98 protein-coding genes, 3 tRNA genes, 4 rRNA genes and 1 pseudogene (2 of these 106 only partly in view) are annotated in these 115,343 nt (G+C 58.4%); 45 read left to right on the top strand and 61 right to left on the bottom strand.

The features are described from left to right. The 3 genes and pseudogenes from J3P90_RS01050 to J3P90_RS01040 all read left to right on the top strand — a co-directional run. On the top strand, positions 1 to 1,308 hold the 3' portion of the coding sequence (locus J3P90_RS01050; RefSeq protein WP_434675701.1) for a retention module-containing protein. It extends 11,790 nt beyond the left edge of the window; the window shows 1,308 of its 13,098 coding nt (coding positions 11,791–13,098); the start codon falls outside the window, past its left edge; it ends in the stop codon at positions 1,306 to 1,308. Between the two features lie 120 nt (positions 1,309 to 1,428). After that, positions 1,429 to 1,767 carry a hypothetical protein gene (locus J3P90_RS01045; RefSeq protein ID WP_014335964.1) on the top strand — a complete coding sequence of 113 codons (339 nt, stop codon included), beginning with the start codon at positions 1,429 to 1,431 and terminating at the stop codon, positions 1,765 to 1,767. Between the two features lie 704 nt (positions 1,768 to 2,471). Next, positions 2,472 to 2,570, top strand: a pseudogene (locus J3P90_RS01040) (nucleoid-structuring protein H-NS); the annotation flags it as partial. Positions 2,571 to 3,205: 635 nt separating this feature from the next. On the opposite strand, the gene lapD reads toward J3P90_RS01040, so the two are convergent. Together lapD and lapG are read right to left on the bottom strand one after the other, a co-directional pair. Further along, positions 3,206 to 5,152 carry a cyclic di-GMP receptor LapD gene (lapD, locus tag J3P90_RS01035; protein ID WP_420767776.1) on the bottom strand — a complete coding sequence of 649 codons (1,947 nt, stop codon included), beginning with the start codon at positions 5,150 to 5,152 and terminating at the stop codon, positions 3,206 to 3,208. 14 nt (positions 5,153 to 5,166) lie between these two features. After that, complete coding sequence (gene lapG / locus J3P90_RS01030) at positions 5,167 to 5,787, bottom strand: cysteine protease LapG (RefSeq protein WP_420767780.1); 621 nt, start codon at positions 5,785 to 5,787, stop codon at positions 5,167 to 5,169. 271 nt (positions 5,788 to 6,058) lie between these two features. Between lapG and J3P90_RS01025 the strand changes: the two genes are divergently transcribed. The 5 genes from J3P90_RS01025 to J3P90_RS01005 all read left to right on the top strand — a co-directional run bounded on the left by J3P90_RS01025 (position 6,059) and on the right by J3P90_RS01005 (position 13,068). Further along, entirely contained in the window at positions 6,059 to 6,739 is a 681-nt protein-coding gene (locus tag J3P90_RS01025; protein WP_434675700.1) for a GntR family transcriptional regulator, read from the top strand. 691 nt (positions 6,740 to 7,430) lie between these two features. Then, positions 7,431 to 8,207, top strand: coding sequence for a DUF3050 domain-containing protein (locus J3P90_RS01020; RefSeq protein WP_434608439.1), 777 nt, complete (start codon positions 7,431 to 7,433; stop codon positions 8,205 to 8,207). After that, entirely contained in the window at positions 8,204 to 9,136 is a 933-nt protein-coding gene (locus J3P90_RS01015) for a diiron oxygenase (protein ID WP_434675699.1), read from the top strand. Before J3P90_RS01020 ends, J3P90_RS01015 begins: the two co-directional genes overlap by 4 nt. A gap of 10 nt (positions 9,137 to 9,146) precedes the next feature. After that, the gene (locus J3P90_RS01010; RefSeq protein ID WP_434675698.1) at positions 9,147 to 12,572 is read left to right on the top strand and encodes an amino acid adenylation domain-containing protein; all 3,426 of its coding nucleotides are present in this window, start codon (positions 9,147 to 9,149) and stop codon (positions 12,570 to 12,572) included. Between the two features lie 31 nt (positions 12,573 to 12,603). Further along, positions 12,604 to 13,068 carry an SRPBCC family protein gene (locus J3P90_RS01005; protein WP_434675697.1) on the top strand — a complete coding sequence of 155 codons (465 nt, stop codon included), beginning with the start codon at positions 12,604 to 12,606 and terminating at the stop codon, positions 13,066 to 13,068. Positions 13,069 to 13,264: 196 nt separating this feature from the next. Here the strand turns inward: J3P90_RS01005 and J3P90_RS01000 are convergent, their stop codons facing one another. Continuing rightward, entirely contained in the window at positions 13,265 to 15,145 is a 1,881-nt protein-coding gene (locus J3P90_RS01000; RefSeq protein WP_434608447.1) for a methyl-accepting chemotaxis protein, read from the bottom strand. 265 nt (positions 15,146 to 15,410) lie between these two features. Here J3P90_RS01000 and J3P90_RS00995 point away from each other — a divergent pair, with 265 nt between their 5' ends. From J3P90_RS00995 to J3P90_RS00985, 3 genes are all read left to right on the top strand, one after another. Beyond that, positions 15,411 to 15,911, top strand: coding sequence for a sigma-70 family RNA polymerase sigma factor (locus J3P90_RS00995; RefSeq protein ID WP_420767769.1), 501 nt, complete (start codon positions 15,411 to 15,413; stop codon positions 15,909 to 15,911). Continuing rightward, on the top strand, positions 15,901 to 16,899 hold the full coding sequence (locus J3P90_RS00990; RefSeq protein WP_434675696.1) for a FecR domain-containing protein: 999 nt from the start codon (positions 15,901 to 15,903) through the stop codon (positions 16,897 to 16,899). Before J3P90_RS00995 ends, J3P90_RS00990 begins: the two co-directional genes overlap by 11 nt. Positions 16,900 to 16,984: 85 nt before the next feature. Continuing rightward, the gene (locus J3P90_RS00985) at positions 16,985 to 19,489 is read left to right on the top strand and encodes a TonB-dependent siderophore receptor (RefSeq protein ID WP_434675695.1); all 2,505 of its coding nucleotides are present in this window, start codon (positions 16,985 to 16,987) and stop codon (positions 19,487 to 19,489) included. A gap of 148 nt (positions 19,490 to 19,637) precedes the next feature. On the opposite strand, the gene J3P90_RS00980 is transcribed toward J3P90_RS00985, so the two are convergent. Next, positions 19,638 to 20,711 (bottom strand): fatty acid desaturase, encoded by a 1,074-nt coding sequence (locus tag J3P90_RS00980; RefSeq protein ID WP_420767766.1) that lies wholly within the window; start codon positions 20,709 to 20,711, stop codon positions 19,638 to 19,640. Positions 20,712 to 20,811: 100 nt separating this feature from the next. On the opposite strand from J3P90_RS00980, the gene J3P90_RS00975 reads away from it, so the two are divergent. Further along, a complete protein-coding gene (locus J3P90_RS00975) occupies positions 20,812 to 21,816 on the top strand; it encodes an AraC family transcriptional regulator (protein WP_434608453.1) in 1,005 nt (334 codons plus the stop codon). A gap of 199 nt (positions 21,817 to 22,015) precedes the next feature. On the opposite strand, the gene J3P90_RS00970 is transcribed toward J3P90_RS00975, so the two are convergent. Continuing rightward, complete coding sequence (locus tag J3P90_RS00970) at positions 22,016 to 22,702, bottom strand: Crp/Fnr family transcriptional regulator (protein ID WP_434675694.1); 687 nt, start codon at positions 22,700 to 22,702, stop codon at positions 22,016 to 22,018. An 87-nt stretch (positions 22,703 to 22,789) separates the two neighbouring features. Between J3P90_RS00970 and J3P90_RS00965 the strand changes: the two genes are divergently transcribed. Beyond that, positions 22,790 to 23,314: a DUF962 domain-containing protein gene (locus J3P90_RS00965; protein WP_434561320.1), complete on the top strand. Its 525-nt coding sequence runs from the start codon at positions 22,790 to 22,792 to the stop codon at positions 23,312 to 23,314. A gap of 59 nt (positions 23,315 to 23,373) precedes the next feature. Here the strand turns inward: J3P90_RS00965 and J3P90_RS00960 are convergent, their stop codons facing one another. The 9 genes from J3P90_RS00960 to dibA all read right to left on the bottom strand — a co-directional run bounded on the left by J3P90_RS00960 (position 23,374) and on the right by dibA (position 34,192). Further along, a complete protein-coding gene (locus J3P90_RS00960) occupies positions 23,374 to 25,575 on the bottom strand; it encodes a GMC family oxidoreductase (protein ID WP_434675693.1) in 2,202 nt (733 codons plus the stop codon). Further along, positions 25,572 to 26,084: a sorbitol dehydrogenase gene (locus J3P90_RS00955; protein ID WP_434608459.1), complete on the bottom strand. Its 513-nt coding sequence runs from the start codon at positions 26,082 to 26,084 to the stop codon at positions 25,572 to 25,574. Before J3P90_RS00955 ends, J3P90_RS00960 begins: the two co-directional genes overlap by 4 nt. Beyond that, the gene (locus tag J3P90_RS00950; RefSeq protein ID WP_434561326.1) at positions 26,081 to 27,442 is read right to left on the bottom strand and encodes a cytochrome C; all 1,362 of its coding nucleotides are present in this window, start codon (positions 27,440 to 27,442) and stop codon (positions 26,081 to 26,083) included. Before J3P90_RS00950 ends, J3P90_RS00955 begins: the two co-directional genes overlap by 4 nt. A gap of 270 nt (positions 27,443 to 27,712) precedes the next feature. Beyond that, a complete protein-coding gene (locus J3P90_RS00945; RefSeq protein ID WP_434675692.1) occupies positions 27,713 to 28,702 on the bottom strand; it encodes a sulfate/molybdate ABC transporter ATP-binding protein in 990 nt (329 codons plus the stop codon). A gap of 3 nt (positions 28,703 to 28,705) precedes the next feature. Further along, on the bottom strand, positions 28,706 to 29,575 hold the full coding sequence (gene cysW, locus J3P90_RS00940) for a sulfate ABC transporter permease subunit CysW (protein WP_434675691.1): 870 nt from the start codon (positions 29,573 to 29,575) through the stop codon (positions 28,706 to 28,708). 13 nt (positions 29,576 to 29,588) lie between these two features. Then, positions 29,589 to 30,407 (bottom strand): sulfate ABC transporter permease subunit CysT, encoded by an 819-nt coding sequence (cysT, locus tag J3P90_RS00935; protein WP_434608463.1) that lies wholly within the window; start codon positions 30,405 to 30,407, stop codon positions 29,589 to 29,591. A gap of 147 nt (positions 30,408 to 30,554) precedes the next feature. Continuing rightward, complete coding sequence (locus J3P90_RS00930; RefSeq protein ID WP_434561330.1) at positions 30,555 to 31,568, bottom strand: sulfate ABC transporter substrate-binding protein; 1,014 nt, start codon at positions 31,566 to 31,568, stop codon at positions 30,555 to 30,557. A 127-nt stretch (positions 31,569 to 31,695) separates the two neighbouring features. After that, positions 31,696 to 31,878 carry a sulfur starvation response protein OscA gene (gene oscA, locus J3P90_RS00925; RefSeq protein WP_030138496.1) on the bottom strand — a complete coding sequence of 61 codons (183 nt, stop codon included), beginning with the start codon at positions 31,876 to 31,878 and terminating at the stop codon, positions 31,696 to 31,698. Positions 31,879 to 32,284: 406 nt separating this feature from the next. Next, a complete protein-coding gene (gene dibA, locus J3P90_RS00920; RefSeq protein WP_434675690.1) occupies positions 32,285 to 34,192 on the bottom strand; it encodes a phosphodiesterase DibA in 1,908 nt (635 codons plus the stop codon). A 145-nt stretch (positions 34,193 to 34,337) separates the two neighbouring features. On the opposite strand from dibA, the gene desA reads away from it, so the two are divergent. Both desA and J3P90_RS00910 read left to right on the top strand, forming a co-directional pair. Next, positions 34,338 to 35,522 (top strand): delta-9 fatty acid desaturase DesA, encoded by a 1,185-nt coding sequence (gene desA, locus J3P90_RS00915; protein ID WP_434608469.1) that lies wholly within the window; start codon positions 34,338 to 34,340, stop codon positions 35,520 to 35,522. 309 nt (positions 35,523 to 35,831) lie between these two features. After that, positions 35,832 to 36,821, top strand: a complete 990-nt coding sequence (locus tag J3P90_RS00910; RefSeq protein WP_420767751.1) for a GGDEF domain-containing protein — start codon at positions 35,832 to 35,834, stop codon at positions 36,819 to 36,821. Positions 36,822 to 36,862: 41 nt separating this feature from the next. Here the strand turns inward: J3P90_RS00910 and J3P90_RS00905 are convergent, their stop codons facing one another. From J3P90_RS00905 to gabD, 3 genes are all read right to left on the bottom strand, one after another. Next, complete coding sequence (locus J3P90_RS00905; protein WP_434649374.1) at positions 36,863 to 38,077, bottom strand: HDOD domain-containing protein; 1,215 nt, start codon at positions 38,075 to 38,077, stop codon at positions 36,863 to 36,865. A 165-nt stretch (positions 38,078 to 38,242) separates the two neighbouring features. Then, complete coding sequence (gene gabT / locus J3P90_RS00900; protein ID WP_434675689.1) at positions 38,243 to 39,520, bottom strand: 4-aminobutyrate--2-oxoglutarate transaminase; 1,278 nt, start codon at positions 39,518 to 39,520, stop codon at positions 38,243 to 38,245. Positions 39,521 to 39,691: 171 nt separating this feature from the next. Further along, positions 39,692 to 41,134, bottom strand: a complete 1,443-nt coding sequence (gabD, locus tag J3P90_RS00895; protein WP_420767748.1) for an NADP-dependent succinate-semialdehyde dehydrogenase — start codon at positions 41,132 to 41,134, stop codon at positions 39,692 to 39,694. Between the two features lie 350 nt (positions 41,135 to 41,484). Between gabD and J3P90_RS00890 the strand changes: the two genes are divergently transcribed. Then, positions 41,485 to 41,561: transfer RNA gene (locus J3P90_RS00890), tRNA-Arg, on the top strand. A gap of 105 nt (positions 41,562 to 41,666) precedes the next feature. Next, on the top strand, positions 41,667 to 42,749 hold the full coding sequence (locus tag J3P90_RS00885; RefSeq protein ID WP_434675688.1) for a site-specific integrase: 1,083 nt from the start codon (positions 41,667 to 41,669) through the stop codon (positions 42,747 to 42,749). On the opposite strand, the gene J3P90_RS00880 is transcribed toward J3P90_RS00885, so the two are convergent. Further along, complete coding sequence (locus J3P90_RS00880; protein WP_434675687.1) at positions 42,741 to 43,337, bottom strand: hypothetical protein; 597 nt, start codon at positions 43,335 to 43,337, stop codon at positions 42,741 to 42,743. The genes J3P90_RS00885 and J3P90_RS00880 overlap by 9 nt on opposite strands. A gap of 109 nt (positions 43,338 to 43,446) precedes the next feature. Here J3P90_RS00880 and J3P90_RS00875 point away from each other — a divergent pair, with 109 nt between their 5' ends. The 3 genes from J3P90_RS00875 to J3P90_RS00865 all read left to right on the top strand — a co-directional run bounded on the left by J3P90_RS00875 (position 43,447) and on the right by J3P90_RS00865 (position 45,437). Beyond that, entirely contained in the window at positions 43,447 to 43,752 is a 306-nt protein-coding gene (locus tag J3P90_RS00875) for a helix-turn-helix transcriptional regulator (protein WP_434675686.1), read from the top strand. A gap of 65 nt (positions 43,753 to 43,817) precedes the next feature. Further along, positions 43,818 to 44,777 (top strand): plasmid replication initiator TrfA, encoded by a 960-nt coding sequence (gene trfA, locus J3P90_RS00870; RefSeq protein ID WP_434675685.1) that lies wholly within the window; start codon positions 43,818 to 43,820, stop codon positions 44,775 to 44,777. A gap of 285 nt (positions 44,778 to 45,062) precedes the next feature. Beyond that, the gene (locus J3P90_RS00865) at positions 45,063 to 45,437 is read left to right on the top strand and encodes a hypothetical protein (protein ID WP_434675684.1); all 375 of its coding nucleotides are present in this window, start codon (positions 45,063 to 45,065) and stop codon (positions 45,435 to 45,437) included. Between the two features lie 90 nt (positions 45,438 to 45,527). Here J3P90_RS00865 and J3P90_RS00860 read toward each other — a convergent pair whose 3' ends face one another. Further along, positions 45,528 to 46,448 (bottom strand): restriction endonuclease, encoded by a 921-nt coding sequence (locus tag J3P90_RS00860; protein ID WP_434675683.1) that lies wholly within the window; start codon positions 46,446 to 46,448, stop codon positions 45,528 to 45,530. Positions 46,449 to 46,730: 282 nt separating this feature from the next. Next, positions 46,731 to 46,943 carry a hypothetical protein gene (locus J3P90_RS00855; RefSeq protein WP_434675682.1) on the bottom strand — a complete coding sequence of 71 codons (213 nt, stop codon included), beginning with the start codon at positions 46,941 to 46,943 and terminating at the stop codon, positions 46,731 to 46,733. A 557-nt stretch (positions 46,944 to 47,500) separates the two neighbouring features. Between J3P90_RS00855 and J3P90_RS00850 the strand changes: the two genes are divergently transcribed. Further along, complete coding sequence (locus J3P90_RS00850; protein WP_434675681.1) at positions 47,501 to 47,665, top strand: plasmid mobilization protein; 165 nt, start codon at positions 47,501 to 47,503, stop codon at positions 47,663 to 47,665. Between the two features lie 165 nt (positions 47,666 to 47,830). Here the strand turns inward: J3P90_RS00850 and J3P90_RS00845 are convergent, their stop codons facing one another. From J3P90_RS00845 to J3P90_RS00835, 3 genes are read right to left on the bottom strand one after another with little or no spacing between them, the layout of a single operon-like run. Beyond that, on the bottom strand, positions 47,831 to 48,139 hold the full coding sequence (locus tag J3P90_RS00845; RefSeq protein ID WP_434675680.1) for a hypothetical protein: 309 nt from the start codon (positions 48,137 to 48,139) through the stop codon (positions 47,831 to 47,833). After that, positions 48,129 to 48,377, bottom strand: coding sequence for a hypothetical protein (locus tag J3P90_RS00840; protein ID WP_434675679.1), 249 nt, complete (start codon positions 48,375 to 48,377; stop codon positions 48,129 to 48,131). Before J3P90_RS00840 ends, J3P90_RS00845 begins: the two co-directional genes overlap by 11 nt. A 56-nt stretch (positions 48,378 to 48,433) precedes the next feature. Then, positions 48,434 to 48,973, bottom strand: coding sequence for a hypothetical protein (locus J3P90_RS00835; protein ID WP_434675678.1), 540 nt, complete (start codon positions 48,971 to 48,973; stop codon positions 48,434 to 48,436). A gap of 99 nt (positions 48,974 to 49,072) precedes the next feature. On the opposite strand from J3P90_RS00835, the gene J3P90_RS00830 reads away from it, so the two are divergent. From J3P90_RS00830 to J3P90_RS00800, 7 genes are all read left to right on the top strand, one after another. Next, on the top strand, positions 49,073 to 49,321 hold the full coding sequence (locus J3P90_RS00830) for a helix-turn-helix domain-containing protein (protein ID WP_178903073.1): 249 nt from the start codon (positions 49,073 to 49,075) through the stop codon (positions 49,319 to 49,321). A 223-nt stretch (positions 49,322 to 49,544) separates the two neighbouring features. Then, positions 49,545 to 49,736: a hypothetical protein gene (locus J3P90_RS00825; RefSeq protein WP_434675677.1), complete on the top strand. Its 192-nt coding sequence runs from the start codon at positions 49,545 to 49,547 to the stop codon at positions 49,734 to 49,736. Positions 49,737 to 49,807: 71 nt separating this feature from the next. After that, positions 49,808 to 52,828, top strand: coding sequence for a type I restriction endonuclease subunit R (locus J3P90_RS00820; RefSeq protein ID WP_434675676.1), 3,021 nt, complete (start codon positions 49,808 to 49,810; stop codon positions 52,826 to 52,828). A gap of 3 nt (positions 52,829 to 52,831) precedes the next feature. Further along, positions 52,832 to 54,112: a restriction endonuclease subunit S gene (locus J3P90_RS00815; RefSeq protein WP_434675675.1), complete on the top strand. Its 1,281-nt coding sequence runs from the start codon at positions 52,832 to 52,834 to the stop codon at positions 54,110 to 54,112. Continuing rightward, complete coding sequence (locus J3P90_RS00810; protein WP_434675674.1) at positions 54,109 to 55,197, top strand: AAA family ATPase; 1,089 nt, start codon at positions 54,109 to 54,111, stop codon at positions 55,195 to 55,197. Before J3P90_RS00815 ends, J3P90_RS00810 begins: the two co-directional genes overlap by 4 nt. 3 nt (positions 55,198 to 55,200) lie before the next feature. Further along, complete coding sequence (locus J3P90_RS00805; protein WP_434675673.1) at positions 55,201 to 55,371, top strand: hypothetical protein; 171 nt, start codon at positions 55,201 to 55,203, stop codon at positions 55,369 to 55,371. After that, positions 55,368 to 57,026, top strand: coding sequence for a type I restriction-modification system subunit M (locus J3P90_RS00800; protein ID WP_434675672.1), 1,659 nt, complete (start codon positions 55,368 to 55,370; stop codon positions 57,024 to 57,026). Before J3P90_RS00805 ends, J3P90_RS00800 begins: the two co-directional genes overlap by 4 nt. A gap of 651 nt (positions 57,027 to 57,677) precedes the next feature. Here J3P90_RS00800 and J3P90_RS00795 read toward each other — a convergent pair. The 6 genes from J3P90_RS00795 to J3P90_RS00770 all read right to left on the bottom strand — a co-directional run bounded on the left by J3P90_RS00795 (position 57,678) and on the right by J3P90_RS00770 (position 63,185). Continuing rightward, positions 57,678 to 58,295 carry a hypothetical protein gene (locus J3P90_RS00795; RefSeq protein ID WP_434675671.1) on the bottom strand — a complete coding sequence of 206 codons (618 nt, stop codon included), beginning with the start codon at positions 58,293 to 58,295 and terminating at the stop codon, positions 57,678 to 57,680. Then, positions 58,292 to 58,864 carry an RNA polymerase sigma factor gene (locus tag J3P90_RS00790; protein ID WP_434651198.1) on the bottom strand — a complete coding sequence of 191 codons (573 nt, stop codon included), beginning with the start codon at positions 58,862 to 58,864 and terminating at the stop codon, positions 58,292 to 58,294. The genes J3P90_RS00795 and J3P90_RS00790 overlap by 4 nt, the downstream gene beginning before the upstream one ends. A gap of 177 nt (positions 58,865 to 59,041) precedes the next feature. Beyond that, positions 59,042 to 60,718 carry a vWA domain-containing protein gene (locus tag J3P90_RS00785; protein WP_434675670.1) on the bottom strand — a complete coding sequence of 559 codons (1,677 nt, stop codon included), beginning with the start codon at positions 60,716 to 60,718 and terminating at the stop codon, positions 59,042 to 59,044. Between the two features lie 251 nt (positions 60,719 to 60,969). Next, complete coding sequence (locus J3P90_RS00780) at positions 60,970 to 62,283, bottom strand: MFS transporter (protein ID WP_420767745.1); 1,314 nt, start codon at positions 62,281 to 62,283, stop codon at positions 60,970 to 60,972. 37 nt (positions 62,284 to 62,320) lie between these two features. Beyond that, entirely contained in the window at positions 62,321 to 62,494 is a 174-nt protein-coding gene (locus J3P90_RS00775; RefSeq protein WP_420767744.1) for a hypothetical protein, read from the bottom strand. Between the two features lie 133 nt (positions 62,495 to 62,627). Continuing rightward, positions 62,628 to 63,185, bottom strand: coding sequence for a YbhB/YbcL family Raf kinase inhibitor-like protein (locus J3P90_RS00770; RefSeq protein WP_434675669.1), 558 nt, complete (start codon positions 63,183 to 63,185; stop codon positions 62,628 to 62,630). Between the two features lie 140 nt (positions 63,186 to 63,325). On the opposite strand from J3P90_RS00770, the gene J3P90_RS00765 reads away from it, so the two are divergent. Next, positions 63,326 to 64,858 (top strand): FAD-dependent oxidoreductase, encoded by a 1,533-nt coding sequence (locus tag J3P90_RS00765; protein ID WP_434675668.1) that lies wholly within the window; start codon positions 63,326 to 63,328, stop codon positions 64,856 to 64,858. 70 nt (positions 64,859 to 64,928) lie between these two features. Here J3P90_RS00765 and pgaD read toward each other — a convergent pair whose 3' ends face one another. The 14 genes from pgaD to J3P90_RS00695 form a co-directional block, all read right to left on the bottom strand. After that, positions 64,929 to 65,432: a poly-beta-1,6-N-acetyl-D-glucosamine biosynthesis protein PgaD gene (pgaD, locus tag J3P90_RS00760; protein WP_420767741.1), complete on the bottom strand. Its 504-nt coding sequence runs from the start codon at positions 65,430 to 65,432 to the stop codon at positions 64,929 to 64,931. Continuing rightward, complete coding sequence (gene pgaC, locus J3P90_RS00755; protein ID WP_420767740.1) at positions 65,429 to 66,784, bottom strand: poly-beta-1,6-N-acetyl-D-glucosamine synthase; 1,356 nt, start codon at positions 66,782 to 66,784, stop codon at positions 65,429 to 65,431. The genes pgaD and pgaC overlap by 4 nt, the downstream gene beginning before the upstream one ends. Before the next feature lies 1 nt (position 66,785). Next, the gene (gene pgaB, locus J3P90_RS00750; protein WP_434561350.1) at positions 66,786 to 68,783 is read right to left on the bottom strand and encodes a poly-beta-1,6-N-acetyl-D-glucosamine N-deacetylase PgaB; all 1,998 of its coding nucleotides are present in this window, start codon (positions 68,781 to 68,783) and stop codon (positions 66,786 to 66,788) included. A gap of 12 nt (positions 68,784 to 68,795) precedes the next feature. Next, a complete protein-coding gene (gene pgaA, locus J3P90_RS00745) occupies positions 68,796 to 71,279 on the bottom strand; it encodes a poly-beta-1,6 N-acetyl-D-glucosamine export porin PgaA (RefSeq protein WP_434675667.1) in 2,484 nt (827 codons plus the stop codon). Between the two features lie 248 nt (positions 71,280 to 71,527). Next, complete coding sequence (locus J3P90_RS00740; RefSeq protein WP_434676529.1) at positions 71,528 to 73,033, bottom strand: YdgA family protein; 1,506 nt, start codon at positions 73,031 to 73,033, stop codon at positions 71,528 to 71,530. Between the two features lie 158 nt (positions 73,034 to 73,191). Beyond that, the gene (locus J3P90_RS00735) at positions 73,192 to 73,827 is read right to left on the bottom strand and encodes an NADH:ubiquinone oxidoreductase subunit N (RefSeq protein WP_420767737.1); all 636 of its coding nucleotides are present in this window, start codon (positions 73,825 to 73,827) and stop codon (positions 73,192 to 73,194) included. Positions 73,828 to 74,008: 181 nt separating this feature from the next. Continuing rightward, a 5S ribosomal RNA gene (rrf, locus tag J3P90_RS00730) occupies positions 74,009 to 74,124 on the bottom strand. A 107-nt stretch (positions 74,125 to 74,231) separates the two neighbouring features. Further along, a 5S ribosomal RNA gene (rrf, locus tag J3P90_RS00725) occupies positions 74,232 to 74,347 on the bottom strand. A 154-nt stretch (positions 74,348 to 74,501) separates the two neighbouring features. Next, a 23S ribosomal RNA gene (locus tag J3P90_RS00720) occupies positions 74,502 to 77,393 on the bottom strand. Between the two features lie 250 nt (positions 77,394 to 77,643). Next, positions 77,644 to 77,719, bottom strand: a tRNA-Ala gene (locus J3P90_RS00715). Between the two features lie 27 nt (positions 77,720 to 77,746). Then, a tRNA-Ile gene (locus J3P90_RS00710) sits at positions 77,747 to 77,823 on the bottom strand. A gap of 65 nt (positions 77,824 to 77,888) precedes the next feature. Continuing rightward, positions 77,889 to 79,427 (bottom strand): 16S ribosomal RNA (locus J3P90_RS00705). Together the 16S, 23S and 5S rRNA genes with 2 tRNA genes alongside form the textbook arrangement of a ribosomal RNA operon. A gap of 615 nt (positions 79,428 to 80,042) precedes the next feature. Next, positions 80,043 to 81,263: a CaiB/BaiF CoA transferase family protein gene (locus tag J3P90_RS00700; RefSeq protein WP_434649391.1), complete on the bottom strand. Its 1,221-nt coding sequence runs from the start codon at positions 81,261 to 81,263 to the stop codon at positions 80,043 to 80,045. A gap of 13 nt (positions 81,264 to 81,276) precedes the next feature. Further along, positions 81,277 to 82,458: an acyl-CoA dehydrogenase gene (locus tag J3P90_RS00695; RefSeq protein ID WP_039593369.1), complete on the bottom strand. Its 1,182-nt coding sequence runs from the start codon at positions 82,456 to 82,458 to the stop codon at positions 81,277 to 81,279. A gap of 155 nt (positions 82,459 to 82,613) precedes the next feature. Between J3P90_RS00695 and J3P90_RS00690 the strand changes: the two genes are divergently transcribed. From J3P90_RS00690 to J3P90_RS00645, 10 genes are all read left to right on the top strand, one after another. Next, entirely contained in the window at positions 82,614 to 83,510 is an 897-nt protein-coding gene (locus tag J3P90_RS00690) for a LysR family transcriptional regulator (protein WP_434561358.1), read from the top strand. A gap of 435 nt (positions 83,511 to 83,945) precedes the next feature. After that, positions 83,946 to 85,067 carry a Re/Si-specific NAD(P)(+) transhydrogenase subunit alpha gene (locus tag J3P90_RS00685; protein WP_434561360.1) on the top strand — a complete coding sequence of 374 codons (1,122 nt, stop codon included), beginning with the start codon at positions 83,946 to 83,948 and terminating at the stop codon, positions 85,065 to 85,067. Positions 85,068 to 85,082: 15 nt separating this feature from the next. After that, the gene (locus J3P90_RS00680; protein WP_003187010.1) at positions 85,083 to 85,406 is read left to right on the top strand and encodes an NAD(P) transhydrogenase subunit alpha; all 324 of its coding nucleotides are present in this window, start codon (positions 85,083 to 85,085) and stop codon (positions 85,404 to 85,406) included. Continuing rightward, the gene (locus J3P90_RS00675) at positions 85,406 to 86,842 is read left to right on the top strand and encodes an NAD(P)(+) transhydrogenase (Re/Si-specific) subunit beta (RefSeq protein ID WP_434561362.1); all 1,437 of its coding nucleotides are present in this window, start codon (positions 85,406 to 85,408) and stop codon (positions 86,840 to 86,842) included. The genes J3P90_RS00680 and J3P90_RS00675 overlap by 1 nt, the downstream gene beginning before the upstream one ends. A gap of 196 nt (positions 86,843 to 87,038) precedes the next feature. Beyond that, entirely contained in the window at positions 87,039 to 88,532 is a 1,494-nt protein-coding gene (locus J3P90_RS00670; protein WP_434675666.1) for an acetyl-CoA hydrolase/transferase family protein, read from the top strand. 318 nt (positions 88,533 to 88,850) lie between these two features. After that, positions 88,851 to 89,066, top strand: a complete 216-nt coding sequence (locus J3P90_RS00665; protein WP_181288343.1) for a DUF1127 domain-containing protein — start codon at positions 88,851 to 88,853, stop codon at positions 89,064 to 89,066. Positions 89,067 to 89,401: 335 nt separating this feature from the next. Beyond that, positions 89,402 to 89,719: a DUF2388 domain-containing protein gene (locus tag J3P90_RS00660; protein WP_434675665.1), complete on the top strand. Its 318-nt coding sequence runs from the start codon at positions 89,402 to 89,404 to the stop codon at positions 89,717 to 89,719. A gap of 106 nt (positions 89,720 to 89,825) precedes the next feature. Further along, positions 89,826 to 90,134 (top strand): DUF2388 domain-containing protein, encoded by a 309-nt coding sequence (locus J3P90_RS00655; RefSeq protein WP_420765936.1) that lies wholly within the window; start codon positions 89,826 to 89,828, stop codon positions 90,132 to 90,134. Positions 90,135 to 90,161: 27 nt separating this feature from the next. Continuing rightward, on the top strand, positions 90,162 to 90,482 hold the full coding sequence (locus J3P90_RS00650; protein WP_420765937.1) for a DUF2388 domain-containing protein: 321 nt from the start codon (positions 90,162 to 90,164) through the stop codon (positions 90,480 to 90,482). After that, a complete protein-coding gene (locus J3P90_RS00645; RefSeq protein WP_434675664.1) occupies positions 90,479 to 92,440 on the top strand; it encodes a DUF4105 domain-containing protein in 1,962 nt (653 codons plus the stop codon). Before J3P90_RS00650 ends, J3P90_RS00645 begins: the two co-directional genes overlap by 4 nt. A gap of 77 nt (positions 92,441 to 92,517) precedes the next feature. Here the strand turns inward: J3P90_RS00645 and trpA are convergent, their stop codons facing one another. Continuing rightward, entirely contained in the window at positions 92,518 to 93,330 is an 813-nt protein-coding gene (gene trpA / locus J3P90_RS00640) for a tryptophan synthase subunit alpha (RefSeq protein WP_434561364.1), read from the bottom strand. Further along, entirely contained in the window at positions 93,330 to 94,562 is a 1,233-nt protein-coding gene (trpB, locus tag J3P90_RS00635) for a tryptophan synthase subunit beta (protein WP_434561366.1), read from the bottom strand. The genes trpA and trpB overlap by 1 nt, the downstream gene beginning before the upstream one ends. A 111-nt stretch (positions 94,563 to 94,673) precedes the next feature. Between trpB and J3P90_RS00630 the strand changes: the two genes are divergently transcribed. Beyond that, a complete protein-coding gene (locus J3P90_RS00630; protein WP_434675663.1) occupies positions 94,674 to 95,567 on the top strand; it encodes a LysR family transcriptional regulator in 894 nt (297 codons plus the stop codon). Here J3P90_RS00630 and J3P90_RS00625 read toward each other — a convergent pair. After that, positions 95,564 to 95,890, bottom strand: a complete 327-nt coding sequence (locus tag J3P90_RS00625) for a DUF883 family protein (RefSeq protein WP_420765942.1) — start codon at positions 95,888 to 95,890, stop codon at positions 95,564 to 95,566. The two genes, J3P90_RS00630 and J3P90_RS00625, sit on opposite strands and share 4 nt — an antisense overlap. A 156-nt stretch (positions 95,891 to 96,046) precedes the next feature. Here J3P90_RS00625 and J3P90_RS00620 point away from each other — a divergent pair, with 156 nt between their 5' ends. Together J3P90_RS00620 and J3P90_RS00615 are read left to right on the top strand one after the other, a co-directional pair. After that, the gene (locus J3P90_RS00620) at positions 96,047 to 96,262 is read left to right on the top strand and encodes a dodecin (protein ID WP_003177209.1); all 216 of its coding nucleotides are present in this window, start codon (positions 96,047 to 96,049) and stop codon (positions 96,260 to 96,262) included. A gap of 111 nt (positions 96,263 to 96,373) precedes the next feature. Further along, entirely contained in the window at positions 96,374 to 96,595 is a 222-nt protein-coding gene (locus J3P90_RS00615) for a DUF1161 domain-containing protein (RefSeq protein ID WP_434649400.1), read from the top strand. 54 nt (positions 96,596 to 96,649) lie between these two features. Here J3P90_RS00615 and J3P90_RS00610 read toward each other — a convergent pair whose 3' ends face one another. Next, positions 96,650 to 97,651 carry an LLM class flavin-dependent oxidoreductase gene (locus tag J3P90_RS00610; protein ID WP_434675662.1) on the bottom strand — a complete coding sequence of 334 codons (1,002 nt, stop codon included), beginning with the start codon at positions 97,649 to 97,651 and terminating at the stop codon, positions 96,650 to 96,652. Positions 97,652 to 97,886: 235 nt separating this feature from the next. Between J3P90_RS00610 and J3P90_RS00605 the strand changes: the two genes are divergently transcribed. Then, a complete protein-coding gene (locus J3P90_RS00605) occupies positions 97,887 to 98,318 on the top strand; it encodes an OsmC family protein (RefSeq protein ID WP_420765945.1) in 432 nt (143 codons plus the stop codon). Positions 98,319 to 98,455: 137 nt separating this feature from the next. Beyond that, entirely contained in the window at positions 98,456 to 98,689 is a 234-nt protein-coding gene (locus tag J3P90_RS00600; protein ID WP_420765946.1) for a DUF1161 domain-containing protein, read from the top strand. A gap of 6 nt (positions 98,690 to 98,695) precedes the next feature. Here the strand turns inward: J3P90_RS00600 and J3P90_RS00595 are convergent, their stop codons facing one another. After that, complete coding sequence (locus J3P90_RS00595) at positions 98,696 to 99,124, bottom strand: hypothetical protein (protein ID WP_420765947.1); 429 nt, start codon at positions 99,122 to 99,124, stop codon at positions 98,696 to 98,698. Between the two features lie 38 nt (positions 99,125 to 99,162). Beyond that, entirely contained in the window at positions 99,163 to 99,576 is a 414-nt protein-coding gene (locus tag J3P90_RS00590; RefSeq protein ID WP_420765948.1) for a hypothetical protein, read from the bottom strand. 59 nt (positions 99,577 to 99,635) lie between these two features. Between J3P90_RS00590 and J3P90_RS00585 the strand changes: the two genes are divergently transcribed. Then, positions 99,636 to 100,715 (top strand): aminopeptidase, encoded by a 1,080-nt coding sequence (locus tag J3P90_RS00585; RefSeq protein ID WP_434675661.1) that lies wholly within the window; start codon positions 99,636 to 99,638, stop codon positions 100,713 to 100,715. A 132-nt stretch (positions 100,716 to 100,847) separates the two neighbouring features. Here the strand turns inward: J3P90_RS00585 and J3P90_RS00580 are convergent, their stop codons facing one another. The 12 genes in view from J3P90_RS00580 to tssF are tightly spaced (at most 55 nt apart) and all read right to left on the bottom strand, a layout consistent with a single transcriptional unit that may run on beyond the window. Next, positions 100,848 to 101,810 carry a serine/threonine-protein kinase gene (locus J3P90_RS00580; protein ID WP_434675660.1) on the bottom strand — a complete coding sequence of 321 codons (963 nt, stop codon included), beginning with the start codon at positions 101,808 to 101,810 and terminating at the stop codon, positions 100,848 to 100,850. Further along, the gene (locus tag J3P90_RS00575) at positions 101,807 to 102,535 is read right to left on the bottom strand and encodes a PP2C family protein-serine/threonine phosphatase (RefSeq protein WP_434675659.1); all 729 of its coding nucleotides are present in this window, start codon (positions 102,533 to 102,535) and stop codon (positions 101,807 to 101,809) included. Before J3P90_RS00575 ends, J3P90_RS00580 begins: the two co-directional genes overlap by 4 nt. Next, the gene (gene tssM, locus J3P90_RS00570; RefSeq protein ID WP_434675658.1) at positions 102,535 to 105,990 is read right to left on the bottom strand and encodes a type VI secretion system membrane subunit TssM; all 3,456 of its coding nucleotides are present in this window, start codon (positions 105,988 to 105,990) and stop codon (positions 102,535 to 102,537) included. The genes J3P90_RS00575 and tssM overlap by 1 nt, the downstream gene beginning before the upstream one ends. A gap of 12 nt (positions 105,991 to 106,002) precedes the next feature. Further along, the gene (icmH, locus tag J3P90_RS00565) at positions 106,003 to 106,863 is read right to left on the bottom strand and encodes a type IVB secretion system protein IcmH/DotU (protein WP_434675657.1); all 861 of its coding nucleotides are present in this window, start codon (positions 106,861 to 106,863) and stop codon (positions 106,003 to 106,005) included. Positions 106,864 to 106,867: 4 nt separating this feature from the next. Further along, entirely contained in the window at positions 106,868 to 108,199 is a 1,332-nt protein-coding gene (gene tssK, locus J3P90_RS00560) for a type VI secretion system baseplate subunit TssK (protein ID WP_434675656.1), read from the bottom strand. Further along, positions 108,196 to 108,696 carry a type VI secretion system lipoprotein TssJ gene (gene tssJ / locus J3P90_RS00555; protein ID WP_434675655.1) on the bottom strand — a complete coding sequence of 167 codons (501 nt, stop codon included), beginning with the start codon at positions 108,694 to 108,696 and terminating at the stop codon, positions 108,196 to 108,198. Before tssJ ends, tssK begins: the two co-directional genes overlap by 4 nt. 5 nt (positions 108,697 to 108,701) lie before the next feature. Then, the gene (tagH, locus tag J3P90_RS00550; RefSeq protein WP_434675654.1) at positions 108,702 to 109,883 is read right to left on the bottom strand and encodes a type VI secretion system-associated FHA domain protein TagH; all 1,182 of its coding nucleotides are present in this window, start codon (positions 109,881 to 109,883) and stop codon (positions 108,702 to 108,704) included. 18 nt (positions 109,884 to 109,901) lie between these two features. Continuing rightward, complete coding sequence (locus J3P90_RS00545; protein WP_434608561.1) at positions 109,902 to 110,042, bottom strand: type VI secretion protein; 141 nt, start codon at positions 110,040 to 110,042, stop codon at positions 109,902 to 109,904. A 55-nt stretch (positions 110,043 to 110,097) separates the two neighbouring features. Beyond that, entirely contained in the window at positions 110,098 to 111,624 is a 1,527-nt protein-coding gene (locus J3P90_RS00540) for a sigma-54 interaction domain-containing protein (RefSeq protein ID WP_434675653.1), read from the bottom strand. Beyond that, the gene (tssH, locus tag J3P90_RS00535; protein ID WP_434675652.1) at positions 111,624 to 114,194 is read right to left on the bottom strand and encodes a type VI secretion system ATPase TssH; all 2,571 of its coding nucleotides are present in this window, start codon (positions 114,192 to 114,194) and stop codon (positions 111,624 to 111,626) included. The genes J3P90_RS00540 and tssH overlap by 1 nt, the downstream gene beginning before the upstream one ends. Continuing rightward, positions 114,191 to 115,210: a type VI secretion system baseplate subunit TssG gene (tssG, locus tag J3P90_RS00530; protein WP_434675651.1), complete on the bottom strand. Its 1,020-nt coding sequence runs from the start codon at positions 115,208 to 115,210 to the stop codon at positions 114,191 to 114,193. Before tssG ends, tssH begins: the two co-directional genes overlap by 4 nt. Beyond that, positions 115,174 to 115,343, bottom strand: partial view of a type VI secretion system baseplate subunit TssF gene (tssF, locus tag J3P90_RS00525; RefSeq protein WP_434675650.1) — the 3' end only. 1,618 nt of this gene lie beyond the right edge of the window; only the last 170 of its 1,788 coding nucleotides appear in the window; its start codon lies beyond the right edge, outside the window; its stop codon occupies positions 115,174 to 115,176. The genes tssG and tssF overlap by 37 nt, the downstream gene beginning before the upstream one ends.

Below are 115,343 nucleotides of genomic sequence, written 5' to 3'. Positions count from 1 at the left end.
GTACTCGACTCGATGGTGTCCGGCGGCAATACCAACTATGAAGATGTGTTCAAGACCACCGCAAACTTCTTCAACAGCACCCAAGCCCTGAGTAATACCGGTGCGAAGAACCTGACGTACTTCATCACCGACGGTGAGCCAACGCGCTACCAGTCCGGCGAAGAGACGAACCCAGTGTTGTACGGCACCGTCAAGCTCGACGACGTCCTGAGCGCGGCCAACTACACCGTTGGCAAGTACTACACCCAGACGATCGACAGCACACACAAATTCATCATCGAAGAAAATGGTGACATGTACCTGTCGATCAAGAACGGCAAGAATTGGAATGAAAACTACGTCGGCACGGTGCATGCCGAGGGCAACGGCACGTTCGAGTTCTCCAAACTGGACGGCGGCTGGTGGGGCGACGCCTCGGCAGCAGTCAGCTCAACGGCCAGCTTCACCCTGCTCAAAGGCTTGAGCAACGTTGAAGCCATCGGCCTGAACAACAGCGTGACGCTGAACGACCTCAAGCCCTACGACTCGGACGGCAAGCCGCAAACCAACATCGACCCCAAGGACCTGGCCAACTCAATCATCGGCCACACCGAAGCGACGATGCCGGGAGCCGATACGGTCAACGGCGCGGACGGCAACGACATCCTGTTCGGCGACCTGGTGAGTTTCAACGGCATCGCCGGCGAGGGTTACCAGGCCATCCAGTCGTTTGTCGCCCAACAAAGCGGCGCGGACGTCAGCAAGGTCACCACCAGCAACGTGCACCAGTACATCACCGAACACTACACCGCGTTCGATGTGTCCGGCGCACATGACGGCAACGACACCCTGCTGGGCGGTGCCGGCAACGACATCATCTTCGGTCAGGGCGGCAAGGACTTGCTGGACGGTGGTAAGGGCAATGACATCCTGCTCGGCGGCAGCGGTGCCGATACCCTGATTGGCGGCACGGGCAACGACACCCTGATCGGTGGTCTGGGCGGCGACACGTTTGTCTGGAAAGCCGGCGACACCGGCAATGACGTGATCAAGGACTTCAAGGCCGGCGACGGTGACCGGATCGACCTGCGGGACCTGTTGCAGGGCGAAACCGGCAGCACCATCGACCACTTCCTGAAAATCAGCACGGTCGATGGCGTGTCCTCCTTGCAAGTCAGCACCACCGGCCAGTTCAACGCGGCCAACGGTGCGGCGGCGACGCCAGACGTGACGATCAAGCTGGAAGGCAACAACTGGTCGAACATCAACCTGAACTCGCTGATCGCCGGTAGTGATCCGACCATCAAGATCGATCACAACAACAGCTGAGGCTGACACACATCCTGTGGAGAGGGAGCTGGCTCCCTCGCCATGGGATAAGTGTTCATACTCCCCCCAGTTGGCCTATGCTGCCCAGCATGACGCCGCTTCATACATGAGGGATGCCCGATGTTTTATGTGCAACGCGATGCACAAGGCCTGCTGGTGCGCGTGGAAGCCACCGCTTACGCCGAGGCCACCGAGACCTTGCCGGCCGACAACCATGAGATCCAGGACTGGTTCGCCAACCAGGCGGTAGAAAACAGCCTCAAGCAACTCAAGCAAAGCGACCTGGAGATGATCCGGGTACTCGATGACTTGATCCAGGTGCTGACCAGCAAAGGCGTCATCCGCGTCACCGACCTGCCACCAGCTGCCCAGGCCAAGCTGATGGACCGCAACCAGGCCCGTGAAGCGCTGGGTGGGTTGAGTCGGTTGATCGATGACGATGAGAAGGGGTTGATCTAGCCTGCCGCCAAGGCTGGCGCCATTGCCTGCAGCACACCGAACCTGTGGCGAGGGCGCTTGCTCCCGCTGGCCTGCGAAGCATGCCCCAGCCCGTCTATATGCGAAACCGTGTTGGCAGGTTTTACGACTGCTGCGCAGCCGAGCGGGAGCAAGCTCCCTCGCCACGAATTTTTTGGTGTCTGGGCTGACGCTATCGCGAGCAGGCTCGCTCCCACGGTAGATCAGTGTTGACCCTTTATATTCCGGCTCGACACAGATCCAGTGTGGGAGCGAGCCTGCTCGCGATAGCGGTCTTCGGTTTATTACGAGGCTGTCAGGCTGGCTCTTGCACTTCAGCCGATCCATCGCCCGCTCCTCCGGCGCGACCCACAACCGCCATAAAGCGCTTGCGCGTCGTCTTTTAACCGGCTTGCCGCCAGTGTCACCGTTTTTTCGATGACAAACTCAGACTAGCCACGAGACAGCCGCCGGACAAATTCACCGAGTTCGCTTCAACTCGAAGGAAATCTCCTAGGACGTTAATTGAGGGGGCATATCCGTTGCTGCGGTAACGGCTGCTGGCGGTTCCGCTCTTACAGCGGGTTACTTTTTTCAGACGCCAAAAAAGTAACCAAAAACGCTCCGCCCCACCACTCGGCACCTCGCCTAGGCTCGGTGTGCCCTCACTCCGGCATTGCTCCGTGGGCCGCCGCGAAGGGCCATCCATGGCCCAGCGCGGCTACCTCGGCATCCATGCCGAGGTACCCACTGCGCAAGGCCTGCGTTCGGCCATCGTGGTTAACGGGGCCTTCCAGATCAAGATCAAGATCAAGATCAAGATCCAAAGCAGGAGCAGGAGCAGGAGCATCTCGGCACTTATTTAGATGAACCACCGCTATCGCGATCAGGCTCGTTCCCACATGGGTTTGCAGGTGTTCACAACCTTGCACACAACCCAAAAACCTGCGGGAGCGAGCTTGCTCGCGATGACGCCAGCACATTCAACATCAGCGGAAACTGACCCTCCGCCTTCGCGAGCAGGCTCGCTCCCACAATTGGAGTACGACCAGGAGACCCAGGTCGGCCATACCGCCGCCTCGCTTTCGCTTTGCTTTGCTTTGCTTTGCTTTGCTTTTGCTTTTGCTTTTGATCTGCCAGGCCCCGTTAACCACGATGGCCGAACGCAGGCATTGCGTAGTGGGTATCCCGGCATGGATGCCGGGATAGCCGCGTTGGGCCATGGATGGCCCTTCGCGGCGGGCCCACGGAGCAATGCCGGAGTGAGGGCATGCCGAGCCTAGGCGAGGCACCGAGTGGTGGGGCCAAGCCTTTTTTGCTTACTTTTTTTGGCGTCTGAAAAAAAGTAAGCCGCCGTAAGGGCGGAACCCTAAGTAGCCGTTACCGAAGAAATGGATATGTACGCATTCACAAGGGCATATCCCGCCTCACCAAGCAATCCTCACCCCCAACGCTTAGGCTCACCCACCAACTGCCCCTGAACCCCAAACAACCCCATCTCACGAATCACCGCCAACTCCCCTTCCGTCTCCACCCGCTCAGCAATCAACGGCAGGTCGATACTGTGAGCAGCACGCTGGATGGCCTCGATGAACAAACGCTTGTCACTTTCCTGGTCGATCGCACGAATGTAGCTACCGTCAATCTTCAGATAGGCCAACCCCAGCCGCGACAGGTTGCCAATCATGCTGAACCGCCCACCAAAGCGCTGCAGGCTCAAGGAAAAGCCAAGCTCGCGCAACTGCCGGGTCAACTGCTCCAACACCGCTTGCTCGGGCAGTTGCTCTTCACCAATCTCCAAGGTCAGGCGCGGCCCAAGGTTGGAGTGAGCCCGCAGGATTTCAAAGACCTTGTTCAACGCCTGAGGATCGGCCAGGGTCGCGGAGGACAGGTTGAGCGCCAGGGATTGTTCGTGCCCGGCCATCTGCTTGAGCACCTGTTCGAGCATCAAGCGGTCCAGGCGCGCGGTCCAGCCGAAGCGCTCCAGCCAAGGCAGGAAGCGTCCGGCGGGGATGGTCTGGCCTTGGTCGTCAAGCAGCCGCGACAGCACTTTGTAGTGCAGCACGACCTGGGTGTCCTGGGCCGCCACCACCGGCTGGAAGTACAGTTCGAAGCGTTGATTGCCCAGGGCCTGATCGAGCAGTTGGTGCCAGGCGTGGTGATCATCGCCCACGCTGGCGGACGCGCTATGCTCCAGGCAGGCCCAGCCGGGTTCGCCCTGGCTTTCGGCCTGGGCCAGTGCCTGGTCGCCAAGCTGGAGCACTGCCTGCGGCGAGTCGCCATGAACGAACGGAGCGAGCCCGATGGACGCCACCGATGCCACGTCGGTCGCGCCGGTGGCGTGCAAACTTGCCAACGCGCCTTCCAGATTCTGCGCCAGCTGCAGCGCCTCCTCGCGCACCAGCCCGGGTGCCAGCACCGCGAACTCCCCACCGCGTATCCGCGTCACCAGATTATGGGTTTCCGGGTAGCGAGCGCACTCACGCGACAACTGCTCGCCCACGGCTTTGAGCAACTGATCGGTGCGCTGCCCGCCCAGCCGCTGGTTCAGACCGGCGAGGTCCTTGACCCGCAACAACAACAGATAACCGGAGCTGGCCTGTTCCGGGTTGCTCACCCGCGCATGCAACTGCATCTCGAAATACCGTCGATTGGCCAGCCCCGTGAGGTTGTCCTGATAGGACTCCACCCGCAGTTTTTCACTGCGCTCGGCCTGTTCCTGGAACAGCGCCTTGAGCTTCTCGACCATCTGGTTCATCGCCTGGACCACACGCCGCAATTCAGGTGTGCGCGGCAGCTCCGGCAGGCTCAAAAACTCACGTCGGGCGATGGCGTGGGACTGGTGAACCATGTAGTCCAGCGGTTTGAGCTGGCGACGCAGCAGCAAGGCTCCCAGCACCGCGCTCACGGCGCCGCACAGCAACAACCAGCCCAGACTGCCCAGCGCGCTCTGCCACAGCTTGGCGAGGGCGAACATCGGGTGGCTGACCACTTCGACCCGCGCCGCCTGTTCCCAACCGCGGCTGACAATCGCATCGCCGCCGGCCGGCTCAAGGCCGATGAGCTTGATAAACCACTGCGGTACATTGCCGGCGTCCGGGGTGCCGGTGCGCTCGGCCAGGGTCTTGTCGTTCGTCACATCGACCACGCGGATGCTGGCGTAGTAGCCGCTGTCGAAGATCGAACTGACCATCAGCTCGACCATTGCCGGGTCGTCGATGTTCGGCGTCAACGACAGCGCCAGCGCCGTGGCCGCGTCCTGGGCATGGGAACGCAGCTGATTGACGTACTGGGTCCGCGAACTCTCCAGGCTGACCATGAAGCTGCCGCTGAAGGCAACCACCAGGAACAGACAGATAGCGATCAACAGCTGTTTGAACAAAGACATCTGAGCGCGTGCTCCTAGTTAGTCGTCTCGACCGGGAAACCTTCGGCCTGCATTTTCTTCAACACATCCTGCCACCGGGACAGGCGCTTGGTGTCGCCCACTTTCTTGTTGCCCTTGCCTGACAGCCACAGCCCTTCGGCATTGAAAGAGTAGACCGGCAGCAAGTCGGTTCGCTGGCTGGCCGGCTGGATGCCGTCAATCAGGCTATCGAGTACCAGCGGCATGGCATCGGGGGTGGCGTAATACGTCAGCACCATGTGTGCGCGGTTCTGCCGCAACGCCTTGACGTAGGTGATGCGCAGTTTGTCACTGGAAACCCCTAGATGGCGCAGGCTGAAATACTTGGCGATGGCGTAGTCCTCGCAATCGCCCGCCCCCTTCCACAGGGCCTGGATCGGGGTTTCCCAGTAATCGGTCTCACGCCACAAATCGAGGTCTTCCACGTAGCGCACCTGTTTGTTGAAGAACAGGTTCACCACCTTGAGCTGTGCAAGCTCAGGAATCTGCTTCTGGGTTGCCAGCAACTGCTGCCACGCGTCGATCCGCTGCTGCCCGTCGCCCAGCGGTCCATATAACGCTTGCGCCCGCCGGCTTATCTGCGCAAAGTCCCAGTCGGCTCGCAGGCCGCCCAGCATCAGGCCTGCCAGCAAAAATGCCGAACACAGCCAGCGCAAGGACCTGAGGACCGGGGAAGGTGCAGCCAAGGGAAATACGTCCGAAAGGGGCCGTTGGAAAAATTCGTTGGATGGTGCAGCCTGGACCGGCAAAAAACAATGGCAGGTTGCAATCACCGCAAGCAGTCTAAACTTTAGTTCAGGAACCGAGGCCGCGAGATTTTGACGGCTTGGCATTCTGTAACTAATGTTGCCTTGGATCCAATCATTGTGACTACAGTCAGGTGTTGTCGTGACACAGAAGCCCAAACCACTCAGCACTATTCAGGTCAACGGGCCCATCCCCGCTGCCCAGGCCCGCGCAATCATTGAAAGCTCTTTGCGCGAAGCCATTCTCGACGGGCGACTGCCAAGCGGCACAGCGTTGCGCCAGCAGGAATTGGCAGACCTGTTCGGTGTCAGCCGCATGCCGGTACGCGAAGCGTTGCGCCAGCTCGAAGCGCAGTCATTGCTCAACGTGGTCCAGCACAAGGGCGCGGTGGTAGCCCCGCTGATTACCAGCAATGCAGTCGAAACCTACGCCTTGCGGTCGGTCCTCGAAGCCTTCGCCCTGCGCTTGTCCATTCCCCTGCTAGACGACAATGACCTGGCCATGGCCGCCGAATACATCGAGCAATTGGAAGGCCAAGTTGATTATGCGCAGATCGCCAAGCTCAACCGTCTATTCCACATGTCGCTTTACCATAAGGCGCCCAACGCCAAGCTGTTGGACCTGATCGAACATGAGCTCAATGAAGAAGAACGTTTCCTGCGCTTTCACCTTTCGACCATGGGTTTGGGCGAGCTCACCCAGTGTGACCATCGCGCGATACTCGCCGCGGCGGCAGCCAAAGACATCGACCAAGCGGTTCATCTGCTTGAAGAGCACCTCGAGAAAGCCTCGGCCACCATGCGCCTGTACTTGAAGCAATAGCCGAACCGCAGCCCCAGCGCCGGCCGCCTGGCCGGCGTAGCACTTTCTTACACATCCTTCCTACACCCGAGATTGCCAGCAGGGCACGGCTTGACCGTGGCCGCGATGCGTCGCTGCATCAGTTCAATGGAACTGCCGTCGATTTGGGCTCACTCTTGCGTTTATCGGTTCGAAAACAGACCTGAAGAGTCAGCGTCCGGCAATAGCCAGGCGAATCGAAGCCATCACGCAAGGAGCGCCGCCCAACTGGCGGGGATGACCTGGAGGTCCGACCGGGTTCCCGCCCATAAAACATCAACTTCTTACTTACCTTGATCCCTGAAGTGCTCCGAGTGAGGCATTCACTCGAACCATCCGATTCTGATCGCTATAAATCGGAAGGAGCAACTTCGCGCCAATAAAACTTATAAACAAAGTTTTAACCACCCTCTTCGCGCCCAATAAAAACGCCATTTTAAATATTAAAAAAATAACTTGCGAAGCGTTTGAAACTTGTACTAATTTTTTACTCGTCGAGTTGCTTTCGACGCCCATAGGCACCATGGGATGCGCCTGTAGCAAGCCACACAGCCACAAGCAGGCATCAGTTAAAAGTTCCAAGTGAACATGGATTCCGGTTCGCGCACTCGCTCGCCCCGACAAAAACAGGCGAGCAACTTTCCGGACAAACAATATTGATGAGGACGTTCCAATGCAGCCAACCAAAGAACAACTATCTCTGAAAAAACACGAACTTGGTGAACACCCGGTTTTTTCCGAAATAACATCAATCGACCTGTTGCGCCGTTTTATGGAAAGCCACGTTTTCGCCGTGTGGGACTTCATGTCCCTGACCAAGCGGCTGCAAAGGGAACTGACCTGCATCCAACTGCCGTGGCTGCCACCCGCCGACCCCCATGCCGCGCGTCTGATCAACGAAATCGTCCTGGGAGAAGAGTCCGACGACCGTCCCGGTGCCGGTTATTGCAGCCATTTCGAACTGTATCTGGACGCCATGCGCGAGGTAGGCGCGGACACCCAGGCGATTGAACAATTCATCGCCCTGCAGCAAGAAGGCGTCAGCCCCGAAACCGCGCTGGACAGCGTCGAGGTAGAACCGGCCGCCGCGCGCTTCGTGCGCCAGACCCTGCACACCGCCCTGCACGCCCCGGCCCACAGCGTGGCCGCCGCGTTCGTGCATGGGCGCGAAAGCGTCATCCCGCAGATGTTCCAGCGGATGCTGGACGCCTGGGGTATCGGCCTGGATCAGGCACCGACGTTTCGTTATTACCTGCAACGCCATATCGAGGTGGACTCCGAAGACCACGGCCCGGCGGCGGAAAAATTGCTGGCGCGGCTGATCGATGGCGACCCGCAGCGCGAGCGCGAGGTCCTCGCCGCTGCCCTCGCTGCCGTCCACAGCCGCACAGCCTTGTGGGATGGCCTGCGCCTGAGCATGACCCAGCCGGTTGCGCAGGTGACGCCATGAACGCCATTCAATACCAATCATTCGCCGACGCCTGGGAAAGCCGGGCGACGATCCGTACCCGGCCACGGCGCCGGGTCGAGGATGACGACAAGCTGATCTTTCCCATGAGCCGCCAACCCATGGTGCACAGCCAGACCTTCCTGACCCATTGCCCGCAATCGCGTGATTTTGTCCTGGTGCAGAGTCTCTACAAGTTCATCAACGACGTGGTGATTTTCGAGACCGAGCTGGTGGATCACACCGCCCGGCGCATCGCCAAGAACCGCTTTGGCATCGAGTTTCCGTTCGCCTGTCGCTATGACGCGATGACCGTGGTGGTGGACGAGGACTACCACGCGCTGGTGGCGATGGACTTCATGCAGCAAACCATCGACATGACCGGCATCGCACCGATCCCGTTGCCCCAGCAGATCGAGCTCAGCCGTGCCATTCCGGCCACGCTGGCGCGAACACCGGAGCATCTGCTCAGCGCCGTGGAGTTGGTCTGCATCGCCATCGCCGAAAACACCGTGACCAACGAAGTGGCAGCCTTTGCCCGGGACGACTCGGTCAAGGCCTCGATCAAGGGGCTCATGGCCGATCACCTGCAGGATGAGGGACGCCACTCCGGTTTCTGGACGCGGCTGGTACAGATTTACTGGCGCGCCGCGCCCGAAGAGGACCGCGAGATGATTGCGCGGCTGATGCCCGGTTTCATCGCCGATTACCTGGCGAGCGATCTGCAGCAGGCGTTCGATTTCGAGCTGATCAACCACTTGCCGATCGACGAATCGGCACGCCAGTCGCTGCGCGAAGACGCCCGGGCGCTGGCTTATCCCATCAACCGTTTTCACCCGTTGGTGGGCAACATCACGCGGTTCTTCCGCGGCAGCTCGATGCTGGCGTCAGCCTGCGTGCGCGATGCCCTGGCCGACTACCTGATCCCATGAGGACCTTCCGATGAGACGCCTCGAAATCGCAATGTCTGGCCACAGCCAGGCCCTGGCCGAACTGGCCCGGGAACTTGAACGACACGGACACGCCGTCGTGGGTCCACAATCACCGGCCGGCGACCGCGCGATCGACCTGTTGATCGACGATGGTACGGCGCCAGGGGCCATCGAGGCTGGTGTTGAGCTCCGGCTGCGCGTGGCATTCCAGGAAGCGCCCGGCCAGGCATTGCCGCGGCCGGTGGTGTTTTTCCGTGACGCAGCGCAGCGACTGCTGGCCCACGAAGTGATCACCACGCCGAGCGACGGCAACGGCCAGTCGCTGCGCCAGCAGGCAATAACCGCAATCGTCGAGCACGGCGCACGGCTGGTCAGTCATCTGTCACGCGATGAGCACGGTTTCGATCAGTGGCCGACGGCCCCGCACGAGCCCATCGACCAACCCGAGCACGGGCTCGATGCGTTGGAGCCGCTGGCCTTCAAACACTGCCTTAACCGGCCCGCCGTACCTTGGCTGCTGGCGGCCGCAAAAATGCCTGTCATGCACAGCATCGAGCAGCGCATGCTCGATGACGCATCGCAGCCTGCCCTGTGGGTCGAGGGTCAGCTCATCGACTACAGGACCTTGCGCAATTGGGTGTTGCGGTTGCAGGAGGCCATAACGGCAAGCCTGGGAAGAGCAACCGATCATCCACGGGTGATCGCCGTGTGCCTGCCCAAATCCGCGCAGCTGTACGCTGCAATCCTTGCGGTGCTGGGGTGCGGGGCGGTGTACCTGCCGCTGGACCCGCAACACCCGGCGCAACGCCGGCGGTTCATCCTCGACAACGCCAAGGCCGATCTCTTATTGCACGATGGCGACAGCGACCTGGGCGATAGCCCGACGCCGATGCTGAATGTCCATCGGCTGTCTTCGTCCAAGCCTGGCCTCCCGGCCTCGACGATTCGCCGCGTGGTGAATGCCGACGAACCAGCCGTGGCGATCTACACCTCCGGCACCACCGGCCAGCCCAAGGGGGTCCTGCTCAGCCACCGTAACCTCAGCCATTTCTGCGCCTGGTACGCAGATCATGTCGAGCTGCGGCGCGACAGCCGAGCGTTGCAGTTTTCCACCATCAACTTCGACGCATCGTTGCTGGACATCTTGCCGACCTTCATCCAAGGCGGACTGCTGGTGGTGCCCAGCGAGGATCAGCGCCGCGACCCGCAGCGACTGGAGTCGTTGATGCGTGAACAGCGCGTCAGCCATGCCTTCCTGCCGCCCGCGCTGTTGAGCGTCATGCCGCTGGAGGCGTCATTGGGGCTGGCGCACCTGATCACTGGCGGGGACGTCTGTGAGCCGTACGTGATCGAGCGACTGGCGCCGCAGTGCCGGTTCCACAATATCTACGGCCCGACGGAAACCACGGTATTGGCCACCACGCGGCAATTCGCCGTGGGCGATAACAACCGCAACCTCGGTATACCCATCGGCAATGCCCGCGTGCTCATCCTCGACGAACACCTGCAACCGGTGCCCCAGGGCACACCCGGCGAGCTGTACATCGCAGGGCCTGGAGTCGGCCTGGGGTACCTGAACGATCCAGTACTGAGCAGCAGCCGTTATCTCGACCTGACGCTGCCCAACGAGCAAGCGCTGCGGGTCTATCGCACGGGGGACATCGGCCAGTGGACCGACGACGGGATCGAGCTGTGCGGCCGCCGCGACAACCAGGTCAAGATCCGCGGCTTTCGGGTCGAGCCCGAGGAGATCGAGCATTGCCTGCGCGACAGCCAAGTGTTTCGCCAGGTGGCGGTGGGGGTCGACGAGCGACGGCGGATCCTGGCGTTCCTGGCGAACCCCGTGGACGATCGCCCCGGCGCGGCCCTCAACGCCTTGCGCCAGCATGTGCAGGATTCGCTGCCGAGCTACATGCACCCGGCGGCCTATGTAGAGCTGCCCAGCCTGCCTTACACCAGCAACGGCAAGGTCGATCGCCGGGCATTGCTGGCGTCGGCGGGATCGGTCCAGGCAGGAGCTCAAGGACGTCAGCCACAAAATGCATTGCAAACCCAGCTCCGACAGCTATGGGCCGAGCTGCTGCAGTTGCCAGCCGAGGACATCGCCATCGACGAGAGTTTTTTCAACCTTGGCGGGCATTCGATCCTGCTTTCGCAGCTGCTGTTGAGTCTCAGGCAGACGTTCGGTCGCAGCCTGTCGATCAACCGCTTCATCGAAGCACCGACGCTGATCACCTTGGCGAAGTTGCTCGATGCCCCCGACCAGAGCGATGCATCCTCGCTGAGCCCCCAGGCTTTCATCGACGCCGAAGCCGAACTCAACCTCGATCCACTGCCCATCAGCCAGAGCGGTGATGTGCATAAAGTGGTCGTGACCGGCGCCAACAGCTTTCTCGGCGTGCATATCGTCGAAGCGTTGCTGGCGTGGGGGGCCACGGAAGTGGCGTGCCTGGTGCGTGAATCCGGCGGGCAAAGCGCGGCCCAGCGGTTCGCCCAGGCCCTGCGGGAAAATCGCCTGGAGCATCTGGACCTGAGCCGTGTCAGCGTCTACGCCGCCGACATCACCCAGCCACAACTGGGCTTGCCGGACGACACCTACCAGCGGATCGACAGCACGTTCGGCGCGTTGGTGCACAACGCCGCCCATGTCAATCATGTGCTCGACTACGAGTCCCTGGCGCGGGACAACGTCGAGCCCATCTTCGAATGCCTGCGGCTGTGCGAAGGGCGCAGCAAGAAAATCTTCAACTTCGTCTCGACGCTGTCGGCCTCCAGCACCCTGGACGCTAACGGGCAGGTGCTGGAGCAGCCAGCAGCAAGGACACCGCCGATCTACATCAAGAATGGCTACAACCTGTCCAAATGGGTCGGCGAGCGGATTCTGCAACGGGCCCGGGACCTTGGCGTCCGGGTAAATCTGTTCCGTCCCGGCAACATCAGCTTCAACAGCCAGACCGGGGTCTGCCAGCCCCACAAGAACCGCTTGATGCTGATGCTCAAGGGATCGATCCAGCTCGGCCAGGTGCCGGATCTGTCGCTCAATTTCGACCTGATGCCGGTGGACTTCCTGGCCCGTTTCATCGCCTTCCACGCCAGCCGTTACCAACCCAACCAGGCCGTGTTCAACCTGCACAACCCCGAACCCTTGAGCTGGGACGCCTATGTGGCGTCGTTCCGCGACAGTGGCCGGGAATTCGCGCTGGTCAGTGTCGCGGACTGGCAACAACAGCTGGCGCGGGTCGATACCGACAACGCGCTGTTCGGCGTGCTGGGTTTCTACCTCAACGGCTTCGAAGAAGACATCGGCGACATCTCCCTGATCCGCCATGACAACGCCCGGTCCGGCGTGAGGCAGATGGGCACCCGTTACCCGGAAAAGTCCCCGGCCCTGCTGCGCCGCGGTGCTGATTACCTCAAGGCCATCGATTTCATCTGAAGCAACCCAACCTCACGCAAGGAGCAAGACCATGATTGCTTTTCAACCCGACACCCTGATCAAGAACCCTCAAGCCTGCCATGTCGAAACCTCGGTGCAAGTGCCCGCCGACGCCGCGCGCGTCTGGGAAGTGGTGGGCGACTTCGGCGGGTTCAACCGCTTTATTCCAGCCCTTGAGTACATCGAAATGACTGGCGACGGCGTGCGTTCGCTGCGCAAGAAATTCTTCCGCGACGGACAAAACCTAGTGGTGGAGCAACTCAACAGCCGCGATGACCAGGCCATGCACATGACCTGGACGCTGATCTACAACACCCTCGGCATCGACAACCTCTGGGCGGCGATGCGCGTCGAGCCCCTGGGAGACAGCCGCTGCCGCGCCACCTGGACCATCATCGCCGACCACACCGAGGTGCACACACGGGAAGGGTTCAGGGATTTCCTGCAAGGGTTCGCCGATGAGGCGATGGGAAATGTCGTGAAGATGTTCGCCTGACCAAAAAACCCTGTGGGAGCGAGCCTGCTCGCGATGGCATCAGCCCAGACAACCCACACCCGTGGCGAGGGAGCTTGCTCCCGCTCGGCTGCGCAGCAGGCGTAAAGCCAGCCAACGCGGTCCGCCTGCAGGCTTGCAGGGGCCTGCTGCGCAGGCCAGCGGGAGCAAGCTCCCTCGCCACGGGGGATCGGGTCCGTCAGATCTTGAAGCTGTCCACCAGTTGCTTCAATCGATTGGCCTGCTGCGACAAGGCATCGCAATCCTTCAGGGTTTCGTTGAGGTTGGCGACGCTTTGCTGGTTCAACGTATTGATATGCGTGACGTCCATGTTGAGGGTCTCCACCACGGCTGTCTGTTGCTCGGTCGCGGCGGCCACGGATTGGTTCATGCCGTCGATTTCGCCGATGCGCTGGGTCACGCTGACCAAGCGCAAGCCGGCCTGGTTCGCCACTTCCACGCTCTCCTCGCTGGAAGCCTGGCTCGCGTTCATCGTGGTCACCGCTTCACGGGAGCCGACTTGCAGCGAGGTGATCATCTTGTGAATCTCTTCAGCCGACTCCTGGGTGCGATGCGCCAGGTTGCGCACTTCATCGGCCACCACCGCAAAACCACGTCCGGCTTCACCGGCACGGGCCGCTTCGATGGCGGCGTTCAAGGCTAGCAAGTTGGTTTGCTGGGAGATGCCCTTGATCACATCCAGGATGTGCCCGATGTTGTCGGTGCTGGCGTTCAGGGTTTCGATCTGGGTGCACGACAGGCTGATTTTCTGTGACAGCTCGGTCATCGCCTGGATGGTTTTTTCCACCACCTGACGACCATCGTCCGCTTGCTCGCTGGCGCCACTGGCGTGTTGCGAGGCATCGGCGGCGTTACGGGCGATTTCCTGGGTCGCGGCGCCCAACTGATTGATCGCGGCGGCCACGCTATTGGTGCGCGCGCTCTGCTCATCCGATCCAACCAGGGAGGCGTTGGAAGATGTCATCACCCGTTGCGACAGGTCATGCACCTGACGCGTGGCGGAAGACACTTCGGCGATCGACGCGTGGATACGTTCCACGAACTGGTTGAACGACCCTCCCAATACCGCGAATTCGTCCTTGCCCTGCACCACGAGGCGCCGGGTCAGGTCGCCTTCACCCTGGGCGATGTCCTGCATGGCGCGGCCCATGGTGGTGAGCGGGCGCATCAACACCTGGATGAGCAGACTCAGCAGCAACGCAATCGCAGCCACTGCAATGAACATCGCAATCAACGCAGACGTACGGAAATGGCTCAGCGGTGCGTAGGCCTTGGCCTTGTCGATCGACAGGCCGATATACCACTCGGCGCCCGGCAAACCTGCCACCGGGGTGAACGAAAGGATGCGGTCCTCCCCGTTCAGCTCAACTTCCTGGATGCCCTTGCCGATACGCACAGGGGTGCCGGGGTAGATGTCCTTGAGGTTTTTCATTACATGGTCTTTGTCCGGGCTGACGATGACCTGGCCGTCGCCACTGACCAAAAACGCATGACCGATCCCGCCAAAGTCCACGGAGTTGATGATTTTCACGAGGGTTTCCAGGCTCAGGTCACCACCCACCACGCCCAACAATTCACCGTTGTGCTTGACCGGCAGGGCAATGGTCACCACCAGGCCGCCCACTGCCGCCGCGTAGGGTGGGGTCAGCATGGTTTTATCGGCGGCCACGGCCTGTTTGTACCAAGGGCGCTGACGCGGGTCGTAACCGTCGGGCATCTTCGCGTCAGGTCGTTGAGTGAACACGCCGGTGTTCTGGCCCACGTAGGTGAACTGGAAGTTCGAGGTCAACGCCGGCTGGTCCACGAGCCCAGGCAAATCGGCGCTCGCCCCTTGGTGTGCGATGTTCTGAGCCAGGTTTTCCAACACCAGCACCCGCCCGCTCATCCAGTTCTGGATGCTGCTGGCCGTCAGGTCACCGGATTGCTCGATGGAGGATTCCAGGCTGCGACCGATGGTATTGCGTTGCAGGTAATCGTTGTAGAGCGTGAACAGGGCAAAAGCCAACACCACCACACCAGAGGCGGCCAAGAGGATTTTGTGGCTGAACTTAAGATTCATGGAGGGACTTCTTATGCAGGGGATGGGGGTGCATTCCGGTTGGCAGTTCCATGTAGCCGCAAGAGCTGGAGATTGGATCCGCTCCATTTTGGTGCACGCATACCCTTCTGTCGGCCAACCCGTGGAAAAGATTAGGCCCTTGTTCAATTGTCCGACGAGATGATTGCCAACATCACACAGCCTGCGTCGAACGGTGGTTGCAAATTTAATGAACGCTTATGACAATGCGACCTATTATCATTTGTGATATCAGGCTATTGCGCTCATGTCCTCCCCCCAGTTAGCAGTACAGGCGCTTTATTGCAGCCATCACGGCTGGCTCCACACATGGCTGCGCCACCGACTGGGCAACGCCGCCGATGCGGCTGACCTGGCCCAGGACACCTTCGTGCGCCTGCTGCAACGCACCGAACGCCTGGAACTCACGGCACCGCGCGCCTTCCTGCGCACCATCGCGCAGGGCTTGGTGATCGATCACTGGCGCCGGGAAGAAATAGAACGCGCCTACCTCGAAACCATCGCGCATCTGCCGCAGGCCCAGATCCCAAGTGCCGAAGCCCAAGCCCTGATCCTCGAACTGCTGGAGGGCATTTCCCGCATGCTCGACGGCCTCAAGCCGAAAGTACGCAGGGCGTTCCTGCTTGCACAGTGTGACGGCATGACCCACAAGCAGATCGCCGAGCAAATGGGCATCTCGCTTCGGTCGGTGGAGCGGTACGTCGCCGATGCGCTGTACCACTGCTACGTGCTGCGCTATGAAGATTGAGCCGATCGACCCGCCCTCGCGCGGTCGAGGTCCTTCGCAACTGGTGGTCAAGCAAGCGATCCATTGGCTGCTGCGCCTGCGCAACCATGCCGCCAATCCGATCCTTCGCCAACAGTGCGACGCCTGGCGCATCGCCCATCACGATCACGAATTGGCTTGGCAACGGGTGCAATCGCTGCACAGCGAACTCACCTCCAACCTGCGCGCCGTGCCCAGTGCTCATATTGCCCTCGACACCCTGGAGGCCAGCGCCCAGCGCCTCGGTCGACGCCAGGCCCTGAAATTGTTGTCCGGCGTCGCCGTGGTGGGCGCCGCCGCATGGCTGGGCAAGGACCTAGGCTGGCAGCCGTGGCGTGCCGACTTCGCCACTGCCACGGGCGAACGACGCGGTTTCCAATTGCCGGACGGTACACGACTTGAACTCAACACCCGCAGCGCCGCCGACCTCGACTATACCGCCAGCCAGCGTCTGATCACGTTGACCCGCGGCGAAATCATGGTCACCTGTGGCCGAGACCCAGGACGCCCGCTGCTGGTGAAAAGCCGAGAGGGTCTGTTCGAAGGACTGGAAGGGCGCTTCGTCGTGCGCCAGGACAGCGGCTGCACGCGTCTGAGCGTCACCAGCGGCCGGGTCGCCATTCGCTCACATCGCAACAGCGAGGGCGCGCCGATCCACGTGGAGGCAGGGCAAAGCTACCTCGTCAGTTCATCGACAGCGACCCTGGCGCCGCCCCTGGACATGGACGCCGGCGCCTGGGCGGACGGCTTGATCGTGACGCGCAACATGCGCCTGGAAGACTTCCTCAACGAGGTCGGCCGCTACCGCCGGGGCTGTCTGAGATGCGCCGCCTCGGCCGCGGACCTGCGCTTGTCCGGAGTCTTCCGCCTGGATGACATCGACAAAATGCTGGCCGTGCTCCCCCGCACGCTGCCCGTGCAGCTGCATTATCGAACCCGCTGGTGGGTCACGGTGGAACGTGCGGCCTGATTTTTTTGGCGGGTTTTGCGTAGGCGTCCGGCTAGGACAGTAAGCAACGCTTATCTGCCTTCAGCGACTCCAACGGAAACCCAAAATGACTGAGCGCGTAACCCTCAAGACCTCCTTCGGCTGTTCCTCGCAAACCAGCCCTTTGCGCCAAACCGTCCACGCCGCACTGCTGAGCACCGCACTGGGCGTCAGCGCCGTGCCGATGCTCGCTGTCGCCGCGCAGGACGGCGTCACGGCCAGCCGTCAGAGCTACAACATCGCGGCAGGCCCGTTGAACGAGGTGCTGAATCAGTTCGCGCGCCAGGCCGGGATTACCCTGGCGAGCACCCCCGAGCAAACCGCTGGCCGCCAGTCGCCTGGGCTCAAAGGTGACTACTCGGCGGACCAGGCCTTGGACCAGTTGCTCAGCGGTTCGGGGCTGATTGCGGTCGGCCAGGAAGGCAGCGGCTACGTATTGCAGGCCCAGGCCGGGGACAGTGCACTGGCACTGCCGACCACTGACGTCAAGGGCTTCGCCCTGGGTAACGCCTTGGGCAGCATGGCGGGCTACAACGCCACCCACAGCCAAGTCGCGACCAAGACCAGTACCGCCCTGCGAGAGACTTCACAAAGCGTATCGGTGGTGACGCGCGAGCAAATGGACGACCAGGGCGCGCAGACCGTATCCCAGGCGATGCGCTACACCCCCGGCGTGCTGACCAACCCCTACGGTGCGACCCATCGCTACGATTACGTGGCCATGCGCGGCTTCAACGACGGCTCGGTGGATAACATCTACCTCGACGGCCTCAAGTCCATGGGCGACAGCGGCACCTACAGTTCCATGCAGGTCGACCCGTACTTTCTCGAGCGCGTCGACATCCTCAAGGGCCCGTCGTCGGTGCTGTATGGCCGCAGTTCTCCGGGCGGCCTGGTGGCGCTCACCAGCAAAAAACCGCTTTATGAGGCCTACCACCAGGTCCAGGCCACCGTCGGCACCCAGGGCCAGCGCGGCGTGGGCTTCGACTTCAGCGGGCCGGTGGACGATGAAAAACGCATCGCCTATCGCCTGATCGGCCTGGCGGACACCTCCGATACCCAGTTCGATCACAACAAAGAAAAGCGCTTCACCCTGGCGCCCACCGTCAGCATCGACTTCACCGAGGACACCTCGCTGACCCTGCAAGCCTACCTGCAGCACGAACCCGACGGCGGCTACCATGGCGGCGTACCGGCCGACGGCGCACTGCACCCGCGCAACGGTCGGCGGATCTCGGAAAATTTCTTCGAAGGCGAGCCCGGCGTCGACGTTTACGAACGTGGTCAGCAGTCGTTCGGTTATCAATTCGAACACCGTTTCAACGATGTCTTCACCGCCCGGCAAAACTTCCGCTACCTGGACTCCGACGTCACCAACAATCAGGTCTATGCCTTCGGCTGGACCAGCCCCACCAGCAACGAGTTGAACCGTTACTACACCGGCGCCGATGAAAAGCTGCATTCGTTCATCGTCGATAACATGCTGCAGGCCGAATTTTTCACCGGCGCGACCAAGCACACCGTGCTGATGGGCGCGGACTACCAGCGGCGCAAGACCGTGGTCGACTGGACCAGCGGCAGCCTCGCCCCGATCAACGCCTTCGACCCGGTCTACGGAAACTCGGCGATCACCAACGTCAGCGCGACCAGCTACGTGCGACGCCTGGAGCAGACCGGTGTCTATCTGCAAGACCTGATCGAAATGGACAAGTGGCGCTTCTCCCTGGGCCTGCGCCAGGACTGGGTCGAAACTTCGGATGAAAACCGCATCGCCGAAGCTGGTCGCCCTGAAGGCACCGAGATCAATGACAAGCGCACCAAGCTCACCGGCCGCGTCGGAGCGCTGTACCTGTTCGACAACGGCCTGGCCCCGTACATCAGCTACTCGGAGTCGTTCAACCCCAACTCCTACGCCGACAGCGCTGGCAATCCACTGGCGCCCACCGACGGCAAGCAGTGGGAACTGGGCTTGAAGTACCAACCGCCAGGCACCGATGATTTGTACACCGCCTCGCTGTTCCGCATCGATCAGGAAAACCTCGCGACCAAGCTGCCCCAGGAAAATTTCTATCGCGCCGTCGGCGCCGTTCGTTCCCAAGGGCTGGAACTGGAAGCGCACGTACAGTTGACCGAGCAGTTCAAAGTGCTGGGCAGCTACACCTTCACCGACATCGAATATTCGAAGTCGATGGTCAGCACTCTGAGCACCCCGACCAACATCATCGAAAACAAAGGCAACTCACCGACCCAGGCCCCGCGCCACATGGCCTCGGTGTGGGCGGACTACAAGTTCGACAGCGGCACGCTCGATGGCTTGCGACTGGGCGGCGGCGTGCGTTATGTCGGCTACAGTTGGGTCGATGCGGAGAACACCATGAAGGTGCCGTCCTACACGTTGTTCGATGCGTCGGTGGGGTATGACCTGGGCAAGGTCGGCTTGAAGGGCGTGGACGTGCGCCTGAACGCGAACAACCTGACCAACGAAACCTACGTCGCCTCGTGCGCCAGCCTGAACTTCTGCTACATGGGCGAAGAGCGCAATGTGGCGGCTACTGTGAGTTATCAGTTCTGACTTTTTCCCTGTTTTGACTCATTCCCCGTGGCGAGGGAGCAAGCTCGCGCTGGGTCGCGTAGCGGCCCTGGTTTTTGGGGGCTGCTACGCAGCCCAGCGGGAGCAAGCTCCCTCGCCACGGGTTTATCGTCGCTCATGAAAGGAGCGATCAGGCCTGAACGGCCTTCGCCTCTTCCCTCACAACGCCTTCCTCACCGGCAAACCGATTCGCCCGCCCGAACGTGCCGAAATCGTTGAACCGCACGCCCATCTCCCGCATCACCTCATGAGCCACCGGCACCGTCATCTGCCGGATGTAGAACGGCTCCTTCACCACGAAATGATGAATGCCATGGCTGCTGCCGAAGTTGAAGCAGAACGCCTGCAACGGCCACAGCCACCAGGGGTTCAACACTTGGGTCTGCTGGATGACATTGCCCGGCTCGATGTCGCCGTAGTAATGCATGTTCGAACTGATGAAGTGCAGGCAAAAGGTGCGCAGCACATTCGGGCCGATGATCACCACGGCGGCGATGTCGATGATGTGCATCGTCGCCAGGGTATTGGCCGACCAGTCGATGGAAGCGCCCAGTAGTCCGGCCACAGCGTTGGCCCCATGAAAACCAAGGAACACGTACCAGGCGCCCCAATGCAGCAGTGCCAGTGGGAAGTACACCTTCAGCGTACGCTTGAGGATGCTGCGCTTGTGCGCCCAGGTCTTGGCTCGCAGGAGGCGGATGAACGCCGACATCACGTTGTCACCCACCATCAGCAAACGCGCCAATCCCCACGGCTCACCGTTGGTAATCGCCCGCTCTTCCAGGTCCGCTTCGCTGCCGGATACTTTGTGGTGGTTGAGGTGCAGATGACGGCGGATCCATGGGTTGATGGTGCTGGGCCGCGCCAGCCACACCAGACCCATCATCACGTTATGGGGAACGCGTTGCTTGCGGAAGTACATGCTGTGGATCAGGTCATGTTCCAACTCGTGGGTCAGCGAGGCGAAAAACGCGTTGAGCAGCAGGCAAGCCCAACCGGCCAGGTGACCGTTGATGTAGAGCAGCGCCGAGCCGATCATCCCGGCCAGGGCGAACGCCAGGATGCCTGCGCCCAGCGCGTCCTGGTGCTGCAGGATCGGGTAGCGCCGACGCAATTCCTCACCTCGGGCCAGGACAACCTGGCGAATGTGGGCGGCTCGCTGTTGTGCATTCAATCGCTCGGGGCTTGCGCAAGTGCCGTGCATGGCTTACATCCTCTGTTAACGATGTGCTCATCCTGCCGGGCGTCGTCCCATCGGGTGGTAGCCGTAAACGCCAACCTGTTGACCGCAAGCGCCAATTGTCATGACCGAACCCACTTCCCTCGCCAGCTGGACCCGCGCCCTGCGCAAACAGCTCGATGCACTGGGCCTGGACAGCCAAGCCCTGTGCGTGAAGGCGGGCCTGGACCCCGTGTTGATGGACGACCCGAACGCCCGCTACCCGCTCTCGGCCACCACGCGCCTGTGGACGCTGGCGGTGCAGGCCAGCGGCGATCCGGCGATCGGCTTGCGGGTGTCGCGCTTCGTCAGCCCCACCACGTTCCATGCACTGGGCTACGCCCTGGTAGCCAGCGGCAGCTTGCGTGAAGTGTTCGAGCGCATCGTGCGGTATCACCCGGTGGTCAGCGATGCGCTGACCTTGCAGCTGAGCCGCGGCGATGACCGTTATCGCTTCAGCCTCGATGTACCGGCGGGACGCCCCGCTCCCGCCTTCGAGGCCATCGACGCGTTTGCCGCGATCTACGTGCGCACCTGCCGCAACCGGCTGGGTCGCGACTACGCACCGCTGGCCGTCTACCTGCGCCGCCCGGAACCGCTGGACCCGAGCCCATGGCACAAGGTTTTTCGCGCACCGGTGCATTTCGACGCCGGCCAGGATTGCCTGGAATTCAACCTCCTGGATTTCGACAGCCACCTGGACGACGCGAACCCGGAGCTGGCCGAACACAACGAAACCGTGCTCAAGCGCACCCTCGCCCAGCTTCAGCCGCTGACTTGGGAACGCAAGGTCCGCGCCGCCATCGAAGCCCAGTTGCCCGAAGGCGAACCCAGCGCCGAACGCATCGCCCAAACCATGCATCTGAGCCTGCGCAGCCTGCAGCGACACCTGGCCGACGAAGGCTGCCGCTTCGATGCGCTGCTCAATGAATGCCGGGAGAATCTGGCGCTGCTGCATCTGCGCGATCCGCAGTGCTCGCTGAGCGAGGTCAGCTATCTGCTGGGTTTCGCCGACACCAGCAGCTTCAGCCGCGCGTTCAAGCGCTGGACAGGCATGACGCCGGGCCAGTTTCGGGATGGGTTGCGCTGAACATTTTCAGCGCCGGGGCGAGCCCTATCGCGAGCAAGCTCGCTCACACATGGGAAGCGGTGTGACCGCAATAGCTGCGACAACACCAAGCCCCTGTGGGAGCGAGCTTGCTCGCGATGGCGGTGTATCAGTCACTATCGATGTCGACTGACCTGACGTCTGCGCGAGCAAGCTCGCTCCCACAGGGTCCAGGTCGGTTTCAGATTGTGGTCAGGGCTCGCAACCGTTCGATGTCGAGGATTTCGATCTCACCATAACTGAGGTGAACAATGCCCTGCCCCTGCAAATCCTTGAGGATCTGGTTGGTGGTCTGGCGCGACAGGGAAAGCATCATCGCCAGTTGCTCCTGGGGCAGTGGCAAGACCCGGCGCGCCGGTTCGATTTCGCCGTAGCCTTCGGCGATCATCAGCAAGCGGTGGGCCACGCGGGCCGGGGCGGGCATCAGGCTCAGGTGTTCAAGGTTGATGAAGGTCAGGCGCAGTTTGTGGCTCATCAACAAGGCAAGATGACGCCAATAAACGGGTTGTGCTTCAAGAAAAGCCAACAGCGCAGCCTGTGGCAAATGCAGCAATGTGCATTGGCCGACGCCCACCGCATCATGGGTCCGCGGTTGTCCATCGAACAGGCAGATTTCACCGAACCAATGCGGCGCCTCCACCACGCTCAGCAGCGCTTCCTTGCCCTGCTCGCTGACCGCGCCGATACGCACCGCGCCTTCGAGCACCGCGTACAGGCCGCACGGTGCATCGCCGCGCTGGAACAGCCGCTGGCCGGGCGCCAGGCGACGCACTCGCGACATGTCCAGCAGGCTATGCTGTAACTCAGCAGGCAGATGGCTGTACCAGTGACCGACCATCAAATGCGAGTGCCAGGGATGGGTATTCATGCAAACTCCGGGACAAGTGTCGGCTAGCTGACAGAGCGCCTGGTGAAACCTGTTCATCATGCAGGCATCACCTCAGGAGGAACAACAATGAAAAGCCTCGTCGATCACCTCAGTCAATACGCGGCCTACCACCGCGACCCGCGTAACATCGTCAGTCATTTCATCGGGATTCCGCTGATCTTCATCGCCGTCGCGGTGCTGTTGTCCCGGCCCGGATGGCCGGTTGGCGCGGTCCTGGTTTCCCCGGCGCTGCTGGTGGCGATGGCGAGTGCCTGGTTCTATCTGCGCCTGGAGTTGCGCCTGGGTGTGTTGATGACGGTGCTGCTGGGCCTAGCCATCTGGCTGGGCCAGGTACTCGCCGCGCAAAGCACAACGGTGTGGCTAGGCAGCGGCCTGGGCATGTTCGTGGTGGGCTGGGTGATTCAGTTCGTCGGTCATTACTACGAAGGGCGCAAACCGGCGTTCGTCGATGACCTGACCGGGTTGATCGTCGGGCCGTTGTTTGTGGTGGTCGAGGCGGGTTTTTTGCTGGGACTCAGAAACGATCTGAAACAGGCCATCGAGGAGCGCGCAGGTCCGGTGGCCCTGCGCAACCAACGTTCGACGGTGTGAAATACCCGTCACTGTGGGAGCGAGCTCGCTCCCACAGGAACTAGGTTTCACCGCTCAAGTTACAGCGAACCGAACTCGACCCGAATCGTCAGCGCGCCAACATTGTCGGTCAGGCCGGCGCCATGCTGTCTCGTCAAGTCATCGTTGATGCACAGTTGCAGCTCCCCCTGTTGATTCACGGGTAGCTGCGCCCGATCACCAATCAGAAACGGCGTCCCGCCGTCGCCCACCCGGCCGATCAACGCACCTTCAGCCGCGCCGGGCAACGTATAGCTGGAATAGGTGATGTGCCGCGAGCCACCGTTTCCATCCACCATCCCACCCTCTTTGCTGGCGCACCACTGGCCGCTGACATAGCGAACCACACGCGGAACCTGGGCGTTGAGCTGCACACCGGTGCCCTGCCAGGCCTTGTTGGATTGAACCTGCATCGTCACCGCCCGCAGGTCATTGGCCAGTGTATCCCCGGCCTGGAACGACAGCGCGGCGATTGTCAGACTCGGGTTCGAGGTACCGGTACTTGGGAAGACGCCATCGCCCACCAGGAACAGGTTCTTGTGGTCCCAACTGCGCTGGTGTTTATCGACGACCGACTTGGCGGGGTCATCGCCCATGCGATAGGTGCCCATCAAATGACCGGCGCCCTGGAAGCTGTAGGGCACGCCATCGTAAGTGAAACATCCAGGCCCGATGATGTCCGTCAGTTCCGTACCACCGAGCAGGTCCTCAATGATGTGCGTCGCCAATATTTTCGCCTGCTGGAAACCTTTCCTGGTGTAGTCGGAGAGGTCGTAATGGATTTCCGGCCGAACAATGCCGAGCCCATCCGTGAGGTTATCCGTCGAGGGCTGGATATAACTCTCGGAGTGATCGGGATCTTTCTCCACCTGCTCCACCAAAAAGCCAACCCGGAACTGGCGGGTGAAGACGTCGTTGAGCTTGCGCACCAGCGCCGTTCCCGATAGCAGTTTGTTGCTCGGGTTGGTCTTCCCTACATTCGTCCCGTCGATAAAGTCGGCGACCGTTGTGTAGGGATCACCGGCCGGCCAGTTCCACCCTTCGTTACCAATTTCGATGCGCCACGCCGCGCGGTCGCTGCGAAAGGCGCCGTCGCGCAGGCTTTCGATGCCTGCCGTCGACAACGGTCCCCGATAAGGAAAGATCGCCTTGCCCTCGGGCATGAGCCCCCAGGCCAGATAAATGGGATGGTCAGCCAGGCTGCGACCTACTTGCCCGCTGCTGTTGGCGACACCATTGGACCAAACGTCAGTCTTGGAGTTGAGCAACAGTTTCGGTGTTTCGATCGCATGGGCGGCGATCACATAGCGCTTTGCAACGGCCACGCCGGTTCCGGTCTTGGGACCGTCTTCCAACTGATACTGCATGAACTCGACGCCGCTTACGTTGTGATCATCACCAACGGTTACCTTGCTGGCCACGGTCCGATAAAGCACTCGGACCTTGCCAGTGGCCAAGGCCTTGTTCATGGTCACGGTGGCGTCGTACTTGGCCTGGATCGGACAGATCGGCGTGCAGTTGGTGTTACCGGCGCATACCCGGCGCCCGGCATAAGGCTGAGAGTTGCGCCCGGCCGGCGTCGGGCTGACCACCAGCGGCAAATTATCGAACGTCTGCCCCGTGACGGCGGCGACAAAGCTGCCATCGACCAGGGATAACGGAATGCTGTGCATCGGGAACGCATAACCTTCAGGAAAGGTCATGCCCAGATAGGCTTGGTCGGCAACGTTGGCAGACACCCCGATTTCCGCTTCCGCCCGGCAGTAGGCGCTTTGCAGATCGTCATAGCCAATCGGCCAGTCCACCCCGACGCCATATTTCGACCTCAGACGAAAATCGTTCGGCACCATGCGCAGACAGGTGCCCACCCAATGCCATGTCGTGCCGCCACCTACCCGTTCATAAGTACTTGTGAAGGGCAGCGGGCCTTTTTGTACCAGGTAGCTGACCGCCGGTTTGTTCCAGTTGTCATTGAGCAGGTCGGCAATGGTTGCTCGCGGAGCGTTCAGCTTGGCCGGCCCGGTGAGGTGTGGGTCCAGCGTTGTGCTCGGGGGGTAGGGTGACTCTGGGGTCTTCAGCGTCGCGGTATAGAAACGCTCCAGATACTGAGCGCGATTGACCGGTATCTCTGGCCCCGATTCAAGTACCAATACCTCAATACCCGCCATGCCCAACTGATAGGCAATAATGCTGCCGGCCAGACCTGCGCCAACGATCACCACTTCTGCTTGTTCAGTACTCATGACGACGCTCCTTGCTGTCCGTTGGCGGGCACGCCGGTCAAATCCTCAAGGCTTGGGGGCGTGCTGTTCCAGTAGCCAAAAAACGATTCGCTGTAGCCCATCGGGTGGGCCTGGGCAATCTTCCAGGCCCAGCTGTGGATGTAGGCCTGGTCGGATACCACCGCCGAATCGTCCTTCTTGAAAGGCAGCCTATCGAACGGCTGATACCAGACGCCTAGCAACCAGAGTTTCATGATCGAACGCGCGGCCAGCACGGTGTCAGGTATCGTCGGCTGCATATTGAATTTCAGTATTTGCTCGGCAATCTGGTCGGGCGGTACATGGTCGGCCGCCAGGGTGGCGTACTGAGTCAGCAACGCGTTGAGCACGTCAGAAGAAATGCGCGCAGTCACGTAATCGAGAAAGATCGGCGGCAGACCGACCGGGTCGATCTGCGGCGCCAGACGATCGGCCGAAATGCCGATCAGGGCCGACGACAGGCCTACGAAATTGTCCAGATTGGTACTCATTGCTTGGCTCCTTGCCCACTGGTGGACTGTGCGCGTTCGAGCAAATAGGTGAAGTCCGCAAAACTGGTGCGCGGCGATTCGGTGACATGGGTCGCCGCATTGCCGTGACACGCCATGCAGCTGGAGGACGCCTGGGGAACGGTGCCCTGGATATAGGTTTCCAGCGTGGCGTTGGCCAGGAACGACGGCGCTGGGCTACCCAGCGGGTTGGCGGCCGATACCTGGCAATCCTTCGGCGGGTCTGAAGGCCACTGGGTGCTGATCAGCTGATAGTTCGCCCAGACACTTTGTGGATTGGCCGTACGCAACAGCGCTTGATAGGAGGCGTTGAGCGTCTTCGTCGCCTCGGTCAGTGGCACTTCCCGCACGATTTGCGAAGGCGTCGCCTTGACCGCCGGGTTCCACGGCCGTGGCGGAGGCTGATTGATGGCGCTCTGGCTATCGGCGTTATAGAACAGATAAGGGCCCGTGCGCTGTCCGACGGGCGTGGTTTTTTCAGGAACGTTTTTTACGTGCTCGAAAGTCGACCAGACCCATTGGGCCGCATTGGCGGTTTTGTGGACCATGTGCAACCCCACCAACCCGACCGGCTCGGACACGCACGATTCCTCCACGATCGGCCCTTTACCCGGGTCGCTGTTGCCCGGCGTGTAGACCAGGGCATCGACCGTATGGAAATCCTGTCGTTTGTCGCTGGGACCGAGCACTTTCCACGACGCCTTCACCATCACCGCGCCGACTTCCTGGCTCTTGGTAGAACCACAGCTGAATGCCACGGTGTTGTTCGGGTTCGCGGCGAAGAACTGCTGCTGGCCTTCGATGCTGTACAGGCCGTTGTTTACGATCCCGTCGAACATCGATTGGTTGACCACGATTTCATTGCGCGTATACACGCCGTTCTGATCCACCAGCGGACCGCTCTCGAAGGGCTGGATAAATTCATCCAGCACGTCGGGCACCTTACCCATTTGTTGTAACAGGCGGCCGGACTTGAGTGACTTACACGCTTCAGGCAGGGTCGCCGGCGCATTCCAAGGCAGTGGTGCCTGCCCTTTCGCACGAAAAATCTGGTAGCTCTCTTTCCAACTTTCCCAAACCGTTGCCCCGTCTTGTTTTCCGATGGTGACGCCGGTATTGGGGTTGCCATTGTCCAGGGCCGGCCAATTCAGAGCGATGAAGGTCTGCCATGACAAATCATCGAAATTGGCTTGCAGGCTGGAGAGTGAAACCGGTTCGGTGACCGTGACATCGAAAGGTATCTGGGGAGACAACGTGGGGGCGGCGCTGGCAGAAGGACTCAACAGAACGCTTAACAAGGCACAACCGAAAGGGCCGTGCCGACTGACTTCCATTCTCATGCTTTTTCTCCTTGGCATCAGGGCGCCAGGAGACAACAACACCGGTCCGTCATGGACTCTCACTTGCCTCCTGGCATGTCAGAGTCTAGGTAGGGTTTGGGTCAGGGGAAGGTTAAAAGTAGAACCAATCGAAGCAAGGCCTAGCGGGGTTATTCAGATTCGGATCGGGGCGTAGGCGGGTACGCCATCGCGAGCAGGCTCGCTCCCACACTGGATCTGCGCCATACACAAATCCCTGTGGGAGCGAGCTTGCTCGCGATGTTTTTGATCTTAAAGGTTGGAGACTTTCTGCCAGACCTTCGGCTTGAAGAACAACGTTTCGCCCTTCGACAACCCCACCAGGCTGTCGTGGTCCTTCACCACTTCGGCCTCGATCAGCTCGCTCTGGCCTTCCACTTTCAGGGTCACCCGCGTGGTGGCGCCCAGTGGACGAATGTCGCGCACCTCGGCGGCGTGGTGGTCCTCCAGTTCCGAGCGCGACAGCGAGACTTCGTGAGGACGGAACAGCACATGCCGGTCCTCACCCAAGTGCAGGCGGTTCGAATCCCCGAGGAAGTGATACACGAAGTCGCTGGCCGGGTTTTCGTAAACGTCGCCCGGCGAGCCGATCTGCTCGATCACGCCCTTGTTCATCACCACGATCCGATCGGCGACTTCCATGGCTTCTTCCTGGTCGTGGGTGACGAACACCGACGTCAGGTTGATGTCCTCGTGCAGCCGCGCCAGCCAGCGGCGCAGTTCCTTGCGGACCTTGGCGTCGAGGGCGCCAAATGGTTCGTCCAGCAGCAATACCTTGGGCTCCACCGCCAGGGCGCGGGCCAACGCGATACGCTGGCGCTGGCCGCCGGACAGCTGCTCGGGGTAGCGGTCGGCGAGCCAGTCCAGTTGCACCATGTTCAGCAATTCGTGGACCTTGGTCGCGATCTGGCTTTCGCTCGGGCGCTGGCCCTTGGGCTTCATGCGCAGGCCGAACGCGACGTTATCGAACACGGTCATGTGGCGGAACAAGGCGTAGTGCTGGAACACGAACCCGACGTTACGATCGCGCACATCGTGGCCGGACACGTCCTCGCCATGGAAGACGATGTTGCCCTGGTCCGGCGTCTCGAGGCCGGCAATGATCCGCAGCAAGGTGGTCTTGCCGCAACCCGATGGCCCGAGCAGCGCCACCAGCTCACCGCTCTGGATGTCCAGGCTGATGTCGTCCAGGGCCCGGAAGGCGTTGAAATTCTTGCTGACGTTACGGACTTCGATCGACATGACTTATTCCTCCGCGGCGCTGGCGCGCAGGCGGTTGATTCGGTTTTCGCTCCACTGCTTGAGCAGCAGGATGAAGAGCGCCAGGATCAGCAACAGGCTCGCCACGGCGAACGCGGCCACGTGGTTGTATTCGTTGTAGAGGATCTCGACGTGCAGCGGCAGGGTGTTGGTCACCCCCCGAATGTGCCCGGACACCACCGACACCGCGCCGAACTCGCCCATGGCCCGGGCGGTACACAGCACCACGCCATAGATCAGGCCCCACTTGATGTTCGGCACGGTGACATGCCAGAACATCTGCCAGCCATTGGCGCCGAGCAGGCGCGCGGCCTCTTCTTCCTGGGTGCCTTGTTCCTGCATCAGCGGGATCAGCTCACGGGCCACGAACGGCACCGTGACGAAGATCGTCGCCAGGACGATGCCCGGCAGCGCAAACACGATCTGGATGTCGTGATCCGACAGCCACGGCCCGAAAAGCCCCTGGGCGCCGAACATGAGCACGTAGACCAGGCCCGCGATCACTGGCGACACCGAGAACGGCAGGTCGATCAGCGTCACCAGCATGCTCTTGCCGCGGAATGAATATTTACTCACGCACCACGCGGCGCTCACGCCGAACACCAGGTTCAGCGGCACCGAAATCAACACCGCGAACACCGTGAGTTTGAGCGCCGATAAGGCGTCAGGCTCAAAGATTGCCGCGAAGAACGTCCCAAGGCCGGACTTCAAGCCCTGGGACACGACGACGAACAACGGCAGCAGCAGAAACAGCGCAAAGATCAGCCAGCCGAGGCCAATCAGCACGCGCCGCGACGTCGCGCTGCCGCGACGGGCGGCGTTGGTGGAAGCGGCGGAAATAGACGATTGGGACATGATTCGCGCCTCCTTATGGGGTTTCGATGCGCCGCTGCAGCAAGTTGATCAGCAGCAACAGGACGAAGGAAACCACCAGCATCAGCACGCCGATGGAAGTGGCGCCGGTGTAGTCGTATTGGTCGAGCTTGACCATGATCAGCAGCGGCAGGATCTCGGTTTTCATCGGCATGTTGCCGGCGATGAAAATCACCGAGCCGTACTCGCCCACGCCACGGGCGAAAGCCAGGGCGAACCCGGTCAACCAGGCCGGCAACAGCGCGGGCATCAGGATGTGTCGGAACACCTGCCAGGGTTTCGCCCCTAGGCAAGCAGCGGCCTCTTCGACCTCACGAGGAATGTCGGCCAGCACCGGTTGCACCGTGCGCACTACGAACGGCAGCGTCACGAAGGTCAGCGCCAGGGTAATGCCCAGCGGGGTGTAGGCGATCTTGAAACCCAGGTCGGTGGCGAACTGGCCAACCAGGCCGGTCGGCGCATACAACGCCGTCAGCGCGATACCGGCCACGGCGGTGGGCAGGGCGAAGGGCAGGTCGATCATCGCATCGATGACCTTGCGGCCGGGGAAGGTGTAGCGCACCAGCACCCAAGCCAGCAGCGTGCCGATCACGCCGTTGATGATCGCGGCACACAGCGCGGTGCCGAAGCTGAGCTTCAAGGCAGCCAGCACCCGCGGCGCCGAGATAATCGCCCAGAACTGATCCCAGGTGAGTTGGGCGGCATGCACGAACATCGCCGCCAGGGGTATGAGCACAATCAGACTGAGGTACACCAGGGTGTAGCCCAGCGTCAGCCCGAAGCCGGGTATGACGGGGGATATGCGACGCGACATAAAGGTCCTTGGTTGAGACTCACAGGGTGCGGAGCCTGTGGGAGCGAGCTTGCTCGCGAAAGCGGTGTATCAGGCAACATTGATATTGACTGTACGACCGCCTTCGCGAGCAAGCTCGCTCCCACATGAAATACGCTCTATTGCAGCTTACTGCGCCTGATAGATCTGGTCGAACACACCGCCATCGTTGAAGAATTTCGGCTGGGCAGTTTTCCAGCCGCCGAAGTCCTTATCGATGGTCACCAGCTCCACCTTCGGGAACTGGCGGGAATACTTGGCGGCCACGTCCTTGTCACGCGGGCGATAGTAGTTCTTCGCGGCAATTTCCTGGCCGGCCGGGCTGTACAGGTGCTTGAGGTACGCCTGGGCGATCTCGGCATTACCTTTTTTCTCGGCATTCTTGTCCACAACCGCCACCGGCGGTTCGGCGAGGATCGACAGCGACGGCACGACGATATCGAACTTGTCGGCGCCACCGTCTTCTTTCAGCGCCAGGAAGGCTTCGTTTTCCCAAGCCAGCAACACATCGCCCTGGCCGTTGTTGACGAACGTGATAGTCGAACCGCGGGCGCCGGTGTCCAGGATCGGCACGTGCTTGAACAGCGCTTGCACATATTCCTTGGCCTTGGCCTCGTCGCCACCGTTGGCTTTCAAGCCATAGGCCCAAGCGGCGAGGAAGTTCCAGCGAGCGCCGCCGGAGGTTTTCGGGTTCGGTGTGATGACCGACACGTCATCCTTGATCAGGTCGCCCCAATCCTTGATGCCCTTGGGGTTGCCCTTGCGCACCAAGAAGACGATGGTCGAAGTGTAAGGCGTGCTGGCATCTGGCAGGCGTGTTTGCCAGTCCGCTGGCAGGGATTTGCCCAGCTTGGCGATTTCGTCGATGTCGCCGGCCAGGGCCAGGGTCACCACGTCGGCGCGCAGACCATCGATCACCGCCCGGCCTTGCTTGCCCGAGCCGCCGTGGGACTGTTGGATCTTCACCGTGTCATCCGGATGCGCTTTCTTCCAGAAACTGGCGAATTCGGCGTTGTACTCTTGATACAACTCGCGGGTCGGGTCGTAGGACACGTTGAGCAGCTCGTAATCCTTGGCAACCGCGGAACCTGCAAAAACAGCGCTGGCCAGGGCGGCCAAGGCATAACGGCGAATCGACGACATGGTGAAAGCTCCTGGAATTCTGGTTTTTATGGCTTCTGGAATCGGATGGCTTGCAGCAAGGATCAGCCGCCTGCGACAGCGCCCACGCCACAGCCCCCCGGTCGGAGCTGCCGTAGGCGGCGATCCTTTAACTCGGTTTCTGACTCGGTTGCTGCAGGCGGAATTTTTCCTTGCGCTCGATCTGGACCACCTGCGCGTTGTGCACCGTGATTTCCACCGCGCCAAAGCGCAGGTCACGCAATGCGCTCTGGATCTCGCGCAAGATGGTTGCTTCGTCCTGGCCGTCAACGCTACGTAGGGATGCGCTCATGCTGCTGCTCCTTGTATGAATGCCTGGCAGTGGGCGGCACTGCTTGCGGCGTGGGAGCAATACTAGATAAAGCGGGATATTCTTAAAAAGACTATTTAAGAATTTTTATATAACCAAAATACCAAATCTAATTTGGCGTCCTACGATGGATCTGATCGTGGGTCTTTTCCCTGCCAAACCCTCGGAGATTTATCATTTGGAGACGAAGGAGGCGGCGGCGCCCGCTGAGGGATAGACCGACATCGAGGCAAGCTGAGCCGACGCCATCGTCGGATCGCCGCCCGGAGCAAGCTCGCTCCCACTGGAGTGCTGTGTCGAAACGAATCTCAAGGTCAAAGCCAATCCAATGTGGGAGCGAGCCTGCTCGCGATGGCGGCGTATCAGTCAACATCACTGCCACTGGTGATCAGGCAATCACCGGCGCCCGATCCCAATCCAACTGCGACGCAGCCACCGGCCGGCCAAACCAATATCCCTGCCCCAGCTCACACGCCTGGCCCAGCAGAAACGCCGCTTGCTCCTGTTGTTCAATGCCCTCGGCATGCACCTGCATGCCCATGCTGTGAGCCAGGGCGATGATCACGCGAACGATCGCCGCGTCATCTTCATCCCAGGGCAACCCGGCGACAAACCCCTGGTCGATCTTCAGTTTCTGCACCGGCAAACGCTTGAGCCGCAGCAGCGATGAATAACCCGTGCCGAAGTCATCGATGGCCAGGCGCACGCCCAATTCGCGCAAACGGTGCATTTGTTCCAGCGCGACTTCCGGGTCTTCCATGACTGCGCTTTCGGTGACTTCCAATTCGAGCAGGGCCGGGTCAAGGCCAGTCTCGTGCAGCACGCGGGCGACTTGCTCATACAATTCGCGACGTGCGAACAGGCGGCTGGAGACATTGACCGCCACGAACGACAGCACCACCCCGGCCTGCTGCCACTCTCCCATCTGGCGACAGGCCTGCTTCATGACCCAGGCATCGATCTGGGCGATCAGCCCCGTACGCTCGGCGATGGGAATGAACTCGGCCGGCGACACCAGCCCACGCGTGGGATGCTCCCAGCGTACCAAGGCCTCGACCCCGACCAGACGGCTGGTCGCCAGGTCGTGTACCGGTTGGTAATGCACACGCAGTTCGTCTTGCTGTAGCGCGCGTCGCAGCTCGAACCCGATCTCCACCCGCTGTTGGGCATGGGTGGTGAGTTCTTCGGTATACAAGGCATACCCATCGCGCCCACTGCTCTTGGCCTTGAACAGTGCCGAATCGGCGTTGCGCAGCAATTGCTCGGCGCTGAGAGCGTCGCCGGGAAACAGGCTGATACCGATGCTGGCGTTGATAAACAGCGACTGTCCGCCGAGCTGCAAAGGCTCTTTCAATACATCAAGGATGCGCCTGGCCAAGGCCGCCGCCTGCCCTGGCTGAGAACAATTTTCCACCACCACCGCGAACTCATCGCCGCCTAGCCGGGCCAGGGTGATGCCCGGCGCGAACAACCCGAGAAAGCGCTGGGCCACGCTTTTGAGTAATTCATCTCCCACGGCATGGCCGAGGCTATCGTTGATGTTCTTGAAGTGGTCGAGATCCAACAGCAGCAGCGCGCACCCACGCTTGTGAAGCTGCGCCGAAGCCACGGTTTGCTCGGTGCGGTCGCAAAAAAGCAGGCGATTGGGCAGGCCGGTCAGCGGGTCGTGATGGGCCAGGTGCGCCAGCTCATGCTCCGAATCCTTGATTGCACTGATGTCGGAAAACACCGCCACGTATTGACTGACTTCGCCCTCGTCATCGACAACGGCACGGATGGTCTGCCATTGCGGATAAATCTCTCCGCTTTTGCGGCGGTTCCAGATTTCGCCGCTCCATTCGCCACGGCTGGACAGCGAAGCGAACATTTCCCGGTAGAACGCCGGGCCATGCCGGCCGGACTTGAACAGGTTGGGTTGACGGCCCAGCACCTCGTCGCGGGCGTAACCGGTGATCGCCATGAACGCTGGATTGACATGCACGATCAGGCCTTGACGGTCCGTGACCAGGACCCCTTCGCGGGTGCAATCGAAGACAGCGGCGGCCTGGCGCAATCGCTCACGATCGACAGTGCCCTCGCCCCTGAGCAAACCACGCGCGATGCGCACCCGAGCCATGAAAATCAGCACGGCGCTGACCAGCGCCCAGGCATAACCGTTGATCAGTTGCCAGCGAAGCCGGTCGGCGGAATCATCGAAGAAACTGCTCAGTAAATAACCAACCAGCTGCAGCCAGGCAACGGATAGCAGAAGGTAAATCAATGCCCCGCGCATGGCGGTGCGTTGAGAGTTGGTCATGCGGCCGTCCATGTCCCTGTAATTTGCGGGGATTATAAAGTAAGAAACATCCTGCCACTCTTATCTGAAAGGCCGACTGGTTTTCTCCCTCGGGCTGGTGATAATGCAACGGCAGTTTCTATTTTTATCGAGGGCCCTACAGCCTATGTGGTACGAAGGTTTTCTTGGCTTGTCGCCCTGGTCGCTGGTGGCAGTCACCCTGCTGATGACCCACGTGACGATCATCAGCGTCACGGTCTACCTGCACCGTTATTCGGCTCACCGTTCCCTGGAACTGAACGCCGGTCTCAAACATTTCTTCCGCTTCTGGCTGTGGCTGACCACGGCGCAGAACACCCGCGAGTGGACGGCCATCCACCGCAAGCACCACGCCAAATGCGAAACCGAGGATGACCCTCACAGCCCGGTCGTCAAAGGCTTGTCCACGGTGCTGCGCAAAGGCGCCGAGCTGTACCGCGCCGAGGCGCAAAACCTGGAAACCCTGCGCATCTACGGCAAGAATTGCCCCGACGACTGGATCGAACGCAACCTCTATAGCCGTTTCCCGTTGTTGGGCGTAGCGATCATGGGCGTCATCGACCTGCTGCTTTTCGGCACCATCGGCATCACCATCTGGGCCATCCAGATGATGTGGATTCCTGTCTGGGCCGCTGGCGTGGTCAATGGCCTGGGCCATGCCGTGGGCTATCGCAACTTCGAGTGCCGCGACGCGGCGACCAACCTGGTGCCATGGGGCATCCTCATCGGCGGCGAAGAACTGCACAACAACCACCACACCTACCCCAACTCGGCCAAGCTGTCGGTGCGCAAATGGGAATTCGACCTGGGCTGGGCCTGGATCAAGGTCTTCAGCTTCCTGCGCCTGGCGAAGGTTCAGCGGGTCGCGCCGATTGCCCACCGGGTCGAAGGCAAGGGCCATCTGGACATGGACACCGCCATGGCGATCCTCAACAACCGTTTCCAGATCATGGCCCAGTATCGCCGGCTGGTCATCGCGCCGCTGGTCAAGCAGGAACTGGAAAAGGTCGATCACTCGGTCCGCCATCAGTTCCATCGGGCCAAACGCCTGCTGTCCCGGGAAACCAGCCTGTTGGATGACCGCCACCATGTGCGTATCCAGAACATGCTGGAGCATAGCCAGGCGCTGAAGGTGATCTACGAAAAACGCCTGGCCTTGCAGCAGATCTGGGTCAAGACCAGCAGCAACGGCCACGACATGCTCGCCGCCATCAAGGAATGGGTCCACGAAGCGGAAGCCAGTGGCATCCAGTCCCTGCGCGACTTCGCCGACCAGCTCAAGACCTATTCGCTGCGCCCTGCCACGGCCTGACACCGATGTGCGCGGCGGGGAGGTTGTTGTGGCGAGGGGATTCATCCCCGCTGGGTTGCGCAGCAGCCCCAAGACAGCGATGTAGTTATTTCTGACACACCGAGGCAACTGGTCTCAGGGCTGCTGCGCAGCCCAACGGGGATAAATCCCCTCGCCACAGGTTGGGAGCCGTCATCCCCCCGCCCTTCGTCGCCTGAAAAGGAACTTCGCCAGCAATCCCATATCTCAAGAGCACTTCGCCATCCTGGCGGGCTTTGGAGTGAGCGCGTGCAAATCCATAGCAATGCACGTTCCTTGAGATTTGTGCCGATGGTCGATAAGAACCTACAGGATTCATCCCAGCCGCATTGGCCCGAAGCGGCCCAGACACTCATGGCGCTGATGCACGCCCAGGGCGAAGTTGCGCGCCTGAGCGAGCGGGAGCAGCTGTTCAGTTCGCTGTTGGTCAGCGTCAACGCGGTGCTGTGGGCATTCAATTGGGAAACCCGGCAAGTACTGTACGTCAGCCCGGCTTACGAGCGGATTTTCGGCCGGCCTGCGGGCCTGGTGCTGGCCGACTACAACGAATGGCGCGACGCCATCTACCCGGACGACCTGGACTACGCCGAGCGCAGCCTGGCGGAAGTGCTGGTCAAAGGCGCCGTCGAAGATCGCGAGTACCGGATCATCGCCGCCGATGGCCAGATTCGTTGGCTCAGCGACAAATGCTTCATCAACCGTCAGGCTGATCCGGGCCAACCGGTGATCGTCGTCGGCATTGCCGAAGACATCACCGAGAAAAAGCTGCTCGAAAGCGAACTTCAGCGCCTGGCGACCACCGACGTACTGACCCAGAGCAGCAACCGCCGCCACTTCTTCGAATGCGCCCATCGTGAATTTGAGCAGGCACGGTTGCAAGGCACCCCCATGGCGTTCCTGCTGCTCGACATCGATGATTTCAAGTTGATCAACGATACCTACGGCCATCAAGAAGGCGATACGGTATTGCAGAAGATCGCAGAGAGCGGACGCAGCGTGCTCAGGCGCGGTGACTTGTTCGGGCGGATCGGCGGTGAAGAGTTCGCCGCTGTGTTTCCAGGCTGCCCACCGGACATGGCGCTGCAGGTCGCTGAACGCCTGCAACGGGAAATTCAACGCCTGGCGTTCCGCTGTGGCGAGCAAAACTTCGGCATCACCGTCAGCCAGGGCCTGACCGGTATCACCGCCGAAGACCAGACCCTCGACAGCCTGTTCTCCCGCGCCGACGCGGCCATGTACGAGGCCAAGCGTCAGGGGAAGAACCGCATCATCGCAGTTTGATCAGACTTCACCCCTCGCTCCCACAGGGTTAAGCACTGGTTTTACTGACGGCGCAGCCGCATCAATTCCGGCAGCCCGATCTTCAACAATCGCGCCGTGCGGCCCCGAGCCAGTTCTTCCAGGCCTTGCTGGGATGGCAGATGGGCCAGTTGCGCGGCCATGTTCATCACCAGCGCCTCGCGGGAATAGACCCCGCCACCCAAGCCATAGACCGCTGCGATCAATTCCCGCAGCTCCAGCGGCAGCCGCCAGCGGGCGCGCAGTGCCGAGCCGAAGCCAGCGCCGAACGCTTCGAGCGAATCCCCGACCTCCTCGGGCTCATCCAGCTCACCACCGGCTTGCTTCCACTCTTCCAGACAGCGCAACAGCGCCAAGTCGCCCAAGCGATGCAACAGGCCGGCGCAATAGCAGCGCTCCTGATCCAAGTCGAGCAGGCGGGCCATGGTCCGGGCGTACTCGGCGGTGTGCAGCGACAATTCCCAATACCGTTCGGCATAGTCCGCCAGGCAAGGGACACTCAGCCGGGCACAGCGCTTGAGCGTCAGGCCGAGAATCAGATTCATGCTTTGCCCGGTACCGAGCTGGTGCAACGCCTGGGCTACGGTCTGTACGGGGCCGCCGCCCTGGTGCTGGGCAGCACTGTTGGCCGCGGCGATCAGCACTGCGGTGATCTGCGGGTCGGTGCGGATCTCATCTTCCAGCAGTTTCAGATCCAGCCCACCGGGATTGAGGCTACGCTTGATCGCCACTTGCACATCGGTCATCAACGGCGCGCCTTCGGCCAGATCCCGTCGACGCTCCAGGAAAGTCGCCAATGTCAGCGCTGGTCCTGGGATGGGCGCGGCATTGGAGGTGTCTTCACCACTCAAGAGCAGCCCTTGCAGGCGCTGGGTCAGGTTTTCCCGGTTCAAGGGTTTGGTCAGGTACGCCGCCGGCGCCAGCGGCAATACCTCCCGCACGCTGGCGCTGTCGTTGCGCTGGCTCACCAGGATGAATGGCAACACGGGGGAGCGGCGCTGCTGACGCAAACCGCGCAAGATGCTCAAGCCATCGACGCCCGGCAGTTCCCAGTCGGCGATGACCAAGTCGTATGGGTCTTGGGCCAGCAGCTCCAGCGCCTGCTTTCCTTCGCCACAGGTCTGCACCCGGGCGTCGCAACGCACCTCTGACACCGCTTGCTCCAGCAATTCTCTAGACGCTGGATCGGCCTCGGCAATCAATACGCGCGGTCCAGCGGGTAAATCCACAGCCGTCATGCCGTATCACTCCCTTGCAATACATGCACCTTAGACAATCGCGGCCGTTCCAGACAGCTCAACAACACCAGCCCCCTTCCTCGGGGTATGAAAAAACCCGCCGAAGCGGGTTTTTTGTGGATCAGCGCACAGCTCAGCGCTCTTGAAAATCAGAGCTCGTAAAAATCAGAGCTCGGAGAAGCATTCTTCGATGATCGCCAGGCCTTTGTCCAACTGCTCGTCCGGCGAGGTCAGCGGTACCAGCACCCGCAGGACGTTGCCGTAGGTGCCGCAGGACAGCAGAATCAGGCCCTTGTCCCGGGCCTTGGCCACAACCTGGGCCACTGCCGCGGCGTTCGGCTTGTGGGTGTCGCCATTTTCGAACAGCTCCACGGCAATCATCGCGCCCAGGGCACGCACTTCGCCAATGACCGGGTATTTCTTCTGGATGGCCTTGAGGCCGGTCACCAAGCGCTCGCCAACGGCCTTGCAGCGATCCAGCAGATGTTCTTCTTCGAACACCTCCATCACCGCCAGCGCGGCGGCACAGGCAATCGGGCTACCCGCGTAGGTGCCGCCCAGGCCGCCCGGTGCAATGGCATCCATGTATTCGGCCTTGCCACAGACACCGGCCAACGGGAAGCCGCCGGCGATGGACTTGGCGAAGGTAGTCAGGTCGGCGGCAACGCCCATCTGCTCCATGGCGAAGAAAGTTCCGGTACGGCCGGCACCGGTCTGCACTTCGTCAGCGATCAGCAGGATGCCGTGTTGGTCGCACAAGGCGCGCAGGCGCTTCATGAACGCTTTCGGCGCCACATAGAAACCACCCTCGCCCTGAACCGGCTCGATGATGATGGCGGCAATGTCGCGTGGCTCGGCATCGTTCTTGAAGATGCGCTCGATGCTGGCGATGGAGTCGTCGATGCTCACACCATGCAATTCGTTCGGGTAAAGCGCGCGGAAGATACCGCCGGGCATCAGGCCCATGCCGGCCGAGTACGGTACGACTTTACCGGTCAGGCCCAGGGTCATCATGGTACGACCGTGGTAAGCGCCGGTGAACGCGATCACACCGGCACGGCCAGTGGCGGCGCGGGCGATTTTCACGGCATTTTCCACCGCTTCGGAACCAGTGGTGACCAGCAAGGTTTTCTTTGCGAAGTCACCAGGAACCTTGGCGTTGATTTTTTCGCACAGTTCCACGTACGGCTCGTAGGCCAGGACCTGGAAACAGGTGTGGGTCAGCTTGTTCAGCTGCTCGGTCACGGCGGCGATGATTTTCGGATGCACGTGGCCGGTGTTCAGCACGGCGATGCCGCCGGCGAAGTCGATGAATTCGCGACCTTCAACGTCCGTTACGGTAGCGTTCTTTGCCGATTCGGCGAAGATCGGGTGGATCTGGCCGACGCCACGGGGAACAGCGGCGGTACGGCGGGCCATCAAGTCAGCGTTAGTCTTGCTCATTTACAGTCCTCATTCGCAGCTCAGGGCGGCGTGTCTCAAGGAATACATGGCGGGGAGACAACTGCGGCAGCATGCGATGATCGACTGCCGCAGCGTTCCGGCCACAAGAAACAGAACGGGTGAAACGCGCAAAGGGGCAGCGCTCTCGTGCCCTTCGCGCTTGAAGCGGGATCAGATACCCAGGCAGAGGTATTTGATTTCCAGGTAGTCCTCGATGCCGTACTTGGAGCCTTCACGGCCCAGGCCCGAAGCTTTGATGCCGCCGAACGGCGCGACTTCATTGGAGATCAACCCGGTGTTGACGCCGACCATTCCGTATTCCAGGGCTTCGGCCACACGGAACACACGGCCCAGATCGCGGGCATAGAAGTACGAGGCCAGGCCGAACTCGGTGTCGTTGGACATCGCGATCACTTCGGCTTCGTCTTTGAAGCGGAACAGCGGCGCCAGCGGGCCGAAGGTTTCTTCCTTCGCCACGGCGGCGGTTTTCGGCACGTTGGTCAGGATGGTCGGCTCGAAGAAGTTGCCTTCCATCTGCTTGCCGCCCGCCAGCACGGTCGCGCCTTTGCCAACGGCATCGGCGATGTGCTCCTGAACCTTGGCGACCGCTTTCTCGTCGATCAACGGGCCGGTGGTGGTGCCGTCTTCCAGGCCATTGCCGATCTTGAGCTTGGCAACCGCTGCCTTGAGTTTCTCGGCAAACGCGTCGTACACCGAATCCTGGATGTACAGGCGGTTGGCGCAGACGCAGGTCTGGCCGTTGTTACGGTATTTGGAAATGATCGCGCCCTCGACAGCCTTATCCAGGTCCGCGTCGTCAAACACGATGAATGGCGCGTTGCCGCCCAGTTCCAGGGAAACCTTCTTGATGTCCTTGGCACATTCGGCCATCAACTGGCGGCCGATCTCGGTCGAGCCAGTGAAAGACAGCTTGCGCACGATTGGGTTGCTGGTCAGCTCGCCGCCGATATCGCCTGCGCTGCCGGTAACCACGCTCAGCACGCCTTGCGGAATGCCGGCACGGTGCGCCAGTTCAACCAGGGCCAGGGCCGAGAAAGGGGTTTGCGAAGCGGGCTTGATGACCATGGTGCAACCGGCGGCCAGGGCCGGGCCGGCCTTGCGGGTGATCATCGCAGCCGGGAAGTTCCATGGAGTAATGGCAGCGGTCACGCCGATCGGCTGCTTGATCACGATCAGGCGTTTGTCGGGCTGGTGGCCGGGAATCACGTCACCGTAGATGCGCTTGGCTTCTTCGGCGAACCATTCGATAAAGGAGGCGGCGTAAGCGATTTCGCCCTTGGCTTCGGCCAGCGGCTTACCCTGTTCAAGGGTCATCAGGCGACCGAGATCGTCCTGGTTTTCAATCAGCAATTCGTACCAGCGACGCAGCTTGTTGGCGCGCTCCTTGGCGGTCAACGCACGCCAGGCCGGCAGCGCCTTGTCGGCGGCTTCGATCGCACGACGGGTTTCGGCAGCGCCCATCTTTGGCACAGTGCCCAGCACTTCGCCCGTAGCCGGGTTGGTGACCTTGATCGTCTGACCATTGTCCGCATCGACCCAAGCGCCATCGATAAAGGCTTGCTGGCGGAACAACTGGGTGTCTTTAAGCTGCATGTCGGCTTTCCTTAACAGCACCGCGCGCGCGCGGAGCGAATTAGATTTGTAGAAAGGCGCCTTAGGGGCTGCCGTCAGGGAAATCATCCACCGGGCTGAAGCACAGAAATAACGCACATAAGCATAGACGTGCGGTTCAGCACCCAGACAAGAGCGTTTGAAATCTCAAACGAATCCTAGGGCCGATGGGGTTGCAGGACAATAGGCTGTTCGAAAAAAAGAACGAAAAAGCCGCATTTGCCTGTTTTTTCTGATCAGCGTAGCCAACAGCCGCCGAGCGAGGCAGAAACAAACGGCAAATCAGCAGCATGGACGCCCGCCATGCTTATGAGTATCATGGCGCCCGCGTTGCACCAGTAGCTCAGCTGGATAGAGTACTGCCCTCCGAAGGCAGGGGTCGTGGGTTCGAATCCCGCCTGGTGCACCATCTTCTTTCCCTTGTATTACAAGGGGATAGCGCTCCTGAAAGAAACCTGTCCTAGTCCTGAAAGTCGTTTTTGCCACAAATTTGCCACACTTGAACGTGGCGGGAATGGTCGAAATGGCAACAATCAGGAATCGCGGCGAGTATCAGTGGGAAGCGCAAATCCGTCGTAAGGGCTATCCAGCTCAAAGAAAAACCTTCGAAACCAAAGCAGATGCCCAAGCCTGGGCGCGCATGATCGAAAGCGAAATCGACCGAGGCATCTTTGTCTCTCGCGTCGAGGCTGAACGCACCGCCTTTCATCAACTCATTGATCGCTACATCTCAGAGATCGCTCCGAAGCACAAAGGCGCGTATTCGGAAATCAAACGTCTGGAAGCGCTCAAGCGTCATCCGCTGGCTACGCGCATCGTTGCCACCCTCACCTCCTCCGACTTTGCCCGCTACCGTGACGAGCGCCTGAAGATCCGCAAGGGCAATACGGTCAAGCGTGAGCTGGCATTGTTTCAATGCGTGATTGAGGTCGCTCGCCGCGAATGGGGAATCCATCTTGCCGAGAATCCGGTGCGGATGGTCAGCCGCCCTAGCTATAACGACGAACGCTCGCGACGCCTGGACCCAATTGAAGAACAATACATCCTCAACGCCTTGGAGCTTCGGGAGCGCCGTGCCGATGGAACCTATGCGGACGCCTCGCACAACCCTTGGATACGGTCCATTGTGCAACTGGCAATTGAAACCGCCATGCGCCGTGGCGAGCTATTCGAGTTGCGCTGGAAGCATGTGAATCTGGATCGCAAAACCGCTCATCTTCCAGCGACCAAGAACGGGCTACCAAGAACCGTCCCACTCTCCCCGCGAGCTATTCATCTGCTCAAGGACTTGCCACGCTCACTTTGCGGCCGAGTCTTCCCCACCACCGCAGACGCTCTCAAGAAGGCCTTCACACGCGGTTTGGAGCGAGCAAGGACGAAATACTTAGGCGATTGCGAACGCGCTCTGGTAACGCCCCAGGAAGACTTTCTGCTCGATCTGCGCTTCCACGACCTACGCCATGAGGCCACCTGCCGACTGGCCACCAAACTTCCCAACCTGATTGAGCTGGCCAGCGTGACGGGACACCGCGAGGTGAACATGCTGAAGCGTTACTACAACATCACCGCAGAAGAGCTCGCGGCGAAGCTAGCTTGATGGTCGGTCGATAATCTCAAGCCCCAGGGAGCGAGCCAGCTCTCTGGTCTCTGAATCCGTTCGCACACGGTTTAGCGCCGTCTCCTCGCGTTCCCGCTGCTTGAGCAGATAAACCTCTTTGAAACACTCGATAATCTGCTCACGGGTTAAATCCGAGATCGATACCCGGCGCTTGAGGGTGTTCAGAATATTGCGCGCACTGAGCTGAGCCGCCTCCCGCAGATACGTCCTCAACAGCAAGTCTCGAAAAACCCAATCGCTGACCCACGCCTTCGATAAAGCCCAAAACAACAGCCGCTGGTAGGTATCCCAAGCCATGCGCGTTTGGCCACTCAGATACCGCCGCAGAATCCGCCCATCTGCGTCCTTGAAACCGTAAATCCCGAGGTCCGTAAGCAATCGCTCAAGCGCGACCTTCGACATACCAGACTTCTGCAATATCCCGGAGAACAGGTACTCCACCAGATCCACCGGAACACGGACAACAAAGTTTTTCCGACCGGTTTCCTGGTGATTTTCTATCTCACGGAAAACGAGCTGAAAGACTTCTTCGGGATTGATATCGGATTCAAAGGATGATGGCTGCATGTACCCATTCTTTGGCTAACAGCCGCATCTGTCAAAAAGGTGTCCTAGTTGATCGGTCCTCGATTGGCGAAAGCTGCACGTACTCCATAGCAACCGAGCGACATTAGCGATGACCGTCGATTACGAAACCATTCAAAAAATCCAGAAGCTTTCAGATGACGTGCTGATAGGCGTAGCCGAGGTCGCGGCGCTGACAGGATTCAGCGTGTTAACCGTGCGTCAGCGCAAACTGCCGGGGCTTGATCCCCTTCCGGGACTATCGCGGTTACGCTGGCGTCTCGGCGATCTTCGCCAGTGGATGCGCCATGGTCCCGAATGCACTTCGACTTCGCCAGTAAAGCCAGTGTTAAAAACTACGCCAGGAAATCGAGTTGGCCGCCCCACAAAAAAAGAGCAAGTCGAGGCTAGAAAATGAGCACTCGTACACCTGCCTCCCTTCAAAATTAAGCAGTGGTCACTTCGTTTATTAACGAGCCGCTAATGTCGCCAGAGCTCCATACGAATGACATCGCGAATTCAGGGAGCAGGCGCCTTGCACAGCTCGCCAAACTTGAAGCTCAAGCAAGAGCGGCTAATAAGGCGCAGCTCAAGCCAAAGCCGGCGATTAAAAACCCAACGCTGAGAACATGGCCGGATGAATTTCGCGGCGTACCGAATGCGTTCTTGCGGTCGGCGCTTTTCGGAGCAGTAAGGAAGGGCAGTCGGACTGATCTAAAAAGGGTGGCGATAAACTCAATCGGGGGCGTGCAAATTTCTTATACAGGAACGCGTCTTGACCAGATTGACCTTTCCGTATGGCTAAGCGTCTTGCACCTCTCTCGACAGCAAATGCTAGGCCAGGAGCTCCGCTACAAGGCTTACGGCGTGCTTAAACTCATGAAAAAGACCGACACGGGTAAGAATAGGAGGCTGCTGCACGATCGCTTGCTGCGATTGGCAGCGAGCACCGTTGAGGTAGTGCTGGGTGATATTTCCTACACCGGCAGCCTGATCAAGCACTTCTATAAGGACGAGAATAGCTTGGAATACGTCGTAATCCTTGACGCCAGGCTAAACGCACTGTTCTCCAAGTCTGGCTTCAGTTACATCGATTGGAGTATTCGGTCTGCATTGGATGGCCAGCCACTCGCCCAATGGCTTCATGGATTTTATTCGAGCCATGCAAAAGCTTACGGACTTAAAGTAAGCACACTGCACCAGCTCTGTGGAAGCGAAGCCCGCGAAATCTGGAAGTTCACCCAAACGTTATGTCGCGCGTTTGACGCTTTGAGCGCTGCCTACAACAACCACGGTAAATCATTCGAGTACGCCATTCGAGGTGATTTGGTACACGTCCAAAGACAGGAAAGCCTGACACAGTGCCGACATCTCTCGAGGGTGGAAAAAACAAAAATGATGCGTGCCGTCCTAGCGGGTAGAGAATACCGTTCTAGCAGGTAACGCTTGCCGTTGCAGCGGGTAGCGTAGCCCGTTCCAAAAGGTAGGCTATCCACAGTCAATAGTGCCTGTCAGCCTGATAGCACAAAGGCCGCAGCATGTGCCCCTGTAAAAACTAATCTTAACCTAATCAGTACTAATCGGATCTCGGACGGAAGTTCGGCCCCTAACGAGCGGTCGAGAGATTGTCCGCAGCCGGCTCAAACGCGGAAGATGAATGCTATGGCTAACCGGAGTCGTACCACCGTTGAGCGAATAATTCTCCAAGCCCGGATATGGGGATGGGATATGTCCTGGTCGTTCAGCATGGCCACGCCGACCGATACCAGGCGAATCGGACACCATTATTCAGAGCACACTGCGATCAAGCTTTACGGCTCCGTCCGATACCCTGAAACATTCAAATACCCAGCCCTAGAATGCTACCTATACGTTGACCCATTACTCCTAAGCGACAAGTCGGTTCCTCGCTGCATCGGTTCCATGCAGGCGACTGGCAAAAAACTCATCGTATATGTCGCCGTTCACAATGACCGCTTCAACAGCTTAGTCATCGCTGCAAGTCGACTTGTCGCCCTGGAGATCAATGCGGAGCCGCTGAGATATCGCAAGGCAAAGGTGATGGGTATCCACCTAAGCACCGAGCTGGAGTCTGATTGGTAATGGTTTTTTGATCATCGGAGCGCTAGTGTCCAGTGCTCGTTTACTAGCCCTGCCCCCGGCGCCAAGAAACTATGACAAGGTCCAAAATCCTCATTCCTCGTCAAAGTAATCGCTATCCAGTTTCGGCAGTTTGAGAAGCCGGGACGTTACCCCAACCTCGTAGTCCATCATCAGGTTGACCAGGCGGATGCCATCCATCAGCACCATGCCTTCCACTGAACGGGCAAAGTCGATTCCTTGAGCAGTGAAACCTGACGTAGTAATAAATACCCCTCGCTTAGCCTTTTGCCCGGCAAGTGCTCCATAGAAAGCTTGCAGCTCAGGACGGCCTACAGTGCCTTGCCAGCGTTTTGCTTGGACATAGACTTTTTCCAGCCCGAGCTTATCAAGCGAGATTACCCCGTCAATTCCGCCATCACCGCTACCACCAACACGCTGCAAATCGTTTCGGCTAGCCCCGTAGCCAAGGCTGTGCAACACGTCGAGCACAATAACTTCGAAGCGGTTGGGGCTGACTTGTAGCAGGTTATCCAGTAGATCTGCTGCTGTTGCATCGCGTAGCTCACGCAGAGCCTGTTCCAACCGATCGTCTGGGCTCACAGTTGCTGATATCGGTGTATCTGCACCCTGCTCTAGCCCATCTAGCGGGACGGCATCTGTGGGGCTCCTAAGCTTCACGTCCATGAAGCCGATGGCGAGTTGTTCTACCTGATCCGCCGTGAGCGGTGACGGGTGCTGTGTGGAATAAGCAGTGCCAGCTTCGGTGAGCCTCCAATAGCCTCGTTTTGCGCTGGAGGATAACCCTGCGCGCTTGAGACGGTCGTGAGCCCATCCAGCGCGGTTCTTATAGGTCGCTTGCCCACTCGCAATGAGCTCTTGAAGCTGTGGTTCAGATAAATTCAAAGCCTGGGCTGCAGCTTCATGCGCGTCGCGTGCTGTCGCGCCTTCCGGATTCGCCGCCAGGTAGCGCAAGATCGGCTCAATGAATTTGTCATATGTAGGAACGGACATCAGGATTCCCTTCGCAAGGTTGCCAGCGTGGGCAAATGTGGTAAGCCGCATGTTATCCGGAGTTTGGAAAATTATATTTGAGGTCTGTGCCTGATGATCGTGGAGTGAATCCAAAAGACAGCTGCTGCCTACGACCGCCCATGCAGAGCCTGGGCAGTAGCAGCCAGCCTGATCACTAATTGATAATGGCCTCGCACTACTCTGTGAAACGTGCGAACTCCGCAATCAAAACGACGACCCGCATGCCGCCACTCTCGCAAGAATCTTTCGATACGTGAGGAGCTATTTGCTCTTAGCGAACGCTGGCGGGGCAATGCGCTGTCGGCGCTGGCTTGGATTGATAGAGTCAAGCAGAACTTCCTTGATGCGCTGAGCAGAAATCTCGAGCTCTTCGTGGGAGGCGTTCTGGACAGCACGAATCAACCGCTCACGATTGGAGCGCTTCAGATCCATAATCTCGGCGAAGCTACTTTCGGAGTCATTGGACTGTTCCATAACTATCTCCAAGGTATCTTGAGAGAATTACCTGAGATCAACACGCCAGTGTCAAATAGCTCCCTCAGATTCGTCACTTTAGCCTTTGTCCCTCCGCATCACCACAACCGTCCAAAAATCGTCTCACGCTTATCAACGTCAAGCGTGCACGCATGCTGTTTATACCCTCCCTCTGTATCAGAAAATCACTCAAGGCCAGGGGTAATTCGGTAAATCCTAGCTGTCGCACTAGCGTCTTTCTCGCCATCCAATCGTCGTATCCTCAGCCGCTGATGGATGATGCATTTTTTGCTTATGTAATCGTTTTGAATTCGTGTTTTTTCCGTACCCATCGCGTCCCCTCAATGCCAACACCTCTTTCATCCCGGCTGTAACCGAGTAGTGCAAAACTCATCTAAACACTGAAAGGAAAGACTAGGACAAGGTAGGGTTTGCTATACCGCCAGTACCTGGTGCCTCACAACCGGCACGCGCCAGTCGTTGCACTCCCTTTGCTTTGCCTACCGTCCCTGCTCAGGGCAAGCCCCGAGACCCCAACACCTGAAAAAGGAAAGCTCATGAGCCTTAGCGAACAACGCCGACGCACAGGGTGGCTGCCGGCAATTCGTTGTTTCGAGGAAGAAGAAGCACTGGTACGCGAGAAAGCCCACGACAGCGGGATGAGTGTTGGTCAGTTCGTGCTGGCCGCCGCATTAAAGCGACAGACCAGAAGCAAAAATTGACTCCCACGTAATCAATGAGCTGCGGCGCCTAGGTGGCCTTCAAAAGCATCTTTTCACAGAGGGCAACGGCGCGCTTTCTAAGGAGTACGCAAATGTCCTGGTTGAGATAACCGAGGCCATTAAGCGTATCGGGTGTTGAGATACATCCGTCGGCGCCTTAGTGACTCACAGCTCTGTCCTTATCTCATGCAATGCCAGAACTTCGTGCTCTGCCAGACCATGACTGCACTGTTCCAACCCTGCCGTCGAGTTCAGCACTTGATGCTCGATTTCCTGTTGCTCCAACAATCTTCCCAACAAGATGACCTCTCCGTCCGCCTCCAGCTTACGAAGCTGCTCTGGACAGCTAACCGCCCAACGATCAAGTATTTGCCAGCCACGGGCGTGATAAGACGGAGAGCGAAGAACAGATTCAATGGTTCCACGCGCCAACAAGTTGGCAGCGATCGATAGCGGCGCGCTTTCACTGAGCATATGCGCCTCCTTCCTTACGAAGGCGTGTAATCATTCTTGTATTTTGCTCCATCGCGGAAGACCGAAAACCGCCTTTTTTCTTCAGTTCTCCGATGTGTTGATGGGAGAACCCGAGAGCAATAAGAGCGACGACATCATTTCGGGCGAGAGCCTCATTAGCCAAACGCATTATCGCATTGGCCTGTTTTAGTCGATCGATATCTGGTGGCATAGCACTAGCCCTGATTGGTTTACTCATTGATAGCCTCCAACAAATGATGGATGACACTCAGCAATGCTAGCCCAGCGCCTCATTTAGGTACCAAGCAACGTATTGAGTCGAGCCTCAGTACTGAGCACTTCTGCCGGCTTCAGAACGATGCTGAATACAGGAACATCAAGATTGCTGGTTAGCACCTCTAGCCGATGGTTATGCTTCCCGACCGAAACAATCCGCCAAGAGTTAATTTCATCGAACTGAAAGAAATGCTCTGCGCCTTTGACTGGGTAGGCCAGTAGCCTGCGTGCTGAACCGTCGATCCCCAGGTAGGCATCGTTGATCTTCGCGAATACTTCGATCTGCGGCTGAAAATTTGAAGTCTGGAATCCGGTGACCAGTCTCCTCAGCTTCTCGCCATAGCGTTGGTTAACACGCCAGAACAACCATACCCCTCCAACGAAGTAGAAGACTAAAGCCCAGAACAACCATCGAATGGCCGGATCAGCACTATTGGTAAACCCCAAAAAAAACGGCAGGCTGAAACCGCACAAAATCACCACAACAAGCAGCAACGCGCCAACCGGTAGGCACCCAACAGCCCATAGCACTCGAAATAGCTCCCACAACTGCCTCATCACTTATCCTCGTGCAAGTATTTGACACGAAAATATCTGAAAATCAGATATCTTAAAAGCAGATATAGCTTGGCAAGCCGCCCCTCCGGATACGCGGCCATGACCAAAGCGATTTATCGACGCGAGCACAAGATTTTTCTTCAAGTACTAAGACGCCTCCGTGTCCAATCAGGCTTGACTCAAGCCCAGTGCTCTGCAGCTATGGGCCGGCCACAGTCATTTATGAGTGATGTGGAGCGAGGTGTAAGAAGGCTAGATACCATCCAGCTCCGTGATTTGTGCCTTGTCCTAGGAACTGATCTCACTAACTTTTCCAAAGCTTACGAACAAGCTCTCAACGAGGAATAGCGCAGGCATCTCACTTTTTACCAACAGTACGTGCTAGGCAATAACCGGCCAGAATCGGACAGCTCGCCAGTCCGATTGGATTGAAGTATTAGGTGTGACGTTTTGAGTGAAGCAGGGACTACTCAGGCTCCAGCCCATACCGCTTCATAAAGCCATGTATTTGTGTTGTTAAAATATATGCAAAGGCAGTACATTTGCGTGACATCGTTGACGAGACGCCGCTATGTCACGCCTGAAGGACGAAACCCTTTCTATCCGCACCTCCGCCGAAATCAAGCAGCTTTTGCGCTTGGCGGCTGATCGTGAGCGCCGCTCGGTGGCGTCGATGGTCGAGATTTTGGTGCTGGAGTACGCACGCAATCATGACTTGAGTCTGGACCGCCTAGGCGGGAAATCCCCTAAGGCGAATTCTTGACATGGCTGTGATGCGCCACAGGTAGCCGCCTATCCGCCACACTCACGCTTCTATGACGGCAGGACAGATTCATGACCATCACCGAACACCAGATCGAGCAGGACCTGCTCGCCAAGCTCGGCGACCTCAAGTACAGCTATCGCCAAGACATCCGCGACCGCGCCGCGCTCGAAGCCAACTTTCGCGAAAAGTTTCAGCAGCTCAACCGCGTCAATCTCACCAATGAGGAGTTCTCGCGCCTGCTGGAAGAAATTGTTACCCCAGACGTGTTTACCTCCGCGCAAACGCTGCGTACGCGCAATAGTTTTATTCGTGAAGATGGCACACCGCTAAACTACACCCTCGTCAACATCGAAGACTGGTGCAAGAACAGTTTCGAGGTTGTAAATCAGCTGCGGATCAACACCGACAACAGCCACCACCGCTTTGACGTCATCCTGCTCATCAACGGTGTGCCGGTCGTGCAGATTGAGTTAAAAACGCTGGGCATCAACCCGCGCCGCGCTATCGAGCAGATCGTCGAATATAAGAACGACCTCGGTAACGGCTTCTCCCGCACGTTGTTGTGCTTCATGCAGGTATTTGTCGTCAGCAACCGCGATTCTACCTACTACTTTGCCAACAACAACGCCCGGCATTTCAGCTTCAACGCCGATGAACGCTTCCTGCCCATTTACCAATTTGCTGCGCTGGATAACACCAAAATCACCGGGCTGGATGATTTTGCCGATGCCTTTCTGCCTAAGTGCACGCTCGGCCAGATGATCAGCCGTTACATGGTGCTGGTCGCCAGCGAGCAAAAATTGCTCATGATGCGGCCCTATCAGATCTATGCCGTCAAAAACATTGTTAAGTGTATCGAAGAAAACAGCGGCAACGGCTACATCTGGCACACCACCGGCAGTGGAAAGACGCTCACCAGCTTCAAGGCCTCCACCCTGCTCAAGGCCAATCCGAATATTGAAAAGTGCCTGTTCGTGGTCGATCGCAAAGACCTCGACCGGCAAACCCGCGAGGAATTCAACCGTTTCCAAGAAGGCTGCGTCGAGAGCAACACCAACACCAGCGAGCTCGTCCGCCGTATGCTGTCAGACGACGCATCCGACAAGGTTATCGTCTGCACAATTCAGAAGCTTGGCCTGGCACTGGACGAGGGCAGCAAACGTAACAAAAACCGCGAAAAGCGTGGGCTTGCCACCTATGCCGAACAGCTCGAAGCGCTACGCGAAAAACGCATAGTCTTCATCTTCGACGAATGCCATCGTTCGCAATTCGGCGAGAACCACCAGGCTATCAAGGCTTTCTTCCCCAAGGCCCAGCTTTTCGGCTTCACCGGCACGCCTATTTTTGAGGACAACGCCAGCGTCAAGCAGATCAGCGGTGACACTCAGACACTCAAGACTACGCAGGACCTCTTCCAGCAGTCCCTGCACGAATACACCATCACCCACGCGATTGAAGACCGTAACGTCCTGCGCTTTCACGTCGACTACTACAAGCCCGACGGAAAAAGTCCGCCCAAGCTTGGTGAAACTCTAGCCAAGCGTGCCATCGTCGATGCCATCCTTGCTAAGCACGACGCCGCTACGGGGGGGCGTAAGTTCAACGCGATTCTGGCCACAACCTCCATCAATGACGCCATCGCCTATCACGCGTTATTTGAAGAAACCCAAGCCGAGTTATTGCGGGCAAACTCCAGCTTCGTGCCGCTCAATATCGCCGCCGTGTTCTCACCACCGGGCGATGTGAGCGCCGATGTACGGCAGTTGCAGGAAGACTTGCCCACCGAGCTAGAAGATAACAAGCAGGAACCGGATGACAAGAAGGCAGCGCTGCAAGCTATTATTGCCAGCTACAATGTCCGCTTCGATTCGAACCACCGCATCGAGGAGTTCGATCTCTATTATCAGGACGTGCAGCAGCGCATCAAGGATCAGCAATGGCCGGATGCTGACCTGCGCAAAGCCAATCCCAAGGCTCCGCAACACAAAATCGACATCACCATAGTCGTCGATATGCTGCTCACCGGCTTCGACAGCAAGTATCTCAATACGCTCTACGTCGATAAAAACCTCAAGTACCACGGCCTCATTCAGGCTTTCAGTCGCACCAACCGCGTGTTAAATGACACCAAGCCTTTTGGCCACATCCTCGACTTCCGTGGGCAACAAGAGGCGGTGGATGCTGCCATCGCGCTTTTCTCCGGCGCGAAGGCCGATGAGGCGCGCAAGATCTGGCTGGTGGACAAAGCCCCCGCTGTAATCGAAAAGCTGCAAGAAGCCGCACTCGGACTGCAAAGTTTCATGGAAGCGTACGGGCTTTCAGGCAAACCAGAAGAGATCGCCACCCTGAAGGGCGACGAAGCCCGTATCGGCTTCGTCGAAGTATTCAAGCAGGTGCAGAAGCTGCAAACCCAGCTCGACCAGTACACCGACCTCACTCCCGAGCAGGAGGCCACTATCCAGGCCATCCTACCCCCGGACGAACTCACCGCCTTACGTGGCCAGTATCTGGAAACGGCCAGACGCCTGCGGGACGAGCGCTCCAAACCCGGTGATGAAAAGCGCGAGCAGCTAGAGCGGCTCGATTTCGAGTTTGTTCTCTTCGCTTCTGCCACAATCGATTACGACTACATCATGAAGCTGATCGCCGACTTCTCCAGCAAGAAACCTGGCAAAGCCACCATGAGCCGTGAGCAACTGGTCAGCCTAATCGCGAGCGACGCCAAATTTATCGACGAGCGAGAGGACATTACCGAGTACGTGATGAGTCTCAAGGCCGGAGAGGGTCTGGACGAGCGCGCTATCCGTGCTGGCTATCAGCAATTCAAGGCGGTAAAAGCCACCCGAGAGCTGACAGAGCTCGCTGCCATGCACGGTTTGGCAACGACGGCACTTCAAGGCTTTGTGGACAAAGTACTAGAACGACGCATCTTCGATGGCGAACAACTCACCGAATTACTCGCCCCCCTGGAGCTGGGGTGGAAAGCACGCATCCAAAAGGAACTGGCCTTGATGGGTGAGCTGGTGCCGATGCTGAAAAAGCGCGCAGGAGGCAGGGATATCTCGGGCCTTCAGGCATATGAGGATTGATTGATGGAAAAAGAAGATAAGGCAGCGTTAGTGCCGAAGTTGCGGTTTCCGGAATTTCGAAATGCAGAACCATGGAGCCGATTGCCCCTTAACGAGCTGCTTCGTGAACGTAAGCAACGAAATAGGGACTTGAGGTTCGGACCCAGTGAAGTGCTATCTGTATCTGGGGAGCATGGGTGTGTGAATCAAATCGAGCATTTGGGGCGATCTTATGCAGGTGCAAGCGTCAAGGAATACCACGTTGTCGAAACAGGTGACGTTGTTTACACCAAGAGCCCGCTGAAAAAAAACCCCTATGGAATTATTAAGGAAAATAAAGGTAAACCGGGTATTGTTTCTACACTTTATGCCGTTTACCAAGTTACTAAGCTGGGGGATCCTACCTACCTAAATCATTTCTTTTCTAGTGACTACAACCTGAACAGTTATTTGCAACCTATCGTAAGGAAGGGCGCAAAGAATGATATGAAGGTTAACAATGCTGCGGTGCTAACTGGGGAGATATGCGTTCCAAAAAAAGAAGAGCAGCGAAAGATCGCTGACTTCCTGACCTCACTGGACGAGTTGATTACAGCTCAAGCGCGAAAAGTCGACGTATTGAAGACTTACACGCGCGTCCTGATGCAGCAGCTCTTCCCCCGCGAAGGTGAACCTTTTCCCCGCCTCCGCCTGTCCCAGTTCTGCGATGCGCCTGAGTGGGAGTCGACAATTTTGGATGCTCTGGTTGATTTTCAGTCCGGTAGTACGCCTTCGAAGGCCAATCCTGCATTCTGGAGTGGTTCGATACCGTGGGTGTCCGCCAAAGATATGAAGCGACTCTTCTTGGACGACTCGGAGGACCACATTTCGGCCTCTGCTGTCGATGTCGGAGCTAAGGTGGTTCCTGCGGGTACAGTGCTCATGCTGACGCGAGGCATGACATTGCTTAAAGATGTGCCCATTTGCGTATTACACCGCGAGATGAGCTTCAATCAAGACGTAAAAGCTCTGCGCCCAAAGGGCAAAACGGAAGGCCTGTTCGTGGCGCTCCTTCTTCTTGGAAATAAGCAGCGTTTGTTGAGGATGGTCGATATTGCTGGCCACGGAACTGGCAAGCTGAATACTGACGACCTAAAGGCACTAAAGCTAATGACGCCGAAGCCAGCCGAGCAGCAACGGATTGCCGAGTTTCTCTCTTCCCTGGATGTTCAGATTGAAGACGAGAAGAAAAAGCTCGCCGTGCTGAATATCTATAAAAATGGCCTAATGCAGCAACTCTTCCCGTCCTTGGAGGGCTCCAAATGACGCCCGACGAAATCGCCAAGACACTTCGGGATGACGCTGCGCGGATCACGCTCGCGTATGCCTTCAACGCGACCGGAAAGACGCAACTCAGCGTGGCGTACAAGAACGCAACCAAGCAAGCTGACGGCAGCCATATCGGGGTCTATTACAACGCCTACAGCGAAGACCTCTTTATGTGGGACAACGATGAACAGAAAGATGGGGCCGATGTGCGGCTGACCCTGCGGCCTAGCAGCCTCAGCAGGTTCCATACCTTGCTGACCGAAGACAACATCCGCGACAAGCTCAAGGCCTATAAACCCAAGTTCGGATTCGCATTCAACCTGTACGAGGACGATCCGGAGAGGGGAATCGAGTCAATTTCATTCTTCATTCCGAACCAAAATCCAGACGTGCCTCAGCAGTCGATCAAAATCTCGCGGGGTGAGGAGCGGGTCTTCGTTTGGTGTTTTTTTCTCGCGCTGTTCGAGGTTGAAGGTTGGGCCGACAAGCAGTCGAGCCACTTCTTTATCGATGACCCAGTGTCCAGCCTCGACGATCACAATATTTTTGTCACGGCTGCGACCCTGTTAGATCTCATCGAAAGTCAGTTCGAGACGCGCAGGATCATCATCACCACACACCATATCGGGCTGTTCTCGATCCTGAGTGATTGGCTTAGCAAGGGTGAGAAGAGCAGCAAGTTCAAGAAGCACACAAAGCACTACATCCTTAGTGCGAAATCAGGCGAGCTTAAACTGGAGACATGCGAGAAGGACGTATTCCTTTACCACCTGCGGGTATTGCAGGTCCTTTCCAATGCCCATAAGGCCAAAGATGTCAGGGCCTACCACTTCGCGATGCTCCGGCAGGTTTTGGAGAATGTGGCGTCGTTCCTCGGCGTTGGGCAATTTAGCTATGTGCTGAATCAGATCGGGATCAATGAGCCCAATCGGGTAGCAGACATCGTGAACGCCTTATCTCACAAGAAAGTTTACTACTACGAGTCGGATAGCGTTGTTCAAGACAACCTGAATATATTTGATGAAGTCATGAAAGGGCTCATCGAAAAGTACAACTTCGTTTTGCATGCAGATGCGGCCTGACACATGAGCGAACTGATCTTGTGTACGACAGAAGATGGGCATAGCCAGATCGCCGCACTTTATATCGATGATGACAAGCACCGTAAACAGGACGAGGCACGTCAGGCCGATGCACAGAATGATGTCGAACTGCACACACTCGATAACACACTTAAGAAACAACCCAAACCATGACCGAACAAGACCAGAAGCAGTTAGGCAAAACTCTATGGGCGATTGCCGACCAATTACGCGGATCGATGAACGCCGACGATTTTCGCGATTACATGCTGTCGTTTCTCTTTCTGAGATACCTCTCGGATAGTTACGAGCAGGCCGCCAAGCGGGAGCTGGGGCCGGATTATCCGGAAGTGACACCGGACATAATGGAGCAGATCGAGGTCACGACACCGCTTCAAATCTGGTACGAGGAGAACGCCAGCGACGTTGCGGCGTTCGAGAAGCAGATGCGTCGCAAGGTCCACTATGTGATCGAGCCAGCTTACCTGTGGGACAACATCGTCCGCCTGGCCAAATTGCAGAGCAGCTTGCTGCTCGATACCCTACAAAGGGGTTTCAAGTACATTGAGAATGAGTCCTTCCAGAGCAATTTCCAGGGCCTGTTCTCAGAGATCAACCTTGCCTCTGACAAGCTGGGCCGTCAGTATTCGGAACGTAACGATAAGTTGTGCTCGATCATCTCGGAGCTGGCGCGTGGTATGTCGCTGTTCTCCACCGATACCGACACACTAGGTGATGCTTACGAGTACCTGATCGGACAGTTCGCGGCGGGATCGGGCAAGAAGGCGGGTGAGTTTTATACCCCGCAGCAAGTCTCGAACATTCTGTCAGCCATCGTCACCCTCGACGGCCAGGCGCCCGAAACAGGCCCACGCAAGAAACTGGAAAGCGTGTTCGACTTTACCTGTGGCTCGGGCTCACTGCTGCTGAACATCCGACATCGCATCAGGGAAGCGGGCGGAAGCATCGGCAAGATTTACGGGCAGGAATACAACATCACTACCTACAACCTAGCGCGCATGAACATGCTACTGCACGGGGTGAAGGACACTGAATTTGAGATCTACCACGGTGACACGCTAACCAACGCTTGGGACTTTCTGCGCGAGACCAATCCGGCGAAGAGGCCGCAGTTTGACGCGGTGGTGGCTAATCCGCCGTTTAGCTATCGCTGGGACCCGAGCGACACGATCAGCGAAGACATGCGCTTCAAAAATCACGGTGTGGCACCCAAGAGCGCGGCGGATTTCGCCTTTCTACTACACGGGTTGCACTATCTAAAGGACGACGGTGTGATGGCCATCATCCTACCTCACGGTGTGCTATTTCGTGGTGGTGCGGAAGAACGTATTCGTCGCAAGCTGCTGCAGGATGGACATATTGATACCGTGATTGGGCTGCCGGCCAACCTGTTTTATTCAACAGGCATTCCGGTCTGCATCCTCGTGCTCAAAAAGTGCAAGAGATCGGACGATGTACTGTTTATTAACGCGGCCGAGCACTTCGAGAAGGGTCGACGGCAGAACCAGCTGTCAGACCGGCATATCGATAAGATTATCGAGACCTACATGCAACGCCCCACGGAAGTGCCGCGCTATGCGCGACGGGTTAGCATGCAGGAGCTCGAGAAGAACGATTTCAACCTTAATATCTCACGCTACGTCAGTACTGCAGTGGCGGGTGAGGAGATAGGCCTTACGGCCGTGCATGCTGAGCTCGTGGCACTGGATCGAAAAATCGAGATGGCTACCGATAAACACAATCAGTTCCTTAAGGAACTTGGATTACCGCTGCTGCCCTACGGCACCGATGTATCGCGTTCTGAGTAAAAGTGTGAGGTATATGATCCTGCGCTAGATGTGCATAGCGCATGGTCACGGCCAAGCTGGAGTGGCACAGAATTTCTGCGGGGTGAGAGGCCAAATCAAGCACTTTGATAGACGTATGTAGTTCCAGAGCCTCGACAGGTGCACAACGTGCCGGCCGGCGTTTGTCAAAGCCTCTGAAGTCAACGCGTTCTATGGCCTTTCCACGTGGCTGATTCCGAATTGGTGGGCAGACCAATATCCGAAGGCAGCTTTGCTTGGTTCCAGCCGCTGTTGAGCTGCTGCAATGGGTTGATCGCTGTAGATCATCTCAGCCAACTAGTCAGCTTGAATGCACAGGACTGGTCATCTGGAGTATATGGACCGAAATCGATTAGGCTTGCCACAAACTTGCCACACTCGCCCCGCTAAAGCGGGCGAAAGCCTGCTAACCACAGCTACCACAACCCTTTGATTTCCCGGCTTATCCGCGCTAACGTGTTGATTCTAAACGTCGACTTTTAGGACTCCGAAGGCAGGGGTCGTGGGTTCGAATCCCGCCTGGTGCGCCATACCAAAAGCTAGACCTGTCCCGGACAGTCTACGAGCTTCAAAAAACCCGCCCCGTGCGGGTTTTTTGTTTTTGCTGCCCGTGGCGAGGGGGCTGGCATCTTCTCAACGCTCACGCAAAGCCTCCAACCGCGCCGGCAAGTCCTCCTTGGGAAAACGTTTGTGCAGCGCCAGCAGTTTTTCATCAGCGGCCTTGCTATCTCCTGCCTGCCGCAATTGCAGGATTTCCATCAAGCCCTGCTCCAGCGATGGCAGTGCCGCGGGTGCGGATTTGCTCATTTTCGTCGCTGGCTTTTCCGCCAACAATTGCACAGGGCTGGCCGGGGCTCGGGCCAGCTCGCCCTGGGGCGCCATGCGGGCGATCGGGGCCGGGGCGGGCATGGCCGGCGGTGCTGCGGCGGCGACGGCTGACTTTTGCTGGTCGGCAGAAAACTCGATCGACGCGGGTGCGGCCAACTCATCGTGAGGCAGGGGTGAGCGCAGCGCCAGGCCGATCATCAGCGCCACACCGGCGACCGTGGCGAATGCCATCTGCCAACGTGGCCGCTGACAAGCTTGCAACCAGCGCTGCCACAGGCTTGGCACGGGCGCCGGAGCTTCGCGTCGGGCGGTGGCCAGGATAAAGGCGTCTAGCGAGGCCGGCGGTTCGCCGCTGGCGTGCTGACGCAAATGCTCGATCAATATTTTGTCGTCTGCATCCGGAGCGTGTTTGGGGTCGATCATGCGGGTACCTCCTCGGCCAACAGCCGGTGCAATTTCTGTTGGGCGTAACGCAAGCGGCTTTTCACCGTTTCCAGTGGGGCGCCGGTCAGTGCGGCGATCTGCGGCAGTTCCAGGTCGCCATGCAGGCGCAGGAGGAAGACTTCCCGCTGATCCTCGGGCAAGGCCTGCAACGCGGCGTCGAGACGCGCCTGGTCGCGACTCAGGCTCAGTTGTTGCTCGGGGCCGCCGGTGTCGTCGGGCTGGACATGCAGTTGCTCGTCATAACTGTCGTGCAACGGGTTGTGGACGCCATGCTTGCGCCAGTGGTCAATCAAGCGGTTGCGGGCAATCTGGAACAGCCATGTACGAAAACTCGCCCGTCCTTGTGGCTGGGTCGTGCTGCGAATCAGGCTGAGCCAGGTGTCCTGGAAGATTTCCTCGGCCAGTTCGGCCTTGTTGCTCAAGGACACGAGGAACCGATAAAGCCCTTGGCGATGGCGGGCATACAGGGCTTCGAAACAAGCCCCGTCGCCATCTCGGTAGCGGGCCAGCAGCGATTCGTCGCTGGGTGAATCAAGCGCAGCGGGCATGTCGGTGACGAACTCCTTTCTGGTCATTGCAACACAGTCCTGGCAGACAACAAGGGAACCCTGTGGGAGCGAGCTTGCTCGCGATGGCGGTATGTCAGGCAATACACATGCAACTGATCCGACGCCATCGCGAGCAAGCTCGCTCCCACACATTTTTGATCCCCGTTGCGCTCGGGATCAGCGCCTGGCCGCAGGTTCAAGGCTCTGCGCAAGCTCCACCAACTGCACAAACTCGGCGCGCAACCCGAACGGGTCATCGCCACGGGCCGACCGCGCCAGTTGTGCGGTGTCCTTCAGGCTCATCGCGCCTGTGTAGCGTCCATCGCCCTTGAGTTGCTGGGCGAAGGCCGCCACGGACGCCGCGAAGCGCAGGTCATCGCTGGGTTGTTTTTCGCTTTGCGCGCTGGCGATTGGATGCTCGATCAAGCGACTGTTGCCGCCCTCGGCCGGTTTGTAGCGTACACGTAACATGGCCAGTTCGCCGACCTTGCCATCCGACTTCGATGCGTTGCCATAACGCAGCGGCTCCAGCCAGCCCTTCTCCCCCTTCGGAACAACTTCGTACAACGCCGTCACCGTGTGCCCTGCGCCAATCTCGCCCGCGTCGACTTTGTCATTGTTGAAATCCTCACGTTTCAATGCGCGGTTTTCATAACCCAGCAAGCGATATTCGCTGACCTGGGCCGGGTTGAACTCCACCTGCAACTTCACGTCCCGCGCCACTACCGCAAGCGTCGAACTGAGCTGATCCACCAGGATCTTGCGGGCTTCGAGCAAGTTATCGATGTAGGCGTAGTTACCATCGCCGGCGTCAGCCAATTGCTCCATCAGGTGTTCGTTGTAGTTATCCACACCAAAGCCTAGCGTTGTCAGGGATACGCCACTTTTACGCTGATCCACCGCCATCTGCTTGAGGCTGTCGAAATCACTGATGCCGACGTTGAAGTCACCGTCGGTGGCCAGCAGGATGCGGTTGATGCCCTTGTCGATGAAGCTTTCCCGGGCCATTTGATAGGCCAGTTCGATGCCCGAGGCCCCCGCGGTTGAACCGCCAGCGTTCAGCTGATCGATGGCGTTGCGGATCTTCACTTTGTCGCTGCCCGGAGTGGGCTTGAGCACCACGCGAGATTCGCCGGCATAAACCACCAGCGATACGCGGTCCTGATCGCGCAATTGATCCACCAGCAGTTTCAACGTGCTTTTGACCAGCGGCAGCCCTTCACGACGGTCCATGGAACCCGACACGTCCACCAGGAACACCAGATTGGCCGGGGCCAGCTCCGCCACGGCGCGGTCGGACGCCTTGATGCCGATGCGCAACAGACGGGTATGAGGATTCCATGGCGACGGCGCGACTTCGGTAGTCACGCCAAACGGCGAACCATCGGTGGGCAAGGCGTAATGGTAAGAGAAGTAGTTGACCATCTCCTCCAAGCGCACGGCGCCCTCGGGCGGCAGGCTGCCTTGGTTGAGCAGACGTCGCACATTGGCATAGCTGCCGGTATCGACATCCACGCTGAAGGTCGAGACCGGCGTTTCGGCAACGCTATGGATGGGATTGTCCGGCAGCTTTTCGTACTGCTCGCGCGACTCGGCGCGGTAACCCGCGGCGACGGCATCGTTCGCCACGCTTGGGGCAGGCATTGGTGCCGGTTTCATGAGCATGCGCTTGGCCGTCGACTGGCGCACTTCGGCGATCTCGCCTTGCGGTACAACACTGGGCGCCACGGCCACCGGCTCGGCTGACTTGGCCGCTTCGTGAGACGAAGACAACCCACAACCGGCCAACGTCACCAGCATGGTGACAGCAAAACCCTGGGCGGCAGGACGCATAAAAGACAGTGGGCGGGACATGGGCTGAACCTCGTGGATGGATGATTCGTTCACAAGGTCAGACGTAAGGCCTGCGTGGTTCGGGTTAATCGCTTGGAAATAATTTCCTGACTGCTCGCAGCCCCTCCTTAGCCCCTGATGCCTTTGCGATTTTCCCTCAGGTTACCGCCACGACGGTTTCCTTCAGTCCACCACCGACGTTACTCGGCGCAGATCCGTGCCATCGCAATGGTTTAAGCGAGCACCGTTGAGTCGGCACACTGTCCGCTAACTCACGATTCGCACACCAGCGAGGGCTGGACAGACTTCGTGTGCCGTTTCGGAAAATAAGCAGCCGCGCCGACGCCCAGCGCGCCCATCACTACGCAGTACCCCACGCACACCCAAGGACTCCACGGCACCAAAGCAATCAGCACCAACGGCGTGATGCTCGCCCACAGCGCGTAGGCGATGTTGTAGGTAAACGAGATGCCAGATACACGGATTTTTGCCGGAAACAGGCTCACCATCACCGAAGGCACCGCGCCGACTACACCGCAACCCAAGCCGGCGATAGCGTAGGCCAGGCCCAGCCACGCGCTGCCGCTGATCAGGCTGGCGAAGAGCACGGCGATGCCCACGGGCAGCAGCAGGCTATACAGCATCACCGTGCGCCAGGCGCCGATGCGGTCGACGATGAGGCCGGCCAGGACGCAGCCGATGTTCAGGAAAACGATGCCGAGGCTGCTCAGGGCGAAAGTGTGGCCAGGGGTCAGGCCGAAGCTCTTCTGCATCACGGTCGGGGTGATGACCACAAATACCACCACAGCAGAGGTCAGCACGCAGGTGAGAATCGCGGCGGGCAGCAAGGCGTGGCGATGGTCGCGCAGGACCGTGCGCAGCGGCAATTCCGCCGCGCCTTCGCGATTGGCTTGCAGCGCCATGAAGATCGGCGTTTCGCTCAGCCAGCGGCGCAGCCAGACGCCAATCACACCGAATACCCCGCCCAGCAGGAATGGCAGGCGCCACGCGTAGTCAAGGATTTCCGCCGGGGTATAAATCCGCGCCAGCGCCGTGGCGGTCAGGGCGCCGAGCAGATAGCCGAAGGTCAGGCCCGCCTGGAGAAAGCCCAAGGCATAACCTCGATGTTTCAGTGGCGCATGTTCAGCGACGAAGACCCAGGCGCTGGGCACTTCCCCGCCGACCGCCGCGCCTTGCAGGATACGCAGCGCCAGCAACAGCAACGGGGCGAAATAACCGATTTGCGCGTACGTCGGCATCACGCCGATGAGCAGGCAGGGCAACGCCATCATGAGAATGCTCAGGCTGAACACCCGCTTGCGCCCCAGGCGATCGGCAAAGTGCGCCATGAGAATCCCGCCCAAGGGCCGTGCCAGATAGCCGGTGGCGAAAATTCCGAAGCTTTGCAGCAAGCGCAGCCACTCGGGCATTTCCGGTGGGAAAAACAGCTGGCTGAGGGTCAGGGCGAAGAAGACAAAAATGATGAAATCGTAGATTTCCAGCGCACCGCCAAGGGCGGCGAGGCCCAGGGTCCTGTAGTCGGATCGGTTGAACCGGGCGTCTGGCAAATGAGTGGTGGCAGTCATAGGCAAGTTTGAAAAAGAATTGGAAGAAGGCGACGGTTCAGGCAGCGGGCCCCTTGTCCGCGGGCTGCACCGACGATTGGCCTGGCTCGGCGTCCGCGGCCTCGTCAGCTGGCAAGAAATCCTTGCGGCTCTGGGCGATGGCCCGGCGTATTTCGTCGCCCTTGGTGGGGCAATTCTTGAGGCGGGCGATGCCGTCGGTTTTCTGCGTCATCGCCATCCTCCGGCATGAATGAACAGGGGCTCGATAGTGCTCGTTTTTAGCGCACGATGCCAACTTACGTGACGATTGGGGCTGCCGGGCAACCCCGCGGGTGCATGCTTGCTCGCCCGGAGCCGAGGCCCGGTCAACGGTGATAGCGGCGCACCACGCTGCTGTTGCGCAGGACGTGACCCTTGAGTTTTTCCATCAATTGGGCCCGTGTGAGGCCGGCAGGGAAGGCGTCGGGCGGCAGGTCCAGGGCGAAAATCTGGATCAGGTAATGGTGTGCGCTGTCACCCACGGGCGGGCACGGTCCGATGTAGCCGTGGGTGTTTTTGCTGTTGATGCCGCTCATGCCCTCAAGCGTGGATTTGGTGCCCGCGCCTGTCGGAATCTGTCGGGTGCTGGCCTTGATTCCATAATGGACCCAATGATCTACGCCTTGTCCACGCTGGCCGTCGGGGTCGAGCATGACGATGGCGTAGCTGAGGGTGCCAGGCGGGCCGGCATTCCAGCTCAGGGCCGGGGAAATATTCTTGCCGCCACATTGGTTGGCGTCGCTGGCGGCCGCTGCGGTGAAGAGGCGGTCGTCCGACACGCCGGGAATGCTCAGGGTAAAACGCTCTTCAGCCTGGACTCCCTGTGCGCACAGCACGAGGGTGACGGCCGCGAGCCAGGAGGAAAAGGAAGTCAATCGGGTCATACCGGGCACCTTGAATGCGGTTCAGGCCAACGACGGCCTGCGAACTATAGCCGCAGCGCCGCCCCGGTTGCAGTGACAATTACGCTGAACCTCGTTCCAATCCCTCGACTCCAACGGGAAACGCCTGCCGGAGAACGACCATGCCCATGCATCAAGTCGCCCGCCTCGCTGATGTGCGAGAAGACCGCGGCCTCGAAGTCACCCTCAACGACGCGCCCATCCTGCTGTTACGGGCTGGAGGGCAAGTGCGGGCGTTCCAAGGCAAGTGCCCGCATGCCGGGGCGCCTTTGGCCAAGGGCGCCGTATGCCACGGAAGGCTGATCTGCCCCTGGCACAAAGCCGCGTTTCGCGCTGAAGACGGCGCCCTGTGCGAGCCGCCGGCCCTCGACAGCCTGGAGCGTTATCACGTCGAGGTGCGAGGCGAAGAAGTCTGGGTCGATGATCAACCACTGCCGGCCGAAAAAGTCCCCCCCGCCGATGACCCGCGCACGTTTGTCATCGTCGGCGCCGGCGCGGCGGGCACGGCATGCGCGGCGGCGTTGCGCGAGAAGGGTTTCGGCGGCCAGATCCAGCTGATCGACCGCGAGGCCGAGGCCGGCTACGACCGGACGGTGTTAAGCAAATATGTACTGGCTGGCGACATGGCTGCGGACGAAACTCCGCCTCTGCGCGATGAAACTTATTTCAGCCAACAACGCATCGAACGGCGCCACGGCCAAGTGACCGGCCTTGATGTCAATGCGCGTCGGATCCGCCTCGCCGACGGTCAATCACTGGGTTACGACGCCCTGTTGATTGCCACTGGCGGCGAACCCAAGACGCTGGATCTGCCCGGTATCGACTTGCCGCAAGTCCTGATGCTGCGCTCCTTGGCCGATACACGGCGGATTCTCGAACATGCGCAGCCGGGGCAACGAGCGGTGATCATCGGCGACAGTTTCATTGCCATGGAGGTCGCCTCCTCCCTGCGCAAACGCGAACTCAGCGTCACCGTCCTGGCTCGTCACCCTGTGCCGTTCGCGGCGCAGTTCGGCGACAGTATCGGCAAGGCGATCCTGGCTCGGCACCGGGCCAATGGCGTGGTGTATCACACCGACGGCGAAGCAGCGCGGATCGAGGGTATGGGCAAAGTACACGCCGTGGTGCTGGATAACGGCCAACGCTTTGAGGCGGACCTGGTCATCGTCGGCGTCGGCGTGCGCCCGGCCACGGAGCCGTTCGCCAACCTGCCACGGGAGAAAGACCAATCGTTGATTGTCGACGACGGCATGCGCGTGGCCGACGGCGTCTGGGCCGTGGGTGATATCGCGACCTTCCCCCTCAACGGCCAGCCCCAGCGCATCGAACATTGGCGGCTGGCCCAGCAACAGGCCCGCATCGCCGCGACGAACATGCTCGGTGGTGAAGAACATTACCTGGACGTGCCGTTCTTCTGGACCTATCACTTCGGCAAACGCTACGACTATCTGGGCCATGCCGAGGAATGGGACGAAGTGCAATTCAAGGGCACGCCCGAGCATCCGCCCTTTATCGCGCTGCTCGGCAAGGACGGCCTGGTCGTGGCGGTCGTGGCCTGCGATGAAGGCCGGGCGATGGCGGCACTGGCCCAGCGCATGAAACAACCGCTGCCTGTGGACGAAGCTTGGCGGCTGGTCCGGGATTTTTCGATGTAGCTTGTCTTTGCAGACGCCACAAAGCCTGTGGGAGCGAGCTTGCTCCCACAATGAAGCAGCACCGCTGCGCTTACGCCGAATGATCCGCCGGCAGATGAATGATCTGCGGTCGCTCCAGCGGCGCCAGGGGCGGCGGTTGCAAGTCCGGGCCCAACAAGTGGAAATGCGGCACGACGTGGCTGATATCGCCGTCCTGATTGTTATGGATGATCTTCGAACCTGGCTGGCGCAGCGTTTCCAGACGTTCGCCGGTCAATTTGAAACTGGCACTCAGCCCCTGGTCGTCCACTGCGGGCCTTGGCAGCCTACGCTGGGCGAAGCTACGGCTCTTGCGCTGTTGATAGCGCGCCCAGCTGATCAGGATGATTGCGTTGACCAGCGCGATCCAGCCGTAGATCTGCAACGTCCCCAGGGTGTCGAACAATGAACCGCCCAGACGCGGGCCCGCGTGGCTGTCAAACAGCGGCCACAGACCGTTCACCAGCAGGTACAACAGTCCAACCCACGCCAGTACCGTAAAGAGCACGTCGATGATCACCAGAAAAGGCCGCTGGCGGGTCCTGATAATTTTCATCGGATCACTTCCTCTTCTTCGTCATCGAACGGTTTGATCCCGCGATCCGGGCTGATCCAGCGCGCGCGTTTCTGATGCTGTCCGAACAGCACCTTGGGGAAACTCACCAGCGTGGTGAACAAACTGATCAGCCAGAACACCAGGGGGTACCAGACCACCCAGAACATGATGTGCCACAGGCCCTTTTCGTAGCGACGGTCGATCAGAATGCTCACCGCGAATTGCATCAGGCACACCACCGCCAGCAACAGGCCGGTGAAAGCCGGCGGCATCAAGTGGTCCACGGCGATGGCGGCTGGCATCTCGACGAATTTACCGGCTCCCCAGAAGATCACTGACAGCAGGAAGGTGAACGCCCAACCGGTGGACAGGCAGTATTCGAACAGCAGCGGCCACAGGTAGCGGTGACGGTATTGCCAGATGCCGCGGATGTTCTTGAATAGCACCTCGGCGCCACCCTGGGCCCAACGCAGCCGCTGCCGCCACAGGCCACGCAAGGTTTCGGGCATGAGGATCCAGCACAGGGCGCGTGGCTCGTAGAAAATGCTCCAGTGGTCCAGTTGCAGCTTCCAGCTGATGTCGATGTCCTCGGTGATCATGTCCGGGCTCCAGTAGCCGACCCGGTGCAGGGCGGTACGACGGAACGCGACGATTACGCCGGACACGGTAAAGATCCGCCCGAAAACCCGCTGGGTGCGCTTGATCAAACCGATGATCGAGGAAAACTCGCCGACCTGGACCCGGCCCACCAACGTCGAACGGGTGCGGATGCGCGGGTTGCCGGTCACCGCGCCAAGGCGGGCGTTGTCCAGCATCGGCGCTACCAGGTAGGCGCAGGTGTTGGGCGCCAACAGCGCGTCGCCGTCGATACACACCAGGTATTCGCTGCGTGCGGCGATGGCGCCCATACGCAGGGCCACGGCCTTGCCCTGGTTTTCCGCCAGGTGCAGCACGCGCAAGCGCGGGTCTTCGACGGCCAGTCGATCGAGCACCTCGGCGGTGTTGTCCTTGGAGCCGTCGTTGATGGCGATGACTTCAATGTTCGGATAATGCTGGCCCAGCGCTGCGTGAATCGTGTCGGCAACGTTGTCGCCTTCGTTGAAGCACGGGACCAGGATGCTGATCAGCGGCTCGCCGGCCAGGGGCGGCGGCAACGTGTCGTCCTTCCACGGCCAGTGACGCTCCCAGTGCAGCCAGAAATACAGGCCGCCAGCGATCCACAGGCCGGACATGAACAGCGGGTAGAAGAACACGAAGTCCATCAGGAATTGCCCGGTAACCAGGAAGATCAGGCCCAGGGGCACCCCAAGGACGATCGCCAGCACCAGGACGGCGAGCAGTCTGTCAAGCATGTCAAGGATTCCACTTGTTGGAGAGCGCCGGCCGCACGGCTTTCACGGCGGGCTGGTCTTCGATGAAATTGTCCGGGTAGTAGCCGAAACTGGTCACGCCCTGGCGCTTGAGGCGCCCCATCCAGTCGGCCAGTTGTTCGCCCTCGATGTCTGCCACTGGCTTGCTGTGCCAATCACGGGCTTGCAGTTCGAACACCGTGCGCTTGAGTGCACCGGGGCGAGCCTTGATGGTTTCCACCAATCGCTCCAGCCAGGGCCCCGACTGTTCGCGGGTCTGTTTTTCCATCAGGGGCATGGCCATCGGCGCCGTCCAGTCGTAGGCGGCGAGGAAATCGTCAAGGTTCTGGGCGAACCAGGCTTCGCTTTCCGGGTTGAGCATCGGTTCGGCAAAGATGTTGCGCGCCGTGCGCACCTGCGGGCCACGTATCGCCCGGACCTTGGCGGTGAGCTCGGCGGTGAAGTCGATCAGGTAGCGGCTCTTGAAGCGAGTCCAACGCTGCATGGCGGCAGGGTCATCGCGCAGGGCAGCGATCGATTGCGGCAAGCCATGGGCGGCGTACACTTTCATCGCGGCGGGGCCGGCGTCCTCGAAGTCGGAGAATACGGCATCGTCATGATAAAGAACGCCGTCCACCGAGCTCATCCGCGCCATGTCCTCGTAGATCTCGCCGATGATCTTTCGCACGTTCGGGTCGAACGGCGACAGGCGTACATATTGGTCTGGGGCGACGCCCGTCTTGCCGGTCTCCGGATCCCAGCGCTGCACGCGCGGCAACTTCGAATCCAGGGCAAAACTGAGTACCGGCATCCACGCATAGACCTTGACGTTGGCCCGGGTGCGCAATTGCCATGCAACGCGGTCGAACAGATCGGCGCGCACCGGCAGGTGGCGGTTAGGAAAGTACAGCGAGTGGACCAGACCATCGCCTTTTGGATCGGCGAACGCTTGCAAGAACACCGTGTTGGCGCCCAGGTCATAGATGCGCTGGACCAGTTTGCCGACGTTGGCCTCCTGCTGCACGGGGTCAGAATCGTAGACGTAATCCAGGTCGACGTGGACCACCCGCATCGGGTCGATCGTTTGCACTGAAGCGATACTTTCGGCGAAGTGAGCACCATCCGGATCGGATGCGACCAGGAAGCGCGGTCCACTCATCAGGTTATCGAGGCTGTCGAGGCCATCTTCCAGGGTCAGGGCCATCTGGTAACCCTGGCTGCCGATCACTTGCAATGCGGTGCCGTCGGCCTCGCCGTAAGGCCACACCCAGACACGCGGGCTGTAGCCGACCACCTTGCGGATCTTGTCTGAAATAGCCGCCACGTCTTTGCGCATACGCGCCTGGAAATCGGCCTCGCTCTCATAGCGACCGGTCACGGCATCATAGAGCCGGGTAGTTGCCGCCGGCTGTTGGTTTCCTTGGGGATTGGCGAGCACGCCTTTGTGGTTGGCGTCGGTGTGGGCCGCGATTTCCACCAGGCCCGATTTCGAAATCTCGCGAATCTGCTCCCACGTGAGGAACTCGGAACGCTTGCGCGGCACACCGGCGAAATCCACATTCTGGTTCATCGGCGTGTCGACCCAACTGCCGACCGGGGCCAGGATTGCCGGCCAGTTGTAGGCTCGCAAGATTGGCATGACGCGCGTATAGAAGCTTGAGTAGCCATCGTCGAAACTCAGCAACACCGCACGCGGCGGCAGTTGCGGTCCGCCGTTGCGGGCAGCGATGATCTGGTCGACCGTGACCGCCTGGTAATTGTTTTCACGCAGCCAGGCCAGCTGTTCAATCAGGCGCTCAGTGCGCACGGCTACCAGGCCCTGGTCGGGGTCGCGGTCTTCGACATCATGGTAGGCAATACCCAGCACATGGTTTTTCGGCCACGGGGCATCGTTCGCCGCGACCGGCCGTTGCGAAGGTGGCGCGAACGCCGGGGCTTGCTGGGCACAAGCGCTGATCAGCAAGACTCCCAGCAGAAGGATGAATCGCGAAATGACGGGCATTTTCAAACTCTTCTAGAAGCGGTAGGTGAGATCGACAAGCAGGCGCAGATCGCTTTCACGATCGCCGTCGTAAGGGCGGTTGAGCCAGCTCAGCGCGGCCCCGGCTTCGAGCACATCGTTCCAGAGCAAGCGTTGGCCGTAGCCGAGCAACCCCATGGCACCGGTGTTGTAGTCGCGCTGGCTGTAGGTGCCAGCGCCGACTTGGAATTGCTGGCTCCAAGTGGTTTCGTAACGGCGGTACAGCACGTGATTGGCGCTCACGGTCGGCATGACGCTGAAGTCCGACTTCGGATTGAAGTACGGCACTTCTTCGGAACCGCTGTTGCGGCTGGCACCCACTTCCAGTCCCAGCTCCACCTGCAGGCGTGGGGCGCTGTAGATGCCCTCGCGGCCGGTCAGCAGGGTCTCCAGGCGATTGTTGCCGTCACTGAAATGGGACGGGCTCACAGCCAGCCGCCATTCGCGGCTTTCATTGGCGCGCCAGCGGACGAAACCGCTCCCGCCATTGGCGCGAATACCGCTGTTGAGAGCTCGCAACGGTGTCTCGGCCGAGAGGTAATCCAGGCTGCCGCCGTACTGCCAGTGATCATTGATGTCCCGGGCCACGGCCACGCGCGCGCCTTGTTTGTCACCGGAGCCGTACGAGTGGTTGGAGACTTCCGCTTCCAGAGTCATGTCGCGGGTACGCCGCTCCACGCCCAAGCGCTGCCAACGATGATGGCCGGTGCCTTCCTCAAAGTCGCCAGTGGCGTAGCCGGCACCGCCGAATAGCCGCCAGTCTTCGTCAATGGGCGGGCTGTAGAGCAACGTTTCGATACCAAAGTCCCGGCTACCCGTCACCGCGCCGGCATCGCCGTTGCCACCGCCGTAGCTTTTGCCGGTGTAGGCTTCGATGCGCAATTCAGCCATGTCATGAACGTCACGCTGACGTTGCAGGCGTTTGACGTGGGCATTCTCCGGATAACGGGCGACCACGTCGTCGGTAAGCGCGTCCATCTGCCGCCATTCCTGCAGGTCCATCGCCGCGCGAGCCTGGGCGACTTCCAGGTCGCGATTGCGCGGTGTCGTGGTCTCGATTTCCTTGAGCAGGCTTTCTGAACGCCGCGGCCAGTCACGGGCTTGATACAGGTCGGCCTGGGCCAGGCGCAGGCCGATGTGGCCAGGGGCTTGGTAGATGAGACTTTCCAGACGCGTTTCGGCGGAGGGCAGGTCAGCGCCATAAGTGCCTGCTTGAGCGGCAAGCATCTGCGCATCCATCCACTCGTCGTTGGGGTTACCGATTGGCAATCCCTTGAGCTCCACCCGAGACGGCTGTGATTTAGCCAGATCTTCGGCCAGCGCGCGGGCCTCTTCGGACTTTTCGCTTTCCAGCAAGGCGTAGTAGAGCGCGGTGCTGTCTTCGAAACGGTCCGCAGGGTCGGCATCCGGCGCGGTCAGTACACGGCGGTACAGCTCGACGGCTATTTCCGGCTCACGTTGCTCAAGATAAGAAGAGGCCACCCAGCGCAAGGCATAAGTCGGAATGCTGATACCTTCAGCGACCAGCTTCTGGTATTCGGCGATCACCTCTGCCCGGCGAGCGCGGGCGTTGAGGGCTCCCATGCGGTCGATTCGCCACCGCAGCACGTCCTCATGGGCCTCGGCCACTGGCGTCCAGGTGGCGAGCAGTTTGTCGTAATCGGCCAACGCGCGGTCAGCGATGACAAAGCGCTCCTTTTCGCTGCGGCTGGCCATATCCGCCAGACGCACCCGTTCAGCCGCCACATCGCCTTCAAGCCGGCGCTGCACGCCGCGGTCGATCAGCCCAGGCTGAAGACGGGCCAGGCGCAACGCCGGTTCAGGCAACCTGGCACGCTGCAGCGCATGAATGTATTCGCGCGCGACTTCAGGCTTGTTGCTACCGGCACGGATGAAGGCTTGATCGTATTGGAACAGGGCTTCGTGGGGATTGTCAGCGCGCGTCAGTGCATAGCCCAACGCCAACCGGCGCATCGGATCTTCGGGCTTGGCGGCAACCAGGACCTTGGCACGGCTGACGGCTTCGTCGGGTTTGCCGGCGTCGGCCTGGGTCAGGGCCAGGCCCAGTTGCAGGTCCGCATTTCGTGGTTCGATGGCCAGGGCTCGACGATACAACTCAATCGCCGGATCCCAACGCTGGAGGTTGCGATAGGAGCGGGCCGCTGCGGTCAGCGCCTGGACCGGTAAGTCGCGGTTACGGCCTTGGGTTTCGTAGACCTTCACCACCTCGGCATCGAGACCAGCCCAGCTGGCGATCTGCAAGTGATCGCTGATTTGCGCGGTACTGGCCTGCCCCGCCGGAACTTGGCGCAACACGGCCAGTGCGGGCGTGTAATCGCCCGAACGGGCATCAAGCACCATTTGGTCATAGGCGGCATCGGCAAACGCCGCCAGCGGCAAGCACAACTGGCTGCACAGCGCGACGCGAAACAACGGGCGCAAACCGAATCGAATAAAGGGACCCACAGTACGCGGCATTCGTCAGCATCCTTACATGGCCAGCCGGGTCGCAGTGCCCCCTTGCCCATCAAACAGGAGGCCGGGTCAAAGGAACCCAGCCAAGCTCTAACGGGCTAAGTCTGGCATCGCGCGAAGGGTGATTTTTCGGAACGCCATAATTCTTCAGAATCCATGCAGATTTCAGCGCCGAAGTTTTCAAAGAGAAAAAAAAACCGGCTCGTGCGCAGGGCACGGGCCGGTTTTTTGGAGGGGAGCTTTTAGGGGTATTACTGAACGGCGACGCCGCCGCCCAACTTACTCATCACAAATGCCGAGAATTGTTCAACGGTCATTTTCTGTCCGTTGAAATCCACTTGATTGTTGGCGTAGTGCAAGTTGGTGACCACGTCGTTGCCTTCCAGCTTCGCCAGCTCCGTACCCACAGCCATGGCGCTGAACATATCGCTGGTGGCAGTGGCCTGGTCGGCGATCAGTTTGGCGTCTGTCTGGCCTTCCATCTGCGCCTGCACGGTCAGCAGGTCCACAAGCATCGGCTTGGACACCTTCACTTTGAAATCCAGCAGGGCGAGCAATTGACGGCCTAGTTCATCCGGCGGCAGATCCATCGATTGTGGCTTGGCCAGGTCTACGACAAGGCTCGCGCGGCTTTCACCGTTAGCCGTATTAAACGAGAGGTTCTCCAGGGCCACTTGTGGGGCGCCCGCCAGGAGTTTCTCCAGATCGGCCTTGACCTGCGCCTCTTCGGCCTCGGTCAAATTCAGCTCTGGCGCTGGCTCGCCCGCTTCAGCGGCCTCGGCAGCAGCTTTTTCGTATGGCTGCAGTTTGGCTTGGTAGACCTGCATCAGCGACATGGTTGCGGGAATATCCAGGTTCTTCAGGCTTACCGCCATCTGCGCCGAACCAATGACCTTATCGTTGAAAGACAACTCACCGATCTTGTAGTCGGCACGCCCCGAAGCGCTGGTACCCTTTTCGGAGCTGTTGTTCTTCATTTCGAAATTCTTCAGGCCCAGCACTGATTTCTGTTCGCCGAAACTGGTCTTGCTGTTACTCAGCAGCAGGGTGTTATCACCCATGTAGTAGCCGTAGGTGCTCTTGGTCAGGTTGCTGGCCAATGTCAGACCGCTGAGCTCGATTTGCACCGGTGTTTGATCTTCGGCGACGGTGGTCAGTTTGAAACTGTCCATATAACCGTCGGCCTTGATCTTCTCTGCTTGGGCGCTGGCTGCCACGTCGATTTTCAGGCCGGAAAAGATGAGCTGGGATTGTTCGTCCAGCTTGGTATCCAGCGGGAGCAGTTCGACTGTACCGTTTGTGGACTGATCGTAGCCGAGGTTGAAAACGCCTTTGAGCGGCGATTTATCCTTGGCGGCAACAAACCATTTTTCGGTCAGCGGAGTCCGCTCAAGTTCGGTGTGGCTGGTAGCCATGACCGGCAACCATTTGAGCGTCATCAGCCGGGAAACCGGTAGCGGGCCGTGTTCGATGTTATCAACGAACAGCAATTCAACGGATTCGCCACCAAACATTTCGCCTTCACCTTTGAGGCGGTAATGCGCAGTGCTGCTGAATGTTCCACGATCCAAGGAAACCAGCTCGATCGAAGCGGTACCGTTGGACCCGGCCAAAGCCGTTTGCAATTGCTTGTTGCTGTCGGCAATGGCTGTATTCAAGACTCCTTCAAGCTTCGTCCCGGTATACCAGGCGCCGCCCGCACTGATAGCGCCGATAACCACAACGATTCCGAGAAGTACGCTTGCTGATTTATTCATGAGAGACCCGATCGTATTCCATGGTTGAAAAAGTCGCCGTCTTCCTTGACCCGCAAAGGGCTGTGGCTCGACGCGGCAAAAGTGGTGGAGGAGATTAGCACCAGGCACGCCAGCAAGCCCAATGTTAAAGGGGAAAAAGCGTGTTCTTGAGAAATGGTCTACGAATATTGGACTTCGATCTCGTCCAGTTGGTGATCAAATGTCTTGAGCCGTGCCGTCCAGGTGTATACCAGTACCTCGAAATCACGATTGATCACCGCCGTACTCGACGAGTCGGCACGCCCATCACAGAAATCCAACTGGTAACGTTCCCTAGCCATGGCATTGGCGACATCGCACAGTTCACGAGCGTTGTTGAGCCAGTGCCAATCATCTTGCGCGACCTGCTCGTCCAAGGCCGCGCATTGGATTTTCAAGGCTTCGAGACTTTTTTCCAATGGTGTACCCGTGAGCTCTCCCATGACCTCTTGGAACGTGCGACCTGGCTGCCAATAGCTGCCCCAGAAATAGCGATCAAACACCGTCTCGACCCGACGCAGCGCGACCTTGGTGTCCCATATCAACACCAGGGTCTTGCCTTGCTCGAGCTGTTTTTTCTTGATGCGCTGGCCTTGCATCGAGGCCCAGGCGACCACTGCGATGGATATGACACCGATCAGCGCGGACGCGCTATCAAGGAAAATCAGCGCTTTATCGAGCTGATGAGTCAGCATGACGCCATAGAAATAGGTGGCCGAAAGCAGTACCAACGCCGCAATAGCGCACCAGAAGCCGGGAGCATAAGGGTTTTTCATTATTCGAATCCCCATGACCAGTCACATCGCGGGCTCTCGTTGCAAACGCCCAACAACCCAAGCATAGCAATGGACTGGGGGTTTGCCGGGGTGCGACAGCAATTAGGGAGACGATCCGATTACCGGCTCTGAAACGACAAAACCCCCGTCTGCGGTGCAGACAGGGGTTTTGGGAATTCAATCTTGACGATGACCTACTCTCACATGGGGAAACCCCACACTACCATCGGCGATGCATCGTTTCACTGCTGAGTTCGGGATGGGATCAGGTGGTTCCAATGCTCTATGGTCGTCAAGAAATTCTGTGACCAACCCGTTCAGGAACAACGTGTCGGTTAAAATCGAAGACTTCTACTAAAACAAAACCCCTACCTGCATCAGCAGATAGGGGTTTCGGAATTTAATCTTGACGATGACCTACTCTCACATGGGGAAACCCCACACTACCATCGGCGATGCATCGTTTCACTTCTGAGTTCGGGATGGGATCAGGTGGTTCCAATGCTCTATGGTCGTCAAGAAATTCGGTAGCCAGCGCGTGCCTTGCGGTCACGTTCCAGCGAATGGGTATGTGATAGCGTGTTGCTTGTGAGTATCTCGAACTTTCGGTTCGTTTCGTCTTCACAACACCGCAATCTGGCCTCTTTCGAGTCTACAAATTGCTTGGGTGTTATATGGTCAAGCCTCACGGGCAATTAGTACAGGTTAGCTCAACGCCTCACAGCGCTTACACACCCTGCCTATCAACGTCGTAGTCTTCGACGGCCCTTCAGGGAGCTCAAGGCTCCAGTGAGATCTCATCTTGAGGCAAGTTTCCCGCTTAGATGCTTTCAGCGGTTATCTTTTCCGAACATAGCTACCCGGCAATGCCACTGGCGTGACAACCGGAACACCAGAGGTTCGTCCACTCCGGTCCTCTCGTACTAGGAGCAGCCCCTCTCAAATCTCAAACGTCCACGGCAGATAGGGACCGAACTGTCTCACGACGTTCTAAACCCAGCTCGCGTACCACTTTAAATGGCGAACAGCCATACCCTTGGGACCGGCTTCAGCCCCAGGATGTGATGAGCCGACATCGAGGTGCCAAACACCGCCGTCGATATGAACTCTTGGGCGGTATCAGCCTGTTATCCCCGGAGTACCTTTTATCCGTTGAGCGATGGCCCTTCCATACAGAACCACCGGATCACTAAGACCTACTTTCGTACCTGCTCGACGTGTCTGTCTCGCAGTCAAGCGCGCTTTTGCCTTTATACTCTACGACCGATTTCCGACCGGTCTGAGCGCACCTTCGTACTCCTCCGTTACTCTTTAGGAGGAGACCGCCCCAGTCAAACTACCCACCATACACTGTCCTCGATCCGGATAACGGACCTGAGTTAGAACCTCAAAGTTGCCAGGGTGGTATTTCAAGGATGGCTCCACGCAGACTGGCGTCCACGCTTCAAAGCCTCCCACCTATCCTACACAAGCAAATTCAAAGTCCAGTGCAAAGCTATAGTAAAGGTTCACGGGGTCTTTCCGTCTAGCCGCGGATACACTGCATCTTCACAGCGATTTCAATTTCACTGAGTCTCGGGTGGAGACAGCGCCGCCATCGTTACGCCATTCGTGCAGGTCGGAACTTACCCGACAAGGAATTTCGCTACCTTAGGACCGTTATAGTTACGGCCGCCGTTTACCGGGGCTTCGATCAAGAGCTTCGCGTTAGCTAACCCCATCAATTAACCTTCCGGCACCGGGCAGGCGTCACACCCTATACGTCCACTTTCGTGTTTGCAGAGTGCTGTGTTTTTAATAAACAGTCGCAGCGGCCTGGTATCTTCGACCGGCGTGGGCTTACGCAGCAAGTGCTTCACCCTCACCGGCGCACCTTCTCCCGAAGTTACGGTGCCATTTTGCCTAGTTCCTTCACCCGAGTTCTCTCAAGCGCCTTGGTATTCTCTACCCAACCACCTGTGTCGGTTTGGGGTACGGTTCCTGGTTACCTGAAGCTTAGAAGCTTTTCTTGGAAGCATGGCATCAACCACTTCGTCACCCAAAGGGTAACTCGTCATCAGCTCTCGGCCTTGAGATCCCGGATTTACCTAAGATCTCAGCCTACCACCTTAAACTTGGACAACCAACGCCAAGCTGGCCTAGCCTTCTCCGTCCCTCCATCGCAATAACCAGAAGTACAGGAATATTAACCTGTTTTCCATCGACTACGCTTTTCAGCCTCGCCTTAGGGACCGACTAACCCTGCGTCGATTAACGTTGCGCAGGAAACCTTGGTCTTTCGGCGTGGGTGTTTTTCACACCCATTGTCGTTACTCATGTCAGCATTCGCACTTCTGATACCTCCAGCAAGCTTCTCAACTCACCTTCACAGGCTTACAGAACGCTCCTCTACCGCATCACTTACGTGATACCCGTAGCTTCGGTGTATGGTTTGAGCCCCGTTACATCTTCCGCGCAGGCCGACTCGACTAGTGAGCTATTACGCTTTCTTTAAAGGGTGGCTGCTTCTAAGCCAACCTCCTAGCTGTCTAAGCCTTCCCACATCGTTTCCCACTTAACCATAACTTTGGGACCTTAGCTGACGGTCTGGGTTGTTTCCCTTTTCACGACGGACGTTAGCACCCGCCGTGTGTCTCCCATGCTCGGCACTTGTAGGTATTCGGAGTTTGCATCGGTTTGGTAAGTCGGGATGACCCCCTAGCCGAAACAGTGCTCTACCCCCTACAGTGATACATGAGGCGCTACCTAAATAGCTTTCGAGGAGAACCAGCTATCTCCGAGCTTGATTAGCCTTTCACTCCGATCCACAGGTCATCCGCTAACTTTTCAACGGTAGTCGGTTCGGTCCTCCAGTCAGTGTTACCTAACCTTCAACCTGCCCATGGATAGATCGCCCGGTTTCGGGTCTATTCCCAGCGACTAGACGCCCTATTAAGACTCGCTTTCGCTACGCCTCCCCTATTCGGTTAAGCTCGCCACTGAAAATAAGTCGCTGACCCATTATACAAAAGGTACGCAGTCACCCAACAAAGTGGGCTCCCACTGCTTGTACGCATACGGTTTCAGGATCTATTTCACTCCCCTCTCCGGGGTTCTTTTCGCCTTTCCCTCACGGTACTAGTTCACTATCGGTCAGTCAGTAGTATTTAGCCTTGGAGGATGGTCCCCCCATATTCAGACAAAGTTTCTCGTGCTCCGTCCTACTCGATTTCACTTCTAAGATCCTTTCGCGTACAGGGCTATCACCCACTATGGCCGCACTTTCCAGAGCGTTCCGCTAAAATCAAAGAAGCTTAAGGGCTAGTCCCCGTTCGCTCGCCACTACTAAGGGAATCTCGGTTGATTTCTTTTCCTCAGGGTACTTAGATGTTTCAGTTCCCCTGGTTCGCTTCTTGCACCTATGTATTCAGTACAAGATAACCATCTTATGATGGCTGGGTTCCCCCATTCAGACATCTCCGGATCACAGTCTGTTTGCCGACTCCCCGAAGCTTTTCGCAGGCTACCACGTCTTTCATCGCCTCTGACTGCCAAGGCATCCACCGTATGCGCTTCTTCACTTGACCATATAACCCCAAGCAATCTGGTTATACTGTGAAGACGACATTCGCCGAAAATTCGATCTGGCTCTAAGAGCCACTCACAAATTTTACCTTAGCCTGATCCGTTACCAGTGAAAGTAACGTTCAGTCTATCTTTCTATCACATACCCAAATTTTTAAAGAACGATCTAATCAAAAGACTAGAAATCAACATTCATCATCCCGCGGATGGAATGCTCATTTCTAAGCTTTAAACGTTGGAACCAATCTGTAATGGTGGAGCCAAGCGGGATCGAACCGCTGACCTCCTGCGTGCAAGGCAGGCGCTCTCCCAGCTGAGCTATGGCCCCGTATCGCTACAGGGTACACCATGAAATTGGTGGGTCTGGGCAGATTCGAACTGCCGACCTCACCCTTATCAGGGGTGCGCTCTAACCAACTGAGCTACAGACCCAATCGTCTTCTTCAATGAATCAAGCAATTCGTGTGGGAGCTCATGGAGCCGCTGCTGTCGTCGATTAAGGAGGTGATCCAGCCGCAGGTTCCCCTACGGCTACCTTGTTACGACTTCACCCCAGTCATGAATCACACCGTGGTAACCGTCCCCCCGAAGGTTAGACTAGCTACTTCTGGTGCAACCCACTCCCATGGTGTGACGGGCGGTGTGTACAAGGCCCGGGAACGTATTCACCGCGACATTCTGATTCGCGATTACTAGCGATTCCGACTTCACGCAGTCGAGTTGCAGACTGCGATCCGGACTACGATCGGTTTTGTGGGATTAGCTCCACCTCGCGGCTTGGCAACCCTCTGTACCGACCATTGTAGCACGTGTGTAGCCCAGGCCGTAAGGGCCATGATGACTTGACGTCATCCCCACCTTCCTCCGGTTTGTCACCGGCAGTCTCCTTAGAGTGCCCACCATAACGTGCTGGTAACTAAGGACAAGGGTTGCGCTCGTTACGGGACTTAACCCAACATCTCACGACACGAGCTGACGACAGCCATGCAGCACCTGTCTCAATGCTCCCGAAGGCACCAATCCATCTCTGGAAAGTTCATTGGATGTCAAGGCCTGGTAAGGTTCTTCGCGTTGCTTCGAATTAAACCACATGCTCCACCGCTTGTGCGGGCCCCCGTCAATTCATTTGAGTTTTAACCTTGCGGCCGTACTCCCCAGGCGGTCAACTTAATGCGTTAGCTGCGCCACTAAGAGCTCAAGGCTCCCAACGGCTAGTTGACATCGTTTACGGCGTGGACTACCAGGGTATCTAATCCTGTTTGCTCCCCACGCTTTCGCACCTCAGTGTCAGTATCAGTCCAGGTGGTCGCCTTCGCCACTGGTGTTCCTTCCTATATCTACGCATTTCACCGCTACACAGGAAATTCCACCACCCTCTACCATACTCTAGCTCGACAGTTTTGAATGCAGTTCCCAGGTTGAGCCCGGGGATTTCACATCCAACTTAACGAACCACCTACGCGCGCTTTACGCCCAGTAATTCCGATTAACGCTTGCACCCTCTGTATTACCGCGGCTGCTGGCACAGAGTTAGCCGGTGCTTATTCTGTCGGTAACGTCAAAACACTAACGTATTAGGTTAATGCCCTTCCTCCCAACTTAAAGTGCTTTACAATCCGAAGACCTTCTTCACACACGCGGCATGGCTGGATCAGGCTTTCGCCCATTGTCCAATATTCCCCACTGCTGCCTCCCGTAGGAGTCTGGACCGTGTCTCAGTTCCAGTGTGACTGATCATCCTCTCAGACCAGTTACGGATCGTCGCCTTGGTGAGCCATTACCTCACCAACTAGCTAATCCGACCTAGGCTCATCTGATAGCGCAAGGCCCGAAGGTCCCCTGCTTTCTCCCGTAGGACGTATGCGGTATTAGCGTCCGTTTCCGAGCGTTATCCCCCACTACCAGGCAGATTCCTAGGCATTACTCACCCGTCCGCCGCTCGCCACCAGGTACAAGTACCCGTGCTGCCGCTCGACTTGCATGTGTTAGGCCTGCCGCCAGCGTTCAATCTGAGCCATGATCAAACTCTTCAGTTCAAACATCTTTGGGTTTTGAGAAAACCCTAAACTTGGCTCAGCAATCGTTGGTTACATCTTTGATTTCTCGCGGAGTAACTTGTGATGCTGATAATCTGTTGACTAGCAGTCTGACTCCACAAGCACCCACACGAATTGCTTGATTCAGTTGTTAAAGAGCGGTGGGTTGAGCCTTTCGTCTCAACCGAGGCGCGCATTCTACATCGCCCCGTGTATCTGTCAAGCGGTTATTTTAAGAAGCTTTCAAAGTTTCGCTTGGAAATCCTTAACAACTTCAACCACTTGCGCTTTCGATCTCTCGTTAGCGGGAGGCGAATTCTACAGCGTTACTCGCTGCTGTCAACACCTCTTTTTTACCGCTTTCGACCGAGAAGATCGAACCGTCGATAGCGCCCAACAAACCGGCCTACCCACTCCTTCCACGCTTCGATGAACTGAAGCGAAGCACTTACCGAAACTTGGCTAACTCATTGAAACTCAAGGAGTTTTCCGTTTCGACTGCGCCGGAAGTGGGGCGAATTATAGACATCCAGAATTTGCCGTCAACCCTTTATTTTGTTTTCTATCAATCAGATACCCAAATGACCGCAAGCGCCCTTCTATATAGAAGGGAGGCTACAGGACGCCGGAGTCCCGCAAGGTCGCTATCGCTGCAATATCCAGCCCCAGTACCCGCTGCAACACCTCCATCGTATGTTCGCCTAATAAGGGAGGCGCGTTTCTATATTCAATCGGCGTATCGGACAAGCGAATAGGACTGGCTACTTGCGGCACTGTACCGGCCAACAGGTGGGGCAACTCGATCGCCAACCCGCGAGCCTGCACCTGAGGATCGGCAAACACTTGGGCCAAATCATTGATAGGGCCACACGGCACTCCGGCTTGCTCCAACTGAACCACCCACTCGGAAGTCGTCTTGAATACCGTCGCCTGGCGAATCAACGGGATCAGTGCCGCCCGGTTCGCCACTCGCATCTTGTTCGTCGCGAACCGGGGATCATCGGCCCACTGCGGTTGGCCGGCGACCTCGGCGAATTTTCGAAATTGACCGTCGTTACCCACCGTAAGGATGAAGTCACCATCAGCTGTGGGAAAATCCTGGTAAGGCACGATATTGGGATGCGCATTTCCCAACCGCTTCGGCGCACTGCCTGTGGTCAGGTAATTCATTGCCTGGTTGGCCAGGCATGCCACCTGAACATCCAGCAAAGCCATATCGATATGCTGCCCACCTCCGGCATGGTCGCGATGAGCCAACGCCGCCAGGATGGCAGCGGTCGAATACAAGCCGGTCAGAATATCCGTCAATGCAACACCGACTTTCACCGGCCCAGCTCCCTCTTCCCCTTCCGGTCGACCGGTAAGGCTCATCAAGCCTCCCAGCCCTTGGATCATGAAGTCATACCCGGCGCGCTTGGCATATGGCCCCGTCTGGCCAAAACCGGTGATCGAACAATAGATCAACTGCGGATTGATAGCCTTTATGGAGTCGTAATCCAGGCCATAGGCAGCGAGTCCACCCACCTTGAAGTTTTCGATCAGAATGTCGGACTTCGCCGCTAGCTCCCGGATCAGCTTCTGGCCCTCGGGGCGAGTAAAATCGATCGTGACCGATTGCTTGTTGCGATTGGCCGCTAGGTAATAGGCCGCCTCGGTCGTGTTCTCGCCGTAAGCGTCCTTAAGGAAGGGCGGGCCCCACGCACGCGTATCATCACCATTGCCAGGGCGCTCGACCTTGATGACATCCGCGCCCAGGTCCGCCAGGATCTGCCCAGCCCAAGGCCCGGCCAGGACCCTTGATAAATCCAATACCCTCAGATGCGAAAGCGCGCCCATCGCCGGTCTCCTATTAATAGAACGCCTGAATACCGGTTTGCGCGCGCCCCAGGATCAACGCATGGACATCATGGGTGCCTTCGTAGGTATTCACCACTTCCAGGTTCACTAGGTGACGAGCAATGCCGAATTCGTCGGATATACCGTTGCCGCCCAACATGTCACGGGCCATGCGCGCGATATCCAGAGATTTACCGCAAGAATTACGCTTCATGATCGAGGTAATCTCCACCGCAGCCGAGCCCTCGTCTTTCATGCGCCCCAGACGCAAGCACCCTTGCAGCGCGAGGGTGATTTCCGTCTGCATGTCGGCCAGCTTCTTCTGGATCAACTGATTTGCCGCCAACGGGCGTCCGAACTGTTGCCGATCAAGCGTGTACTGGCGGGCGGTGTGCCAGCAAAACTCAGCGGCCCCCAACGCCCCCCAGGAGATGCCATAGCGTGCCGAGTTCAGGCAAGTAAACGGCCCCTTCAGGCCTCGGACGTCTGGAAAGATGTTCTCCTCCGGAACGAATACATTGTCCATGACGATTTCGCCAGTAATCGACGCGCGCAGCCCGACCTTGCCGTGAATAGCCGGCGCACTCAGGCCTTTCCAGCCTTTTTCCAGGACGAAGCCGCGGATATCGCCAGCGTCGTCTTTGCCCCAGACGACAAACACGTCAGCGATCGGGCTGTTGGTGATCCACATCTTGCTACCCGTCAAGCTGTAGCCGCCTTCCACTTTCCGCGCGCGAGTAATCATCGCGCCCGGGTCGGAACCGTGGTTTGGCTCAGTCAGGCCGAAACAGCCGATCCATTCGCCCGAAGCCAGCTTCGGTAAATATTTCTGTTTTTGCGCCTCGGTCCCGAATTCATTGATGGGCACCATGACCAGCGAGGATTGCACGCTCATCATCGAGCGATAGCCGGAATCGACGCGCTCCACTTCCCTGGCAATAAGGCCATAGCTGACATAGTTCAATCCGCTGCCACCGTATTGCTCGGGAATGGTCGCCCCCAGCAGGCCCACTTCGCCCATTTCACGAAAAATCGCCGGGTCGGTCTTTTCATGACGGAACGCTTCCAGCACTCGAGGCGCGAGCTTCTGCTGGGCAAATTGTTCGGCGGTGTCACGAATCATTCGCTCTTCTTCTGTGAGCTGCTGATCCAACAACAGTGGGTCGATCCAGTTGAAGCTCGCTTTACCGGCCATGAGAAACCTCGCCAATGAGATGAAAATTTGTGGATTGATCCTAGGCGCGGTTTCCTACGAGAGCAAACGAGGATTCCGCATGTTGTTGTGCTAATTTCTCACTCCGTAAAAGGCGAAAAGGCCGTTTACGCCCTTCACGAGTGAGGTCTCCGTACATGCGCCGCAAGATTCCCAGCACCGCCGCCCTGGTCAGCTTCGAGGCCGCGGCCCGCCATGAAAGCTTTACCAAGGCCGCGCAAGAGCTTTCGCTCACACAGGGCGCGATATGCCGACAGGTTGCCAGCCTGGAAGAGTTTCTGAGCGTGGAACTCTTTCGACGTTCAAGGCGCGGCGTAAAGCTGACCGAAGCAGGGCTTTCCTACAGTCGTCGAATTGCCATGCAGCTGGACGCGGTCGAGCGTGACACTCTGTCAGTCATGGGCCATACCGGCGCGAACGTCATCGAGCTGGCGGTAGTGCCAACATTCGGTACGCAATGGTTGTTGCCACGGCTGAAGGATTTTCAAAAGCAGCACCCCGAAGTTACGGTCAACCTGACCAACCGAACACGCCCTTTCCTCTTTGCCGACACCGATTTTGATGCCGCCATCTATTTCGGCGATGCCGATTGGTCCGGTACCGAATCCCACAAGTTGATGGGCGAAAACCCGATGCCGGTGTGCAGCCCGGCATTACTGGGAAACCGAAAGGCGCTGACACCGGAGGCTATTGCTGAATTGCCACTGCTTCAGCAGACCACCCGCCCCTATGCATGGCGCCAATGGTTCAGCTCGCAGGAGCTGAACATTGCACGGGACCTGACAGGCCCGCGTTATGAACTATTCTCGATGTTGGCCCAAGCAGCCATGCATGACATGGGAATCGCGTTGATCCCGCCTTTTCTGATCCAGCGCGAACTGGCGGAGGGTCGTTTGGTAATCGCCAATCGCAATGCATTGTCGAGCATCAAGGCGTATTACCTGATGATTCCCGAGCGAAAGGTGAAATCTGCTTCGCTTCAGGCGTTTCGCGACTGGCTGGTAAACCAAGCCAAGGGCTATCTCCTTGAATAGCAATGCAAAATTGCGATCTTGACTACGTAGTCAGTTTATTAGGATCGCTACAGATATAAGTTTATGTCGCATAGAACCAAACTGTTATGGACGAAGTACAATCGTTCCACAACCGGCTAAATACGTGGCTTTGAGCCACATTTCCAACGCATGCCTACGTATTCACCTTGGCAATGTAAAAAGTAAGACGATTCTCCGGCTATCCCTTTAAGAACAAGGCTTCATGGGCAATTGAACTTGATGGTTGCGACACTTGGTCACAGGGTGACTTGTAGTTAATTTTTCGTCACACGTCATAATCCCTTGAAGGGCAGAATTTTCGCCTGCAAAATGCCGCGCCCCGCCTGAAGAGGCGAGGTCGTGCTGATCGGCCGCCCCAGCCGCACCATCCGAAGTGCCTGGGTTTACTCAATAAGATCACGCAGGAGATTTGACGTGCACATTGGTGTTCCCCTCGAAACCCAAACGGGTGAAACACGGGTTGCTGCTACCCCGGAAACCATCAAGAAGCTCATCGGCCAAGGCCATAAGGTTACTGTTCAAAGCGGCGCCGGTATCAAGGCCAGCGTGGTCGACAGTGCTTACGAAGCGGCGGGCGCAACTATTGGCAGCGCCAGCGATGCGTTCGGGGCCGAACTGATCCTCAAGGTGGTCGCCCCCAGCGATAGCGAACTGGGGCTGATCAAGAGCGGCAGCGTTCTGGTGGGCATGCTCAATCCGTTCAATAACGAGACCATTACCAAGCTGGCCGAGCGCGGCATTACCGCATTCGCCCTTGAGGCCGCCCCACGCACGTCCCGGGCCCAAAGCCTGGATGTGTTGTCGTCTCAAGCGAACATTGCCGGGTATAAGGCCGTGCTGCTGGCCGCCCATCATTATCCACGCTTCATGCCGATGCTGATGACAGCGGCGGGCACCGTGAAAGCGGCGCGAGTATTGATCCTTGGCGCCGGTGTGGCGGGGCTACAGGCAATTGCCACGGCCAAGCGCCTGGGTGCTGTGATCGAGGCTTCGGATGTGCGGCCCGCGGTAAAGGAACAAATCGAATCCCTCGGCGCCAAGTTCGTCGACGTGCCTTACGAAACCGACGAAGAGCGTGAATGCGCCGTCGGCGTTGGAGGTTACGCCCGGCCCATGCCTGCCAGCTGGATGCAGCGTCAGGCCCAGGCTGTGCACGAGCGCGCCAAACAAGCTGACATTGTCATTACCACGGCACTGATTCCGGGCCGCAAGGCACCGACGCTGCTAAGCGCCGAAACCGTCGCGCAAATGAAACCCGGCTCGGTGGTCATCGACCTCGCGGCAGCCCAGGGCGGCAATTGCCCGCTGACCGTGGCCGACCAGGTGGTTGTCGAGAACGGCGTCACCATCGTCGGCCCGACCAACCTGGCTGGCGAAGTCGCGGCCGATGCCTCGGCGCTGTACGCCCGTAACCTGCTGGACTTCCTGAAGCTGGTCTTCACCAAGGAAGGCCAGTTCGACGTGAACCTGGAAGACGACATCGTCGCAGCGTGCCTGATGTGCCGCGACGGCCAAGTCATCCGCAAAAACGCCTAAGCAGGGATTCAGACAATGGAAGAGCTTATCTCCCCCGGTATCTACAACCTGATCATCTTTGTGCTGGCCATTTATGTCGGTTACCACGTGGTCTGGAACGTAACGCCTGCGCTGCATACGCCGCTGATGGCGGTGACCAACGCCATTTCGGCCATCGTGATCGTCGGCGCGATGCTCGCCGCCGCCCTGACCGTAACGCCTCTGGGCAAGACCATGGGTACTCTCGCCGTAGCCCTGGCTGCGGTGAACGTGTTCGGTGGCTTCCTGGTGACGCGCCGCATGCTCGAGATGTTCAAGAAAAAAGCCCCGAAAGCCGTAAAAGAAGAGGCGCCCAAGTAATGAGCATGAACCTGGTAACGACGCTCTACCTGATCGCGTCCATCTGCTTCATCCAAGCCCTCAAAGGCCTGTCGCACCCTACCACCTCCCGTCGCGGCAACCTGTTCGGCATGCTCGGCATGGCATTGGCGGTGCTTACTACCGTCGGACTTATCTACAAACTGGGAGCCGAGCTGGCGACCGCCGGCATTGGTTATGTCATCGTTGGCTTGTTGATCGGCGGCACCGCCGGTTCGATCATGGCCAAGCGTGTCGAGATGACCAAGATGCCGGAGCTGGTGGCGTTCATGCACAGCATGATCGGCCTGGCGGCGGTGTTCATTGCCATCGCCGCTGTCGTCGAGCCGCAATCGCTGGGCATCGTCAAGCAATTGGGGGATTCGATTCCGGCGGGTAACCGTCTGGAGCTGTTCCTTGGCGCGGCAATCGGCGCAATCACGTTCTCCGGTTCGGTGATCGCCTTCGGCAAGCTGTCGGGCAAGTACAAGTTCCGCCTGTTCCAAGGCGCTCCGGTGCAGTTTGGCGGTCAGCACAAGCTCAACCTGATCCTGGGCCTCGCCACACTGGGCTTGGGCCTGGCTTTCATGTTCACCGGCAACCTCGGCGCATTCGCCTTGATGCTGGCCCTGGCGTTTGTCCTGGGCGTGCTGATCATCATCCCGATCGGCGGTGCGGACATGCCGGTGGTGGTCTCGATGCTCAACAGCTATTCCGGTTGGGCCGCAGCAGGCATCGGCTTCTCGCTGAACAACTCGATGCTGATTATTGCAGGCTCGTTGGTGGGTTCGAGCGGCGCGATCCTCTCGTACATCATGTGCAAGGCGATGAACCGCTCGTTCTTCAACGTACTGCTCGGCGGTTTCGGCAACGCCGCAGATGCTGCTGGCCCGGCAGGCTCCAAAGAAGCCCGCCCAGTGAAATCCGGCTCGGCTGACGACGCGACTTTCCTGCTGACCAACGCCGATACGGTGATCATCGTTCCAGGCTACGGCTTGGCGGTCGCCCGGGCGCAGCACGCGTTGAAAGAACTGACCGAGAAGCTGACCCACCACGGCGTGACGGTGAAATACGCAATCCACCCGGTTGCCGGTCGTATGCCCGGCCACATGAACGTCCTGCTGGCCGAGGCCGAAGTGCCTTACGACCAGGTATTCGAGATGGAAGACATCAACTCCGAGTTCGGCCAGGCCGACGTGGTGTTGGTGCTGGGCGCCAACGACGTGGTCAACCCGGCGGCGAAGAACGATCCGAAGTCGCCGATTGCCGGCATGCCGATTCTCGAGGCGTTCAAGGCCAAGACCATCATCGTCAACAAGCGCTCGATGGCCAGCGGTTATGCCGGCCTGGACAACGAGCTGTTCTATCTCGACAAGACCATGATGGTGTTCGGCGACGCCAAGAAGGTCATCGAAGACATGGTCAAAGCAGTGGAATAAGCGTCAGCTGTTTATCAAAACGCCCCGACTTGTCGGGGCGTTTTGATTTGTATCAAGGCAAAGCGTTACCGATCCGGTAATGATGTTTTGCCTGAAACGCCCGTAATAGAGGCCTTAAATGCGACTTTTGTAGCGGGTCGGGCTCGGCGCGAATTCTCTAGACTGCGCATCCAGCTTCCAGCCCGAGAAACCATTCATGTACCGTGATCGCATCCGCCTGCCTTCGTTGTTGAATAAAGTGATGAGCGCTGCCGAGGCAGCTTTGCTCATTGAAGACGGAATGACCGTCGGCATGAGCGGCTTTACCCGCGCCGGAGAAGCGAAGGCCGTGCCGCACGCACTGGCCGAACGCGCCAAGGTCACGCCGCTGAAAATCAGCCTGATGACCGGAGCAAGCCTGGGCAACGATCTGGATAAGCAGCTCACCGAAGCTGGCGTACTGGCACGACGCATGCCCTTCCAGGTGGACAGCACCCTACGCAAGGCCATCAACGCAGGCGAGGTGATGTTCATCGACCAGCATCTTTCGGAAACCGTCGAACAGATGCGTAACGCCCAGCTCACGTTGCCAGATATTGCCGTGATCGAAGCGGTGGCGATCACCGAGCAAGGTCATATCGTGCCGACCACGTCGGTAGGTAACTCCGCCAGCTTTGCGATCTTCGCCAAGCAAGTGATCGTGGAGATCAACCTGGCCCATAATCCAGATTTGGAAGGCCTGCACGACATTTACATCCCCAGCTATCGTCCAACTCGCCTGCCGATCCCCCTGGTGAAGGTTGACGACCGTATCGGCAGCACCGCCATCCCGATCCCACCGGACAAAATCGCCGCCATTGTCATCTCCCAACAATCAGATTCCCCTTCGACGGTCTTGCCGCCGGACGACGACACCCAGGCCATCGCCGACCATCTGATCAGCTTTTTCAAGCAAGAAGTCGCGGCCGGGCGCATGACCAACAAGCTTGGCCCTCTGCAGGCCGGCATCGGCAGCATTGCCAACGCAGTGATGTGCGGATTGATCGACTCTCCGTTTGAAGAACTGACCATGTATTCCGAGGTATTGCAGGACTCCACATTCGACCTCATCGACGCCGGCAAGCTGAGTTTCGCCTCTGGCAGCTCCATTACGTTGTCCGCTCGGCGCAACACGGATGTCTTTGGGAATCTGGCGAAATACAAGGACAAACTGGTGCTGCGCCCACAGGAGATCTCCAACCATCCGGAGGTAGTGCGACGCCTGGGCATCATCGGCATCAACACGGCGCTGGAATTCGACCTGTATGGCAACGTCAACTCGACTCACGTATGCGGCACGCGAATGATGAATGGCATCGGGGGTTCGGGGGATTTTGCCAGGAACGCACACTTGGCTATTTTCGTGACCAAATCCATTGCCAAGGGCGGCGCCATTTCCAGCGTCGTTCCGATGGTCAGCCATGTGGACCATACCGAGCATGATGTCGACATCCTGGTGACCGAGATTGGACTGGCTGACTTGCGGGGCTTGGCGCCACGCGAACGGGCGCGGGCGATCATCGAAAACTGCGTGCATCCATCCTATCGCCAGGCATTGAACGAGTACTTCCAGGCGGCAAGCGCCGTGGGCGGACATACGCCGCATATTTTGCGGGACGCACTCAGCTGGCACATGAACCTGGAAGCAACCGGACGCATGCTTGCGGTTTGATACAGCTGGATCACCGTTAGGACTAAAACAGTTTTATAAATCCAAAAGGCTCGGCAGATTCTTTGCAAAAACTGTACTTCTGTACCGGTTATTTCTTACAGTCATATCCCACAAAACACAGCCAGACACTGAATAACGCACCAATTTAGTGCCGATAGATACAGTTGCCTCAAGATTGACCAGTACACCGCTTTTTAACAGTTAACTGGTCTCTTACAATACAGATGAACTGTATCTACAGGGACTGGCCAAACGGGAGGATCATGGGCACCAGTTAAACCACTACCTAATCCCGCCACAAGCGGAAGGATGTCAACCATGGAACGTACACTCAGTTCCGAGCTGTTTTTCGAAGACAAAGCTGAAAAAAACCAGGCTTCCATGCCTCTTCGCGTTATCGCTAACCTGATGTTGTGGCAGCGCCGCATTGCCAGCCGCCATCAATTGGCCCGTCTGGATTCGCGCCTGCTGGCAGATGCCGGTATCAGCGAAGCACAGCGCTACGAAGAGCTGAGCAAGCCGTTCTGGCGCTAATTCAGCGTCGCTGGCCCTGACCCATCGGGTCCATCGCCAGCACCGAATTGAATAAACAAGACCCGTCGTGGGAAACCGCGACGGGTCTTGTCGTTTTCGAGCCTGAACCGGTCTGAGAACGGGAAACAGAACAGTTATACAAAAACTATTCATGCACCAGTACAGTTGGTTGGATGGGGATTATCTTGCCTTGGGACGAGCCAAGGACCATTGCAAAGCTGTAAGCAAACGCGATCTGTCCTAATATTGATGCAACCGTGGCGAAGCGAGTCGAGCATGTGTCTCCCCTTCCAGCTACAGGCACCGGTATCACCTCATATACAAGGAGCTCCATCATGTCCCGTCTTCGCCTGCTCAGCGCAATAGCGCTGTTGGCCGTAGCTGCCCAGTCCAACGCCAGCAGCTTCATCGTCACCACCGACTCCATTGTCGGCGCCCTCAAGGCCACGTCCGACGTAACCTCCGATGCAACCTCATCACTGCGTGACAATAAAATCGTTCAAGCCGCACGTGACGACGCCGCCAGCTTCGTGGCCAGCGAAGGCGCTATCCGCGGTGTGAAACTGGAGAGTGCATTGGATTACATCCGCCAGCAGGCACCGCAGCTCAACGCCACCGATGCGCAGCTTGCACAGGCCATCCTGGTAATCTGATGCAACATGAAACATTGGGCACCCAAGGGTGCTCCGATGTTTCCGCGCTGGCCCTGGCCCGCAGGTTTGCGCTAGCCTTCAAGCTCGCCAACAACCGTCGAGTCCCATGCGTTTTTACTCAAAACTTTACAGCGCCTGTTTATTCACAGTTTTTTGCTGGTCTGTCCCGGCCCATGCCTTCGATGTGTCCACCCAACAAGTGGTCGCCAGTGGCTACGCCACGAGCCTGGTGACCTCCGCACCCTTCGACAATAAACGGGTCGTCGCCGCTCGTGATGACGCCGCCGCGTTCATTGCCAGCGAAGGACAATTCCGAGGTGCGCAATTGGAGTCGGCCCTGGACTACCTGCGCCGGAACCAGCCGAAACTTCACGCCAGCGACCTTGAACTGGCACAGGCAATTCTCGTCCAATAACTATCTTTAATTCTCCGGAGTCGTTCCATGCGTAGCCCGCTGATTGCTGCCGCCCTTGGCCTGCTGGTGTTGGCCGATGTGGCCCAGGCACATACCCTGGTAGCCACCAGTAACATCATCGTTCGCGCCTCCCAGCGTTCGATTGATTTCACCTCTGACACCACCACATCCATTCGTGACTCAAAGATTGTCCGCGAAGCTCACGATGACGCTGCCAGCTTCGTCGCCAGCAACGGCGAGATTCGTGGCGCTCATCTCGAAGCGGCTTTCCAGACATTGCGTACCCGCGTACCGGAAGCCCGCGACGCCAGCGACCAGGTTCTCGCCGAAGCTATCCTCGCATTGTGAGGCGGCTGGCCGCCTGGCTGACTGCCGGGGTTGTGCTGCTTCTGAGCGGCACAGCCCAGGCCGGTCTCCAGTTACATCTCAATAGCGATGGCTTGAGCCCGGCACAACAACAGGCCAGCCAGGCACTGCTCGATGAAGCCATGCAGGCATTGCCGCCACGCTTCATCGAGCAACTGGACCGGCGCATCGATGTCGGCTGGACCGATCGGATGCCCGCAAACGCCTACGGCCAGGCTTCATTGGTGTCGCAGTTGGACTTGAACCGGAACCTGCTGGATAGCCTCACCGATGGCAGCGCCGCCAAGCAAAAGACCTTGCGCCCCCACGGCACCGTGCGGCGCGAAATGCTCGCTACCGTGCTGCACGAACTGACTCATATCTATGACCGCTCGCGCCTTTGGCCAAATGCCGAACGTGTGCTGATCCAACGCTGTACTCGGCGTAACAGCAGCGCCGGGCTGATCGGCATGACGGATGAGTGCAGAGGCCAGAACGACCGGCGCTTCACGCTCAGCGATGATCCTCGCCTGCTGGATCTCGCCGGCTGGCCGCAGTATGTGGGCCGTCGCGGCGAACGCGAGCAGCACAACCGTCAGGTTGCCCGCAGCCCGGACCTCTATGAGACGAGCAGTCCCAAGGAGTTCGTCGCGGTCAATATGGAGTATTTCCTCCTCGATCCAAGCTACGCCTGCCGACGTCCCGCGCTGTATCGCTATTACCGTGAGCACTTTGGCTGGGCGCCCGCCGCCAAGGACACCTGCTCCACGTCGTTCGCCTTTCTCAATGCCGGCAATGATTTTGCCAAGACACCACTGGGCAAGGTCGATCCGGAACGCGTCTATGCCATCGACTACCTGTTGGCTGAAGCCAACCAGAACTGGGTCAGCCGTTGGGGCCATAGCATGCTCCGCCTGGTGATATGCGCACCGGGCCGTCCACGTGGGCCAGATTGCCGATTGGATCTGGACCAACACCTGGTGCTTTCGTACCGCGCCTTCGTAGGCGACGTTCAGCTGTCGAGTTGGGACGGCCTGGTAGGCAAATACCCGTCGCGTCTGTTCGTACTGCCGTTGGCCCAGGTCATCGACGAGTACACCAAGACCGAACTGCGCAGCCTGGCGTCGGTGCCCCTCAAGCTGTCGCGCACCGAAATCGAAGAAACGGTCGAACACGCCGCCGAAATGCATTGGAGCTATGACGGCAACTATTACTTCCTCTCCAATAATTGCGCGGTAGAAAGCTTGAAGCTGCTGCGCAGCGGCAGTAATAACGAACAGCTCAAAGGCCTGGACAGCATCATGCCCAACGGTCTGCTGGAAGTGCTCAAGGGCCGTGGCTTGGCCGACACCAGTGTGCTGGATGATCCCAAGGAAGCCTTGCGCCTGGGTTACCGCTTCGACTCATTCCGCGAACGCTACCAAGCCATGTTCGACGTTCTGAAAAAACGCCTGCCGATACGGCAACAAACCGTCGAAGACTGGCTCGCGCTGGACGCTGCAGAACGCCGCGTTTGGTTTGAACAGGCCGACCTGCGCACCAGCGCGGCATTGCTATTGCTGGAACAGGCCAGTTTCCGTCGGCAATTGCTGCTCGCCCAGGATGAAGTCAAACAGCGCTACCTTGGCGCGCGTGAGCTTCAAAACGGTGGCATGGAGAGAGCCAACGCGACGTTGCAACAGATTCTCGCCAATAGCGGCTTCCTGAGCCGTCCGGCCGAACTGCTGGGCAGCAGCGGCTACGGATTGCCACAACCCAGCGAATGGCAGCGATTGGAATCGGAAAGCAGCCTGCGCCAGAAACAGCTTCAAACGCTGACCGGCGACCTGGATAAGGAAGTCAGGGCATTGCTTGAACCGAGCCGCGCTGCTGAAATCGCCGCGAGCGAGGCCAATATGAAGGAGATCGGCGAACATCTGCGCAAGCTGCACAAAGCCGCAGGTGGGTTGGAGTTGCCGTGACTGCCAAGCCTTGAAGCGATAACAAAAAGGGGTTCGGAACCCAGTTCCGAACCCCTTTTTCATTGGCGCGAGCCAAATCAGCCAAGACGCGCCTTACGTACACCATCAGCCAAGGCCGCGCACAAGCTCAACACACCATCAATCGCCTGTTCCGACGTATCGGCGCTGGCGATATGGTCGATCAGCGCGGAGCCGACCACTACGCCGTCGGCCAACCGGGCGATGGCTGCCGCCTGTTCCGGGGTGCGAATACCAAAGCCAATGCTGATCGGCAAATCGGTATGCCGACGCAGACGCGCCACCGCTTCTTCTACATGCTCCAGCGTCGCGGCACCGGCACCGGTCACACCCGCGACCGACACGTAATAAACGAACCCCGAGCTGCCGTTGAGCACGGTCGGCAAACGCACATCATCGGTGGTTGGCGTTGTCAGACGGATGAAATCCAGGCCGGCAGCCTGGGCCGGCTCGCACAGTTCGCTGTTGTGCTCGGGTGGCATGTCCACGACGATCAGGCCATCGACACCGCTATCCAGCGCTTCGCCGATGAAACGCTGCACGCCATAACGATGGATGGGGTTGAAGTACCCCATCAGCACCAGCGGCGTCTCGGTATTGTCCTTGCGGAACTCCCGAACCATCTGCAGGGTTTTCGCCAGGTTCTGCTGGGCGCCCAAGGCACGAATGTTCGCCAATTGGATTGCCGGGCCGTCGGCCATCGGATCGGTGAACGGCATGCCCAACTCAATAACATCGGCGCCGGCGGCAGGCAGGCCCTTGAGGATCGCCAGCGACGTGTCGTAGCCCGGATCGCCAGCCGTGACAAACGTCACCAGGGCGGCACGGTTCTGTTGTTTGAGTTCGGCAAAACGGGTTTGCAGGCGGCTCATCAGTGTTTCTCCTGCTGGGACTGTTCCATGTGGTGCATCACGGTTTGCATGTCTTTATCGCCACGGCCGGACAGGTTGACCACCATCAGGTGATCCTTGGGCAGGTTTGGTGCGCGCTTGAACACTTCAGCCAAGGCATGGGCACTCTCCAAGGCAGGAATAATCCCTTCCAGGCGGCAGCATTTATGGAACGCTTCCAAAGCTTCGGCATCGGTGACGGAGGTGTATTGGACGCGGCCAATGTCATGCAACCAGGCGTGTTCAGGGCCAATGCCGGGGTAGTCGAGGCCAGCAGAGATCGAATGCGCGTCGATGATCTGGCCGTCCTCATCCTGCAACAGGAAGGTACGATTACCGTGCAGCACGCCTGGAACCCCACCGTTCAGGCTCGCCGCATGCTTGCCGGTCTCGATGCCGTAGCCCGCCGCTTCGACTCCAATGATTTCAACGCTCTTGTCATCGAGGAATGGGTGGAACAGGCCCATGGCATTGGAGCCACCGCCGATGCACGCCACCAGGCTGTCCGGCAGACGACCTTCCTGGGCTTGCAGCTGGTCACGGGTTTCCTTGCCGATCACGGCTTGGAAGTCGCGGACCATCTCTGGATAGGGGTGCGGGCCGGCTACAGTGCCGATCAAGTAAAACGTGCTGTCGACGTTGGTCACCCAGTCACGCAGCGCCTCGTTCATCGCATCCTTGAGTGTGCCGGTTCCGGCGATCACGGGGATGACTTCGGCGCCAAGCAGCTTCATCCGAAACACGTTAGCCTGCTGGCGCTCGATGTCGGTGGTGCCCATATAGATTACGCAGTCCAGGCCAAAACGAGCGGCCACGGTGGCAGTGGCCACCCCATGCATGCCGGCGCCGGTCTCGGCGATAATGCGTTTCTTGCCCATGCGCCGCGCCAGCAGGATCTGGCCGATGCAGTTGTTGATCTTGTGCGCGCCCGTGTGATTCAGTTCTTCACGCTTGAGGTAGATCTTCGCGCCGCCGCAGAACTCCGTCAGGCGCTCGGCGAAATACAGCGGGCTTGGACGACCCACATAGTCCCGTTGGAAGTAGGCCAATTCCTCGATGAACGCAGGATCTTCCTTTGCCGTTTCGTATTCACGGGCCAGATCAAGGATCAGCGGCATCAGCGTTTCCGCGACATAACGGCCGCCGAACGCGCCAAACAGGCCGTTGGCATCGGGACCGCTGCGCAGGTTGAAGGGGGTCGTAGGCTGGGTCATCGGGCGCTCCAGGCGAATGCGTAGAAAAACAATGAGCCCACTCTACCCCTGACATATCGCTCTGAAAACCGATAAGATCGCCACAACCTGTCAGAAAATCTCACAAATACCATGAGCCATGATCTGCCACCGCTCAACGCCCTGCGTGCCTTCGAGGCCACTGCCCGCCTGAACAGCGTAAGCCAGGCGGCGGAACAGCTGCACGTCACCCACGGCGCGGTTAGTCGACAACTCAAAGTGCTGGAAGACCACTTGGGGATCAGCCTGTTCGTCAAGGATGGGCGAGGCTTGAAACTCACAGATGCGGGACTGCGCCTGCGTGACGCCAGCGCCGATGCGTTCGAGCGCCTGCGCACCGTTTGCGCCGAGCTGACCCAAAGCACAGCGGACGCCCCGTTCGTGTTGGGCTGCTCGGGAAGCTTGTTGGCGCGTTGGTTCATCCCCCGCCTGGGCAGGCTCAATGCCGATCTGCCTGATTTGCGCCTGCACCTGTCCGCAGGTGAGGGCGACCTCGACCCGAGGCGCCCAGGGCTGGACGCCCTACTGGTATTCGCCGAACCACCCTGGCCGGCAGACATGCAGGTGTATGAACTGGCCAGCGAGCGGATCGGGCCGGTGATGAGCCCGCACTACGCGGGCTTTGCCCGCTTGCGCAATGCATCCGCCACTGCGCTGCTGAGCGAACCGCTGTTGCACACCACCTCACGCCCCCAGGCCTGGCCCACTTGGGCACGGCAAAATGCCCTGGAACCCCAGGCATTGAAGTTAGGGCAAGGTTTCGAACATTTGTATTATTTGCTGGAGGCGGCCGTGGCCGGGCTTGGCGTGGCGATCGCCCCCGAGCCCCTGGTGATCGAGGACCTGCGGGCTGGTCGCCTGGTCGCGCCATGGGGGTTCGGTGAAACCCCCGCACGACTGGCGCTATGGTTGCCCAAGCGCGCCGCAGACGGGCGCGCCCGGCAATTGGCGCAGTGGCTCAGGCATGAGCTGAACCCATCGAACTAGTTACCGCGCTTGCACAACAAGTAAGCGGCCAACAGACCCAGTGCGCCAACGGCAACGCCAGCGGTGGTCCATGGATGTTCCTGAGCGTAGTCGCGCGTGGCAATCCCGGTTTCGCGGGTTTTCACCTTCACCTCTTCATACGCATCGCTGAGCAGATGCCGAGAATGTTTCAGTGCGCTTTCGGCATTTGCCTTAAGCGACTTGAGCGTCCTACGCGACTCGTCCGACGCGTCGTCCTTCAGGCTTTCCAACGACTTGAGCAGACTCTCGATCTCCGCTTCCATGCTTTGCAACGAGGCTTTGCGTAACGAAGTGCTGGCCATGGTGGCTCTCTCCTGCAGTGGTTGAGTAGCGTGTGTGGATTGGGACTGCGACCGTTTGGGAAAGTGCACTAAATCTGAACTTTCCAAGCGTAAACGGCGCCACATGTAAGGCGAAAAATCGCTGCTAGGCTGTTTAAGACAACCAAGGAGAACGTCATGAGTGATCACCACACGTACAAAAAAGTCGAGCTGGTCGGTTCGTCTCCCACCAGCATTGAAGACGCCATCAACAATGCCCTGGCCGAGGCCAGCAAGAGCCTCAAGCACTTGGAATGGTTCGAAGTCACGGAAACCCGCGGCCACATCGAAAATGGCCGGGCCGCGCACTTCCAGGTGACCATCAAGGTTGGGTTCCGGATCGCCAACAGCTGAGTTCTTTGAACTTGCACGCTGGCGGAGTGCCATAGGGAATGGCGATGCGCTATTGGGCGCATCACGTCTTTACGAAACCTCCCTATCTGATCCGACCGAGGAGTGCGAGCGATGAAGAAGTTGATGGTGGCCCTGGGTTTGCTGAGCCTTGCGGGTACTGCGTTTGCGGCCGGCAAGCCATGCGAGGAGTTGAAGAGCGAAATCGCAGCGAAGCTCGATGCCAAAGGCGTGTCGGGTTATTCGCTGGAGATCGTCGATAAAGGTGCAGGTGACGGAAAAGTCGTCGGCACCTGTGAGGGCGGTTCGAAAGAAATCGTCTACATACGCGGCTGATAACGCGCTCAGATCAAAGCCGACGCATCGCGTCGGCTTTTTATTGGCCGCGACTCAGCCTTTCATGACCTGTGACAGCAGTTCATACGAGTGCAGGCGGTCGGCGTGCTCATAGAGGTCGCTGGTGAAGATCAGCTCATCGGCCTGAGTCTGTTCGATCAACACCTCCAACCTGGCGCGGATCTTCTGAGGACCGCCAATCATGGCCAGGCCAAGGAAATCCCCCACCGCTTCCTTCTCATGGGGCAGCCATAGACCATTCATGGTTTCCACCGGCGGGCGCTGCACCAGGCTCTGGCCGCGCATCAATGCCAGGATCCGCTGGTACACCGACGTCGCCAGGTAATCGGCCTGCTCGTCCGTGTCAGCCGCCACCAAAGGCACCCCGAGCATCACGTACGGCTTGTCGAGTACGGCCGATGGTTGGAAGTGATTGCGATAAACACGAATCGCCTCGTGCATGAACCGCGGTGCGAAATGGGAGGCGAACGCGTAGGGCAAACCGCGCTCCCCGGCCAACTGCGCACTGAACAGGCTAGAACCCAACAGCCACACCGGTACATTCGTTCCCGTGCCGGGCATGGCGATGATGCGTTGGTCGGGGGTACGCGGGCCGAGATAGCGCATCAGTTCGGCCACGTCATCAGGGAAATCATCAGCACTGCCGGAGCGTTCGCGGCGTAGTGCACGCGCGGTCATCTGGTCGGAACCGGGGGCGCGTCCCAACCCAAGGTCGATCCGGCCCGGAAACAGACTTTCCAAGGTGCCGAACTGTTCGGCGATCACCAACGGTGCGTGGTTGGGCAGCATCACCCCGCCCGAGCCGACGCGGATGGTCGACGTCCCCCCCGCCAGGTAGCCCAGCAGCACCGCCGTCGCGGAGCTGGCGATGCCGTCCATGTTGTGGTGTTCCGCCACCCAGAAACGGGTGTAGCCAAACTTTTCCACGTGCTGCGCCAAATCCAGGGAATTGCGCAGGGACTGGGCTGCATTGCCGTCAGCGCGGACAGGCACAAGGTCGAGGGTTGAAAATTTAACTTCGGACAGCTGTTTCATGGGCCGGCATCTCCAACGGCGTACGAGCTTTTCTGTAGGCGAAAGCCTGCCGTTTCTCTAGGTGTGTCCTATGAATGTGGGCATATACCCGAGTTTCAATAGTAGCGAAGAATTTTCCTACTAAATTAGTCGACTAATCGACCGGGTGAACTTTATCGGCCGGTCTATCCTCACAATCCTGGCACTGAAAAATACCCAGGCGCGAACCCTCGCGCCGAATCATGAGGAGGCACACATGGCTATCGTCAAGAAAGCATCGGCTCACTGGGAAGGTGACCTGAAGACCGGCATAGGCTCCATCTCCACGGAAACCGGCGTGTTGCGCGAAGCGCCCTATGGTTTCAAGGCACGTTTTGAAGGCGGCAAGGGCACCAACCCTGAAGAACTGATCGGCGCGGCCCACGCGGGCTGCTTCTCCATGGCGTTTTCGATGATCCTTGGCGACGCTGGGCTCAAGGCCGACAGCATCGACACCAACGCCGAAGTGACCCTGGACCAGGTCGACGGCGGCTTTGCGATCACCGCGATCAAGCTGATTCTCAAAGCCAAGATTCCCGGCGCCAGCCAACAGCAATTTGAAGAGCTGAGCAACAAGGCCAAGGAGGGTTGCCCGGTTTCCAAGGTGCTCAACGCCAACATCACCCTGGACGCGACCCTGGTGAATTGACGAACCGAGAAGGTCGCGGTCTCCCGAGGCCGCGGTCTTCTATGGTTTACCCGCTATTTACCCGAAGGCAACTGTGGTCGAATGCAGGTCTGCAGTTTCAGCGCACAGGCGTGCGCGCTGTATTGAGGAGTTCGAGCATGAAACGTTTGGCCTTGGCAGTCATCGGTTGCGCACTGACCACATCGGCCCTCGCGGCACCCAAGCCCTGCGAAGAATTGAAAGCAGAGATCGAAGCCAAGATCCAGGCCGCAAACGTGTCCTCATACACCTTGGAAATCGTCACCAACGACGAAGTCCACGACCAGAACATGGTGGTGGGCAGTTGCGATAACGGCACCAAGAAAATCATCTACCAGAAGAACGACCGCTAGGCAGCGCTACATCAAACAATTGGCCTGTCGATCCTCGGCAACGATTTCACGCTTGGCGTTATAGAGCCGGGCACTGGGGGAGTACGCCAGATTACGAGCCTCCAGGCGATAACGCTGGCCGGCCTCGAAATGGTCGTAGCGCACGATCAGATAGCACAGCCGTTCCTTCGGGTCGTTCATCATGCCCAGCCCACCGCCCGCGCCGAACACCTCGAAGTCGAAGCGCACCTTGAGTTCGTGGCTACCGGGTGAAACCTGAAAAAAGCGTCCGTCCCGCAGCCGCTGGCCGTCCAGGCTTTCAGCCATCAGCAGCTTGCCGCCCGGCATAGGGGTGGCGAAGTCGACCCAGGCCATGTTCGGGTCCATTTCGGGCAATGGGCTCGTCGCGCATCCGCTCAATGTCGCAAGAGCCAAAAACAACGTGGGTAGGCGCATGATGATTTCCTGAAGTCAGGCCCCGAGCATAGCGCCAATCAGCTTTGCTGGCAGCCTGCCGGCGTGCCTTGGCCCACCACGTTGCGCTGTTGGTCGTAAAGCTTGGCCCACGGCCGGAACCCGATACTGCCGGCTTGCAACTGATAGCGCTGGCCCGCGTTGAAATCCTTGAATTTTACGTTCAACCGGCAATCGCGCCACAGCGGCTCGGCATCTGGCCCGATGTTGCCCGGCTCCACGGCAAATTGATAACGCACCGTCAGCTCATGGCTACCCGGTTGAACCTCGAAATAACGCCGGTCGATGGATGCCTTGTCATCGACTTCCAACGCTTGCAACGCCGTGTCCCGATGGTTACCTAGGTCAATCCACGCCTGGGAGGGATCTGGATCGGGCAAACCGGCACAGCCGGTCAGCAGCAACAGGCCACTTGTCAGCATCAACACGCGCATAGCGAAGCTCCGGGCAGGCGAGATAGTCTTGAGGCAGACTTCCCAGGGTGATTCCAAAATTGATCAGGCAGCGCTCACGCCATCGGTTACTCGACCGTGTTTTCAGGATTTTGTTTCCGGCCTTCCTGCTTTTGTTACTCAACGGTTGTACAAGCGTCGGTTATTACGGCCAGCTCGCCAGCGGACAATGGCGACTGCTGCAAGCACGCGAGCCCATCGACCGGGTCATTGCCGACCCCACCCGTGATTCCGGATTGCGCACCCATCTGGCTCAGGCCCGTGAGGCCCGCGCGTTCGCCAGCAAACACCTGCACCTGCCCGACAACCAGAGCTATCGCCTGTACGCGGACATCGGCCGCCCCTTCGTCGTCTGGAACGTCTTCGCCACCCCGGAGTTTTCCCTGGCCCCGCTAACCCACTGTTTTCCCATCGCCGGTTGCGTGGCGTATCGGGGCTATTACAGCCAGGGCGCCGCCCGGGGCGAGGCCGCTTTGCAGCGTTTGCGAGGCATGGATGTGTCGATTGCCGGCATAGAGGCCTACTCGACGCTGGGCTGGTTTGACGATCCGATCCTCAGTTCGATGCTGCATTGGGGCGACGAACGCCTGGCGACGCTGATCTTTCATGAACTGGCGCACCAACGCGTCTACGTGAAGGACGACACGGAGTTCAACGAATCATTCGCCACCTTCGTCGAGCAGGAAGGCACCCGCCAATGGCGCGCCCATCGCGGCCTGGCGCCGGACAACGGCAACCGATTGCGCCAGCGCGACCAGTTCATCCAGTTGATCCTCGACACCCGCCAACGGCTGGAAACCCTCTACGCCCAACCCCTACCGACCGAGCAGATGCGCCAACGCAAAGCCGAGGAATTCGAACGCCTGCGCGCCGACTACGCGCACCTACGCGACAGCCAATGGGCCGGCGACAAACGCTACGACGCCTGGATCTACGCGCCCCTGAACAACGCCCGAATATTGCCGTTCGGCCTGTACGACCAATGGGTGCCGGCGTTCGGGGCGTTATTCAAGCGTGAGGGCGAGGATTGGCTGGCGTTTTACAGCGCGGTGGAAAAACTCGGCCGCTTGCCAACCGTAGAGCGCAAGGCAGCGCTGAAGGCGCTGGCCTCAACCAATTGACGGCAAACGAACAAGCCCTGATCGCAAGCACGCCCAAAACCTCAACCCAGCCAAGCCCCCCGGTGGGAGCGAGCCTGCTCGCGATCGCGGCCCAACAGCCAGTACATATTCCGGGAATACCAACCAGCCCCTCTACCACCAAAACGAACCACCGGCCCAAACCTCACGCAACTGCGCGGCGCTGAGGTTTCGCCGCGCTGGATCAAAGGCCAGCGTTGTGCGTAATGCCGACCAGCAACGCCTGGGCATGTTGCGCGGGACCTTGAGTTGGCGTTCCAGCCCTGTATCGCGGGCCTCAGATGAAGCCAAACGCCGGTATGGATGCTTGCCACTCGCCAGTTCGTAGAGCACGCAAGCCAGGCTGTACAGATCGGCATGAGCCGAGAGCGGTGCGCCTTCAAGTACTTCGGGGGAGGCATACCCCGGGGTCCAGGCCTTGAGACGCTGGCGGTTCAAGGAAGGCAGGTTTTTCAAAGGCCCTTCTTGCGCAGTGCCCAGCCCAAAATCGAACAGCCTCACTCCCGTTTCGCTCAACATGATGTTGCTTGGCTTGATATCGCCGTGCAGTACACCTCGACTGTGGGTATATGCCAAGGCGTCTAGCAGAGGCAATGCAATTGCCCTCAGCTCTGACCATGGCAAACCGAGCGGACATTCGCAGAGCAATTTGTCCAAGGTCAGCCCGCGCATCAGCTCCATCGTGAAAAAAGCCTTACGATGAACCGCATCCACTGCGAAGGTGTATGGGCGCAGCACGTTAGGGTGAAATAAACACCGCGTCAGGGCAAATTCGCTAAAAAGTAGCGCGCTGGCGTCAGGGGACGAGTCGAACTCCTCGCTGAGTATCTTCAGCGCAATGTACGGATCCGGATCGCCAAACTGTTCATGCAGCAAGTCCCGGGCCCGATACACAACCCCCATACCGCCAGCACCGAGCAAACGCTCGAGACAGTAACGTCCTGCAAATATCTCTGGCGTTTCGCCAGTAGTGTGCGGGCTCGGTACCGCGACACTCGATGTTTCGGCAAAAAGAGAAGCGCTGAAATGATTCTCGTCGCTGTCCCGGAATTCGGGGGCTGCCTCAGGACTTTTCATTCGCCTATCATAACGGCCGTCAGGTTATCCCTCGCCGATCCGCTCAAGACGCCCTCGAAAAGCTGCGCCATTACCCTGTTGGGTGACATCAGGCTCATTGCCTCGCCCAGCTTCTGGCTGCTCAATTCCTGATACAAACCGTCGCTGCACAGCAAAAAAGCATCGCCACAACGAACATCGAATTCGAGTATTTCAAGCCTCAACTCCTGCGAGGCTCCTACCGCACGAGTCAATGCGTTGCCCGCAGGATGGGCATTTGCCTCGTCAAGGCCAATAAGCCGCTGATCCACCAATTGCTGGCGCAATGAATGATCCTTGGATAATTGATAGAGCCGTCGATCACGCCATAGATAACAACGACTGTCGCCTGCCCAGATACAAACAGCACGATTACCTTCCAGCAACAGCACAACCACCGTGCTCCCCATGATGCCGAGTGAATTTTCAGCGGTGACGGTCAACTCCTGGCTCAGACGTCGATTGGTCCAGTGCAGGCACTGGCGCACGGCTCTCGAACGCTGATCGATATCTCGATACAGGGGCAACTCAGCCAGGTTGGAAACGACCAACTGGCTGGCGATATCGCCATTCGAATGACCGCCCATCCCGTCGGCGACGGCCCATAACCCCAGCCGTGGGCTGTCCAGGAAAGCGTCCTCGTTTCGCCGGCGGACCTTGCCGGGATCGGTGCGAGCGGCGCTACGCCAGTGGCCTGCGTAATGCATCAGAGCTGTATCGGCATTCTGAAAGTACGTAGCACGGCCATGTCGAAAGGGTTCGGCGTGCGCTGGCTTATCAATAAATAATTGGCGCGCATGCCGCCGACATCAGCCTTGAGCACGCGTACGTCACGGCCCGTCAGGTATTCCGTCTGCATCAAATCGAGCAAACGAAACAATGACCATGGCCCGGTATTCTTCTCAACGCCGATCCCTCGCCCTCCGGCCATTTTATCCAGCACAAGAGATGTCCTGCCGCCCTGCTCCTCACTTGGCCAGGTAAAGGCTACTGACTGTATGGGGCCGTGACGGTACTCCAGCGTTTTATCACCGAAGCGGAACTCAGCTCGACTTACTGACGGGTCGAGCGTGTATGGCTCGAGCTTGAAATGCACTTGTGGCTCGGCACGGCTTTCCAGGAAAAAGCTCTGGCGGATGGTATGTATGCTCGCCATCTGCTCAAGAAAGGTTTTGGTTATAGGCAAGCTCTGGCCGTCAATAGTGCGCACTCGATAATGCCCTGGTTGACCGTCGACGAATGGACGCATATAGCTTTCAAAAAATCGGTCAGCAACGCCTTGGCCTTTGAAGAACTCCTGAAAATCATTGATAGCGACATCGCTGGTGCCGTGGGCATTGAACGGATACCGCTTGTTGATTGACCTCCGATAAAAACCATAGAGCTCGCTTTGATAGCGCTCGTTCAGGTAGCGGTATGAATCCTTTAGTACCAAGCGCCAACTATCCTCGGCCAGCCCGCTGAACCATTGATTGACTGGGTGTGGCAAGCGTGTAGACGCCCTACGCATTTCACTCAGTGCATCGCTCTGGCCAGCCATCCGATGTCTCGCCAGTTCGTAGGCGGCTTGCTCCGGCGCACTTGCACGAACTAGGTTCGCAAATTGGGTTTGGGTGTCGTCGAGGGCCCGAAGTGCCAAGGTCAGGTCCGCGTCCGGGCCGTTGTCGGTATCCAGCAAACGGTGCAATGGTTCGAAACGCCGTTGCAAGGATTTCTGTCCCGTGTCCGGCAGATCCCGCCTCACCGAATCGGAGACTTTGCTTGCGACGGAGGCAATCTGGCCAGTGTTCACTGCCGCCTGCGAAGCGTCGTCCATACGCTCGACGATCCCCCCTATCCTGGTGTTCTCACGCACCTGTATCAGCAAGTGCAATACAGGTGAATGGGCTGAAGTCAGGCCCGCCAATTGGTCGGCGACTTCGCCTGCGCCGTGAATCGGCTGCAGCGCGACCTGACCGACCGCCTCGCTCCAGAGATTTGCATAGTCGCGAAAATACAACTGTTCGAGCTCTATCCGCATACGGCGCAAGTCCAAGCTTGTAAGACTTGCCCCCTCCCCAAGGACCCATTCGTCACGTAGCAGTCCAGTAATCAGCGCCACGCCCTGAATCGAGAAGTACTGCTCGTAACCCTGGCGGGTATAAAAGCCCGGAATGATGTGATCAGTGCCTACCAGCAACGACCCCTGCGGTCCCAAATGCTGGCTAAGTCTGTAATGAGGCAGATGGTTGGCCTGATCACGCAACATGCGGTAAACAACAGCCGCCAGGGATTCACTCCGCAGTGTCTTCCTAGCCAAGTTCACCAGTGACTCGTCGAGGCCATGAACGAAAGGTTGCTCCAATAGGCGTCCGAAATGGCCATTCAACCCATCTTGTATGGACGCATCACCGGGGTAACGCAGCGACCAAGCCTGGGCGACCCAAGCCCTGAGCCAGGCGGCATCGCGACGTTCCGGCAGGGCCAGCATCAAATATGCGCGCAGGCTGTTCAATACCCGGTCGCGCTCATTTAGGTTGCTGCGGATTTGCTCTTCCAACATCTGCGCAACCCGAGGTAACAGTTGCGACATCAGCTCATGCTCATAAGCCCTGAGCACTGTGGGGCCAACTGCAGCACCTTGATAAAGCCCGCCACGCTCGTATAACGACACGCCTGTTTCGGGAGGAAAAACTCGTGCCGCCTCGAGACGGAGATCAAGCGATTCCAGGGTTACGATCAAATCATCGTCGGTGACTTGCGATGAGTGCTGCTCCCAACGTTGAGTCAACTCACGCAAATTTTCCAAGCGTTTATTGTTGGCAGTGAAACCGTTGGCCCATAACAATCCAAATAAACTCAAAGTCATCAGCGCACCGATGTACATCGCGCGCTGCCCCCAATAAACACGACTGCGTCCTCGCTGATCAAGACACGTCAGGCCGGTTTCGGGGAAGATGACCTTGGTAAGCAAGTGATGGATAAAATAGCCGTTGCGATCGTCCCTCCGGGGCGCAGCCCTCATCGAAATACCAGCTCCCGCATGGTCAGGGCCGGAGGCAGAGGTCAAGTAAACGCCTCGCAGCGGGCAGGTGTCCCCGCTAAAAACCAGTTCGACTACCGAGCTGATCTGCGGACCGATCTGTGCCAACTGCTGTGGGAAATCCAGGATCAAGCCACGCCGTACAATGTCGCGCTCCCCGTGCAGACGCATGAGTACCTGGCTGTTGATCCGACGCAGCAATGCCTCGAACTCGGCTCGCAACACCTCCACGTTGCTGTCGTGTTGGTCTCGACTACAACTGGCGCCCAACACTTGGTCACGTTCTTCCCGCGTCAAAGAATCAAAGAACTCCTTGAACCCAATCAAACTGTCAGCTTTGCTTAGAATCAGATAAATAGGCACATCAGCGCGCAGCTGCCGTCGAACTTCCTGAAGACGCCCCCGAATCTGCCAAGACAGCGTGGCGATCTCTTCTTCACTTCCCATCAATAAGGTTTCGACAGGCACAGTTACCAGAATGCCGCACAGGGGTCGGTTACGACGACGCTTGCGCAGCAGCTCGAGCAAACCGCTCCAGGCACTGGCGTCGGCGTCTATCTCCAACTGGGTTAAATAGCGCCCAGGAGTATCGATCAACACCGCTTGCTCTGCGAAATACCAGTCACAGCTGTGCGTGCCGGATATGTCAGCTGGCCTTCGCTCATGCCGGCTGAGCGACAGATCAAGACCCGAGGAACCGAGCAGACTGGTTTTTCCGCTAGCGACGGGGCCCACCAATAAGTACCAAGGCAGGTCACTGCGTCCGCGTCTGCCAAGACCGGAATGGAACGTTGAGGCGCGTAACGCTCTCGTAGCCTCCTTGAAGCGCGTGCGCAGTTCGCGTCGGTCGTCGTCAATCCTGGCTTGGTCGAGCGCGCCAGGAGGGGAAACGGCAGCCTGCCTGGCCCGCCTTGTCGTACCGGCTCGCCGATCGAACCAAACCATTCCCAGCCCCCAACCCAGGAACAAGGCGCTGATCGTAAGCAGACGTGCCGTGGGGCTAGCCCAGAACTTGTAGTCATTCACCGCAAAAAGCGGCCCCAAAAGCCACACCAACAAGCACACGCTCAATACGCATGACAGCGTCCAGACCCAAGCCTGGGACAACCAGGCACCAATTTTCCTGAAAAGCAATTTCATGACACGTCCCTGTTACAGCAGCGGCTGAGCAATTAACGACTCTGGCGATTGATAAGGTTGCAATATGTTTACGCGCTGCTCACTCAACACCCAGGCAAAACCCGAATAGATCACACCTAAACTAATCAGCGTGAAAACCGTCACCCCCCAGAAAGGCACTATAGGCAATGGTTTGATGGGCTCAGCTTTGGAGCTTTCAAGGTGGGCTGACAAGGGACTGGGAACTTCACCACGCACCTGCCTGATCGCGCGGTACAGCGCGTCACGGATCCCTCCTAGCTCAAATTCTCCCCGGGCTTGAACGCGATATTTACCTTCAAAGCCCAACGATAGGCACAGGTATAACAATTCAAGTAAATACAAGTGTTTGGCTGGATCTTTCGATAAACGATCAAGTAACTGGAACACCTTCTCGCCACCGAACGTCTCGTTGTGAAAGCTGCTTAGCAGGCTTATCTGCGACCAGCCACTTTCACTGCCCCACGACGTGGCGACGACCGACTCATCGAGCACTGTGCATAACACATAGCGGGCGGCGACCAACTGGCTTTCCTCAACATTGTCCCTTCTCGCCAAGGCTTCAAATTGCTTCAATTCCAAGGACAGCTCTTGCTTGAGCTTTTTAGGATCGAGTCTTTGATTGATTCGCCTGAGTAGCAGGATCTGCGACAACAACCCGGACGCTGCCGCTACCAACGGATTGAGGCTGGGAGCGAATATCGGAGATCGCCGTTGACGGGCGGCGTAGATCATTCGCTCCTCCAACTGTTCAATACGTAGCGCAGCGGTGTCGGTCAGCGGCCCGGATATGGGGCGCTTTCCATGATGATCTAGCAGGACAGTTGTTTCGTCCTGAGGATTTTCCTTATCCATTTGATCAGTTCCTAATGGCCCAAAAATTCAGTTCAAGCTCGGCAAATTCACCCGAAATGTGAAACGCAAACCCCGCGGAGCGCTTCACTTGAACAAGGTCTTCGGCGCTGGGCTCGAGAATGAAATAAATTTTATTGGCATGAAACGCGATCTGCCGCGGCGCTACGGGAAGAGCCCTGATCCTGATACCTGGCAAATGCAAATTGACTAACTGGCGGATACGCTCCACCGGAGCGATTTTCAGATGGGAGGGTAAGCGACGGCGCAGCTCCTCGGCATCACAATCGGCGCTGGCTGCCAATACGAACGAAGCCGAGTCCAGCAGAGAAAAATCATTCACCGGCGAAACGCTGATACCGTACTGCCGAGCCTGCAATTGCAGCTCAATGGCGTGCTGTTCGAGTACCATCGACAATACTTGGCGCATCGAACACATGAGGTCCCGAAAGCATCTTCCCTGGTCGCTGTGGTGATAGCGGTTGTCGAACGATGGGCGCTTGCTATCTGTAGAAAAAACTGCCAAATCGCCTAGCAGCGCCAACAGCGTCCGATATAGCGTTTCGGGATGAACCTGCTCCAGCTCCTGATAATGGCGCAGCAACAATTCGGTGCGGTTGATCATTTGAAGCATCATGAAATCGCCAACTTGAGCACCGCCCGCTTTCCCGCTGGAGCGAAGTCGCTCGGCAAGACTCTCGCCCCGATGACCAAGCATGCCGATGACCTCCTTGAGGCAGGATAGAAGATAGGCAGAGGATTTGATCTGGATAAACGTCGGGACAAAATCCGGATCGAGCCTGATCAAACCATCCGGCGTAGTATCGAGAACATCGCAGAGCTTGAGCTTTACAAAAGCCTGATCACCTTGTTGTTCACCCAGTAGAAGGCGAACGTCCAAGCGACCACAGCTTATCTGGCTGCTGGAAGTATCCGCCGCATTGGAGTCCGCTACTTGCACCTCGTAGGTGATGTAACGCGCCAACACATCTGTTTGTGCTGGGCAGCGGGACTCTATGTGATTGCCAGCCATCAGAGGCAGAGCGAGATAGATCGGTTTGTTGCAGGTGTTGGGTGGTACTTCCAGGACCAACGGCTCAGTGTTGCTGCTCAATTCGAACAGACTGCCATCTGGCAGGACGCCCGAAGCACTGCTGATCACCAGCCGCCCCATAGGGAGAAACTGCAAATCGATTTCCAACGAAAGGAAACCCCAGGCGTAACCGCCCAGCAGCCGAGTACGGGCTTTCAACTGGTGGTCGAAATGTCGATCGTTGTGTTGCAAATGTTGCGGTCGTAGCAACATCCCTTCCTGCCAGATCACCTTATCGTGGTTCATTTGTCGTCAGCCCTGGCAAGGCCTTTGGTGAAACTAGCGATACCATCTTCATTGAGAGCCAGATTCGCCTCATTCACTCGCGCAACAGCGACCGGCAGTGTGTAGCGCCATTGCGTATGCGGGAGGTCACGATACGCCGCCAACACGCCAACGTAACGACCGCTATCTGCCATGGCGAATCTGAGCGTGACGGTTTCGCCAGGGCGTAATTCCAATTCCTCGCTGGCGAGCAGATCGGGGGATAAGGTCTCCCAGGCACGATCATAGATGCTAAAAAAGTCCGCGTTTTCAAAAGCCACCGGGTGCTTGAGTTCAAAAAAACGCATTACCAATGGCGAGGGCCGTCCAGTCACATCCGGATTGAGTTCGTCGCTGGCAACCAGCGTCACGTTGAGCTTGGTCATCGTTGAGAACGGTGACAGCGTGGCGCATCCTGATAGCAGCGTCGTGGCGATAAGCGCTAAGGTTCGGCACAAAAGCAAAGTTCTGTAATGCATATACTTCATCCCTGACAGTCGTGTTGCAGCGTGGAAATCAGACGGACTTGTTCCTCATAAGCTTTGGCGAAATCTCGGGCCAGCAAGCGTTCAGTCCAGTCATCGTCTTGACATAGCGACTGATGGTGCCGGCCGTAAGCTCGCCAGTAGCGACCCGATGTATGTAATAGCGACGGTTGCTCGCGCTTTAGGCGAAGAACCAGTTGCCGGGGTGAAAAGTAATCGAGGGTTGAGCGCAGGGTGGCGCGGCTGGCAACGAACAAAGCCACTTGATGAGCCTGCAGGCTGCGAAAGGCACTAGCGATAGCCTTGCTGGCTGGTAACTGGCCAGGCGCAGTTGGCTGCAACAATGCGTGCAAAGCGTCATCGCAGTGCTTCAACGGGTTCTGTTGGCCACCTTGGGCGAGGGTATGGGCCAGGCGAAGCTCGCCCTTTAACTCCGAACGGGTGCGCAAGCCTTGCTGCAGGCCTTCAACGCTTTGCTTGAGCAACGATCCGACCTTTATGGCCAACGCTTCGCGCGCCTCTTGGTCCAGATCATTCAGGTCCATGCCCAGCGAGGAGCCGAAGCGTTGCCAGAACCCCTCAATGGATGACCCCGATGGGTCGTAAGGCAGGGGTGGCTCCGGCTCGACCTCGATCAGCTTCGGCAACACCAAATTTTCCACGTCAACGCACGCATGATCCGAGCGTAACAACGCGTGCGAAGTCGTCTGGGAACGGTCGTTCAGTTCGTCCATTTCAGAAAAAACATGCTCCTCCCGGTCCAACGCCCTCAACGGGTCCAGGTTGAGAAATGCATCATCCGGAACGAGATTACCTAGCGGTGCCGACCGGTTGGCTTCCAAAGCGCAGGTCATTTTCTCTACAACGACCCGGGCCTGAATCACATACCCTCCCATGATGAAGACGTCGCCGTCCGTGATACGTACCGGCTCGCCCTTGGGCAGCCGCGAGCCGCTTTTACGATCGAGTACACCGTTGCCACTGCTGTCAGTCAGGAAAAACGTTCCGTTGTCGAAACTCACCCCCGCATGACGCTTGGACAGGAGCCGCTCACGGTCGGGGATCATCCAGTCACAATCCTCTCCCCGGCCAATCACCCCGCCATCCGCGCCAAAGCGTTTTCGGCAAAGATCAGGGGCAATGAATTGGTTGGCGCTCAGCACTTCAAAAACAACTTCCATGAATGGTGCTCCTTGCTGTCACTTGCCGCGATTGACCGCTTGCGGATCACCCAGGGGGCGATAATCGCGGTCAGTGAATTTGAAGTTGCCACTACAACCACCGAGGCCAAGCAACACGATAAAAGTCAGCAGTACGATCGGCCGAGCACGGACAAGCATTCGAAGTTTTCCGAAATAAATGAATGGAATCGATACGGATGGAAAGCCGCGAAGATTAATTTTCGGCATCCTTGCGGCGTATTTTCAGGCGGCTCATTCGATACAAGAGCGTACGTCGCGGCAGACCGAGTTCTTGCGCAGCAATGGTTTGGTTGCCGGCATTCTTGCGTAGGCAATCAATCACCAAGTTACGCTCGATCTGTTCCAGCCGTTCGCGAAGACTTACGCGGCCTTGATCGGATGGATTTTTGATGTGCAGCGCAAAATGCTCGACCAGCAGCTCTCTGCCTTCGCACAACAGCACTGCTCTTTCCACGATGCCCTTGAGTTCGCGGATGTTTCCTGGAAAATCATAGGCAGCCAGATGAGCCAGCGCGGCATCTGACCAGTACACGCTATCTCGCTTCAGGAGCGCGCAAGCCTTTTCGGTAAAGTGCCGTGCCAATTCGATGATGTCAGGGCCGCGATGGCGCAACGCCGGTAATTGGATAGGGAACTGCGCGATTCGGTAATACAAGTCTTCCCTGAACTTGCCCTCCTTCATCAGAACCTTAAGGTCCCGATGGGTGGCGGCGACGATGCGCACATCAATTGTGTGGGTGTGGTTTGACCCCAGCGGACGAACTTCACCTTCCTGCAAAACTCGCAGTAATTTGGCCTGAAGGGATAGAGGCATGTCACCGATTTCGTCGAGCAGCAATGTACCTTTGTCAGCCGCATCGAACAGGCCAGTACGGTCACGATCAGCGCCAGTAAATGCGCCTTTTCGGTAACCGAACAGTTCGCTTTCCAAAAGATGTTCCGGAAGCGCCGCGCAATTCTGGACAATAAACGCCTCGGCTCTGCGCGGCCCATGATCATGAATGGCGCGGGCTACCACCTCCTTGCCGGTACCAGTCTCGCCACACAGCAAGACGGTATAAGGGCTATTTATGACTTTGCCGATCAACAAGCAGGTCTGACGCATTGCCGCACTCCTGCCAATCAGGCCGAAGCGGTCAGCGTTCGATACGTTGGTAACAGCTGGTAAGTCGGCGGGTACAGGAAGGCGCTGGCGCCGCAATAAGCTAATCTGACTAAGGGCGAACGCTCCCAAGTGCCCCAGAGATTCCGCGAATCCAGCCAAGTCGATATGTCTGGCGCTGGCGCATAGCAACAACCCATTGACTGCTCCGTGCGTAGTGACAAGTGGCACGCATAACAACGACTGCCACGGCATGACATGGACCGGCAGAAAATTTGTACTGTGCAAGCTGCCGGACAGTGCATCGAGGCAAACCACACGATTTTGGCTCAGGGCGAATTGCAGCAACTGTTCGTGGTAGTAATCGCAAGGTAGGCCGCTCCGGTCCCGAAACTGCAATCGCTCGCCAAGGCACTCGCTGTGAATTTCCAACCGGGATTGTTTGGAATCGAGCAAATACAACTGAACCAGTTCACAACCACTTAACCGCGCCGCGCCCTTGACGAACGCCTCGAGCAGAGACACCTCGTCCGTTGATCGCGAAAGGCTGTAAAAAAGTGCCAAAAGGGCCTCGGCATAAGCCAGCGGTTGGGACTCCTGCGTGACAAGCGCGCCCATTAAGTGAACTCGCAAGCTATGGTGGCCTGACCATTAAGAATGGCTCGCACCTTCTGCGGCTTTTCACCGTCCGCCATCGCTGCGAGCAGGCCGTCGGCCAGCCCGGGCATCAAGTGCAAGTCAAGCAGTTGGTCAATGAAGCGGGCGCCGCTTTCGCTGCAAACGCAACGGTCGACCAGATAATCAACAAGTCGCGCGCAAAAACTGAAGCTCAATTGGCGACGCTTCAATCGCTCGCCCAAACGAACCAGTTTCAGCTCCACCAGCTCGCGCATTACCTCTTTGCTTATCGGGTAATAGGGCACCACGCACATACGGGCCAGTAAAGCGGGTTGGAAATGGCTGCTAAGCAATGGACGAATGGCTTCTTCTAGGCATTCAGCACTCGGCTGCCTGCCGTTTGCACACAAATCGCGAATGCGCTCACTGCCCAGATTCGAAGTCATCAAAATGAGCGTGTTGCGAAAGTTTATCTCCCTTCCTTCCCCATCATTGGCCAGGCCTTTGTCGAAAATTTGATAGAACAGATTAAGTACATCCGGATCGGCTTTCTCGACCTCATCGAGCAATACAACTGAATAGGGCATTCGTCTGACTGCTTCGGTAAGCATGCCTCCTTCGCCGAACCCGACATAGCCCGGTGGCGCGCCAATCAACCGCGATACGGTATATTTTTCCTGGAATTCGGCCATGTTGAGGGTCGTTATAAAACGATCACCTCCATATAAGAGTTCAGCCAGGGCCAAGGCCGTTTCGGTCTTGCCCACACCACTAGGCCCGACCAACAAAAACACGCCTGCTGGCGCGTCAGGTTTGTTCAAGCCAGCAGCGGCGGCACGCATCGCTCGGTCGAGTGCTTGCACAGCTGGTTCCTGCCCCCGGATACGGGTTCGCAAGTCAGCCGAGAAACGGGCGATTTTTATATTGTGCTCATATGCCAGCTGCGTCAGCGGTACGCCAGTCCATGCGCTGATTACTTCAGCTACCAGTCGCGGACATACTTCAAAGCTGACGAGGCGTTCCTGCGTCTGTGCGACCAACAAAGCGCTGTGAGTAACATGTAACGCGGTTTCCAAGACCTCGCTGGTATGTTGTTCCCTGGCCTCGGAAATTTGTCGACGCAGCGATAACAGGCGTTCGGCCAGAGTTCGCTGTTCGGACCACTGCGCTTCCAATGCCTGGCATTCGTCTTTGAGAGCTTCCAATCGTGTTTGCAGCGATTGCAACGCTTGAAGATCAACTGACAAACCGGCCTGAGCATCGCGCCGCAACGCCTGGCATCGCCGCTCCTCCTCGGCCAATTCGCCGCGCAAGCGCTCAAGGCGTTGCGGGGCGGCAGCCAGACTGATGCGTACACGAGCACAAGCGGTATCAAGCACATCGACAGCCTTGTCCGGCAGTTGGCGCCCCGCCAGGTAGCGGGCCGACAGATGGGCCGCGGCAACCACCGCATCATCGCGCAGATAAATCCCATGGGTCGCCTCATACAATCGCGCCAGACCACGTAAGATGGTCACCGCATCGCCGATCGCCGGCTCGCGCAACTGCACAGGCTGGAACCGACGAGCAAGAGCCGGATCCTTCTCGAAGTATTTTTTGTACTCAGTCCATGTAGTAGCCGCGATCGTGCGCAGCTCCCCCCGGGCCAAAGCCGGTTTGAGCAGGTTAGCCGCGTCGGTCCCTCCGGAGCTTGCGCCTGCGCCAATCAATGTATGGGCTTCGTCGATGAATAAAATGACGGAATCAGGCGAAGCCTTGACGATGTCGATTACACCTTTGAGACGACGTTCAAACTCCCCCCTGATACTCGCTCCAGCCTGCAGCAAGCCCATATCCAGCGTCAGGATCTCTGCTCGCTCAAGCCCCGGTGGCACTTCACCTGCTGCGATGCGCAGAGCTAACCCTTCCACAACCGCAGTCTTTCCCACCCCTGCCTCACCGACCACGATAGGATTGTTTTTGCGGCGACGAGAAAGGATATCGATCAGCTGTCCAATTTCCCCGTCTCGACAAAGCACCGGGTCCAGCTTGCCGTCACGGGCCTGTTGGGTCAGGTTGTGAGTGAAACGCTCAAGGAGCGACTCATCTGGAGCTTTGGATAGTTCAGTCCCCGTTTGAGCTTGACCTGACAAGGCGAATTCTTTCAGTCGTTCGATGTTCAATCGAGCTAGTAGTGGCTGGAAACGAGTGCCTGCGTGGCGAGCCGGATTCCGTATTAACGCCAGGATCAAAGCGGCCTCATTCACGCTGCTCTGTCCTAGCTCGACATTCGCCAAAAGCAACGCATCCTGTAGCCATTGGATCAACTCGGGGGCAAATACTGGATTACGCGACGTGCCATCCTCTGTTCGTGGCTGCAGAATCGCGATCAGCTCGCCTGCGCTCACCCCAGCGTCTTGTAAGGCTCGCCCGAGTAGGCCTTGGCTTCGCTCTAGCAGGCTAAGCAACAGATCCTCTACCAGGACTTTACTCGCGCCACGCTCAACACATCGCTCGGCAGAACGCTCCAATTCGCGTCGGCTATCAGCATCGAGCGCCTGGATGAGCTGTTGGAGGTTTACGTCGATCATGTGAGTCGCTCCTGATGAATGTTGCTGCCAAGAATCACCACGCCATCGGCTCGCTCATGTCCCAGCCAACTGGTCCATCCCAAGCGGCAGGTGTTCCGCTTTCCGATGCTGAGCGCCCTTATTTCGTCCTTTTGCAAGACCAGGCGGATGTCATATTCAAGAGGGTCGCGCAGGGTAAATCGCACCAACGCGCAGAGAGGCTGGTAACCCATACCAATCGGAAGAAACTCATGAAAACGTTGCCAGTCCAGCTCCGCGATGTGAATCCTGAACTTGCCGCTGCGATCCCGAACTTGAGCGCCGAGCACCAGTTCTTCGCTTAACAAACTATTGGCCATTCCCAGCCGATTGCGTTGCTCGGCAATAATGTCTACTCGACGCTCCACACACTGCTCAAGGTTCAGCTCGGGGTGTTTGAAGTAATAGCGCAGCACAGCTTCGATCAAAGCCGCCGAGTGAGCACGCAGGCTCAACAAACCGAGGTACGGCAGCAGCCGCTTCCAGTTCAATTGAGTGGCTTTGCGAATTTTTTCGCCCCTCAAGCCAATCAGTGCGAATAGCTGCTCGGAAAACGCGTCCCGAGCACCGCTCTGAAAACTTGCGCAATAGCGGTACTTGCGCCAGATCGGCAACATCAACCGTTGCAGGCGATCGTGGAAAAGATCGAGGAACTGGCGCGTCGGATTGATATCTTCGACACTTAACGCCTGCTCGCTGTAAAAGGCCGGTAAAGGCGATCCGGAGCCCACCAGGCTAATCAGATTGATGCTCAGACGAGCCCGTGCCTGTCCGTGTTCTTCGAAAAAAACCACACGCTCGACATCGCTGGCTGGAAACCCAAGGCTTGGGTTGGCCTGGAATTCCAATTGATCGTACAGTTCCTCGTCGTTCAGATAAGGATGGCTTTCGCGCAGCCGATCAATAATCAGCAGCACCGCCTGAAATAACGAATATTCGCGTATTCCTCGCGTCAGCGCGCTTATAGAAGCGGCTGCTGACCCATGCGGGGTAACCATTGATACACCTCTCCCTGTGTGCTGTTCACCCGCAACTCGTGATACGAATTCAGGCTCGCATAAAGCGCAAAAAACTCATTGAGAACCGAAGCAAAGAGAAACAAGTCGCCTTCACCGATATATCCTTGCGGGT

Source organism: Pseudomonas sp. D3-10, from assembly GCF_051132175.1.
In the GTDB taxonomy this organism is placed as follows: Bacteria; Pseudomonadota; Gammaproteobacteria; order Pseudomonadales; family Pseudomonadaceae; genus Aquipseudomonas.
The sequence above is the reverse complement of the archived record's forward strand: the minus strand, read 5'-3'. Positions and strand labels throughout refer to the sequence as shown.

Bases quoted from the DNA above. Each gene is read 5' to 3' on its own strand.
- J3P90_RS01045 (WP_014335964.1), top strand. From the start codon at position 1,429: ATGTTTTATGTGCAACGCGATGCACAAGGCCTGCTGGTGCGCGTGGAA.
- lapD (WP_420767776.1), bottom strand. From the start codon at position 5,152: ATGTCTTTGTTCAAACAGCTGTTGATCGCTATCTGTCTGTTCCTGGTG.
- lapG (WP_420767780.1), bottom strand. From the start codon at position 5,787: ATGCTGGGCGGCCTGCGAGCCGACTGGGACTTTGCGCAGATAAGCCGG.
- J3P90_RS01020 (WP_434608439.1), top strand. From the start codon at position 7,431: ATGCAGCCAACCAAAGAACAACTATCTCTGAAAAAACACGAACTTGGT.
- J3P90_RS01015 (WP_434675699.1), top strand. From the start codon at position 8,204: ATGAACGCCATTCAATACCAATCATTCGCCGACGCCTGGGAAAGCCGG.
- J3P90_RS01010 (WP_434675698.1), top strand. From the start codon at position 9,147: ATGAGACGCCTCGAAATCGCAATGTCTGGCCACAGCCAGGCCCTGGCC.
- J3P90_RS01005 (WP_434675697.1), top strand. From the start codon at position 12,604: ATGATTGCTTTTCAACCCGACACCCTGATCAAGAACCCTCAAGCCTGC.
- J3P90_RS01000 (WP_434608447.1), bottom strand. From the start codon at position 15,145: ATGAATCTTAAGTTCAGCCACAAAATCCTCTTGGCCGCCTCTGGTGTG.
- J3P90_RS00995 (WP_420767769.1), top strand. From the start codon at position 15,411: ATGTCCTCCCCCCAGTTAGCAGTACAGGCGCTTTATTGCAGCCATCAC.
- J3P90_RS00990 (WP_434675696.1), top strand. From the start codon at position 15,901: ATGAAGATTGAGCCGATCGACCCGCCCTCGCGCGGTCGAGGTCCTTCG.
- J3P90_RS00985 (WP_434675695.1), top strand. From the start codon at position 16,985: ATGACTGAGCGCGTAACCCTCAAGACCTCCTTCGGCTGTTCCTCGCAA.
- J3P90_RS00980 (WP_420767766.1), bottom strand. From the start codon at position 20,711: ATGCACGGCACTTGCGCAAGCCCCGAGCGATTGAATGCACAACAGCGA.
- J3P90_RS00975 (WP_434608453.1), top strand. From the start codon at position 20,812: ATGACCGAACCCACTTCCCTCGCCAGCTGGACCCGCGCCCTGCGCAAA.
- J3P90_RS00970 (WP_434675694.1), bottom strand. From the start codon at position 22,702: ATGAATACCCATCCCTGGCACTCGCATTTGATGGTCGGTCACTGGTAC.
- J3P90_RS00965 (WP_434561320.1), top strand. From the start codon at position 22,790: ATGAAAAGCCTCGTCGATCACCTCAGTCAATACGCGGCCTACCACCGC.
- J3P90_RS00960 (WP_434675693.1), bottom strand. From the start codon at position 25,575: ATGAGTACTGAACAAGCAGAAGTGGTGATCGTTGGCGCAGGTCTGGCC.
- J3P90_RS00955 (WP_434608459.1), bottom strand. From the start codon at position 26,084: ATGAGTACCAATCTGGACAATTTCGTAGGCCTGTCGTCGGCCCTGATC.
- J3P90_RS00950 (WP_434561326.1), bottom strand. From the start codon at position 27,442: ATGAGAATGGAAGTCAGTCGGCACGGCCCTTTCGGTTGTGCCTTGTTA.
- J3P90_RS00945 (WP_434675692.1), bottom strand. From the start codon at position 28,702: ATGTCGATCGAAGTCCGTAACGTCAGCAAGAATTTCAACGCCTTCCGG.
- cysW (WP_434675691.1), bottom strand. From the start codon at position 29,575: ATGTCCCAATCGTCTATTTCCGCCGCTTCCACCAACGCCGCCCGTCGC.
- cysT (WP_434608463.1), bottom strand. From the start codon at position 30,407: ATGTCGCGTCGCATATCCCCCGTCATACCCGGCTTCGGGCTGACGCTG.
- J3P90_RS00930 (WP_434561330.1), bottom strand. From the start codon at position 31,568: ATGTCGTCGATTCGCCGTTATGCCTTGGCCGCCCTGGCCAGCGCTGTT.
- oscA (WP_030138496.1), bottom strand. From the start codon at position 31,878: ATGAGCGCATCCCTACGTAGCGTTGACGGCCAGGACGAAGCAACCATC.
- dibA (WP_434675690.1), bottom strand. From the start codon at position 34,192: ATGACCAACTCTCAACGCACCGCCATGCGCGGGGCATTGATTTACCTT.
- desA (WP_434608469.1), top strand. From the start codon at position 34,338: ATGTGGTACGAAGGTTTTCTTGGCTTGTCGCCCTGGTCGCTGGTGGCA.
- J3P90_RS00910 (WP_420767751.1), top strand. From the start codon at position 35,832: ATGGTCGATAAGAACCTACAGGATTCATCCCAGCCGCATTGGCCCGAA.
- J3P90_RS00905 (WP_434649374.1), bottom strand. From the start codon at position 38,077: ATGACGGCTGTGGATTTACCCGCTGGACCGCGCGTATTGATTGCCGAG.
- gabT (WP_434675689.1), bottom strand. From the start codon at position 39,520: ATGAGCAAGACTAACGCTGACTTGATGGCCCGCCGTACCGCCGCTGTT.
- gabD (WP_420767748.1), bottom strand. From the start codon at position 41,134: ATGCAGCTTAAAGACACCCAGTTGTTCCGCCAGCAAGCCTTTATCGAT.
- J3P90_RS00885 (WP_434675688.1), top strand. From the start codon at position 41,667: ATGGTCGAAATGGCAACAATCAGGAATCGCGGCGAGTATCAGTGGGAA.
- J3P90_RS00880 (WP_434675687.1), bottom strand. From the start codon at position 43,337: ATGCAGCCATCATCCTTTGAATCCGATATCAATCCCGAAGAAGTCTTT.
- J3P90_RS00875 (WP_434675686.1), top strand. From the start codon at position 43,447: ATGACCGTCGATTACGAAACCATTCAAAAAATCCAGAAGCTTTCAGAT.
- trfA (WP_434675685.1), top strand. From the start codon at position 43,818: ATGTCGCCAGAGCTCCATACGAATGACATCGCGAATTCAGGGAGCAGG.
- J3P90_RS00865 (WP_434675684.1), top strand. From the start codon at position 45,063: ATGTCCTGGTCGTTCAGCATGGCCACGCCGACCGATACCAGGCGAATC.
- J3P90_RS00860 (WP_434675683.1), bottom strand. From the start codon at position 46,448: ATGTCCGTTCCTACATATGACAAATTCATTGAGCCGATCTTGCGCTAC.
- J3P90_RS00855 (WP_434675682.1), bottom strand. From the start codon at position 46,943: ATGGAACAGTCCAATGACTCCGAAAGTAGCTTCGCCGAGATTATGGAT.
- J3P90_RS00850 (WP_434675681.1), top strand. From the start codon at position 47,501: ATGAGCCTTAGCGAACAACGCCGACGCACAGGGTGGCTGCCGGCAATT.
- J3P90_RS00845 (WP_434675680.1), bottom strand. From the start codon at position 48,139: ATGCTCAGTGAAAGCGCGCCGCTATCGATCGCTGCCAACTTGTTGGCG.
- J3P90_RS00840 (WP_434675679.1), bottom strand. From the start codon at position 48,377: ATGAGTAAACCAATCAGGGCTAGTGCTATGCCACCAGATATCGATCGA.
- J3P90_RS00835 (WP_434675678.1), bottom strand. From the start codon at position 48,973: ATGAGGCAGTTGTGGGAGCTATTTCGAGTGCTATGGGCTGTTGGGTGC.
- J3P90_RS00830 (WP_178903073.1), top strand. From the start codon at position 49,073: ATGACCAAAGCGATTTATCGACGCGAGCACAAGATTTTTCTTCAAGTA.
- J3P90_RS00825 (WP_434675677.1), top strand. From the start codon at position 49,545: ATGTCACGCCTGAAGGACGAAACCCTTTCTATCCGCACCTCCGCCGAA.
- J3P90_RS00820 (WP_434675676.1), top strand. From the start codon at position 49,808: ATGACCATCACCGAACACCAGATCGAGCAGGACCTGCTCGCCAAGCTC.
- J3P90_RS00815 (WP_434675675.1), top strand. From the start codon at position 52,832: ATGGAAAAAGAAGATAAGGCAGCGTTAGTGCCGAAGTTGCGGTTTCCG.
- J3P90_RS00810 (WP_434675674.1), top strand. From the start codon at position 54,109: ATGACGCCCGACGAAATCGCCAAGACACTTCGGGATGACGCTGCGCGG.
- J3P90_RS00805 (WP_434675673.1), top strand. From the start codon at position 55,201: ATGAGCGAACTGATCTTGTGTACGACAGAAGATGGGCATAGCCAGATC.
- J3P90_RS00800 (WP_434675672.1), top strand. From the start codon at position 55,368: ATGACCGAACAAGACCAGAAGCAGTTAGGCAAAACTCTATGGGCGATT.
- J3P90_RS00795 (WP_434675671.1), bottom strand. From the start codon at position 58,295: ATGATCGACCCCAAACACGCTCCGGATGCAGACGACAAAATATTGATC.
- J3P90_RS00790 (WP_434651198.1), bottom strand. From the start codon at position 58,864: ATGCCCGCTGCGCTTGATTCACCCAGCGACGAATCGCTGCTGGCCCGC.
- J3P90_RS00785 (WP_434675670.1), bottom strand. From the start codon at position 60,718: ATGTCCCGCCCACTGTCTTTTATGCGTCCTGCCGCCCAGGGTTTTGCT.
- J3P90_RS00780 (WP_420767745.1), bottom strand. From the start codon at position 62,283: ATGACTGCCACCACTCATTTGCCAGACGCCCGGTTCAACCGATCCGAC.
- J3P90_RS00775 (WP_420767744.1), bottom strand. From the start codon at position 62,494: ATGACGCAGAAAACCGACGGCATCGCCCGCCTCAAGAATTGCCCCACC.
- J3P90_RS00770 (WP_434675669.1), bottom strand. From the start codon at position 63,185: ATGACCCGATTGACTTCCTTTTCCTCCTGGCTCGCGGCCGTCACCCTC.
- J3P90_RS00765 (WP_434675668.1), top strand. From the start codon at position 63,326: ATGCCCATGCATCAAGTCGCCCGCCTCGCTGATGTGCGAGAAGACCGC.
- pgaD (WP_420767741.1), bottom strand. From the start codon at position 65,432: ATGAAAATTATCAGGACCCGCCAGCGGCCTTTTCTGGTGATCATCGAC.
- pgaC (WP_420767740.1), bottom strand. From the start codon at position 66,784: ATGCTTGACAGACTGCTCGCCGTCCTGGTGCTGGCGATCGTCCTTGGG.
- pgaB (WP_434561350.1), bottom strand. From the start codon at position 68,783: ATGCCCGTCATTTCGCGATTCATCCTTCTGCTGGGAGTCTTGCTGATC.
- pgaA (WP_434675667.1), bottom strand. From the start codon at position 71,279: ATGCCGCGTACTGTGGGTCCCTTTATTCGATTCGGTTTGCGCCCGTTG.
- J3P90_RS00740 (WP_434676529.1), bottom strand. From the start codon at position 73,033: ATGAATAAATCAGCAAGCGTACTTCTCGGAATCGTTGTGGTTATCGGC.
- J3P90_RS00735 (WP_420767737.1), bottom strand. From the start codon at position 73,827: ATGAAAAACCCTTATGCTCCCGGCTTCTGGTGCGCTATTGCGGCGTTG.
- J3P90_RS00700 (WP_434649391.1), bottom strand. From the start codon at position 81,263: ATGGGCGCGCTTTCGCATCTGAGGGTATTGGATTTATCAAGGGTCCTG.
- J3P90_RS00695 (WP_039593369.1), bottom strand. From the start codon at position 82,458: ATGGCCGGTAAAGCGAGCTTCAACTGGATCGACCCACTGTTGTTGGAT.
- J3P90_RS00690 (WP_434561358.1), top strand. From the start codon at position 82,614: ATGCGCCGCAAGATTCCCAGCACCGCCGCCCTGGTCAGCTTCGAGGCC.
- J3P90_RS00680 (WP_003187010.1), top strand. From the start codon at position 85,083: ATGGAAGAGCTTATCTCCCCCGGTATCTACAACCTGATCATCTTTGTG.
- J3P90_RS00675 (WP_434561362.1), top strand. From the start codon at position 85,406: ATGAGCATGAACCTGGTAACGACGCTCTACCTGATCGCGTCCATCTGC.
- J3P90_RS00670 (WP_434675666.1), top strand. From the start codon at position 87,039: ATGTACCGTGATCGCATCCGCCTGCCTTCGTTGTTGAATAAAGTGATG.
- J3P90_RS00665 (WP_181288343.1), top strand. From the start codon at position 88,851: ATGGAACGTACACTCAGTTCCGAGCTGTTTTTCGAAGACAAAGCTGAA.
- J3P90_RS00660 (WP_434675665.1), top strand. From the start codon at position 89,402: ATGTCCCGTCTTCGCCTGCTCAGCGCAATAGCGCTGTTGGCCGTAGCT.
- J3P90_RS00655 (WP_420765936.1), top strand. From the start codon at position 89,826: ATGCGTTTTTACTCAAAACTTTACAGCGCCTGTTTATTCACAGTTTTT.
- J3P90_RS00650 (WP_420765937.1), top strand. From the start codon at position 90,162: ATGCGTAGCCCGCTGATTGCTGCCGCCCTTGGCCTGCTGGTGTTGGCC.
- trpA (WP_434561364.1), bottom strand. From the start codon at position 93,330: ATGAGCCGCCTGCAAACCCGTTTTGCCGAACTCAAACAACAGAACCGT.
- trpB (WP_434561366.1), bottom strand. From the start codon at position 94,562: ATGACCCAGCCTACGACCCCCTTCAACCTGCGCAGCGGTCCCGATGCC.
- J3P90_RS00630 (WP_434675663.1), top strand. From the start codon at position 94,674: ATGAGCCATGATCTGCCACCGCTCAACGCCCTGCGTGCCTTCGAGGCC.
- J3P90_RS00625 (WP_420765942.1), bottom strand. From the start codon at position 95,890: ATGGCCAGCACTTCGTTACGCAAAGCCTCGTTGCAAAGCATGGAAGCG.
- J3P90_RS00620 (WP_003177209.1), top strand. From the start codon at position 96,047: ATGAGTGATCACCACACGTACAAAAAAGTCGAGCTGGTCGGTTCGTCT.
- J3P90_RS00615 (WP_434649400.1), top strand. From the start codon at position 96,374: ATGAAGAAGTTGATGGTGGCCCTGGGTTTGCTGAGCCTTGCGGGTACT.
- J3P90_RS00610 (WP_434675662.1), bottom strand. From the start codon at position 97,651: ATGAAACAGCTGTCCGAAGTTAAATTTTCAACCCTCGACCTTGTGCCT.
- J3P90_RS00605 (WP_420765945.1), top strand. From the start codon at position 97,887: ATGGCTATCGTCAAGAAAGCATCGGCTCACTGGGAAGGTGACCTGAAG.
- J3P90_RS00600 (WP_420765946.1), top strand. From the start codon at position 98,456: ATGAAACGTTTGGCCTTGGCAGTCATCGGTTGCGCACTGACCACATCG.
- J3P90_RS00595 (WP_420765947.1), bottom strand. From the start codon at position 99,124: ATGCGCCTACCCACGTTGTTTTTGGCTCTTGCGACATTGAGCGGATGC.
- J3P90_RS00590 (WP_420765948.1), bottom strand. From the start codon at position 99,576: ATGCGCGTGTTGATGCTGACAAGTGGCCTGTTGCTGCTGACCGGCTGT.
- J3P90_RS00580 (WP_434675660.1), bottom strand. From the start codon at position 101,810: ATGAAAAGTCCTGAGGCAGCCCCCGAATTCCGGGACAGCGACGAGAAT.
- J3P90_RS00575 (WP_434675659.1), bottom strand. From the start codon at position 102,535: ATGCATTACGCAGGCCACTGGCGTAGCGCCGCTCGCACCGATCCCGGC.
- tssM (WP_434675658.1), bottom strand. From the start codon at position 105,990: ATGAAATTGCTTTTCAGGAAAATTGGTGCCTGGTTGTCCCAGGCTTGG.
- icmH (WP_434675657.1), bottom strand. From the start codon at position 106,863: ATGGATAAGGAAAATCCTCAGGACGAAACAACTGTCCTGCTAGATCAT.
- tssK (WP_434675656.1), bottom strand. From the start codon at position 108,199: ATGAACCACGATAAGGTGATCTGGCAGGAAGGGATGTTGCTACGACCG.
- tssJ (WP_434675655.1), bottom strand. From the start codon at position 108,696: ATGCATTACAGAACTTTGCTTTTGTGCCGAACCTTAGCGCTTATCGCC.
- tagH (WP_434675654.1), bottom strand. From the start codon at position 109,883: ATGGAAGTTGTTTTTGAAGTGCTGAGCGCCAACCAATTCATTGCCCCT.
- J3P90_RS00545 (WP_434608561.1), bottom strand. From the start codon at position 110,042: ATGCTTGTCCGTGCTCGGCCGATCGTACTGCTGACTTTTATCGTGTTG.
- J3P90_RS00540 (WP_434675653.1), bottom strand. From the start codon at position 111,624: ATGGGCGCGCTTGTCACGCAGGAGTCCCAACCGCTGGCTTATGCCGAG.
- tssH (WP_434675652.1), bottom strand. From the start codon at position 114,194: ATGATCGACGTAAACCTCCAACAGCTCATCCAGGCGCTCGATGCTGAT.
- tssG (WP_434675651.1), bottom strand. From the start codon at position 115,210: ATGGTTACCCCGCATGGGTCAGCAGCCGCTTCTATAAGCGCGCTGACG.